At 67.8% G+C, this 114,345-nt stretch carries 102 protein-coding genes and 7 pseudogenes (2 of these 109 running past the window's edge); 39 read left to right on the top strand and 70 right to left on the bottom strand.

Annotated features, from left to right (window positions below; genetic code table 11):
• From F4553_RS00765 to F4553_RS40470, 3 genes are all read right to left on the bottom strand, one after another.
• Window positions 1-207 carry the start of a ricin-type beta-trefoil lectin domain protein gene (locus F4553_RS00765; RefSeq protein WP_184833084.1) on the bottom strand. It extends 1,086 nt beyond the left edge of the window, so the window shows 207 of its 1,293 coding nt (coding positions 1-207); it begins with the start codon at window positions 205-207; the stop codon falls past the left edge of the window.
• A gap of 532 nt (window positions 208-739) precedes the next feature.
• A complete protein-coding gene (locus tag F4553_RS00760; RefSeq protein WP_221469638.1) occupies window positions 740-2,257 on the bottom strand; it encodes a non-reducing end alpha-L-arabinofuranosidase family hydrolase in 1,518 nt (505 codons plus the stop codon).
• 429 nt (window positions 2,258-2,686) lie between these two features.
• Window positions 2,687-2,947 carry a hypothetical protein gene (locus tag F4553_RS40470; protein WP_246465788.1) on the bottom strand — a complete coding sequence of 87 codons (261 nt, stop codon included), beginning with the start codon at window positions 2,945-2,947 and terminating at the stop codon, window positions 2,687-2,689.
• Between the two features lie 10 nt (window positions 2,948-2,957).
• On the opposite strand from F4553_RS40470, the gene F4553_RS00755 reads away from it, so the two are divergent.
• Complete coding sequence (locus tag F4553_RS00755) at window positions 2,958-5,120, top strand: RICIN domain-containing protein (protein ID WP_246465787.1); 2,163 nt, start codon at window positions 2,958-2,960, stop codon at window positions 5,118-5,120.
• An 84-nt stretch (window positions 5,121-5,204) separates the two neighbouring features.
• Here F4553_RS00755 and F4553_RS00750 read toward each other — a convergent pair whose 3' ends face one another.
• From F4553_RS00750 to F4553_RS00735, 4 genes are all read right to left on the bottom strand, one after another.
• Window positions 5,205-6,191 carry an aldo/keto reductase gene (locus tag F4553_RS00750; protein ID WP_312875051.1) on the bottom strand — a complete coding sequence of 329 codons (987 nt, stop codon included), beginning with the start codon at window positions 6,189-6,191 and terminating at the stop codon, window positions 5,205-5,207.
• Window positions 6,192-6,255: 64 nt separating this feature from the next.
• Entirely contained in the window at window positions 6,256-6,558 is a 303-nt protein-coding gene (locus F4553_RS00745) for an L-rhamnose mutarotase (protein ID WP_221469637.1), read from the bottom strand.
• A gap of 52 nt (window positions 6,559-6,610) precedes the next feature.
• Complete coding sequence (locus F4553_RS00740) at window positions 6,611-7,366, bottom strand: SDR family oxidoreductase (protein ID WP_246465786.1); 756 nt, start codon at window positions 7,364-7,366, stop codon at window positions 6,611-6,613.
• A gap of 8 nt (window positions 7,367-7,374) precedes the next feature.
• Window positions 7,375-8,400, bottom strand: coding sequence for a zinc-dependent alcohol dehydrogenase (locus F4553_RS00735; protein WP_184830822.1), 1,026 nt, complete (start codon window positions 8,398-8,400; stop codon window positions 7,375-7,377).
• A 244-nt stretch (window positions 8,401-8,644) separates the two neighbouring features.
• Here F4553_RS00735 and F4553_RS00730 point away from each other — a divergent pair, with 244 nt between their 5' ends.
• Complete coding sequence (locus F4553_RS00730; RefSeq protein WP_184830820.1) at window positions 8,645-9,535, top strand: amidohydrolase family protein; 891 nt, start codon at window positions 8,645-8,647, stop codon at window positions 9,533-9,535.
• Window positions 9,536-9,883: 348 nt separating this feature from the next.
• Here the strand turns inward: F4553_RS00730 and F4553_RS00725 are convergent, their stop codons facing one another.
• The 5 genes from F4553_RS00725 to F4553_RS00705 all read right to left on the bottom strand — a co-directional run bounded on the left by F4553_RS00725 (window position 9,884) and on the right by F4553_RS00705 (window position 15,208).
• Window positions 9,884-10,642: a FadR/GntR family transcriptional regulator gene (locus tag F4553_RS00725; protein WP_184830818.1), complete on the bottom strand. Its 759-nt coding sequence runs from the start codon at window positions 10,640-10,642 to the stop codon at window positions 9,884-9,886.
• A gap of 357 nt (window positions 10,643-10,999) precedes the next feature.
• Complete coding sequence (locus tag F4553_RS00720) at window positions 11,000-12,148, bottom strand: mandelate racemase/muconate lactonizing enzyme family protein (RefSeq protein ID WP_184830816.1); 1,149 nt, start codon at window positions 12,146-12,148, stop codon at window positions 11,000-11,002.
• 1 nt (window position 12,149) lies between these two features.
• Window positions 12,150-12,977 carry a carbohydrate ABC transporter permease gene (locus tag F4553_RS00715; RefSeq protein ID WP_184830814.1) on the bottom strand — a complete coding sequence of 276 codons (828 nt, stop codon included), beginning with the start codon at window positions 12,975-12,977 and terminating at the stop codon, window positions 12,150-12,152.
• A complete protein-coding gene (locus F4553_RS00710; protein ID WP_312875050.1) occupies window positions 12,977-13,939 on the bottom strand; it encodes a carbohydrate ABC transporter permease in 963 nt (320 codons plus the stop codon). Before F4553_RS00710 ends, F4553_RS00715 begins: the two co-directional genes overlap by 1 nt.
• A gap of 3 nt (window positions 13,940-13,942) precedes the next feature.
• Window positions 13,943-15,208, bottom strand: coding sequence for an ABC transporter substrate-binding protein (locus F4553_RS00705; protein WP_184830812.1), 1,266 nt, complete (start codon window positions 15,206-15,208; stop codon window positions 13,943-13,945).
• Between the two features lie 1,338 nt (window positions 15,209-16,546).
• Here F4553_RS00705 and F4553_RS00700 point away from each other — a divergent pair.
• The 4 genes from F4553_RS00700 (at window position 16,547) to F4553_RS00685 (ending at window position 22,611) form a co-directional block, all read left to right on the top strand.
• Window positions 16,547-18,130, top strand: coding sequence for a sigma-70 family RNA polymerase sigma factor (locus tag F4553_RS00700; protein ID WP_184830810.1), 1,584 nt, complete (start codon window positions 16,547-16,549; stop codon window positions 18,128-18,130).
• A gap of 318 nt (window positions 18,131-18,448) precedes the next feature.
• A complete protein-coding gene (locus F4553_RS00695) occupies window positions 18,449-19,918 on the top strand; it encodes a glycoside hydrolase family 10 protein (protein WP_184830808.1) in 1,470 nt (489 codons plus the stop codon).
• Between the two features lie 91 nt (window positions 19,919-20,009).
• Window positions 20,010-21,116, top strand: a complete 1,107-nt coding sequence (locus tag F4553_RS00690; protein WP_184830806.1) for an RICIN domain-containing protein — start codon at window positions 20,010-20,012, stop codon at window positions 21,114-21,116.
• Window positions 21,117-21,183: 67 nt separating this feature from the next.
• A complete protein-coding gene (locus tag F4553_RS00685) occupies window positions 21,184-22,611 on the top strand; it encodes an arabinofuranosidase catalytic domain-containing protein (RefSeq protein ID WP_246465784.1) in 1,428 nt (475 codons plus the stop codon).
• A gap of 130 nt (window positions 22,612-22,741) precedes the next feature.
• Here F4553_RS00685 and F4553_RS00680 read toward each other — a convergent pair whose 3' ends face one another.
• Window positions 22,742-24,028, bottom strand: a complete 1,287-nt coding sequence (locus tag F4553_RS00680) for a CE1 family esterase (protein ID WP_184830802.1) — start codon at window positions 24,026-24,028, stop codon at window positions 22,742-22,744.
• Window positions 24,029-24,279: 251 nt separating this feature from the next.
• Here F4553_RS00680 and F4553_RS00675 point away from each other — a divergent pair, with 251 nt between their 5' ends.
• Both F4553_RS00675 and F4553_RS00670 read left to right on the top strand, forming a co-directional pair.
• Window positions 24,280-25,227, top strand: coding sequence for a PaaX family transcriptional regulator (locus F4553_RS00675; protein WP_184830800.1), 948 nt, complete (start codon window positions 24,280-24,282; stop codon window positions 25,225-25,227).
• A 349-nt stretch (window positions 25,228-25,576) separates the two neighbouring features.
• A complete protein-coding gene (locus tag F4553_RS00670) occupies window positions 25,577-27,064 on the top strand; it encodes an endo-1,4-beta-xylanase (RefSeq protein WP_184830798.1) in 1,488 nt (495 codons plus the stop codon).
• Window positions 27,065-27,377: 313 nt separating this feature from the next.
• Here the strand turns inward: F4553_RS00670 and F4553_RS00665 are convergent, their stop codons facing one another.
• The 3 genes from F4553_RS00665 to F4553_RS00655 are packed head-to-tail and all read right to left on the bottom strand — an operon-like array spanning window position 27,378 to window position 30,064.
• The gene (locus F4553_RS00665; RefSeq protein WP_184830796.1) at window positions 27,378-28,667 is read right to left on the bottom strand and encodes a HAMP domain-containing sensor histidine kinase; all 1,290 of its coding nucleotides are present in this window, start codon (window positions 28,665-28,667) and stop codon (window positions 27,378-27,380) included.
• Window positions 28,668-28,712: 45 nt separating this feature from the next.
• Window positions 28,713-29,384 (bottom strand): response regulator transcription factor, encoded by a 672-nt coding sequence (locus F4553_RS00660; RefSeq protein ID WP_184830794.1) that lies wholly within the window; start codon window positions 29,382-29,384, stop codon window positions 28,713-28,715.
• A gap of 50 nt (window positions 29,385-29,434) precedes the next feature.
• Window positions 29,435-30,064 (bottom strand): hypothetical protein, encoded by a 630-nt coding sequence (locus tag F4553_RS00655; RefSeq protein ID WP_184830792.1) that lies wholly within the window; start codon window positions 30,062-30,064, stop codon window positions 29,435-29,437.
• A gap of 255 nt (window positions 30,065-30,319) precedes the next feature.
• Here F4553_RS00655 and F4553_RS42170 point away from each other — a divergent pair, with 255 nt between their 5' ends.
• Window positions 30,320-31,060, top strand: coding sequence for a potassium channel family protein (locus F4553_RS42170; RefSeq protein WP_184830790.1), 741 nt, complete (start codon window positions 30,320-30,322; stop codon window positions 31,058-31,060).
• Window positions 31,061-31,100: 40 nt separating this feature from the next.
• Here the strand turns inward: F4553_RS42170 and F4553_RS00645 are convergent, their stop codons facing one another.
• Window positions 31,101-31,529 (bottom strand): glutaredoxin domain-containing protein, encoded by a 429-nt coding sequence (locus F4553_RS00645; RefSeq protein WP_312875049.1) that lies wholly within the window; start codon window positions 31,527-31,529, stop codon window positions 31,101-31,103.
• Window positions 31,530-31,640: 111 nt separating this feature from the next.
• Here F4553_RS00645 and F4553_RS00640 point away from each other — a divergent pair, with 111 nt between their 5' ends.
• Window positions 31,641-32,471, top strand: coding sequence for a methyltransferase domain-containing protein (locus F4553_RS00640; protein ID WP_221469636.1), 831 nt, complete (start codon window positions 31,641-31,643; stop codon window positions 32,469-32,471).
• A 66-nt stretch (window positions 32,472-32,537) separates the two neighbouring features.
• On the opposite strand, the gene F4553_RS00635 is transcribed toward F4553_RS00640, so the two are convergent.
• Entirely contained in the window at window positions 32,538-33,101 is a 564-nt protein-coding gene (locus F4553_RS00635; RefSeq protein WP_184830788.1) for an RICIN domain-containing protein, read from the bottom strand.
• A 186-nt stretch (window positions 33,102-33,287) separates the two neighbouring features.
• On the opposite strand from F4553_RS00635, the gene F4553_RS00630 reads away from it, so the two are divergent.
• On the top strand, window positions 33,288-35,168 hold the full coding sequence (locus F4553_RS00630; protein ID WP_184830786.1) for a serine/threonine-protein kinase: 1,881 nt from the start codon (window positions 33,288-33,290) through the stop codon (window positions 35,166-35,168).
• A 90-nt stretch (window positions 35,169-35,258) separates the two neighbouring features.
• On the opposite strand, the gene F4553_RS00625 is transcribed toward F4553_RS00630, so the two are convergent.
• The 3 genes from F4553_RS00625 to F4553_RS00615 form a co-directional block, all read right to left on the bottom strand.
• Window positions 35,259-36,227 carry an anti-sigma factor RsbA family regulatory protein gene (locus F4553_RS00625; protein ID WP_184830783.1) on the bottom strand — a complete coding sequence of 323 codons (969 nt, stop codon included), beginning with the start codon at window positions 36,225-36,227 and terminating at the stop codon, window positions 35,259-35,261.
• Window positions 36,224-37,045 carry an MEDS domain-containing protein gene (locus F4553_RS00620; RefSeq protein WP_184830781.1) on the bottom strand — a complete coding sequence of 274 codons (822 nt, stop codon included), beginning with the start codon at window positions 37,043-37,045 and terminating at the stop codon, window positions 36,224-36,226. The genes F4553_RS00625 and F4553_RS00620 overlap by 4 nt, the downstream gene beginning before the upstream one ends.
• A 71-nt stretch (window positions 37,046-37,116) precedes the next feature.
• The gene (locus F4553_RS00615; protein ID WP_184830779.1) at window positions 37,117-37,320 is read right to left on the bottom strand and encodes a hypothetical protein; all 204 of its coding nucleotides are present in this window, start codon (window positions 37,318-37,320) and stop codon (window positions 37,117-37,119) included.
• A 305-nt stretch (window positions 37,321-37,625) separates the two neighbouring features.
• Here F4553_RS00615 and F4553_RS00610 point away from each other — a divergent pair, with 305 nt between their 5' ends.
• Window positions 37,626-37,910, top strand: a complete 285-nt coding sequence (locus F4553_RS00610; RefSeq protein WP_184830777.1) for a hypothetical protein — start codon at window positions 37,626-37,628, stop codon at window positions 37,908-37,910.
• A 189-nt stretch (window positions 37,911-38,099) separates the two neighbouring features.
• The gene (locus F4553_RS00605) at window positions 38,100-38,648 is read left to right on the top strand and encodes a hypothetical protein (protein WP_184830775.1); all 549 of its coding nucleotides are present in this window, start codon (window positions 38,100-38,102) and stop codon (window positions 38,646-38,648) included.
• A gap of 120 nt (window positions 38,649-38,768) precedes the next feature.
• Here F4553_RS00605 and F4553_RS00600 read toward each other — a convergent pair whose 3' ends face one another.
• From F4553_RS00600 to F4553_RS00520, 16 genes are all read right to left on the bottom strand, one after another.
• Entirely contained in the window at window positions 38,769-39,608 is an 840-nt protein-coding gene (locus tag F4553_RS00600; RefSeq protein WP_184830773.1) for a glycosyltransferase family 8 protein, read from the bottom strand.
• A 529-nt stretch (window positions 39,609-40,137) separates the two neighbouring features.
• Window positions 40,138-41,430, bottom strand: a complete 1,293-nt coding sequence (locus F4553_RS00595) for a sensor domain-containing phosphodiesterase (RefSeq protein ID WP_184830771.1) — start codon at window positions 41,428-41,430, stop codon at window positions 40,138-40,140.
• A gap of 391 nt (window positions 41,431-41,821) precedes the next feature.
• The gene (locus F4553_RS00590; RefSeq protein ID WP_184830769.1) at window positions 41,822-42,265 is read right to left on the bottom strand and encodes an ATP-binding protein; all 444 of its coding nucleotides are present in this window, start codon (window positions 42,263-42,265) and stop codon (window positions 41,822-41,824) included.
• Window positions 42,262-42,894: an MEDS and STAS domain-containing protein gene (locus F4553_RS00585; RefSeq protein ID WP_312875048.1), complete on the bottom strand. Its 633-nt coding sequence runs from the start codon at window positions 42,892-42,894 to the stop codon at window positions 42,262-42,264. Before F4553_RS00585 ends, F4553_RS00590 begins: the two co-directional genes overlap by 4 nt.
• A 6-nt stretch (window positions 42,895-42,900) precedes the next feature.
• The gene (locus F4553_RS00580) at window positions 42,901-43,119 is read right to left on the bottom strand and encodes an MEDS domain-containing protein (protein WP_184830764.1); all 219 of its coding nucleotides are present in this window, start codon (window positions 43,117-43,119) and stop codon (window positions 42,901-42,903) included.
• Window positions 43,120-43,726: 607 nt separating this feature from the next.
• A complete protein-coding gene (locus F4553_RS00570) occupies window positions 43,727-44,251 on the bottom strand; it encodes a hypothetical protein (RefSeq protein ID WP_184830762.1) in 525 nt (174 codons plus the stop codon).
• A gap of 53 nt (window positions 44,252-44,304) precedes the next feature.
• Complete coding sequence (locus F4553_RS00565) at window positions 44,305-45,528, bottom strand: acyl-CoA reductase (RefSeq protein ID WP_184830760.1); 1,224 nt, start codon at window positions 45,526-45,528, stop codon at window positions 44,305-44,307.
• The gene (locus tag F4553_RS00560; protein WP_184830758.1) at window positions 45,525-46,913 is read right to left on the bottom strand and encodes an AMP-binding protein; all 1,389 of its coding nucleotides are present in this window, start codon (window positions 46,911-46,913) and stop codon (window positions 45,525-45,527) included. The genes F4553_RS00565 and F4553_RS00560 overlap by 4 nt, the downstream gene beginning before the upstream one ends.
• Window positions 46,910-47,659: an SDR family NAD(P)-dependent oxidoreductase gene (locus F4553_RS00555; RefSeq protein WP_184830756.1), complete on the bottom strand. Its 750-nt coding sequence runs from the start codon at window positions 47,657-47,659 to the stop codon at window positions 46,910-46,912. Before F4553_RS00555 ends, F4553_RS00560 begins: the two co-directional genes overlap by 4 nt.
• Window positions 47,660-47,697: 38 nt before the next feature.
• A complete protein-coding gene (gene fabI, locus F4553_RS00550) occupies window positions 47,698-48,465 on the bottom strand; it encodes an enoyl-ACP reductase FabI (protein ID WP_184830754.1) in 768 nt (255 codons plus the stop codon).
• Entirely contained in the window at window positions 48,462-49,511 is a 1,050-nt protein-coding gene (locus F4553_RS00545) for a LuxE/PaaK family acyltransferase (protein ID WP_184830752.1), read from the bottom strand. Before F4553_RS00545 ends, fabI begins: the two co-directional genes overlap by 4 nt.
• On the bottom strand, window positions 49,511-49,750 hold the full coding sequence (locus F4553_RS00540; protein ID WP_184830750.1) for an acyl carrier protein: 240 nt from the start codon (window positions 49,748-49,750) through the stop codon (window positions 49,511-49,513). The genes F4553_RS00545 and F4553_RS00540 overlap by 1 nt, the downstream gene beginning before the upstream one ends.
• 32 nt (window positions 49,751-49,782) lie before the next feature.
• Entirely contained in the window at window positions 49,783-50,046 is a 264-nt protein-coding gene (locus F4553_RS00535) for a MoaD/ThiS family protein (protein WP_184830748.1), read from the bottom strand.
• A 12-nt stretch (window positions 50,047-50,058) separates the two neighbouring features.
• Window positions 50,059-50,898 carry an acyl-CoA thioesterase family protein gene (locus F4553_RS00530; protein ID WP_184830746.1) on the bottom strand — a complete coding sequence of 280 codons (840 nt, stop codon included), beginning with the start codon at window positions 50,896-50,898 and terminating at the stop codon, window positions 50,059-50,061.
• Window positions 50,864-52,450 (bottom strand): malate synthase A, encoded by a 1,587-nt coding sequence (aceB, locus tag F4553_RS00525; protein ID WP_184830744.1) that lies wholly within the window; start codon window positions 52,448-52,450, stop codon window positions 50,864-50,866. Before aceB ends, F4553_RS00530 begins: the two co-directional genes overlap by 35 nt.
• A 179-nt stretch (window positions 52,451-52,629) precedes the next feature.
• Window positions 52,630-52,938: a hypothetical protein gene (locus tag F4553_RS00520; protein ID WP_184830742.1), complete on the bottom strand. Its 309-nt coding sequence runs from the start codon at window positions 52,936-52,938 to the stop codon at window positions 52,630-52,632.
• A 58-nt stretch (window positions 52,939-52,996) separates the two neighbouring features.
• On the opposite strand from F4553_RS00520, the gene F4553_RS00515 reads away from it, so the two are divergent.
• Window positions 52,997-53,212, top strand: a complete 216-nt coding sequence (locus F4553_RS00515; protein ID WP_184830740.1) for a hypothetical protein — start codon at window positions 52,997-52,999, stop codon at window positions 53,210-53,212.
• 172 nt (window positions 53,213-53,384) lie between these two features.
• On the top strand, window positions 53,385-53,639 hold the full coding sequence (locus F4553_RS00510) for a hypothetical protein (protein WP_184830738.1): 255 nt from the start codon (window positions 53,385-53,387) through the stop codon (window positions 53,637-53,639).
• Between the two features lie 33 nt (window positions 53,640-53,672).
• Here the strand turns inward: F4553_RS00510 and F4553_RS00505 are convergent, their stop codons facing one another.
• Window positions 53,673-54,662, bottom strand: a complete 990-nt coding sequence (locus F4553_RS00505) for a phosphotransferase family protein (protein ID WP_184830736.1) — start codon at window positions 54,660-54,662, stop codon at window positions 53,673-53,675.
• Between the two features lie 184 nt (window positions 54,663-54,846).
• Here F4553_RS00505 and F4553_RS00500 point away from each other — a divergent pair, with 184 nt between their 5' ends.
• The gene (locus F4553_RS00500; RefSeq protein ID WP_184830734.1) at window positions 54,847-55,257 is read left to right on the top strand and encodes a hypothetical protein; all 411 of its coding nucleotides are present in this window, start codon (window positions 54,847-54,849) and stop codon (window positions 55,255-55,257) included.
• Window positions 55,258-55,351: 94 nt separating this feature from the next.
• A complete protein-coding gene (locus F4553_RS00495; RefSeq protein ID WP_184833068.1) occupies window positions 55,352-56,356 on the top strand; it encodes a tyrosine-type recombinase/integrase in 1,005 nt (334 codons plus the stop codon).
• A gap of 228 nt (window positions 56,357-56,584) precedes the next feature.
• Here F4553_RS00495 and F4553_RS00490 read toward each other — a convergent pair whose 3' ends face one another.
• Window positions 56,585-57,490, bottom strand: a complete 906-nt coding sequence (locus F4553_RS00490) for an NmrA family NAD(P)-binding protein (protein ID WP_184830732.1) — start codon at window positions 57,488-57,490, stop codon at window positions 56,585-56,587.
• 113 nt (window positions 57,491-57,603) lie between these two features.
• Window positions 57,604-58,551, bottom strand: a complete 948-nt coding sequence (locus tag F4553_RS00485) for an NADP-dependent oxidoreductase (protein WP_221469634.1) — start codon at window positions 58,549-58,551, stop codon at window positions 57,604-57,606.
• Window positions 58,552-58,675: 124 nt separating this feature from the next.
• Between F4553_RS00485 and F4553_RS00480 the strand changes: the two genes are divergently transcribed.
• Window positions 58,676-59,305, top strand: a complete 630-nt coding sequence (locus tag F4553_RS00480; RefSeq protein ID WP_184830730.1) for a TetR/AcrR family transcriptional regulator — start codon at window positions 58,676-58,678, stop codon at window positions 59,303-59,305.
• A 503-nt stretch (window positions 59,306-59,808) separates the two neighbouring features.
• On the opposite strand, the gene F4553_RS00475 is transcribed toward F4553_RS00480, so the two are convergent.
• From F4553_RS00475 to F4553_RS00435, 9 genes are all read right to left on the bottom strand, one after another.
• On the bottom strand, window positions 59,809-60,741 hold the full coding sequence (locus F4553_RS00475; protein ID WP_184830728.1) for a hypothetical protein: 933 nt from the start codon (window positions 60,739-60,741) through the stop codon (window positions 59,809-59,811).
• Window positions 60,742-60,761: 20 nt separating this feature from the next.
• Window positions 60,762-61,304, bottom strand: a complete 543-nt coding sequence (locus F4553_RS00470) for a hypothetical protein (protein ID WP_184830726.1) — start codon at window positions 61,302-61,304, stop codon at window positions 60,762-60,764.
• A gap of 59 nt (window positions 61,305-61,363) precedes the next feature.
• On the bottom strand, window positions 61,364-61,720 hold the full coding sequence (locus tag F4553_RS00465) for a hypothetical protein (RefSeq protein WP_184830724.1): 357 nt from the start codon (window positions 61,718-61,720) through the stop codon (window positions 61,364-61,366).
• A 102-nt stretch (window positions 61,721-61,822) separates the two neighbouring features.
• On the bottom strand, window positions 61,823-62,692 hold the full coding sequence (locus F4553_RS00460) for a hypothetical protein (RefSeq protein ID WP_184830722.1): 870 nt from the start codon (window positions 62,690-62,692) through the stop codon (window positions 61,823-61,825).
• Entirely contained in the window at window positions 62,689-63,363 is a 675-nt protein-coding gene (locus F4553_RS00455; protein ID WP_184830720.1) for a hypothetical protein, read from the bottom strand. The genes F4553_RS00460 and F4553_RS00455 overlap by 4 nt, the downstream gene beginning before the upstream one ends.
• Window positions 63,360-63,935, bottom strand: a complete 576-nt coding sequence (locus F4553_RS00450; protein ID WP_184830718.1) for a GNAT family N-acetyltransferase — start codon at window positions 63,933-63,935, stop codon at window positions 63,360-63,362. The genes F4553_RS00455 and F4553_RS00450 overlap by 4 nt, the downstream gene beginning before the upstream one ends.
• Window positions 63,936-63,991: 56 nt before the next feature.
• Window positions 63,992-65,491 carry an APC family permease gene (locus F4553_RS00445; protein ID WP_184830716.1) on the bottom strand — a complete coding sequence of 500 codons (1,500 nt, stop codon included), beginning with the start codon at window positions 65,489-65,491 and terminating at the stop codon, window positions 63,992-63,994.
• A gap of 29 nt (window positions 65,492-65,520) precedes the next feature.
• Window positions 65,521-66,177, bottom strand: a complete 657-nt coding sequence (locus tag F4553_RS00440) for a GPP34 family phosphoprotein (protein WP_184830714.1) — start codon at window positions 66,175-66,177, stop codon at window positions 65,521-65,523.
• 20 nt (window positions 66,178-66,197) lie between these two features.
• A complete protein-coding gene (locus F4553_RS00435; protein ID WP_184830712.1) occupies window positions 66,198-66,530 on the bottom strand; it encodes a hypothetical protein in 333 nt (110 codons plus the stop codon).
• A gap of 592 nt (window positions 66,531-67,122) precedes the next feature.
• Here F4553_RS00435 and F4553_RS40460 point away from each other — a divergent pair.
• The 3 genes from F4553_RS40460 to F4553_RS00420 are packed head-to-tail and all read left to right on the top strand — an operon-like array spanning window position 67,123 to window position 69,408.
• The gene (locus F4553_RS40460; protein WP_312875047.1) at window positions 67,123-68,229 is read left to right on the top strand and encodes a radical SAM/SPASM domain-containing protein; all 1,107 of its coding nucleotides are present in this window, start codon (window positions 67,123-67,125) and stop codon (window positions 68,227-68,229) included.
• Window positions 68,226-68,840 carry a dTMP kinase gene (gene tmk / locus F4553_RS00425; protein ID WP_184830708.1) on the top strand — a complete coding sequence of 205 codons (615 nt, stop codon included), beginning with the start codon at window positions 68,226-68,228 and terminating at the stop codon, window positions 68,838-68,840. The genes F4553_RS40460 and tmk overlap by 4 nt, the downstream gene beginning before the upstream one ends.
• A gap of 4 nt (window positions 68,841-68,844) precedes the next feature.
• Complete coding sequence (locus F4553_RS00420; RefSeq protein ID WP_184830705.1) at window positions 68,845-69,408, top strand: endonuclease/exonuclease/phosphatase family protein; 564 nt, start codon at window positions 68,845-68,847, stop codon at window positions 69,406-69,408.
• 29 nt (window positions 69,409-69,437) lie between these two features.
• Here the strand turns inward: F4553_RS00420 and istB are convergent, their stop codons facing one another.
• From istB to F4553_RS00405, 3 genes are all read right to left on the bottom strand, one after another.
• Entirely contained in the window at window positions 69,438-70,253 is an 816-nt protein-coding gene (gene istB, locus F4553_RS00415; RefSeq protein ID WP_184830703.1) for an IS21-like element helper ATPase IstB, read from the bottom strand.
• Window positions 70,250-71,518 (bottom strand): IS21 family transposase, encoded by a 1,269-nt coding sequence (gene istA / locus F4553_RS00410; protein WP_184830701.1) that lies wholly within the window; start codon window positions 71,516-71,518, stop codon window positions 70,250-70,252. The genes istB and istA overlap by 4 nt, the downstream gene beginning before the upstream one ends.
• Window positions 71,519-71,854: 336 nt before the next feature.
• On the bottom strand, window positions 71,855-72,418 hold the full coding sequence (locus F4553_RS00405) for a class IV adenylate cyclase (protein ID WP_184830699.1): 564 nt from the start codon (window positions 72,416-72,418) through the stop codon (window positions 71,855-71,857).
• A gap of 198 nt (window positions 72,419-72,616) precedes the next feature.
• Here F4553_RS00405 and F4553_RS00400 point away from each other — a divergent pair, with 198 nt between their 5' ends.
• Both F4553_RS00400 and F4553_RS00395 read left to right on the top strand, forming a co-directional pair.
• Window positions 72,617-73,876: a helix-turn-helix domain-containing protein gene (locus F4553_RS00400; RefSeq protein WP_184830691.1), complete on the top strand. Its 1,260-nt coding sequence runs from the start codon at window positions 72,617-72,619 to the stop codon at window positions 73,874-73,876.
• Complete coding sequence (locus tag F4553_RS00395) at window positions 73,873-74,403, top strand: flavoprotein (protein ID WP_184830689.1); 531 nt, start codon at window positions 73,873-73,875, stop codon at window positions 74,401-74,403. The genes F4553_RS00400 and F4553_RS00395 overlap by 4 nt, the downstream gene beginning before the upstream one ends.
• A 162-nt stretch (window positions 74,404-74,565) precedes the next feature.
• On the opposite strand, the gene F4553_RS00390 is transcribed toward F4553_RS00395, so the two are convergent.
• The 5 genes from F4553_RS00390 to fxlM form a co-directional block, all read right to left on the bottom strand.
• Window positions 74,566-75,315 (bottom strand): thiopeptide-type bacteriocin biosynthesis protein, encoded by a 750-nt coding sequence (locus tag F4553_RS00390; protein WP_184830687.1) that lies wholly within the window; start codon window positions 75,313-75,315, stop codon window positions 74,566-74,568.
• Window positions 75,316-75,328: 13 nt separating this feature from the next.
• Window positions 75,329-76,402: a lanthionine synthetase C family protein gene (locus tag F4553_RS00385; RefSeq protein WP_184830685.1), complete on the bottom strand. Its 1,074-nt coding sequence runs from the start codon at window positions 76,400-76,402 to the stop codon at window positions 75,329-75,331.
• Window positions 76,399-79,137 carry a lantibiotic dehydratase gene (locus tag F4553_RS00380; protein WP_184830683.1) on the bottom strand — a complete coding sequence of 913 codons (2,739 nt, stop codon included), beginning with the start codon at window positions 79,135-79,137 and terminating at the stop codon, window positions 76,399-76,401. Before F4553_RS00380 ends, F4553_RS00385 begins: the two co-directional genes overlap by 4 nt.
• Window positions 79,138-79,206: 69 nt before the next feature.
• Window positions 79,207-79,356, bottom strand: a complete 150-nt coding sequence (fxlA, locus tag F4553_RS00375) for an FxLD family lanthipeptide (protein ID WP_184830681.1) — start codon at window positions 79,354-79,356, stop codon at window positions 79,207-79,209.
• Window positions 79,357-79,370: 14 nt separating this feature from the next.
• Window positions 79,371-80,606, bottom strand: a complete 1,236-nt coding sequence (gene fxlM / locus F4553_RS00370) for a methyltransferase, FxLD system (protein WP_184830679.1) — start codon at window positions 80,604-80,606, stop codon at window positions 79,371-79,373.
• A 789-nt stretch (window positions 80,607-81,395) separates the two neighbouring features.
• Between fxlM and F4553_RS00365 the strand changes: the two genes are divergently transcribed.
• From F4553_RS00365 to F4553_RS00335, 7 genes and pseudogenes are all read left to right on the top strand, one after another.
• On the top strand, window positions 81,396-82,769 hold the full coding sequence (locus tag F4553_RS00365) for an NsdA family TPR-like regulatory protein (protein WP_184830677.1): 1,374 nt from the start codon (window positions 81,396-81,398) through the stop codon (window positions 82,767-82,769).
• A complete protein-coding gene (locus F4553_RS00360; RefSeq protein WP_246465780.1) occupies window positions 82,766-83,683 on the top strand; it encodes a phosphotransferase in 918 nt (305 codons plus the stop codon). The genes F4553_RS00365 and F4553_RS00360 overlap by 4 nt, the downstream gene beginning before the upstream one ends.
• Window positions 83,684-83,931: 248 nt before the next feature.
• Window positions 83,932-84,546, top strand: coding sequence for a pentapeptide repeat-containing protein (locus tag F4553_RS00355; protein WP_184830675.1), 615 nt, complete (start codon window positions 83,932-83,934; stop codon window positions 84,544-84,546).
• A 34-nt stretch (window positions 84,547-84,580) separates the two neighbouring features.
• On the top strand, window positions 84,581-85,441 hold the full coding sequence (locus F4553_RS00350) for a protein kinase family protein (RefSeq protein WP_184830673.1): 861 nt from the start codon (window positions 84,581-84,583) through the stop codon (window positions 85,439-85,441).
• 68 nt (window positions 85,442-85,509) lie between these two features.
• On the top strand, window positions 85,510-86,061 hold the full coding sequence (locus F4553_RS00345) for an IS5 family transposase (RefSeq protein ID WP_184830671.1): 552 nt from the start codon (window positions 85,510-85,512) through the stop codon (window positions 86,059-86,061).
• A gap of 17 nt (window positions 86,062-86,078) precedes the next feature.
• Window positions 86,079-86,315, top strand: a pseudogene (locus F4553_RS40455) (transposase); the annotation flags it as partial.
• Between the two features lie 225 nt (window positions 86,316-86,540).
• Window positions 86,541-87,779 (top strand): annotated as a pseudogene (locus F4553_RS00335) (IS30 family transposase).
• Between the two features lie 98 nt (window positions 87,780-87,877).
• Here F4553_RS00335 and F4553_RS00330 read toward each other — a convergent pair.
• The 5 genes and pseudogenes from F4553_RS00330 to F4553_RS00310 form a co-directional block, all read right to left on the bottom strand.
• Window positions 87,878-89,032 (bottom strand): toll/interleukin-1 receptor domain-containing protein, encoded by a 1,155-nt coding sequence (locus F4553_RS00330; protein WP_184830669.1) that lies wholly within the window; start codon window positions 89,030-89,032, stop codon window positions 87,878-87,880.
• Window positions 89,033-89,412: 380 nt separating this feature from the next.
• A complete protein-coding gene (locus tag F4553_RS00325; RefSeq protein ID WP_184830667.1) occupies window positions 89,413-90,297 on the bottom strand; it encodes a hypothetical protein in 885 nt (294 codons plus the stop codon).
• A 516-nt stretch (window positions 90,298-90,813) separates the two neighbouring features.
• Window positions 90,814-91,690: pseudogene (locus tag F4553_RS00320) on the bottom strand (transposase); the annotation flags it as partial.
• Window positions 91,642-91,845 (bottom strand): annotated as a pseudogene (locus F4553_RS40450) (phosphotransferase); the annotation flags it as partial. The pseudogenes F4553_RS00320 and F4553_RS40450, both read right to left, overlap by 49 nt.
• A 114-nt stretch (window positions 91,846-91,959) precedes the next feature.
• A complete protein-coding gene (locus F4553_RS00310; protein WP_184830663.1) occupies window positions 91,960-95,361 on the bottom strand; it encodes a tetratricopeptide repeat protein in 3,402 nt (1,133 codons plus the stop codon).
• Between F4553_RS00310 and F4553_RS00305 the strand changes: the two genes are divergently transcribed.
• Both F4553_RS00305 and F4553_RS00300 read left to right on the top strand, forming a co-directional pair.
• Window positions 95,360-95,512 carry a hypothetical protein gene (locus tag F4553_RS00305; protein WP_184830661.1) on the top strand — a complete coding sequence of 51 codons (153 nt, stop codon included), beginning with the start codon at window positions 95,360-95,362 and terminating at the stop codon, window positions 95,510-95,512. The genes F4553_RS00310 and F4553_RS00305 overlap by 2 nt on opposite strands.
• Before the next feature lie 893 nt (window positions 95,513-96,405).
• Window positions 96,406-96,957, top strand: coding sequence for a hypothetical protein (locus F4553_RS00300; protein ID WP_184830659.1), 552 nt, complete (start codon window positions 96,406-96,408; stop codon window positions 96,955-96,957).
• Between the two features lie 48 nt (window positions 96,958-97,005).
• Here F4553_RS00300 and F4553_RS00295 read toward each other — a convergent pair.
• Window positions 97,006-97,290: pseudogene (locus F4553_RS00295) on the bottom strand (cytochrome P450); the annotation flags it as partial.
• A 131-nt stretch (window positions 97,291-97,421) separates the two neighbouring features.
• Here F4553_RS00295 and F4553_RS42165 point away from each other — a divergent pair.
• Entirely contained in the window at window positions 97,422-97,946 is a 525-nt protein-coding gene (locus tag F4553_RS42165) for a peptide deformylase (protein WP_184830649.1), read from the top strand.
• A 60-nt stretch (window positions 97,947-98,006) separates the two neighbouring features.
• On the opposite strand, the gene F4553_RS00285 is transcribed toward F4553_RS42165, so the two are convergent.
• The 7 genes and pseudogenes from F4553_RS00285 to F4553_RS42770 all read right to left on the bottom strand — a co-directional run bounded on the left by F4553_RS00285 (window position 98,007) and on the right by F4553_RS42770 (window position 104,074).
• Entirely contained in the window at window positions 98,007-99,092 is a 1,086-nt protein-coding gene (locus F4553_RS00285) for a tetratricopeptide repeat protein (RefSeq protein WP_184830647.1), read from the bottom strand.
• 469 nt (window positions 99,093-99,561) lie between these two features.
• Window positions 99,562-100,530 (bottom strand): integrase core domain-containing protein, encoded by a 969-nt coding sequence (locus tag F4553_RS00280; protein WP_221469632.1) that lies wholly within the window; start codon window positions 100,528-100,530, stop codon window positions 99,562-99,564.
• Complete coding sequence (locus F4553_RS00275) at window positions 100,527-100,847, bottom strand: transposase (protein ID WP_184830645.1); 321 nt, start codon at window positions 100,845-100,847, stop codon at window positions 100,527-100,529. The genes F4553_RS00280 and F4553_RS00275 overlap by 4 nt, the downstream gene beginning before the upstream one ends.
• A gap of 432 nt (window positions 100,848-101,279) precedes the next feature.
• Window positions 101,280-102,377: a pentapeptide repeat-containing protein gene (locus F4553_RS00270; RefSeq protein ID WP_184830643.1), complete on the bottom strand. Its 1,098-nt coding sequence runs from the start codon at window positions 102,375-102,377 to the stop codon at window positions 101,280-101,282.
• A gap of 877 nt (window positions 102,378-103,254) precedes the next feature.
• A complete protein-coding gene (locus F4553_RS42780; protein WP_221469631.1) occupies window positions 103,255-103,587 on the bottom strand; it encodes a transposase in 333 nt (110 codons plus the stop codon).
• A gap of 59 nt (window positions 103,588-103,646) precedes the next feature.
• A pseudogene (locus F4553_RS42775) lies at window positions 103,647-103,847 on the bottom strand (hypothetical protein); the annotation flags it as partial.
• A 29-nt stretch (window positions 103,848-103,876) separates the two neighbouring features.
• Window positions 103,877-104,074: a winged helix-turn-helix domain-containing protein gene (locus F4553_RS42770; protein ID WP_184830641.1), complete on the bottom strand. Its 198-nt coding sequence runs from the start codon at window positions 104,072-104,074 to the stop codon at window positions 103,877-103,879.
• On the opposite strand from F4553_RS42770, the gene F4553_RS00255 reads away from it, so the two are divergent.
• The 6 genes and pseudogenes from F4553_RS00255 to F4553_RS40440 all read left to right on the top strand — a co-directional run.
• Complete coding sequence (locus tag F4553_RS00255) at window positions 104,003-104,797, top strand: Rossmann-fold NAD(P)-binding domain-containing protein (protein ID WP_312875045.1); 795 nt, start codon at window positions 104,003-104,005, stop codon at window positions 104,795-104,797. The genes F4553_RS42770 and F4553_RS00255 overlap by 72 nt on opposite strands.
• 692 nt (window positions 104,798-105,489) lie before the next feature.
• Window positions 105,490-106,464, top strand: a complete 975-nt coding sequence (locus F4553_RS00250) for a hypothetical protein (protein WP_184830637.1) — start codon at window positions 105,490-105,492, stop codon at window positions 106,462-106,464.
• A 163-nt stretch (window positions 106,465-106,627) separates the two neighbouring features.
• The gene (locus tag F4553_RS00245) at window positions 106,628-108,871 is read left to right on the top strand and encodes a VMAP-C domain-containing protein (protein ID WP_184830635.1); all 2,244 of its coding nucleotides are present in this window, start codon (window positions 106,628-106,630) and stop codon (window positions 108,869-108,871) included.
• Window positions 108,864-109,823, top strand: a complete 960-nt coding sequence (locus F4553_RS00240; RefSeq protein WP_184830633.1) for an AAA family ATPase — start codon at window positions 108,864-108,866, stop codon at window positions 109,821-109,823. Before F4553_RS00245 ends, F4553_RS00240 begins: the two co-directional genes overlap by 8 nt.
• Window positions 109,820-111,178: pseudogene (locus F4553_RS42765) on the top strand (SAV_2336 N-terminal domain-related protein); the annotation flags it as partial. The gene F4553_RS00240 and the pseudogene F4553_RS42765, both read left to right, overlap by 4 nt.
• Before the next feature lie 330 nt (window positions 111,179-111,508).
• A protein-coding gene (locus F4553_RS40440) for a tetratricopeptide repeat protein (protein WP_312875044.1) crosses the window boundary here: on the top strand, window positions 111,509-114,345 show its 5' portion. It continues 670 nt past the right edge of the window; the window shows 2,837 of its 3,507 coding nt (coding positions 1-2,837); it begins with the start codon at window positions 111,509-111,511; its stop codon lies beyond the right edge, outside the window.

The raw sequence follows: 114,345 nt of genomic DNA, 5'->3' as shown, positions 1-114,345 counted from the left end.
CCAGTGGTAGGCGAAGATCAACCGGTAGGGACGGGTGTTGGTGTAGCCGTCGGGAATCCGCAGGATGAAACTGCGGTTCTGGCCGCCGCTCTGGATCGTGTACGAGCCGCTGCGCAGCGTCGGGGCCTTGCCGCAGCCTGCGGTCGTTCCGGCGAACGCCGACGGGGCGGTCAACGCGGTTGCCGCGATGGCCCCCGCCACGACCATGGTGACTGCACCGAGTGCGGCCAGCCAGCGGGGAACGAGGCGGCGAGCATGGATGGTTGTCACAGCACTTCTCCTTGCTTGGGAGCGAGAGGCTGCGCCGTGGAGTGCGACAGGTCGACCGACCAGGACACTCCCGCGGTGCAGCCCGACCGCCGCACCCCCGGGCAGGGGAGACGGATCGTCGGTGTGTCAGCAGGTGGAGCTGGTTCACGTGATCAGATCCGGGCGCCAGGGCAGGTTTGTGGTCGCCGAGGAGTTCGGATCGCAGCCCTGGTGCACGTAGCGCGTGGGGACTGCGCTGGGACAGTGCAACGTTAACGACATATTACGTCACATGTCAACGATTAGCGTCGATCTGGCGTCACGCAGAGGCGTCAGATCTATTTGTAGTGCTAGACGCCGAATACAGGCTTACCGGATCGGCATCAACGCCCAGATGATGACCGGGACTTGGCACGAAATATGCCGCTGTCATAGTACGTCATATGACACGGCGGGCTCGGCGTTGCGCCGAGCCCGCCGCTCCAGGATGTCAGCGCTGTCGGGTGAGCAGGCCGGGTCGGTAGGGCAGCAGGCCGTAGTCGCCGCCGGAGTTGGTGGCGCGGCCCTGGTAGAGGAGTTGGAGGTTGCAGGGGTCGATGGTCATGGTCTGGTCGGCGGTGGTGCGGATGAGTTCGCCGTGGCTGATGTCGTTGGTCCAGGTGGCGCCGCTGTTGGCTTTGCCCGCGAAGGGGTTGCTCTCGGTGGCGGCGTTGGGGGTCCAGGTGCCGCCGAGGCTGGTGGCGGTGAAGGATCGGAAGTAGCGGCCGTTGGCGCCGATCGCTTCGACGATCATCAGGTACTGGTTCTGGCCGGCGACCTTGTAGACCTGGGGTGCTTCGAACAGGTTGTTGGTGGTGTCGGTCATGATGGTGGTGTAGGTGGAGCCGAAGTTGCCGGGGAAGTTCCCGATGGGCATGCTGGCGCGGTAGATCTTGCCGTTGTCGCCGGCGAAGAACAGGTACATGGTGGTGCCGTCGCCGATGACGGTCTGGTCGATAGGGCCGGTACCGGAGCCGGTGATGCTCCCGGAGAACAGCGGCTGCGCAGCGGACCACCCGTTGGCGTTGGTCGGGTCGCTGGAGGTGCGGTACGAGAACGCCGTGGCTCCCCACTGGTAGGTCAGGACCCAGATGTTCTTCGGCGCGAAGTAGAACAGGGTGGGTGCCACGGTGCCGGACGACATACCGTTCTGGCTCGCCGACGCCATGTCGGACCAGTTCGTGAACAGACCGAAGTTCATCGACCCCCACGACGACCCGAAATCATGCGTGGTCGCGTAGACGAGCTGGCGGCCGTTGTACGGGACCGTCGTGAAGTCCTTCAACGACACCCACCCCGACTTCGGCGTCGCCAGCGAACCCGTCGACGTCCACCGGTACGACGACGGCAGGGTGCACGGGCCGGACGTCTGTGTCGGCGTCGGCGTGGGTGAAGGATTGGTCCCGCCGATGCGGACGAACTGCCATTGCTGGTTGGCGCCGCCCCAGTCGTCGTACTGGACGATGTTGGCGTTGTCCGCCGTGGAGGCGCCCTGGACTTCGAGGGCCTTGTTGCTGTGGCGGCTGATGAGCCGGACGTAGCCGTCGGCGGAGTCGGCGAGGCGCCACTGCTGGTTGTTGCTGTTGTTGTCGGTCCACTGGACGATGGCGCCACCGTTGGCGGTGGAGAAGTTGTAGACGTCGAGGACCTTGCCGGAGAGGCGGGATTTGACGCGGTAGTAGCCGCCGCCGGAGTCGACGAACTGCCACTGCTGCTGATTGCCGTCGTTGCGGGACCACTGGGTGATTCGCGCGCCGTCATTGGTGGCCAGGTTGTACACGTCCAAGGCCTTGCCGCTGTTCCGGTTCACCAGCACATACCAGGCGCTGGGGTCGACCGTGGCCGCCGACGCCGACGTCGCGGTCAGCGCGACCATCGCGCCGGCTGCTACCACTGCTGCGATCACGGCGGCCAGTCCGGCCCGCCAACCATGGCGCCACCTCGCGGTGCGCACAGGCCTAACAGGCATGGCAACTCTCCTTTCAGTCGTCAGGAACGTCGACAGGACGGCGCGCCGCATCGGCGGGGACGCTGGCGCGAACAACGGTCCTAGCACCCACGCCGCAAATGTTAACGTTCACATTTGCGGGTGATGACGATCCGTGCCGGGATATGGGGGTGTGTGGCGATACTGTGACCGACCGCCGCGATACCCGTCAACATGTATCGGGAATGTTTCGGGAAGGTCCTATGTGACATGTCGACTCGCCGGAAGGGTTCCAGCCAATCGAGCGATATCACCCTTCGGAGAACGAAGCGCTTGGGCCTACCAGATCATATAGACAGATTCCCAGGATTGCTATGACGTCATACATGTGATGTGATGCTGGCCGTCGGTTAAGGCCGCGTTTCCACCTGATGAATCGCTCAGTCAACGTCTGCCTGCCGGGGTGTCCGGCTACGGCTGGCAGCTCATCTCCAGGAAGGACGCCATCGTGACCCCTGCTCCACGAACCGCACCCCGGCGAACATCCCGCCCGATCACCACCGTCGCCAGGTATGCCGCCGCGATGCTCGTCGCGGTGTCCGCTGTCGCCGCAACGCCCGCCGCAGCTGCCGTCATGACGACGCTGTACGCCTCGTCGACCGGATCCGGAACCGCCTGCTCGTCGGCCCAGCCCTGTTCGCTGAGCCAGGCCCAGGCATCCGTCAGGGCCATCGCGCCCTCGATGACCGGCGACATCGTGGTGCAGGTCGCGGCGGGAACCTACTCGCTCGGCTCCCCGCTCACGTTCACCCAGGCCGACTCCGGCGCCAACGGCTACACCGTGTACTGGCAGGCGGCGACGGGAACTCGCCCCATCATCTCCGGTGGGCAGCGGGTGACCGGCTGGACGGTCGCGGACTCCGCCCAGAACATCTGGCGGGCGAGCGCGAGCGGTGCCTTCGACACCCGCCAGCTCTATGTCAACGGCCGCATCGCCACGCGTGCCCGCACGCAGGTCAACCGCGCCGACTTCACCGCCACGACCACCGGCCTCACCTTCACCAACGGCTCGCTGTCGTACTTGAACAACCTCGCCAACGAGAACCGCATCGAGCTCGAGTCGGTCAACTCGTTCACCGACCGCTATGTGCCGGTGCAGTCGATAAACAACAACGTCATCGCGATGGAGCAGCCCGCTTGGAGCAACAACACCTGGGGCTACGACACGCTCAACCGCCCCTTCCACAGCGGGCCGATGTATTTGGTGAACGCCCGCGAGTTCCTCGACGCGGCGGGTGAGTGGTACCTCGACACCGCTGCCGGCGTGCTGTACTACAAGCCGCTGAGCGGCGAGAACATGACGACGGCCGACATTGAGCTACCTCGGCTGGAGTCGCTGCTGAGGGTCGGCGGGACCTACTCGGCACCCGCCCACCACATCGCCTTCTCCGGTCTGCAGTTCTCCCACACGAGCTGGCTGCAGCCCAACACCGAGCAGGGCTACGCCGACCAGCAGACCGGTGCCTACATCTACGGCACGTGGTCCCGGCCGTCCGATTGGCTCTCGTCCTGCCAGTCCGGCTGCCCGGCCTTCGAGGCGGCCCGGCCGCACTGGCGCCAGATGCCCGCGGCGGTGCAGGTATCGGCGGCCAACGCCATCCGGTTCACCAACAACAGGTTCACCAACCTCGGCCAGGTCGGTCTCGGCATCGGCAACGACGCCAACGCGAACGCCACCGGCGTCGGGCTCGGCGCGAGCGACATCGACGTGATCGGGAACGTGTTCGAGCAGATCGCGGCCGGTGCCGTCATCGCGGGCGGCGTACAGGCCGACGCGCACCATCCCAGCGACACCCGGATGGTCAACAGGGACATCGTCTACAGCAACAACACCGTCTTCGACGTCGCCATCGACTACCGCAGCCACGTCGGTCTGCTCATGACCTACCTGGCCGACTCGGCGATGTCGAACAACGAGGTCTACAACCTGCCCTACACCGGCATCTCGATCGGCTACGGCTGGGGCGCGAACGACGCGGGTGGCAGCCAGGACTACACCGACCGCGGCCTCTACAGCTACCAGCCGAAATACACCACCGCGACCATCGCGAAGAACTACCGGGTCCAGGCCAACTACGTCCACGACGTGATGCGGCAGATGACCGACGGGGCGGCGTTCTACAGCCTGTCCGCACTGCCCGGCACGACGATCAATCAGAACTACTTCCGCAACACCAACGGGTGGCTCGGCCTGTACTTCGACGAGGGCGCCCGGTACCAGTCCGCCACCAACAACGTCTTCGACAACATCGGGCAGTGGGCCTACGGGCAGCACTGGGCCAACAACAACACCGGCAACCTCACCCTCACCAACAACTGGACCACCAGCACCAACACCAACATCACCTCCGGCTCCCGAAACAACACCAACACCGGCACAGTGGTCGTCACCGGCGGGAACTGGCCGACGGCCGCGCGGACCGTCATGACCGCCGCCGGTCCGCAGTCCTCCACCCAGCAACCCGTCACCATCGTCGGCGGCCCGTCGGGCCGGTGCATCGAGGTGCCGAACTCCAGCACCGCCAACGGCCTCCAGGTGCAGCTGTGGGACTGCAACGGCGCTTCCGGCCAGTCCTGGACCTACACCAGCGCCAAGCAGCTGATGGTCTACGGCAACAAGTGCCTCGACGCCACCGGTCAGGGCACGGCCAACGGCACCACCGCGGTCATCTGGGACTGCAACGGCCAGGCGAACCAGCAGTGGAACGTCAACTCCAACGGCACGATCACCGGGGTGCAGTCGGGTCTGTGTGTGGACGCGAGCGCCTACGGCACTGCGAACGGCACGAAGATCCACCTCTGGTCCTGTCATGGTGGCACGAACCAGCAGTGGAGCCTGCGGTAGGTGATCGGGCCGGCGGCACCGCCGCCTCGGCAGCAGTCGGCGAGGGCTACGCCGGCTGCTGCCGAGTTGCCGACCCGGCCGTCGCTACGGCGTCGACACCGGCCGCATCGCCCGCCAGAGGGCGGCCGGCACGTACGACCGGCTGCCGCTCACTGCGGCTTCGACGTGCTCGGCGGAGCCCATGCCCGTGACGACGCTGGCAACGGCCGGGTGCAGCAAGGGAAACTGCAGGGCCGCGGCGGGCAGCTGCACGCCGTGCGCCCGACAGGTTTCCGCCAACCGGCGAGCGCGCTGGAGCACCGGGTCCGATGCCGGGCCGTAGTCGTAGTGGGCGCTGCTGGGCGGCCACGGCCTTGCCAGAATGCCCGAATTGAACGGTGCCGCGGCGACGACCGCCACCCCGCGTCCGGCGCACTCGTCCAGCAGTTGCTCGCCTGCCCGGTCGAGCAGGGTGTACCGACCGGCCAGCATGACGACGTCGAGATCGGTTTCGCGGACCATTCGCAGCGGGGCCTGCCATTGGTTCATCCCGACGCCGACCGCACCGATCACGCCCTGATCACGCAGCGCGATCAAGGCGGGGATGGCGTGCCCGATGGCGTCGTCGACGGCGTGGTCGGGGTCATGGACATAGACGATGTCGATACGGTCGACGCCGAGCCGGGTCAGGCTGTCGTGCAGGCTGCGTTTCACTCCGTCGGCGCTGAAGTCCCATACCCGCGCCAGGTCGTCGGGGACGTCGAAGCCGCCGGCGGCGAGATCGGAGCCGGTCGGCGCGGGATTCGGGCGCAGCAATCGTCCGACCTTGGTGGACAGGACGTACTCGTCGCGGGGGTAGGGCCGCAGCGCGCTGCCCAGACGTCGCTCGGACAGCCCGAGCCCGTAATGGGGCGCGGTGTCGAACAGGCGTATCCCCGCATGCCAGGCAGCGCTGACGGCACGCGCCGCGTCGCCATCCGGCCTGGCGTAATTCAGGTTGCCGATGCCGGAGGCGCCGAAACCCAGGGTGGTGACGTCCAGCCCGGTGCGCCCCAGCGGCCGGGCGGGCATTCTGCGTACGGGTGGTGTCACGGGGAACTCCCATGATCGACGTGGCATGGAGGCGGTCTCTCGGGCGGATCGGCGTGAACGCCGGCTACGGCAGCCGCCACACCAGGGGCAGCGGTCCGCGCTGGGACGCCTCCATGTCAAGCAGCGGATGAATGACCTCGTGCCAGCGTCGAGTCAGCTCCAGCTTCGCCATCGCCGACTCCATCCCCGCCCAGTCGTCGCACACCACCGTGTGGAACAGATCCAGCCCGTCGCGCCAGATGTGCCAGGAGTGGACCCCGCTGTCGCGCAACGCCTGTTCGTGCTGCGGCGCCAGTACCGCGTGGATGCGCTCGTACTCCGCTTCGAGCCCGGGCTTGAGCCGGGTGTGCAGACCGATCACCTGCATGATGCTCCTCGATGGTCAGTGTGGTGAGTCATGGGGAACAGGGGGCGGTGGCCTATCGGCCCAGCCAGCCACCGTCGACGGGGATGAGCGTGCCGTGCACGTAGTTCGAGGCGGGTGATGCCAGGAACACGGCCACTCCCCCGAGATCGGCCGGTGTGCCCCAGCGTCCGGCCGGAATGCGGTCGACGATGGCGGCGTTGCGCTGGGGGTCCTCACGCAGCGCCCGATTGTTGTCGGTGGCGATGTAGCCGGGGACGATGGCGTTCACGTTGACCCCGTGCACGGCCCATTCGTTGGCGAGCGCCTTGGTCAGTCCGGCGATGCCGGATTTCGCGGCGGCGTAGCCCGGCACCGTGATCCCGCCCTGGAAGCTGAGCAGAGACGCGGTGAAGATGATCTTTCCAGCACGCCGGGCCAGCATCGCGCGGCCGACCTCGCGGGCAAGGATGAACTGCGCGGTGAGGTCGACCGCCAGGACGTGGTCCCAGTCCTCATCGCTGTGCTCGGCGGCCGGCGCTCGGGCGATGGTGCCGGCGTTGTTGACCAGGATGTCGATGGGGCGCTGCTGTGTGGTCAGCTCAGCGGCCAGGGCCGCCACCGCCTCACGCCGAGCGAAGTCCACGGCTCGCACGTCGCAGCGCCTGCCCTTGGCCCTCACCCTGCGGGCCACCTCGCTGCCTTCGGGCTCGAGCTGGGCGCTGACGGCGATGATGTCGGCGCCCGCGGCGGCGAGCGCGGTGGCGATGGCCAAACCGATACCGCGTCGCGCGCCGGTGACGACGGCGAGCCTGCCGCTGAGGTCGAACATCGCGGCGCTCATGGGCGGCCCGCGCAATCGAGCAGAACCTTCATCACACCCGCGCCGGATTCGAGAGCGGCAAACGCCTCGTCAACCCGGTGCAGCGGCTCCACCCGGCTGATCAGGTCTGCGGCCGGGATCTCACCAGCGGCCACCAGCTCGACGGCGGTCGCCATGTCGTACGGGCTGTAGAGGCGCGCGCCGAGCATCGTCAGCTCACGCCAGAAGAAGCGGTGCAGGTTGACTTCACGCGGAGCGGAGTGGATCGCCACCATCACCAGGCGCCCGCGGGGCGCCAGGGCGTCCACGGCCGTGGAGACTCCTGCGGCCGCGCCGGACACCTCGAAGGCGACGGCGGCCCCCTCGCCGCCGGTCCATTCCTGGATCATCTCGATCGCGTCGCGGGCGGTCGGGTCCGCGGTGGCGAAGCCGAGCCGGTCGGCGACCGCCAGCCGCTGTCGGCTGGGCTCCAGGATCAAGACCTGGGCTCCGGTACGCCGTGCGACCACCGCGATGAGGAGGCCGACCGGGCCGCCGCCGACCACGACGGCGTGCTCGCCATCGGTGAGACCGCTGCGTCGCACGTCGTGCACGGCCACCGCGGTCGGCTCGGCGAGCGCGGCGTGGGCGAGATCGAGGTCTGCCGGCAGGCGTACCAGCGCTCGTGCGGGCACATTCCAGCGCTGCTGCATGGAGCCGGCGCTGTCGATGCCGATGAAGGTGAGCCGGGGACAGACGTGTCCGTGTCCGGCCCGGCAGGTCGCGCAGGCGCCGCAGTTCAGCACGGGGAGCACGGTGACGGGATCGCCGAACGCCCAGCCGTCCACCCCGGCACCGAGGCGTGCCACAGTCCCCGACATCTCGTGTCCGATGACGGCCGGAACCGCGACTCGGCCGTCCATGTCACCGTGCAGGATGTGCAGGTCGGTGCCGCAGATTCCGGTGAACGCGACGTCGATCTGCACCTCCCCGGCGGCGGGCGGCGTCTCCGGTACGTCCCGGACCCGCAGTCTGCGATCGCCCTCGTATATGGCCTGGTGCATGACTGTCCTCTCGTGAGCACGGCATCCGCGTCGCCCGTCGTGACTACGCCTCCGAACCGGTTGGTCGCGTTCGTGCCGACAGGTTCGAGCCAAGATATGACATCATATGTTTCGCGTGATGACAACGGGTCGACGGCAACTCGCCCGAACGCCTCGGTCCGCAGCGGCAGACGCCCGGGCGCGGGCCGGACGGCGCCGCGGCTCGCCGTCCCGAACGAACCCTTTACCGATGGGAGCAGCGCTTATGACCCGACCTCCGACCAACACGATCGTTGACGCGCATCTTCACGTCTGGGACCCCGCACGTGGCGTCTATCCCTGGCTCGGACCGGCTCTGGCGCCGGTGAACCGGACGATGGCGCTCCCCGAGGTGCTGCCCGAGCTCGGCAGCCACGGGGTCGGCGCGGTCGTGCTGGTGCAGTCGGCCGACAGCGATTTCGACACCGACCTGATGTTCGAAACCGCGAGGTCCCACCGCCAGGTCGTCGGCGTCGTCGGCTGGGTCCCTCTGGACCAGCCTGTCGCCGCCGCAGAGAGGTTGGCGCGGTTGCGCGACGAGCCACTGTTCGCGGGCGTGCGCAACCTCATCCACGAGCAGCCCGATCCTCAATGGATCCTGCGCCGCGACGTGGACGCGGGCCTCGACCTGCTCGAGCAGGACGGGGTACCGTTCGATTTCGTGGCGGCTGGGCCCCTGGCCCTGGCCACCGCCGCCGAGGTGGCACGGCGCCACCCCGGACTGCGCCTGATCCTGGACCACCTGGGGGCGCCTCCCCTGGACACCGAACCCGGGCAGGCCCAACCGTGGCTGAGGTCGCTGGCGGTCCTCGCCGGGCACCCTCAGGTCTACGTCAAGATCTCGGGCCTCTACCTGCGGTCCGACTCGGACGGCAACGGGATGAGGCGGGCCCGTGCGTACATCGGCGAGGCGCTGGAACTCTTCGGCCCACGCCGGATGATGTACGGCGGTGACTGGCCGATCTGTCTTCTCCACGAACCGTACGGTCGGACGCTGGACATCATCCGGCACGGCCTGCCGGACCTCGCCGACGCCGATCGCGACCACATCCTCGCCGGCACCGCCACCCGGGCCTACCGCATCGACCCCCAGCGTCTGGCCTCGGCGACCGCCTGATGCCCGGGCCCGGCATCGCCCATCGCGATGCCGGGCCCGGGAAGGCTCACACCCTGCGCAGGCACCGCCGCCAGCTCGCCCAGACCCTGTTGCGCCGGATGCCCAGTCCGGCAAGCAGGACACCGACCCGCATGCGGCGGTACGGGCCGACGTCAATCAGAGGTGCCAGGCCACCGACGAATCGGCGCATGGCAGCGGTGCCCAAGCCGTTCATCGAGATCGATGGCGACCGGGGCGAATGCCTTGGTACACAACATCATACGTATGACGTCATGGCAAGACCCACGCGAATCGTTTGACAGTACGTGTTGCGACTGTCGCCACCCGTCGGCGCGGCCTGCGCCCTAGTCAGCCCTTCGGACGGCGGCGGGATGCCGACGTAGAAGCGTCCGCATCCAGAACCGGTCGACGCCGGCTCCACGACCCGGAGATGTGGGCGCGCATGGCGGCTGCGGCGGCCGCGGCGTCTCTGGCCATGATCGCATCATGGATGGCTTGGTGCTCGTCCAACGTTCGACGCATGACCGCTTCGTTGTACTCGCCGTGGTAGCGCATGCTCTCGCGTGCCTTGTCATGGATGCTGTTCACGATCGCACGCCCGAGGCGGTTGCGCGATGCGGCCATGACCATGTCATGAAAGTGTGCGTCCGCAGCGGCGAACGCCGGCACATTATTGATCTTCGAACGCATGAGCTCGAAAGCTGCACTGATGCGCAGCTTGTCTTCACCGGTGTGCGATGAGGCCGCAGCAGCGGCCATGTCGGCCTCGAGCGCGGTGCGGGTGGCGACGAGCTCGTCCAGGAATGAGAGGTTGGCATCGTGGGCGATGATGGCGGTGAGCACGATGTCGTCCAGCAGGTTCCACTGGCGGGAATCGGTCACCTGGGTGCCGCGACCGTGTTCGATGCGGACCAGACCCTTCTCCTGGACCACCTTGATGGACTCGCGGATCACCGTGCGGCTGACCCCGAATTGGTCGCACAGGTCCGCCTCGGGCGGCAGAGTCGCGCCTGGGACCAGCACGCCGCGCACGATGTCGTTGACGATCTGCTGCACGACGTTGACGCCCAGTTTGGCACCGCGGGCCCGGGGCGGCGCAGCGTCCACGGCTGATGCGTTAGGTATGCCGAACGGATCAGCCACAACCTGCCGCGTCAATGTGCCCCCCTGGCATTGGGCGTCGGGTCGCCGGAACCGACACAGGTGATTGCATGGCACACCGCCATGACATCACTTATAAGATGTCATATGTCACGGTCACGTGCCAAGCATCTGTGCGAATTCTCGCACAGAAATTGTTATGGACGGGCATCCGGTTTGGTCGCAGGGCTCGATGCGCGCGTACCTCTACGCGCGCACGCCGACGAGTCAGGCCGCTTGGCGCCGAGCCCGCTGCCGGAGCGCGCGGGTGCGGCGGCCTCGGCCTGCCGCACCCGCGCGCTCCGGGTCCCCCGGCGGTACAGATCAGCCGACGGCTGCCACCAATCGCTGACCGGCCCGCTCCGGTCGGACACCCGGGCCGTCGAAGGACACCGTGGTGGGCCGGAGTTCGCAGGCGGCGATCGCTACCTCATCGACGCGGATTCCCAGGCCGGCCGAGTCACCGAGGATGAAGGCCCCGTTCTCGATCCGCAGGTCGACGTCGATGCCGACCGGCGGGTGTAGGACCTGGAGCTCGCTGGCGGTGTGGTTGGGCACCGATGTCGCCGCGTGCAGAAGGCCGACCGGGTTGGTGCCGATCGGGCTGACCGGCAGGTCGTGAGCATGGGCCAGCGTGGCGACACGGAGGAAGTGGGTGACGCCCCACACCGATGCCGTCTGCACGATGTCCAGTGCACCGGCCGCCAGCAGCGGGCGGAACTGCTCCAGCCCGCTGAGGTTCTCGCCGCTGGCGACCGCGGCCCGAATGCCGCGGCCGACGGTGGCCAGCCCTTCGGCGTCCCACCGCCGCACAGGCTCCTCGACCCAGATCAGATCCAGGGTGCGCTCGAGTTCGGCGACGTAGCGAACAGCCTGCTTGCGGCTCCAGCACTCGTTCGCGTCGAGCATCAGCCCGGGCCTCGATCCACCGCCGGCCTCGGTGAGCACGTCGCGCACCAGGGTCAGGCGGTGCCGGTCGCGTTCGACGTCGAGACCGCCCTTGAGCTTCGCCGCTCCCATGCCCCGATCCGCGTACGCCGTGTAGGTGGCGACCAGTTCCTCATCGTCGAGATCGATGTCGAGACCGGAGGCGTACGCGGGCACCACTCGGTCGCGTCCGCCCAGCATGCGCCACAGGGGCTCCCCTGCCGCCTGGGCCTTGATGTCCCACAGCGCGGTGTCGAACGCACCGATGGTCCCGAAGATGGTTCCCGCGTGCCCGGCTTTGAACGTCTGCCGCAGCATCCGGTCGTAGAGCGCGCTCACGCCTCGTGGATCCTCACCGTCGATCGCGGCGAAGACCGTGTCCAGTTCCACGTGCGGGCCCATGCCGACACCGGTGATGCCCTCGTCGGTCGTCACCAGGACGATCGGCACGTCGGTGATCCCGTCGGCGAAGACGCCGTTGGCGTCCCCGACGGGACGGCCCCACTCCTGCACGGTGTTCAGCGCACGGTAGCCAGTGATCCGCATGTCAGCCTTTCGTCGAACCCGCGGTGACAGCGTCGGCGATCCGGCGCTGGAAGAACAGGTAGATCGTCAGGACGGGTACGGCAGCGATCAGGACCCCCGAGGCGAAGGTGGGGATGTCGGCCGAGTACTGACCGCGTAGCGACGTCACCCCGACCATCAGGGTGCGGTGCTCCGCGGACGGCATCATCAGCAGCGCGATGAGCACGTCGTTCCAGCAGAACAACGCGTTGAGCACACCGACCGACAGCAGCGCCGGCCGGCCCATCGGCAGCATGATCCTGCGGTAGACGCCATAGGTGCTGTTGCCGTCGATCCGCGCCGCGTCGACGATCTCCGACGGGATGGTGCTGTAGTAGCTGGCCATCAGGTAGATCGTGAAGGGCAGGAATTGTGCGACGTAGGCAAGGATCAGCCCCGGGTAGGTGTCGACCAGCCCCGTGTCGGCCATGGTCCGCACCAACGGAACCATGATCACCTGAAAGGGCACGAACAGCGCCGCCAGGCATCCCAGCAGCAGCGCCTTCGAACCGCGGAAGCGGAAGTGGCTCAGGGCGAAACCCGCCATCGAGCCCAGCAGCAGAAGCAGAGCCACCGCTCCGGCCACCACGATCACGGAGTTGACGAAGTAGCGTGCGGTGCCGGCGCTGGTCCAGGCGGTGACGATGTTGTCCCAGCGAAGTGAGTCGGCGAGCGAGAACCTGTCCAGGATGTAGTCACGACGGGTCTTCATCGCCGCGTTGGCGGTGAAGACCAGGGGGTAGATCGTCGCCAGCGCCAGCAGCGCCATGGGAACGGCAATCAGCCATCGGCTGATCCGAGCGCCGCGCATCAGTCCTCCTTACCCGTACGCCGCAGGAAACCGACCTGCGCGAGCCCGACGACGAGCATGACCAGGAACAGCACCGTGGAAGCAGCCGCCGCGAAAGCCGGGCGGTTCATCTGGCCCTGCTGGATCCAGACGTAGTACTCCGGCAGATAGGTCGACCCGCCTGGACCTCCGCTGGTCATCACATAGAGCAGCCCGAACATCGAGGTGAGCATGCCGATCATGGTCGTGACGAAGACGAACTGGATCGTGCGGGACAATCCCGGGACGATCACGTGCCGGATCACCTGCGGCAGCGACGCCCCGTCGGAGCGGGCAGCGTCCAGCAGCGCCGGGTCCAGCGTCGCGAACCCGGACAGGAAGACCACCAGCGCCATCCCGAACGTCGCCCAGATGTGGACGCCGACCACGGTGAACATCGCGACCCTGGAATCCCCCAGCCAGTCCACCGGGCCGAGGCCGACCAGGCCGAGCAAGCCGTTGAGCGGGCCGTCGAAAGCCAGCAGGAGGTTGAAGATCGAGCCGACGATCACCGGGGAGAGAACCGCGGGGAAGAAGTAGACGCTGCGGTAGAAGCGGTGTCCCGGCACGCGTAGATAGATGAACGTCGCCAGCATTCCCGGGATCGCCACCGCGATGGGCAGCAGCAGCACCAACCACACCACGTTGCGCAGCGCGCCCAGGAAGAGCGGATCGGCGAACAGCTCCGCGTAATTGTCCAGGCCCACCGCCGCCCCGTTGCGGTCGCCGTCTCCGGTGAAGGAGAAATTGACGCCGAGCAGCAACGGCCAGAGCCGGAACACCACGATGACGAGGACTGCGGGAGCGACAAGGACGAGGGGGGCGAGTCGTTCCCAGGACGACCGGCCCGACCGGGAGCGCCTGCGTGGCGCTGCGTCCATGTCGTCGGCCCGCTCCGCCCGGGCGGAGCGGGCCGACAGCGGTAGAGAATCACCGAGCGGCACCGGTCAGCTCCGGTCCGACTCGCCGAGCTGCTTCAGCGCACCGTCGACGCTCACCGACCCTTCGAGGATCTGCTGGGACAGTCGCCCCATCAGCTCGATCGTCTTGGACGACAGTGCCACGTGCAGTGCCGGCTTGCCGGTCTTGAGGTCGGCGACGATGGCGCTGACGGCAGGACCGCCGTCGGAGGTCTTCACGGTGGTGTCGGACACGACCGCGCCCGCGGCGGCGTAGAAGGCTGCCAGGGCATCCGTCGTGGTCAGGGAGCGCACCAGGTCGGCGGCGAGGGCCGGGTCCTTGGTCCACTTGGCGACCCCGTATCCGATTCCCCCGTCGAACGGCAGGCTGGGAGTCGCTCCGGCGGTGATGACCGGTGACTTCATCACGCCGACGTTGTCGGCGCCGAGGAACTCGTTGAAGTCCTTCCAGTGCCCGATGTCCGACATCAGCCCGACGATGTTGGTCGCCTTGCCGGACTGGAAGATCCCGAATGCGTCGGTGAACAGCGTGGTCGAGTTGCCGCCCTTGCTGTTCAGGCCGCGGTCGTTGACGTCCTTCCACAGCTGGAAGACCTGCTTGACGTCGGCCGAGTTCCAGTCCCGCTTGCCGGCGATCCAGTCGTCGTACTCCTGCGGGGTCAGGATGCCCGAGCCGAACGCCGACAGGAAGAACTGAATGCCGATGCCCTCCTTGTTGCCGAGGGCGAAGCAGCTGGCGCCCGTCGCCCTGGTGACGACGGCACAGTCGGCGGTGAAGCCGCTCCACGTGGTCGCCGGACGCTCCGGGTCGAGGCCGGCCTTCTTGTACAGGCCCTTGTTGAAGTAGATCGGGTGACCCTGCAGCGTCACCGGGGAGGCGTAGGCCTTGCCGTCCTTGACGAACGCGTCCCATCCGGCCAGGCGCGCCTTGTCCTGGGTGACGTACTGGTCCAAGGGGACCAGCGCATCGACCCGGTCACGGATCTGGCCGCCCCCGTTGAACATCATGACGTCCGGGCCCTTGCCCGCCTGGATCGCCGCCCCGAGCAGCGTGTAGTACTGGTCGAAGGGCTGGGCGACGAACTCGACGGTGACGCCCGGGTGCTTCTTGGCGAAGTCTGCTTTCGCCTTCTCCACATATGCGGTCGCGGTCTTGTCACTGGACTTCCAGTCCCACACCACGAGCTTGCCGCTGGCGGAGTTGGACGAGGGTTCGTTGCCCGTAGCGCTTCCACAGCCCGCCAAGGCCAGCATCCCCGCGATCGCGGCCGACCAAAATACTCGCTGCTTCATCGACTCTCATCTCGAGAATGGCCGGGAGGGCCGGCCGTCCGCTGGAATGCGCCAAAGCTAAGTCATATGATGTGTGATGTCAACGAGAACAGGTCCTGACCCAGATGACGTCAGAGACGGCGCGCCGCAGGGCGCCAGCGAAAACACAGCGGTCGCGACCCGCACGGTGGACGACCGCAGCCGGACTCTCCGCGACGCGGCGATGCCGTTCCCGGCCTACTGGATGATCACAGGGTCGTTCAACTCGGGCCGGCACCTACCCAAGAGCCCTTCGGGCCGCGGCCGGGAACCCGCCTGAGCACGCTGGCCGAAGCGTAATTGCCAGCCATATGGCGGCATCGCAGCCGCGCGAATTCGCCGCCCCAGCCGTCGAACTCGGCGTCGACGCCGACCAGCGGCACAGCGAACCGACAGGAGCGCGCCGCCTCCCTTCAGGGCCGGTATGAGCAAGGAGCGGGGCGACGCACCTCGGACATAGGGGCTTAGATTATATATGTTAACGTTCACATTGACGGGCGACTGTGGTCCCGATGAGACTGCCAGAATGTCCCGCCGCCATCAAGGGGTGGCACCGCATCATCAGATATTTTATCGAAACCGTCAATTTCACCTTTGCGGGATCACAAATCGTATGTCGTCGTCATCGGTTTCCGCTCCTCGGCAGTGGATTCGTCACCGAAACCCCGTTACGAACGACGTCGACAATGAGTCGCACGGACCCAGCCGGCCGCAACAGCGCATCGATGCTCATATTTGCGATGGTCAATCGCAGGCCCTGTGGCCTGCTAGTCTTCGAAACCTTTTCGCTCCGCCTTGACTCGCGGCGCATTATCGGTCACATTCGATGAGCGGAATCACAAGGCGCGACGCACGACAGCGCCCCATCACCGCCTGGAGCGGGCGACGTCTTCCATGACGGGCTCCACGGTCCGCATGTGATCGTCAGTTCGGGTCACCGTCACCGCTCGGCTTCATACCGCGGACGCCCTTTCCGGCCAATCACGCGGCGACCGACGGCGATGCTCCGTGGCCTTCGCCAATTCGACATAGCCATGCAGCCGACCAGGCCGTCATCGAGTCGAGCCGGGCCGTCCCCACCGCGCCAACCAGCATCGACCAAGGAGACATCACGATGAACGACTCCCGCCGCACGCGGACATCGCGATGGGAGCGGCGGGCCGAGGCGGTTGCCGGCTGCCATGGGGGACGGTACCTTGGCTGCCACCCCTGGTGGGAACGGTTCCACGGAGCAGGCTTCGCAGAGCCTCGGCCGCACCGGATACGCCGTCCACTGGTCGCGACACGCAGCGATGACGGATCCGTGGAGGCGGCACAGGAATGAGCATCACCGAGTTGAGCCCCGCAGAGCTTGTCGTCGCCGCTCAAAACGGCGACGAGCGAGCGCGCACGAAGCTGGTCAACGCGTATCTGCCGCTGGTGTACAACATCGTCCGGCGGGCGCTGGGGCGCAATCCGGACGTCGATGACGTGGTCCAGGAGGTTTTGCTGCGGGTCGTCCGTGACCTGCACGCCCTGCGGGATCCGAGCAGCTTCCGGCCGTGGTTGGCAACGATCGCGATTCGTCAGATCAGCTCCTACCGGCATCGCGCACGCGCTGACATGACCATCGGGCTGGACGAGATGGGCGAGGCCGCCGATACGCACCTTGATTCCGAGGACCGGGTGATCCTTCGCCTGCAGCTCGCCGCGCAGCGTCACCAGGTCGCGGAAGCGAGCGGCTGGCTGGATCCGGAGGACCGGGTTCCGCTGTCGTTGTGGTGGCAGGAGAACGTCGGCTGGTTGACCCGAAGTGAGGTCGCGGCGGCGCTGGGCTTGACGGTCGCCCACACGGGGGTCCGGCTGCAACGTATGCGCGAGCAGCTCGATCTGAGCCGGGCGATCGTCTGCGCGCTCGCCGCCGATCCTCGCTGTGCGCAGCTCGACGCGGTGATCAGCCACTGGGACGGTGCCCGGACGTCGGTATGGCGCAAGCGGATAGCCCGGCATGTGCGGGACTGCCCGGAGTGCGCGGCGACCATGACCGGGCAGGTTCCGTTGGAACAGCTGCTCATCGGTGCGGCACCGCTGGCCGTACCGGTCGGGTTGGGGTTGGCTTTGGCGGCCAAAGGCCTGCTTCCCGCGGCGGGTGCCCAGGCGGCCGGGCTGGCGGTGTCACATCCCGCCCCACTGGTGGCATCGGCCAAGGGCGTTCACGCCACGTTGATCGGAAAGCTGGCACACGCGGTGACCACCTATTCGATGGTCAGCGTCGCCACCGGCGCGGCCCTTGCCGTCGGCGCGACCGCCACCTATGTGGCGTGGCCCGACCCGCCGAAGCCCGCCGTCGTCGCCGGCCCGACCTCGCCGTCGCCGGCTCCCATCGCCTCCTCGACGCCGTCGCGCAGCCCGGTGCCGCCGTCACCGACAGCGTCACCGGCCAGCCGCCGCTCGGCCAGCCCCAGGCCGTCAGCCGTGGCCGCCGCCGTCGCGGTGGGCTCCCGATCGCTGGAGTCTGTCGCCGCACCCGGCCAGTACCTCACGTTCGACGGCGACTTCGCAGCGGTCGGCGCGGTCGGTGTCACCGCCGACCAGCAGACCCGGCAGCGGGCAACCTTCGCCGTGACGGCAGGTCTCGCCGACACCACCTGCGTGACCTTCCGAGCGACCGACGGCCGATACCTGCGCCACTCGGAACTGCGCCTGCGGCTCAGTCCCGCCGACGGCAGTCGACTGTTCCGTGAGGACGCCACCTTCTGCCCGATTCCCGGAGCAGTCGCCGGCTCGGTCACCCTGCGGGCGTACAACTATCCTGCTCTGCGCCTGCGCTGCCGCGACGGCGCGGTATACATCGATCCGTCTGACGGCAGCGGTCGGTTCGGGCGGGAAAGCTCCTTCATCGTCCGCACTCCCTGGGCCGGCTGAACGAGGTCCCACCGCGTGGCGCGACTACGGTGCGGCAGGCATATAACACTGTTCGGGTGCGATGAGCATCACCTGCGTTTCCAGCCGGTTATCGCTGGATTTCCGTTACGAGAACTCAGTTCGATGAGCCTCCATCTATAAAGGCATCACCATGTCGGGCGTCCGCTCCCCATGGGGGCTCGGCTCTGGCAGAACGGGCTGAGTCCAGGCAGGTATGTGAACGCTCACATTTAGGTACGTCGACTCCGCTGGCATACCCAGGCTCCCGGTTCCCGCCGGGTCCACCACCCTCCGCTCCCTATCGAAAGGCACCATCCCATGAGAACCCCTAGGCGGCTGCGTGCCGTCCTGCCCCTGGTCCTCGCGACCGTGGCCGCGCTGACGGCGTCGCTGCTGCTGGCGACCACCGCCGAGGCCGCCACCACCCTGGGCGCCTCAGCGGCCCAGACCAACCGCTACTTCGGTGCCGCCGTCGCCGCGGGCAGGCTGGGCGACGCGACCTATGCCGGGATCCTGGACCGCGAGTTCACCATGATCACCCCTGAGAACGAGATGAAGTGGGACGCGACGGAGCCGTCCCAGGGCAGCTTCCGTTACACCTCCGCCGACCAGATCGTCGCCCACGCCCAGGCCCACGGGCAGCGGATGCGCGGTCATGCCCTGGTCTGGCACGCCCAGCAGCCCGGCTGGGCGCAGAACATGTCCGGCAGCGCCCTGCGCAACGCGATGGTCAACCACATCACCCAGGTCGCGACCCACTACCGGGGCAAGATCTACGCCTGGGACGTCGTCAACGAGGCCTTCGCCGACGGCGGCAGCGGCGGCCGCCGCGACTCGAACCTGCAACGCACCGGAAACGACTGGATCGAGGTCGCGTTCCGCACCGCCCGCGCCGCCGACCCCGGCGCCAAGCTCTGCTACAACGACTACAACACCGACGGCGTCAACGCCAAATCCACCGGCATCTACAACATGGTCGCCGACTTCAAGAACCGCGGTGTGCCCATCGACTGCGTCGGGTTCCAGTCCCACCTCACCAACGGCCCGCCCGGCGACTACCAGGCCAACCTGCAGCGCTTCGCCAACCTCGGCGTCGACGTCCAGATCACCGAACTCGACATCGCCGGCTCCGCCCAGGCCACCGGCTACACCACCGTCACCCGTGCCTGCCTCGCCGTCACCCGCTGCACCGGGATCACGGTGTGGGGCATCCGCGACACCGACTCCTGGCGCACCGGCGAGAACCCGCTGCTCTTCGACGGCTCCGGCAACAAGAAGGCCGCCTACACCGCCGTCCTCAACGCCCTCAACGTCGGCGGCCCCAGTCCCACAGCCACCGCGACGACCGGGCCCGTCGACACCAGCGCGTGGTACACGCTGGTGAACCGCAACAGCGGCAAGGCGCTCGACATCTGCGGCGCGGCGACCACCGATGGCGCGTGCGTCCAGCAGTACACCCGGTCCGGCGGCACCAACCAGCAGTTCCAATTCGTCTCCTCCGGTGGCGGTTTCTACCGGATCAAGGCCCGCCACTCCGGCAAGGTCCTCGACGACTTCGACTGGTCCACCGCTGACAGCGCTCCCATCAAGCAGTGGAGCGACGCGAACGGCAACAACCAGCAATGGAGCCTCGCCAACTCGTCCGGCGGCTACGTGCGGTTCATCAACCGCCACAGCGGCAAGGTCCTCGACGTGCAGGGCGCCTCCACCGCCGACGGCGGTGCGGTCATCCAGTACGCCGACCGCGACGGCACCAATCAGCAATGGCAGCTCGTCCGCGTCGGCTGACACCACAGATCCAACGGGTATGCCGCTCCCGCCCTGTTCTCGGTAGGAGCGGCATACCCGTGACCATCGATCACCACGAGGAGATTTGACGATGTTCAAGAACGCACGCTGGCTCGTCGCGGCAGCGATCACGCTGGCGGTGACAGCGACCGGGGTCGCCACGCAGGGCGACGCCGCCAGAGCGGAGTCCAACGGCGGCGTACGAGTCATGCCGCTGGGAGACTCCATCACTGAAGGCACCCAGGTGCCGGGCGGCTACCGAACGGGACTGTGGCAGCGGCTGGCGTCCGGCGGCTACCGCGTCGACCTCGTCGGCTCGCAGTTCAACGGGCCATCCAGCCTCGGCGACCACGACCACGAGGGCCACCCCGGATGGCGGATCGACCAGATCGACGCCAACATCACCGGCTGGCTCCAGACGACGAGCCCGCGTACCGTGCTGCTGCACATCGGCACCAATGACGTGCTGCAGAACTACAACCTGTCCGGCGCGCCGGGCCGGTTGTCCTCCCTGCTCGACCGCATCACGGCGCTCGCACCCGCTGCGGACGTCTTCGTCGCGACGATCATCCCGCTGAGCAACAGCAGCCAGGAGAACGCAGCCCGCACCTTCAACGCCGCCATCCCCGGCATCGTGCAGGCCAAGGCGAACGCGGGCAAGCACGTCCACCTCGTCGACATGCACAGCGCCCTGACCACCGGCGACCTCATCGACGGCATCCATCCCACCGCCACGGGCTACGACAAGATGGCCGCCACCTGGTACACCGCCCTCCGCGCCGTGCCCGGCAGCATCGGCTCGGTCGGCACCGAGCCGTCGGCGTACGCACTGGTCAGCTCTGCCTCCGGGCGCTGCCTCGACATGCCCGGCAGCAACACGACCAACGGCGTTCAGCCGATCATCTGGGACTGCACCTTCCGGCCCAACCAGCGATGGGCGGTCAGCGGGCAGACCATCCAGTCGCTCGGCAAGTGCCTGGACTCGCCTACGGGTGCCGCCGCAGGCGCGAAAGCCCAGATCTGGGACTGCACCGGCGCCGCGAACCAGCGGTGGAACTTCAACACCAACGGCACCATCAGCAATGCCGCGTCGGGGCTGTGCCTGGACGTCTCCGGCAACGCCACGGCCAACGGCACCCCGGTGCTCCTGTGGACCTGCAATGCCGCCGCCAACCAGCGGTGGACTCGCGTCGCTTGAGCAGAGCCGACTGGAACTCAATTTACCGGAGGACTCGATGAACGTGAAAAGTGGATTTCGCCGCCTCATGGGCGTAGGGATCTCGTTGACCCTCGCCAGTGTCGGGATCGGAATCAACTCCACCGCGCCGGGTGCGCTGGCCGCCGCGGCGGGGCCGTGTGACATCTACGCGGCCGGCGGTACACCATGCGTAGCGGCGCACAGCACCACCCGGGCACTGTACGGCTCGTACAACGGCCCGCTCTACCAGGTCCGGCGGTCGTCGGACAACACCACCCGGGACATCGGCGTGCTGAGCGCGGGTGGAACCGCCGACACCGCCGCCCAGGACTCGTTCTGCGCCAACACAGGCTGCCTCATCACCATCGTCTACGACCAGTCCGGGCGGAACAACCGTCTCACCCAGGCGCCTCCCGGCGGCTTTCCCGGCCCCGCTACCGGTGGGTTCGACAACCTCGCCGACGCGAAGGCGGCCCCGATCACCATCGGCGGCCAGAAGGCGTACGGCGTCTATGTCAATCCCGGCACCGGCTACCGCAACAACAACACCAACGGCGTCGCCACCGGCGATCAGCCCGAGGGGATCTACGCCGTCGTCGACGGCACGCACTACAGCCAGTGGTGCTGCTTCGACTACGGCAACGCGCAGACGAACGGGCTGGCCGATTCTCCCGCCATCATGGAGACCGTCTACTTCGGGTCCGACCGGCAATGGGGCTACGGGGCCGGCAATGGACCATGGATCATGGCCGACCTGGAGTGGGGACTGTTCTCCGGGGTGAACCCGGGATACAACAACAACCCGACCATCAGCCACCGATTCGTGACGGCCATCGTCAAGGGCGAGCCGAACCACTGGGCCATCCGGGGCGGGAACGCGCAGTCCGGCGGCCTGTCGACCATGTTCGACGGACCACGGCCCGCGGGTTACCACCCGATGAAGAAGGAGGGGGCCATCCTCCTCGGCATCGGCGGCGACAACAGCATCTCCGGCGCCGGCACCTTCTACGAGGGCGTGATGACGTCCGGCTATCCGTCGGCCGCCACGGAGAACGCGGTCCAGGCCAACATCGCGGCGGCCGGGTACGCGGTAAGCGGAGGACAGCAGAACGCCATGATGGCCGGCGGGGCGTCCGGCCGGTGCATCGACGTGCCGAACGGCAGTACCGCCAACGGCACCCAGGTGCAGTTGTGGGACTGCTGGGGCGGCGCCATGCAGCGCTGGACATATACCTCGGGCAAGCAGCTCCAGGTATACGGCAACAAGTGTCTCGACGCCTACGGGCAGGGCGGCAGCAACGGGACCCAGGTGGTCATCTGGGACTGCCACGGCGGCACCAACCAGCAGTGGAACCTCAACTCGAACGGTACCGTCACCGGTGTGCAGTCCGGGCTGTGTCTGGACGCCAACGGCGCCGGGACCGCCAACGGCACCAAGGTCATCCTCTGGTCGTGCCACGGTGGCGCGAACCAGCAATGGAGCCAGCGCAGCTGATCCTCCGGCGACGCCCAGCCGGTCGTGCCGCCGCCGTCGCGATGTCGAGGGCGGCGGCACGACAAGGTTCGTACTCCCGTCACCATCGGGTCGCCACTCGCCTGATGGCGACCCGGTGACGAAGCATGGCTCAGGGACTGGTGCAGGTCGGCGACAGGGCCGACTGGCTGCCGTTGGCGAGGAAGCCGAACGTGGTGGTCGCGCCTGCGGCCAGCGAGCCGTTGTAGGGGGCGTTGCGGACCGTGACGGTGGAACCGGAGGTGGAGAGCGTTCCATTCCACACCTGAGTGACGGTCTGGCCGCTGCTCAGCGTCCAGCGCACGGTCCAGCTGCTGATCGGCGAGCCGCCGGCGGTGACGGTCACCTCGCCCTGGAAGCCGCCGGGCCAGGGATTGACCAGCCGGTACGCCGCGCTGCAGGCCGTCGGCGGAGCAGACGCGGACGGCGAAGGGCTGGCCGGCGGCGGGCTGCTGGGCGGCGTACCGGGTGATGTCGTGCTGCTCGGCGAAGGGCCGGTGGTGAACTGGGCCAGGAAGGTCTTCACCTCTGCCGAGGTCCAGGTCCGGCTGCCGCTGCTGCCGGAGCTACCGTCCACCGGACTGGGTGTGTGGTCTCCGTCGAAGGCGGCCCACTGGACGGGATATCCGATGCGGCATCCGGCATAGGCGGTGGTGATGTGGGTCAGGCTCCCCAGGGCGGGCTCGCGGGGGCTCTGCGCGGTGCAACCGTTGTTCCGCACGAAGGTGTCGCGCAGGGAGCGTCCGCTGGAGATGTTGAGCACGCTGTCGTGGGTGCCGTGGATGCCGAAGTAGGCGACCGGCTGCGCACCCCCGTTGCACCCACTGAGGTTGGCGCCGGAATACACCACGACCGCGCGGAAGACCGCAGGTCGGGCGCAGGCCAGCGCGTAGCTCATCGCTCCGCCGTAGCTCCATCCCATGGCGAAGACCTGGCTGGTGTCGACGCAGAGGTCGCCCTCGATCAGTCTGACGAGGTCGTCGACGAGGGTTACGTCCCGGCCGTTGGTGTTGGCCCAGCCGTTGTCGATGCCCTGCGGCGCCACGAAGATCGTGCTGTTGTCGGACAGCTGCTTCTGCCCGTAGAAGGCCCATGCCGAGCCGTCCGCGCCGCCCGTGGCGACGTCGTTGGCGGTCCCGTTCAGCCAGTGCAGGCCGAAGATGAGCCGGTACGGTCGGCCGTTGCTGTAGTTGCCCGGAATGCTCAGGTTGTAGCTGCGGTTCAGGCCGCTGCTCTGGATGGAGTGGGCGCCGTTGGTGAGGGTCGGGGTCTTGCCGCATCCGGCCGTCGGTCCGGCCGTCGCCAAGCGCGGCACCAGGAGCGTGGTGCAGGCCAGGGCCAGTGTCAGCAGGCTGCCCAGCACCCATCGGCGCCGGCCCGTACGGGTCGTTCGATTCATGACACTTCCTCGATAGATTCGGTCGTCAGGCGGCCGGTCCGGCCGGCCATGCCTTCGATCGGATCCCCCGGCAGAGTCCATCGGCATCGAATGTCGATTAGTGTGACTGTCGGACACCTAAGTGTCAATCGACATTGTCGGATGCTGCGTCCTGTCGGCGTGATCGGCGATCGCGAAGGCCCGGCGCGACCGCGCTTATCATGGGCGGGACCCCGGGCCGTGGGTCGGTCCATCACAGCGGCGGAGTCCCCATGGTCAGCCCGTTCGAGATCGAAGAGATCTTTCCCGATGTCGCCACCGGATCGCGCCTGCCGCGGCGCCAGGAGGGCAACTCGGCGCAGGGACTCGCGGCGACCCTCGTCGCGGACTACACGCTGCCGACGCGAGCCTGGCTGCCGTCGGCGGCCATCGTGACACTGCTGGTCGAATCCGGTCTCAGCAGCGGCGGCGCCCGTACCGCCATCAGCCGACTGGCCCGCCGGGGCGTACTGGAGAGCAGCCGGGACGGCCGATACAGCTCCTACCGGTTGACCGAGGACGCAGCGAACGAACTGTCGGCCGGCGGCGCCTGGATCGCCCGGTTCGGCGAGCGGGAGCGGGTCTGGGACGGACATTGGACGCTCGTCGCCTTCTCCCTGCCCGAGGAGCTGAGCGCGCAGCGGCGGTCGCTACGCGCCCAGCTTCGGTGGTTGGGGTTCGCGCCGCTGTACGACGGGCTGTGGGTTTCACCCGACGCCTGGAATCCGACGGTCGAGCAGCGCCTGTCTGCCGCCGCCTTCGGTGCGATGACCGTCATGCGTGCAGCTCAGGTCGATTTCGCGGGCGGGACGGCCCGCAGTCCGGTCGACGCCTGGGACATCCCCTCGATCGCCCGGCACTACGAGGAGTTCGATCGGCGCTGGCAGCCGGTGCTGTCCCAGGTGGGCAGCGAGGACGTCGACGGGCCCGCCGCGGTACGAATCCGGACGCAGATCATGGACGGCTACCGGCACATCCCGTTGCTGGACCCGCAGCTTCCCACCGAACTGCTGCCGCAGGGGTGGCCCCGGGCACGAATTCGGGACCTGTTCGTGGCGATCTATGACGGGCTGGCCGAGCAGGCCGAGCACCACGTCTCGGCCATCGCGCGCCGGGCGGCCCCCGGAGCAGACGCCGTCGGCATCAGGGCCCACACCGTGTCGGGCATGGCCTCAGCCTGAAACCGAGCAAGCCGGTTCCGATAGGCTTCCGAAACTTTCAGTGATGCCAAATATTTACTCGGCAATTCGCCGTCTGCGGCGAACGAGCGTAGAGCGCCCAGGGAATGAGTCCTTCGTGTTGCAGTCGCTTCTAGCAGCGCAATCCTTTCCATGTAGTGATCACATTCTCGCCCTTGCTGCACGAGAGTCGGAGCGTATCCCGCACCAACTTCCGGAAACTTTCGGAATCTGCCCCTTGCGGGCCCCCGCTTGAGCGTGGCAGCATCCGTCGACATCGACCCCCTCCCATGTCACGCCGCGCGGGCCGCTCCCACGATCCCGCGGTGCCGAACACCGAAAGGAGCCAATGATGTCCGCACGCCCTGCCGCACATCGTGGCGACCGCCGCAGCACACCGATACCGCTGCGCAAAACCCTGCTCATCGGCTTGACCGGCGCTCTGGCCGTCCTCACCGCCGTCGTCATCGTTCCGGATGCCAACGCGGCCGCCAGCACCCTCGGTGCCGCAGCCGCCCAGTCCGGTCGGTACTTCGGTACCGCCATCGCCGGCAGCAAGCTCGGCGACTCGAACTACACCACGATCGCCGCCCGCGAGTTCAACATGATCACGGCCGAGAACGAGATGAAGCCCGATGCCACCGAACCCCAGCGGGGGCAGTTCAGCTTCAGCGCCGGCGACCAGATCTACAACTGGGCCACCCAGCGCGGCCTGAAGGTCCGCGGCCACACCCTCGCCTGGCACTCCCAGCAGCCCGGCTGGATGCAGAACATGTCCGGCAGCGCCCTGCGCCAGGCGATGATCGACCACATCAACGGCGTCATGGCCCACTACCGGGGCAAGCTCGCCGCCTGGGACGTCGTCAACGAGGCCTTCAACGAGGACGGCAGCCGCCGCCAGTCCAACCTCCAGGGCACCGGCAACGACTGGATCGAGGTCGCCTTCCGCACCGCCCGTGCGGCCGACCCGTCGGTCAAGCTCTGCTACAACGACTACAACATCGAGAACTGGAGCTACGGCAAGACGCAGGGCGTGTACCGCATGATCCAGGACTTCAAGTCCCGGGGCGTCCCGATCGACTGCGTCGGACTGCAGACCCACTTCACCGGCGGCAGCTCACTGCCGGGCAACTTCCAGACGACGCTGTCCAGCTTCGCCGCCCTCGGTGTCGACGTCGCGCTCACCGAGGTCGACGTCACCAACGCCTCCACCAGCCAGTACGCAGGCCTCACGCAGGCCTGCATGAACGTGTCACGCTGCATCGGCATCACGGTGTGGGGCGTCCGGGACAACGACTCCTGGCGTTCCGGTGAAAGCCCGCTGCTGTTCAACAGCGGCGGCGGGGCCAAGGCCGCCTACAGCTCCGTCCTCAACGTTCTCAACGGCCCCGGCCCCGGCCCGTCCACATCGCCGACCGGTTCCCCCTCGCCCGCACCGTCCTCCTCACCGACGACCGGCACCACGAACAGGATCGTGGGTACGCAGTCGGGGCGCTGCATCGACGTGCCGAACTCCTCGCAGACCAACGGGACACGGGTTCAGCTCTACGACTGCCACACCCAGCCCAACCAGCGGTGGACCTACACCGCCAGCCGCCAACTTCAGGTCTACGGCACAATGTGCCTGGACGCGGCAGGCTCCGGCAACGGCTCTGCGGTCCAGATCTACAGCTGCAACGGCCAGTCCAACCAACAGTGGAACGTGAACTCCAACGGCACCATCACCGGCGCGCAGTCCGGTCGCTGCATCGACGTCTGGAGCACCGCCAACGGTGCGCAGGTCCAGATCTACGACTGCAACGGACAATCCAACCAGCAATTCCGGCTCGCCTCGCTCTGACTGCGATCTGACCGCCGGGTCGTCTCCCGGTAGAGCGCGCGCAGTGCACGACAGGCAGCGCACCTGTCGAGACGAGGGGTCGTCGTAAAGGTACGACGGCCCCTCGTCTTGTCGTAGCAGTGTCCATACCGATCTGCGCCCAGGTCGATCGAGGCATTCATTAGACCGAGCGGAGGCTGATAGCCTCCCAACACTAGCGAGTGTCGGCGGCGACGGTCCGTGCGGCACCTGAACTGATGGGACACCGCGGAGGGAGCCGCGCCGTGTCGATCCGGAACAACCAACCGGATGTACGCCCGCCGGCGTACCCGTGTCACCCGAGATCGGGCAGGGTCAGCCGCAGGACCGCGCCCTGCCTGCTGGGAATAGCCTCGGCGGTGCCGCCGTGTGCTTCAGCGACCTGCCGCACGATGGCCAGGCCCAGGCCGGAGCCCGGATGCGCGCGGGCCGCCGGGGAACGGTAGAACCGGTCGAACACGAACGCGAGGTCCTCGGCGGGGATGCCCGGTCCCGTGTCCGCGACGTCCAGGACTCCCCCGGCGACGGTGATCTCGACACGGCCGCCCGGCGGGCTCCACTTCACCGCGTTGTCGACGAGGTTGGCGACGGCTCGTTCGAGAGCGTCGGGGTCGCCGTGCACGAGGGTCGGCTCACCGGAGACGTGGACCTCGATGTGAGGAGCGCGGGTCGCAGCGCGGGCCGCGACCCTCTCGGCGACCAGGTCGAGGCGGACGTCTTCGGTGTGGAACGCGGCCTGCCCGTACCGGGCCAGGTCGACCAGGTCGTTGATCAGCGTCCGGAGTTCGCCCGCCTGAGCGAGTGCCGCTGCGGCGAGGTGCGGGGCCTGCGGATCGGCGAGGTTCTCCGCGAGCAGCTCCAGGTTCACGGTGAGGCTGGTCAGCGGGGTACGCAGTTCGTGGGAGGCGTCGGCGACCAGGCGGCGCTGGGTGCCGACGGACTCGTCCAGGGCGGTGGTCATCGCGGCGAAGGCGGTGCCGAGGCGGCCGATCTCGTCACGGCCGTCGGCGGGCACGGGAATGGAGAGGTCACCGGTGGTGCGGATCAGTTCGACGGTCTCGGTGAGCCTGCGGACGGGGCGCAGGACGCGGCGGGCGGCGAGGCGGGAGACGAGGAACGCCAGCAGGACCGCCGCGACTGTCGACCCCGCCAGCAGCCCGGCGAGTCGCCGAAGCGTCGGTACGGGTTCGTCGGCGGGGACGGCGGTCCGGACGAGCGCCCCGTGCGATCCGGGCAGTGCGTCGGTGTAGACACGGTAAGCGACGCCGCTGTAGGTCGCGTCGCGGAAGTAAGGGCCTGCGGTGCCATCGGCGACGGCGACATCGCGGCCGGTGATGTCGACGAACTCGGCCGATGGTCCGGCCTGCACCGGTTGCGGGACGATCTGCATCTGAATGCTGCCGATCCCGATGGGAACGGTGGGGAACTCCACCGGCGGAGTGTTGACCTCGTTGTACTTGTCCTTGACGGCCGCGGCCACGGCGGGTGCCTGCTGGGCGGCGACGACGAGCGAGTCGTCCATCTGGTCGCGCAGGTTGGCCTCGACCGCCGGGTAGAGGACCGCGGAGACGAGGGTCAACGCCACCGCGACGACACAGGGCCCCGGCGAACGCGAGCCGGGTCCGCAGGTTCACGGCTCCTCCCGCAGGACGTAGCCGAGACCGCGGACGGTCTGGATCAGGCGCGTACCGCCGTCTGCCTCGAGCTTGGCGCGCAGGTAGCTGACGTATACCCACAGCGCGTTGGACTGCGGGCCGAAGTCGTAGCCCCAGACGGACTCGAAGATCTGCGAGCGGCTCAGGACCCGGTGCGGGTTACGCAGGAACAGCTCCAGCAGCGACAGCTCGGTCTTGGTGAGGGCGAGGCTGCGGCCCGCGCGTTCGGCCCGGTACGCCGACAGGTCCACGGCGACATCGGCGAACCGGAGGATCTCGGCTCGGGCGCCGGTGCGCCGCAGCAGCGCCCGCAGCCGGGCACGGAGCTCTTCGAGGGCGAACGGTTTGGCGAGATAGTCGTCGGCACCGGCGTCGAGCCCGGCGACCCGGTCGGTGACCAGGTCTCGGGCGGTGAGCATCAGGATCGGCGTGTCGTGTCCGCCCGAACGCAGCGTCCGGCACACCTCGAGCCCGTTCGGTTCGGGCATGAGGATGTCGAGGACGACCGCGTCCGGGCGGAACACCCCGTGCTCGGTGAGGGCGGATACGCCGTCTGCGGCCGAGGACACGTCGTAGCCGTCCCTGCGCAGCGCGTGCTCCAGGGACCGGCGTACCGCCGGGTCGTCGTCGACCACCAGGATCCGCATGGCTGTTCGTCCTCACCGTCGAGCTGAGCAGTGCAGTAAACCCGCAGCCGTCAGCTGTTGTCCAGCGACTGCTTCAGGTCTCCCAGCGCGGTCCGCAGTTGGTCGACACTGACTCCCAGGTCGGCGGCGATGCCCGCGAACTCCGCGGACCCCGTGTCGATCCCGTCGGCGCTCGAGCCCAGCACCACGACGGCCGTCAGGGCCGCCTTGGCGTCCGCCTGCGTCACGCCGAGCGCCGCGGCCAGCCACGCCGCGGAGGCGTCGCTGTCGAACGGCGACGGGTCGACGCCCTTGTCCGTGCCGTTGCGCGCACCGGCCTTCTTCCTGTCGCCGTCGCGTACCGGCCCCGCGGTCTGCGACCCGAGGGCGTCACCGACCTGCGCCACCGGCAGCCCCAAGTGGGCCGCGACCGCCGCGGCGAACGCGTCGGGCGTGATGTCGGCCGACGACAGCGACGCCTTGGCGGCGAGCAGCGCGCCTTCCAGCACTCCTGGGGTGACCCCGAGCTGCGCGGCGACCACGGCGAGGCGGGGATCCGCCGGCTTCTCCCCCGTCTTGGCCGCGACCGAACCGGGCTTCGCCGGGGACGGGCCGGGGGCCGCTCCCGCCGCGGCGGTTCCGGTCGCGGCCAGGGCGGCGATGGTCGCCACCGCTGCTGCCAGTTGTGTTCGTTTCCTCATCGTCTTGCCTACCTCCCTCGAAGCGCCGGCCGATTGCGGCGCTGCCAGGGGCTACTCGACCAACCGGGCCTCTGGCACGCTTTCGGCCAGCCTTAGAAGCTCCTTAGAGCCGTCAGGTCCGCTGCCGCCGGGGCGCATCGAGGCCGCGCACCACAACCACCGGCGATGGGAGCCAACACCGTGCATGCGAGCCATCCGACCTGCGTTGGGCGGGTTGCGCCGTCCGCCTCCCCCCTACCGTCATCCTGGTTGATCGTGAGTACCCGATCCACCAGCCGCTACGAACAGCTCACCCGTATCCCACTCATGATCTTGGGATTGTTGTTCCTGGTGATATACGCATGGCCGATCCTCGATCCGGAGATCAGCCGCACGGCCCGTTCGCTGTGCACCGTCGCAAGCGGGCTGATCTGGGCGGTGTTCATCGCCGACTTCCTCATCCGGTTCGCACTGTCCGACCGCCGACGGCTGTTCTTGCGCCACAACTGGCTCGACCTGGTCCTCGTCGCGCTGCCGATGCTGCGTCCGCTGCGAGCGCTGCGCGGAGTGACGGGGCTGCGCGTCGTCGGCCGGGGCAGTGCGCCATTCGCCCGGCGCCGCGTCGTCGCCGCGACGGCCGTCGCGGTGGCGGCGGGCGGCGTGGTCGCGGGCCTGGCCATCCTCGACGCCGAGCGCTCGAGCCCGGCGGCGAACATCCGCAGCTACGGCGACGCATTGTGGTGGGCGATCTCGACGATCACCACGGTCGGCTACGGTGACCGCTACCCCACCACCGTCGAGGGGCGGCTCGTCGCCGGCGCTCTGATGATCGCCGGCATCGCCCTTCTCGGCGTTCTCACCGCATCCATCGCTTCCTGGTTCGTCGAGCGCATCCGTGAGGTGGACGCCACGGAGCAGCAGACGCAGGCCGCGCTTCAGGCTCTCACCGATGAGGTCAGAGAGTTGCGCAGCGCCCTTCAGCGCTCCGGCGGCCGCGGGGGTGATACGAGAGCTTAGCCACCGCGTTCGGCCGGATCGTCTCCGAATGCCGGATTGATCAGCCCAGCTGGCGGCGTAGCCAGCCCGGGTCGGGATTGACATGCGGTTGCCCGTCCACCACCACGGTCGGGACGGTCTCATCACCGCCGGTGATGAGGCGCACCGCCGCCGCCCCCTCCGGATCTCGCCAGATGTCCACCCAGTGCGCCCGCCGCGCCGCAGCCCCCAGACGTACCCGAAGGCGCAGGCAGTACTGGCACCCCGGCCGCCAGTAGACGATCGGCCTCCCGTCGACCGCGCTGCGCCGCAACGCCTCGGCGGCGGTCAGCGAACGCGGGAACGACAGCGGCGACAGCGCCACCGCCAGGGCGGCGAAGACGAGCCCCAGCACCACGCCTGCCAGCGGCGACCCGGACGCCGTCTGCCGCACCATCACTCCGACTCCGGCTCCGACGAGAAGGACCGGAAACAACCACCTGCGCACCACCCCGGCACCATAGCCCCACGGCGCGGCCGGAGCTCATGGCGGTGCAGTCTGTGCCTGGTTTCATCCCGTGTCGCGCTGGCACATCAGGCGGTAGGTCATGAGGATGTGGGCATGAGTTCATCGCAGTCCGCCGTCGGTCCCGGGCCGGAGCCCGGCAGGAACGGGGGCGGACTGGTGGCCCCCGGGTCTCCTACCGAAAACCGTTACCTGCTCGACAACGCGCGGGTGGAGGCGGGCGAGCGGTTCACCTGGCTGGCCGAGCTCTTCGACGATGTCACCCGTGGGCATTTCGACCGGCTCGGAGTGGGTGCGGGCTCGCGGTGCTGGGAGGTCGGTGCCGGAGGCCCCAGCGTTCCCGAGGCACTCGTAGCGGCGGTCGGGCCGACCGGTTACGTGCTGGCCTCGGATGTCAATCCAGCCTGGCTGGACCCGGACGCCGGGTACGAGGTGCTCCGGCACGACATCGTCGCCGACCCGCTCGTGCTCGTACACGTGCCTGATCGTGCCCGGGCGCTGGCGGCGATGGTGGCGGCGCTGCGGCCCGGCGGTTGGCTCCTGGTCGAGGACGCCGACACCGAGCTGCAGCCGCTGGCCTGTCTCGACGAGGTCGGCCCGGCGCAGCAGCGTGCCAACCGGCTGCGGCGCGCCGTCCGGGAGCTGATGACCCGCCGCGGTGCCGACATGCGCTACGGCCGCACGCTGCCGCGGGCGTTGCGTGCGGCGGGCCTGGTCGATGTCGCGGCGACCGGCAGCTTCCCGGTCGGCGGGGTGGCCTGCAACCGGTTGGAGACCGCCACGGTGCGGATGGTCCGCGCCGAACTGCTCGCCGCGGGCCTGGCCGACGACGCCGAGATCGACGGGCACCTGGCCGCCGTCGACGCCGGCGAGCTCGACCTCACTCTCGCGCCGCTGATCTCAGCATGGGGGCGCCGCCCGAACTGAGCAGCACACCGGCAGGCCGCAACTCGTCGCCTGACCAACCGGGCGGTTGGTCAGGCGGCGGTGTCGTCAGCCCAGGTTCCACTGCTGGGCGGCGGTGTTGTTGCAGGGCCACTGCCACAGGAGGTTGCCCGCGACGGGGTCGCCCCAGGGGACGTCGAGGCACTGCCCGGTCTGGAGGTTGCGCAGCGCGTAGCCGTTCGTGCCGGGTATCTGCGTGCGCGACCAGAGCTGCCGGGCGGCACCCAGGCAGTCCCACAGTTGCAGGGTCTGGCCCGCTGCCGGGTTGCCCCAGGGCAGGTCAAGGCACTTGGGGCCGTCCGGCGACCAGAGGGAGCTGACGAGCTGGTAGTAGACGACGCCGTCCCACCTTCCCTCGAAGACCATGGTCCATCTCTGGGCGGCGTTGAAGGAGCTGTCGCACGGCCACTGTTTGATGGCTGTGCCGTTGGCGGTGCTCGCGTAGTGCACGTCCACGCACAGGCTGCCGAAGGGTTTCTCGACGGTGGCGGAACTCTCGGATCTGAGCAGGTAGGCGGTGTCGGCGCTGGCCGGTGTGGCCACCACCAGGCCGGCGGCGACGAAACAGACGCACACCGCGAGCACCATGGACGTTCGGCGGAGGATGTTCATGACCGTTCCTTCCGATGATGGTTGCAGACACCGACGAGGGGGATCGGGTCGGCCGCCAGATACATCCGCGTCAACGGCGGGCGGAGGTCGGCACGGCAGCTCCGGTGAGTCGGATGTGGACAGTCGCGTTGACGTTGGCAAGAGATCACGGGTTGAATTGCCGAACCGAGTGGAGGGCAAGGGTCTGTGAGCGATGTGAAGATCGACGGCTACGACGGGTTTCGACTACTGGGCCGGGGTGGGTTCTCGGCGGTGTACGAGGCTCGGCAGATCGGGTTCGACCGGCAGGTCGCCGTCAAGGTCCTGGACGTAGGGATCATGGACGATGCGGTGCGTCGCCGGGTGGCCCGGGAGAGTGCCGCGACCGGCCGGCTGACCGGACATCCGAACATCGTCACGGTGCTGGAGGCGGGGTTCCTCGGCGACGGGCGGCCGTTCCTGACGATGGTGCTGTGCCGGGGCGGGTCGATGGCGGACCGGATCGGTCGCGATGGGCCGCTGCCGCTCGGCGAGGTGCTGCGGGTCGGGGTGAAGATCGCGGGGGCGTTGCAGTCAGCGCACCAGGCCGACATCGTGCACCGCGACATCAAGCCGGAGAACATTCTGATCACGGCGCTCGGTGAGCCGACGCTCGCCGACTTCGGTATCGCCACCATCTCCGATCACCATTCGCTGACCCGCAACACCCAGGCGTACACCCCGAACCATGCCGCGCCGGAAGTGCTGCTGGGCCGAGCGGCCTCCACCGCGTCGGACGTCTACAACCTCGGCTCCACCCTGTACCACCTGCTGGCCGGTCATCCACCGTTCGCGATGACGGGGCCGGCCGGGTTGGCGGTCTTCGTCGACCGGGTCCTCAACCAGCAGGCCCCGCCGCCGCGCGAGGGCCTGCCCGCCTCGCTGCTGGCGGTGCTGCATCGAGCGATGGCGAAGGATCCGGCCGACCGTTACGCCTCCGCCGAGCAGCTGGGACAGGCGCTTCGCGAGGTCCAGCGCGAGCTCGGTCTGCCCGTCGACGCCCTCGTAGTGACCACGGTGGCGGGAGCAGGCGCTCCGGCACAGGCCATCGTCGATCCTTCGGGGACCATCCTCGATCCCCCGCCGCCGCCTGCGGTACCGCCGGCGACCGCACCCGCGGCACCACCGAACGCCACCGTCCATCCGCAGCCGCCCGCCCAGGTCGTCTACGCTTCCGGCCAGGCACAGCCGGCCACCCTCGGCGGGCCCGGCTCCTACCATCCCACCCTGCAGCCACCGCCCTCCGGCGATGCCCCCGCGCCCCGCCGCAAGAGGCTCCTCGCCGCCGTCCTCGGCATCCTGCTCCTACTCGCCGCCTTTGGCGGAGCCGCCGCGTGGGCCTTGAATGCCCGCAGCGACCTCGACCAGACCAGTTCGGCGACTCCCACCGGCGGCGCCGCTTCGGGCCAACCGGTGTCGGCCTCCGTCTCGGCATCGCCTCCGGCGTCCGCCTCCCCCACCGTCGCCGGTGCGTCGATCGGCGAACTGTCGGTGTCGAATGCCGAATGCGGGAATCAGCGTTCCGACGGCACGTGGCGCGGCTCGCTCAAGGTGAGCTGGCGGGCCGACGGCGCGGACGCGGTGAAGCTCTCCACGCAGGCCTCGGGCAGCGGGCTGGGCAGCTTCGGCACGTCGGGAAGCGAGACCTTCCAGCTTTCCTGCGAACCGGGCACGTCCTTCGTCCTTCGCGCCACCCCCTACCTGCGGTCCACGCCAGGTAGCGCGAAGGAGCAGCGCGGCTCGTGGCCGCCGGCCATCCGGGTGGCGAGCCTGAAGGTGTCCGGCTACACGTGCAGCACGCCCGGCCACAATGGGGACCAGCAGGGCTCGTTCAAGGTCCAGTGGTCCGCGACGGGTGCCGACGAGGTGCGCTTCTTCTACGAGGGCGACCAGGACCGGCGGTACGAGAACTGGCCGACTTCGCCGAACGGCACCTTCGAGTTCTCCGGCCGCTGCGATCCCGGGGGTTCGCCGAAATTCGTTCGGGCCATCGCCTTCAAGGACGGCACGGCGCACGGCTTCCGCGACGTCACCATTCGGTGGCCGTAGGAGTGCTGCCGCGAGTACCCGACGGTTACGCCCCGGCTCGGGCCGGGGTATAGCCGTCGGGTTCCGTGCCGTCCCGGGTGCTGCCGGCGTCTATGCGCTGCTGGCCGGCAGGATGACATCGCCGCTGACGAGGCGGATGGTGAACCCCGCTGCGGTGACCCGCATGGAGACATACGCGCACATCTGGTGCGCCAGCCACAGCCCGAGCCCGCCGGGCATGGTCCCGGGCATCAGGCCCGCCAGCGGGTCTGCCGGGCCACGCCCGCCGTCGTTGACGGTCACGATGATCCGGCCCGTGGCTGCCCAGGCTTCGAAGACGACAGGGGCCCGGCCGTGGACGACTGCGTTGCTGACAGCTTCACTGGCGCTCACCAGCAACCCGTTGAGGTCGTCGCGGGCCAGCCCGGCGAGCGGCTGCAAGGTCTCGATCGCTTCGCGGGCCTGCGCGGGCGCCGGATCGAGCAGCCGGACCGCCGGCGGCCCGGTCTCGGCCGGGTCGAGCCACGGTACGGCCGCCGAAGCCAGGAATTCCCGGGGTTTCTGGTAAACCGGACTCGGCTCGCGGCCCCCGTCTGCGGTCACGACGTGGGTATGCGTCCGCAGCACATGGTCGAGGACCTGCGCCGGCGCGGTTCTGGTGTCGTAAGGGCACAGCCCGTACATCGGGAACTCGTCGTAGACGTCGTTGGCGGCCGCTTCGTAACGGGCCCACCATTCCCACGGCACACCCGTACCGGGGTGCGGCACGTCTCCGGCGATGCGGATCTGCGCCGCCCCCTGCTCGACATATCCGGCCAGCATCTGCCGGTGGCGTTTGATCGCGACCGCCGGCCGCAGGTAGTGGGGGCCGCCGTCGATCAGCGTCACGCCGCTGCCGGGCCCGAGGGCCGATCGGATCAGCTGCTGGTTGCGCTCCCCGAACAGCGACACGGTCGGCTCGCCCGCCTCGACCCCCTCCCGCAGGAAGGGCAGCACCACGGCGAGGAACTCCTCGTCGGAGGCGTAGAACGCGGTCTCGTGCAAGATGCCCGCATGCCCGGCGGCAGCGCCCGATCTCATGAGACCACCACCTGTATGTCCGGAAGGTCCAGCAGATCCAGGATGAGCTTCGGGATGCCGCTGCCGCTCACCCGGACGGTCAGCCGCCGTCCACTGAAATGCTCTTGAAGGCTGAGAACGGCCCGGTGGTCGATGTAGCGCAGGCCCCGCAGGTCGACGGTGACGTCCTGACCTGACACGTCGGCCCGGCTGAGCGCGGTGTCCAGCAGATCGTAACCCGCCAAGTCGACCTCCCCGCCGAGCACCAGGTCCACCCCCGGATCGGCGGACGCGTGCAGGCGCAGCGGCGTCGCACCGGCGGAGGCGAGCGGATGCATGCACGCCAGTTCGGCCACGGCCTGGGCTCCCAGCGCGGTACGGTCGACGGCGCACATCGCCGAAAACGGTGCGGTGACGGCGTAGGAGTCGATCAGGTGCTCGTACCGGGCGAATGCGCCGATATGCACCGGCGTGCGCACCAGCGGAGTAACGTTCGCGGCCACCCGCAGGCCGCTGTAGCCGTCAGCGACCGCCTGCTCGGTGGCGCGCGCATAGGCCCGCACCTGTGCTGCCGGATCGACCGGGCCGGTGCCGTAGAGGCCCAGATCTCGCACCTGTGCCGCGCCGGAGGCTACTGCCTGGGCGAACGGGCCCCGTGCGCCGAGATCGGCGATGTCGGCGCCCTCGGCGAGATACACGACGCGCTTGCCTGCTGCCAGACCGTCGGCGAGGAACCGCGCCGCCTCGGCACGGAAGCCCTCGACGGTGTCGAACGCCCACGAAACATGATCGTGGCTGCCTCTGTGATCAGCAGCGTCGACGAATTCACTGCGGCGCACAGAAGAAAACTACCACCCCGGCCGGTGGGACGGTCATGGCCCGAAGGAGGCTACGGGCGTCCCGGCGGAGGTCAGCAGGTGGTGTGGCTGTGCAGCACCCAACCCGTCCGGTTGGGGTGCTCGGCACCGTAGCCCCGCAGCCAGTTGCGGCCGTAGACGTCGTTGTAACCCGCACCGTCGGCACGGAAACCGCGACCAGGGCTGAGCGTGAAGAGATAGCCCGTTCCGCCGTAACCGTCGATCGAGGCGTAGAACGGGGCGTTCTCCCTCGTCATACAGAGAACGTCGGCATGCGCGGGCGCAGCGACCAAGGTTCCTGCCGCTGCAGTCGCCAACATGACGGCGGCGGTTGCCAGTGTGCGCTTCACGTCTGCCTCCCCTTGTTCGGTCGCCACGATAATAGACCGTTCCCGATCGCCCGCCACCGGCGACCGGGCCACCCGATGCGGGGGCGTCGTGACCGGCACGATGGAAGCCGCGGGCGCGTCGACATTGAACGGGTTCACTCGTCCGATTCCCGCAGCGGACGAGTTCGCCTGGCGTTCAGGCGCCGGTCGCGTTGCGATGCCACAGTTGCCCGATGGCGGAGCACGAGCGTACCGAGCCCGGTACGGCAGGCAGCTTCGGAACGTCGAGCGTGGCGTTCGAGGTCGCCCGGTCGCAGACCCGATGGTCGTCCTGGGCCAGCAGCGCCCTCCTGGCATCGGGGCTTAGCCTGCTCGTCCTCGGCGCACTCGACGGTTCGTCGGCCCTCACCTCGCTCGGTGCAGCAGTGTCCGTGGTCGCCGCCTACTGGCTCGCAGGTTCCGTACGCAGCCATCGCGACGCACGGCGCCTGGAACGCCGCGCGGCCGCCCGCGACTGACGGCAACAGCGGAGCTCGACGCCCGCGGTCGCACAGCGTAGAGACCCGTCTCGGGGCGGGGCGCACAGGGGATAGTAGATGGTCGATCATGACCAGGAAGTGGCATACGGTTCGCGTGGGAGCCGTCATAGAATAATCGACGTTCACCGATCTCTTACTCCCCGCTCTCCAGACTCGGAGGTACAACCAGTGCTCCGATCCGCCCGCGTCGTCGCCGTCGCCGCCCTCGCCCTGGCCGGGAGCCTCGTCTCCGCGGCACCCGCATCCGCCTCGCCCGCGCAGGTCTACTGCACCTCGCCCAGCAGCAACCTGCTCACCTTCACCCCGCCGCTGACCCTGGCCACCCAGCCGACCGTGGTCACGCGCAAGACCGTCTACAAGCCGTGCACCTCGCCGACCGTGCCCGAGATCGTCAGCGGTACGTCGAGCACGTCCTTCTCGATGCCCGACGACTGCACGATGGTCCTGCTCCCCAGCACCGTCTCGTTCACCATCACCTGGAACACCGGCCGGACCACCACCGTCAAGGCCTCCCGGACCGCCACGCTCGCCAACCCCACCGGCACGTCCCCGACGCTCACCGTCGACTTCGCCGGCTCCGTCACCGCCGGCCTGTTCACCGGGAGCCTCGTCCAGCAGCAGTATGTCGGCTCCGGCGCCGAACTCGCCGCCTGCCTCAACGGCACCGGCCGCCTTCCGGCGCTCAAGTCCGCGGTCAGCCTGCTGATCTACCACTGACGACGAAGACGGACACGTCCCACCGTCCAAGATGGATCGCCCTGCCGGTCCCCCAGGACCGGCAGGGCGCCGCCGCTACCGCGCCAGCCGGACACAACCCATCAGCGGGTACGCCGACCCTCAGCCCGCCACCGCCACCGCCTGCGCCGGTGGTGCGCAGGCCGCGACCCGGGCGGCGAGGGCACGCCACCGGGCCTGCCGGAAGCCGGGGTAGAACCCCTCGTTCCAGGGTTTGTTGCGCCCGGCGAAATGCATGATCCGCACGTCCTGCGGCACCGCGTCGGGCGCCTCGAGGAACCAGCTCTTCATGTTGTTCCACTTGCCGTCCAGGTGCACCCACCGGCGGGCCACGACGAGGTTGAGCGCATCCTGGTCGGGCAGGCGCAGCACGCTCTCCTGCTCGATCAGGTAGGTCAGACACTGCTCCGTGACCCGCTGCTGCCGCCAGGCGGGCACGTTCATCAGCAGCACCCCGGAGTTGAAGTAGGGCGCGTCGTCGTCGGCGGGGGTGGCCCCCGGCACGCCGCCCTGGTCGGCGAAGACGGTGATGTTGGCGTCGCGGACGGCCGCGAGCGGCGCGTCACCCAGGGGCAGCTCCCACAGCGGGCTCAGGTCCCCGGCGACCATCAGGTCGCAGTCGAGGTAGAGCAGCCGCTGGGTGTGCGATGCGACCAGGTCGGGCAGCAGCAGGCGCAGGTGCATGCCCGGGGTGATGTAGGAGATGTCCGGGCTGGCGGATCTGGGCAGTGCGCGGTACCCGTCGTCGGCGGCGAGCAGATGCAGCTTGGCCCGGCCGTCAAGCTGTCGGTGCAGGTGATCGGCGCGGTCCTGGACCACCTGCGCGGTGGTCAGTAGCCAGAAGGTCAGGTCGTCCCGGGGTGCCTGGGAGTCGAGCACCGATTCCATGGCGACCTGGGCGTGATCTGCGTAGTGCTCGTCGAAGGCGAAGGCGATGTCCATGAAGGATTTCTAGCAAAAATCCAATGGAAAGTATGCAATATTTGAATAATGTTTTGTCGATAGCGCGTGTGTCGTGTTGGGAGCGCGCATGTCGCTGCCGGTCACCGCCGCACCGAGCGACCACCCAGCGGTCGGCATCGACCTGGACGTCCCTACCCGGGCGTCCCGCTCGACCTGAACATCCGGGCTCGCCGGCTCGATCACCGCCACCGTGACAGCGGCCGAGGCGGATCCGAACCCGGCCAACGACACCGCCTCGGCGACCTGCACCGTCATCTCCATCGTCCTGGCCACCTGCCACTGATGCCGTGTCCGGCGGGGCGCACTCCCCCGCCGGACAACCATCCCGAAGCGCACACCGACTGTGGCACCCCACCCGCAGAATGTCCCCAACGATCTGCTCCGCACCAGGTCAACCAGTCCGGTCAAAGCGGATCGTTTAGGAAATCACAATGACGACCGTTCCGAGGCGACCTTGAGTCATCTGGTCTCGGTTGACGCCATGAGCGAAATGCTGACAGCGGGCGGTTCACGCCCCCGTACCGGCGCGGCTCAGGTGAACCGCTGCCTCCGGGTAGGGATCCAGTCGCTGCAGCAGGCAGCGGGCCGCTTCGGTGACAAGGGCCCGGTCATGGCTGACGACGGCGTCGAACTCGCGCTCGGATTCCGGGCCCGTCGTCGGGAGCTCCCGGGCGAACAGTCCACCGGCGAAGTAGCTGTCCACGACGATCACCGACCATTCACCGGCAAGTGGATCATCGTCGGCCAAAGCCACACCTCGAACGCCGGCAACCGGGTGCGCCGGCATGCCGCGGGCGAATGCCGCCGTGAAAGCCCCACCCGCCGCCGACGCCGCGTAGCGGGCCCGTGCCGCGCCGGTGAAGAACTTGTACTGCTGGAACGTCGCGAGCAGAACCATGGACTCCGGGGCGTGAGCGGCCATCGCCTCCAGTCGGCTGCTCAGCGGGAGCAGCGTCCGTTTGGTGAGCCGCCTGGTCTCATGGTGACGGCTGGCGACCTCGAACGGGGTGATCGCCGCAGCCGGGGTCCACCGGCTGCGGGGCAGATCCGTCCCTGGCGGCTGATGGACCGGCGGCAACGGCCCGGGACGGCCGAACAGCCAGCCCTGACCGAGAGTCGCGCCCATCGACATCGCCGTCCACAGGTGGCTGTCGGTCTCGATGCCCTCGGCGAGAACGACCGCGCCCGTGCGGGCGGACTCCGCCAGGACCGCCTTCACCACCCGGCCCGCCGCCGGTGAGGCCGGAGACTGGACCACGCTGGAGTCCAGCTTGATCACCTCAGGGTTGAGCAACGACATCAACGCCAGGCTGGCCGGCTTCGCCCCGACATCGTCCAGCGCGATCCGCGCCGACCGGCCCCGCACCCGGTCCGTCAGCATCAGCAGCGCCGCTGGGTCCTCACCCAGGAACCGTTCGGTGATCTCCGCGACGATCTGTAACCGCTGCGCGCCGGCATCGATCATCGGCTGCAGATCGGGCGGGCAGGCAGTGCGCAACGTCGCCGGCTCGACATTCACGAACAGCGGCATCTCGTACGGCAGACCGGCCGCCAACGCGTCGCGGAACGCCACCGCCCGGGTCGCCCAGTCCAGTTCTCCGAGCCGGCCCGCTCGCTGCGCGTACCCGAACAACGCCGCCGGACTCTCGAACGCCGACCCCGCGGGACCCCGCGCCAACGCTTCGTACCCGACGACAGTCCCGTCGCCCAGGGAGACGATCGGCTGGAAGACCGGAAAGAACGCATGGTGACGGACGATCATGTCGAAACGGGCGTCATGGCCGACGACCACCTCATTCACCCGCGTCACCGGCCCTCCAGCCCAAGCACGCCTCGGACCTGCACCTCCGGTCAGGGTAACCACCAACGGCCTGGCCTTTGGTCGGAATCGAAAGCAAGGACCATGCAGACCTGCTCGCTCCGGCCGCAGACTCCGGGGACAGCGGACCTGCCGAGCGGCGGGTGCCGAGTCCGGTGCGACCTTCGTACGGCTGGGAACATCGGTGACGCCAGGCCCGGACATCGAGTCGGCGATGGCGATCCAACGGTGTACCAGCCCTCCCCCTCCTGTAACAACCGGTAATTATCTAACGTTGCGCCGACCAGGGTGATTCGAGCGCGCCGCGACCCGTTTGGTGCTCGATCAGCCGAGCTGACTCCGCACCGCCCGTTCAGATCCGGGCATGCTCTGGTCAGGCCGGGTGGGCCAGATGCAGGACTGCGGTAACCGTCGTGCCCGGATGGCGGACGGTGATGTCCACACGGTCGCTGAACTGCCGGACGATCCACAGACCCCGGCCACCGGCGGAGTTGATGGGCACCGGCTGGGAGCCGGCGCTGGCGGGGTCGCTGATACCGGGGCCGTCGTCGGTGACCTCGCACTGCAGGGCGTCGCCGTCGCGCCACAGCCGCACACGGCCCTGCCCGCCGCCGTGGCGGATCGCGTTGGCGGCGAGTTCCGTAACCACGACGAGGAGCTTGCTCAACTGGTCGCCGCCCATGCCGTGCGCGGCCGCGTGCGCGCCCACCGCAGCCCGCAGTGAATACAGGTCGGAGACGTCGAAGCCGCAGGCAAGAACGGTGTCCGGCGCCGGGCGCGGCGCGTCCTGCGCTGCCCTCCGGTCTCCGGAGGTCATGTCAGCATCCGCATCTGCCCGACGTCGGACGCTCCTACCGCGTCGAAGACCATCGCCACGGCGGGCGGGCAAGCCACGATCAGCTCCCTGCCCGCCGGCAACGACACTGCGGCCTTGACGATCACGGTCGCTGCGGCTCCGTCGATGAACCTCAGCCGCGTCAGGTTCAGGTGGATGGTGTCGTCGAGGCGGAACGCCTCCCCCAGCGCCCGCTGCAACGGCTCCAGCTGGGTGAAGTCGAGCTCACCGGCGATCCGCACCCCGCCCGGGCGGTGCTGGCGGCAGATCCGCAGGACCGGCGTGTCGTGATACGCCACAGCCGCCACCGTCTTGGCGTGCGCGCCCGCTGCGAACGCCAACGTCACCGGATCGAAGCTGTCCCGGTCGTACTGGCAGCTGATCGTCAGCTCACCGCCCTCGAAAAGCTTCGCGGCCTGCCGCTCGAACACCGCCAACTCACCCGCGGCCACCACCGGCCGCGTCGCCCAGCACATGTCGGCGGTGATCCGCAGCCCCGAGAACCCACCCGACGCCGTATGGTCCATCTCCTCCGCTATCGCAGCGAGCATCCGCTCCGCCGTCACCGGCCCGCCCGCCAACCACGAATCCTCACCACCACGCAGGACCAACCGCCCCTATTCAAGGGCCGCAAGGGCGGCGACCTCCCGCACCACCAGCTCACCCGCGATGTCATCCGGCGCCACCAGGTCCGTGAAACAGACAATCCGCTGGCCCAGATCCAGACCCTCCGCGACGAACTCCGCGACGAGATCCCACCGCTCCTCCGCCTCGGCGAACGTCAAACACGCATGATCACCGGCCACCAGCTGATCGGCCGTCACCACATCACCCACGACCAATCCCTCCAGCCAGGAAGCCGACCCATGCCCAACCGGCCACTGCGGCAAACCAGCCACACCACGACACACCCGATGCCGTCCTGCGCCGAGCAGATCGCCGCCGCCCATCCCGGCCGGAAACCGACGGCCGGGGGACCTGCCAAGTTGAATGAGCGACAGAGCCGTTAACTCGACCGGCCCCTCGGTTGTCGTAGTCGCCGCGGGCCTTCCTGGCCGAACTGGATAGGGAGCAGCCCGTCCGCCCGTTCGTCATGGCCCCCACCCGGGACACGGAACTGCTCGACGCGTACAACGAATGCGTGAAGGCGATCGCCCGGTTCCGAGTGTGCGTAGCCCCATCGACACGCCGTCGCCGAGGAGGGCGTACCCGCCCGGGTGATCGCCGAAGCTATCGGGCGCGGCCTCGACCTGCCGGTGTTTCCATCCCCGCTGACCAGTCCGCCGACCACTTCGGGTGGATCGCGCGCATCTTCGCGACCGATGGTGCGGCGTCGAGTTCGGCGACACGGCAGTTGCTCGGATGGAATCCCGGGCAGCCCGGACTCGTCGCCGGCCTCGGCGCCGGACACTACTTCAAGCAGTAGCCGACAGTCTCGGCGAATCAGCTGAGAATGAGGGTGGCGGTGCCGCCGCAACTCGACACGCCCGGAGCGAAGAGGCAGGCCGTGGGATTGATCAGCGGCAGCGTGGTGGTATTGATCGCCGTGGCTCCTTGGAACAGTCCCGAGCTGATCGTGCCGGTGCGGGTAATGACCGTGGCACCGCCCACGATGACCACGGTCCGGTTGAAGGTGAAAACGCTGCTCTGGCCGGTGTTCCAGGGGATGGTGAATGATCCGTTGCTCGCCGCCGGGATCGGGTCGAGGCAGGACTTCATGGCGACGGCATTGCCGGTGATGACAGCCCCGGTCACAGCGGGGTTGCTGGCGGACACGCATCCCGTGTAGATCCGGTTGACCGTCACGGCCACTGTTTGCGGGAACAATCGCAGACCGGGGCTGTAGCTCTCGGTCTCCGTGCCGACGGCGCAGGTCAGATCCAGCGGCGCGGCGTGTGCGGGTGCGGCTGCCAGGGGTACGGCAAGAGCAACAAGGATCAGGGCCGCGGACCATCGGTGATGACGCATTGTGGAACTCCCTTTCTATTCGACAATCTCCACATAGGACTCAGTGCGGCGCGTCACGAGACGGTCGTGATGCGCGTGAATTCGCTGAGCAGGTCGTAGCCGTCCCAACGGCTGGTGAACTCCAGCGCCCGGCCGATCGGGACGATGCGATCGATGCCCCTCCCGCCGAGGTCCCGGGCGAGTCCGGCAAGTTCGTCCTGCTCGAAGCCGTAGTAGGTCAGGGTCTGATCCCGGCGTTCCACCAGCTCCACCAGCTCGGTCAGGGAGTCGAGGCGTACCTGGGGAAACACTCCCGCTCCCAGCCAGTCCCGGGGCACATTCCCCGTGCCGGCCAGGTAGACGACGGTGACGTCGTGGCCGATGTGCTGGATGGCGGTAGCGGCACCGGCGACCGCCAGCCCGTAGGTGCTCACCCGCTTGTGGATGGCCATCGCGGGATCGGCGGCAGGGCCCCGAGTCGCGACCACGTCGGCGAGAAGCCGGTAGAAGCCCTCCTGGGCAGCGGCCACCACGGCAGGGGAGCCGACCCAGAAGACCGTCCGGGGAGAGGCACAGGCAGCCTGGTCATACCAGTACGAGTCAGCGTGGAACGCCCCGGCGACCCGGCTCTGAGCCGATTCACATGCGGTGCCGAACCGCTCCGCGTTGATGACGGCGAACGACGACCGGTCGGGGAAGGTGAGGTCACGCGCCGACGGTGCGAGCGAGTGTCCGCGCAGCTCGGCGATACTGCGATCGCCACCCCACAGCACCCGCAGATCACATGCGGCGGCCAGGGTTTCGTTGATGGCGTCGTCGTGGTCGTAGGCAACGATCCGCTGCGTGGGGCCGATCGCGGAAGCGAGCGAACCGTCCGAGTCCAGGGCTGAATGCAGGACCCGGAGGATCTCGGTGGTCGCCTCGCCCGCCCGGCTGGAGACCCGGACGACGTTGTGGTTCCCGGCGAGCGCCGACAGCGCCCACGAGTAGACGTAGAGCGCGTCCACATTGGCCGGGGCGATGTGGAGGACCAGCCCGCGCGGGAAGCGCTTGAGGCCGGGTTCGTCGCCTACCCGGGCCAGCTCGGCACGCGTCCTGCCCCGGCGCAGGAACGCACCGAGCGCTGCGAGTTCCGGGCGGCTCCTGGCGATGGCCGGGTCCAGCAGGATCCTGCCGACCGTGTCGAAAAAGTCCACGATCCGGTCGTCTCCGACGGACAGGGCGGACGAGGATCGCATCGAGTGGACCAGGTCGGCGGCGGTGACCGGTGGTCCGCTGGGGAACAGTTGCCGGATCATGCCTGGCCGCCGAGGGTGCGGTAGTCCACCTTGCCGTTGGGCAGCAGAGGCAGGGTGGTGATGGCTCGCGCTTGGAAGCCGTGCCGATTGAGGCGGAGTTCGGCGGCGACTCGGCGGGTGATGTCGCGGAGCACATCGCCGGTCGGCTCGCCCTCGCACCACAGCACGACAGTGTCGTCGGCGGCGACCGCGGCGACCGCACCGGGCGGGTGGGAGTGGCCGGCGATCCTCTCCACGTCGTCGAGGCTGACCCGGACGCCGAGGACCTTGGCGATGCGTTTGAGCCGACCGTGCAGGTAGAGGTACCCGTCGGAGTCGAAGCTGCCGAGGTCGCCGGTGGCGAGCACGCCGTGCAGGTCGTCGCCTCGGGCGAGGTCTGTCACCGTGTCCGCGTATCCCATCATCACCGCGGGGCCGCGGAAGATGACCTCGCCGGTCACGGCATCGTCGCGGATAGAGAGCCGGCTGCCGGGGATCGCCAGGCCAACGGAGCCGATCTTGTCGAGGAGCCGGTCCGGGGGCAGGACCGCGAGCCGGGCGGTGGCCTCGGTCTGCCCGTACATGACGTAGAGCGAGCCGTTGCGGGGTTCGAGCTGACCCGCGAGGCTGCTGATCAGGTCGGGGCGCATGCGGCCACCGGACTGGGTGAGCGTCCGCAGCGTGGGGTGGCGGGCGGGTGTCCAGTGCAGGCGGTGCAGGAGTTCGTAGATGTGGGGCACGGCGGCGAGGGAGGTGCAGCCGTGGGAGTCGACGATGTCCCAGAAGGGCCCGGACATGACGCTCTCGTCGGTCACCACCACTCCGGCCCCGCCGCACAGGTGGCTGTTGAGGACGGACAGGCCGTAGCCGAAGAAGAAGGGCATGCTGGTGGGTGCCAGTTCGGTAGGGCCGATCCGCAGGGTGTCCGCGATGGCGGCGGCGTTGGCGAGCACTGCGGCGCGGGACAATCGCACGAGGCGGGCGGAGCCGGTGGAGCCCGAGGTGGTGAGCAGCACGGCCAGGTCGGGGTGGGTGGGCGCGGCGGGAGCAGCGCGGATCCAGCCCTGGGGCGACGGGCGGTAGCCGTCGGGGACCGGGCCGGGATAGGTCGTGAATTCCTCGGGTCCCCACACGATCGCCGGGGCGAACCTTGCCACCAGCTCCCGCACCTTCTCGGCGGGCAGGCCGGGGTCGAGGAGCGCGATCGGCCGGTGGGTGCCGATCGCGGCGAGGTAGCGCAGGACCACCCGCGTACGCCAGGGGGCGGGCAGCAGGATCAGGCCGCCCGGTAGTGCCACGATCTCCCCTGCCGTCGCCGCGATGGCATCGGTCAGGGCCGGTCCGTTCAGCACCTCACCGGTGGCTCCGTCAACGAGCCGCGCGCCGGGTGACAGCAGCTGAGTCACAGCGTCAGCCCGCCGTCGACGCCGAGGACCTGCCCGGTGATGAAGGCGGCCTCGTCGCTGCTCAGGAAGCAAATCGCCTGCGCCACCTCGGCCGGTAAGCCGATGCGCCGCAACGGGGTCTGCCCGCGCCGTGCCTCGATGACCTCGGGGCGGAGCGCCGCTGTCAGATCGGTGTCCACGATGCCGGGTGCCACCGCGTTGACCCGGATTCCCGCCGGTCCCAGCTCGATGGCGGCCGATCGGACGAGGGCGGTGACCGCGGCTTTGGTGGCGGCGTAGACGCTCTGCCCGGCCGCTCCCCTGTCGGCGACCAGCGATCCGACGACGACGATCGCTCCGGACCGGCGTGGGAGCATGGCCCGAGCCGCGGCCTGGACCACAGCCAGCGTACCCAGCAGATTGGTGTCGGTGAGGTGCCTGGCTGACTGCTCCGTGATCAGGCCGAGCGGCGCGCTGGTCATCGCTGCCGCGTTCGCGACGAGGATGTGGACTCCCCCGTGCTGGGCGGCCACCGACTTCACGAGGGTCGCGGCGGCCGGGAAGTCGGCGGCGGACAGGACCCGGCCCTCGACCGTCCCGCCGGTCTCCGTGCAGATGCGGTCGGCTTCGGCCTTGACGACGGTCTCGTCCCGGCCGGTGATGACGACGATGGCTCCGGCCGCGGCGAACGCCCTGGCGGTGGCGTTGCCGATGCCACGCGTACCCCCGGTGATGATCGTGACCTTGCCCTTGAACCGCGGGTCCATCGCTTCCTCCTTCGGTGAGCGGGCTTCGGTGGGCGGGGTCAGGCGCCGATCGAGTGGTAGCCGCCGTCGGCGTGCACCACCTCGCCGGTCGTGGCGGGGAACCAGTCGGACAGCAGCGCTGCGCAGGTCCGGGCCGCCGCGGTGGTATCGGCCGGATCCCAGCCGAGCGGCGCGCGGGCCACCCAGTCCGCGGCGATGTCATCGAAGCCGGGTACGCCCCGGGCGGCCACCGTCCGCAGCGGACCCGCCGCGACGAGGTTCACCCGGATGCCTCGGGGACCGAGGTCGCGGGCGAGGTAGCGGGCGCACGATTCGAGTCCGGCCTTGGCGACGCCCATCCAGTTGAAGCTGGGCCACGCCACAGTGGCGTCGAAGTCGATCCCGACGATCGCTGATCCCCTGGTCAGCATGGGCAGGGCGGCGGCGGTGAGTGCCTGCAGTGAGTAGGTCGAGACCTCCAGGGTCCGAGACGCGTCGGCCCAGGAGGTGGCGAGGAAGTCCCCGCCGAGGGCTGCCGCCGGGCCGTAGGCGATCGCGTGCAGCACGCCGTCGAGGTGCGGGAGGTGCGGCCGGAGCCGGTCGGGCAGGCTGCTGAGGTGTTCGGCGTTGGTGACATCCAGCTCGATCACGGGTGGTGGATCAGGAAGCTGCCGGGCGGTGTGCTCGACCACCTGAAGCCGCCCGTAGCCGGTGAGGACGACGACGGCGCCCTGCTCCTGGGCAATCCGGGCGACCTCGAACGCGATCGACGACCGGGTGAGTACGCCGGTGATGAGGAGCCGCTTCCCGGCGAGGATGCCGCTCATCGGGCGTCTCCGCTTGCGAGCAGGGTGTCGCTGCATCCCCGGGGTTCGGCCTGGGACAGCCGTCCCAGGACCTCGAAGCGCTTGCCCGGCCACTGCCCGTCGTCGATCCCGTGGACGACGCCGAGGTCCTCGGTGAGCAGGACGTGGCCGGGGTGCGATCGGGGCACCACGCTGAGGACCTCGATCACTCCGGCCGTCCCGGTCGGCGCTTCCGCCCAGGTACGCGGGTCGCGGATGATCACGTCGGCGATGTCCGGGCAGTGCAGCCCCTGCCCATCGGGGGACTCGACGTAGATCGTCCCGCCCTGCTCGACCATGCCGTAGAAGTTCTGGACGCGGGTCAGACCGGCGGCTTCGCGCCAGGCAGTCCGGAACCGGGCCGGTGAGACCGCGATGTCGGCGAGCTTCTTCCAGCCGCCGGTGTGCAGCAGCAGCGCTTCCCGCAGGTCGAGGCCGTGGCTGACCGCTACCGGGTAGAGCTGCGACCAGACGAGATAGGTGAAGCCGAAGATGAGGAACGGCTGCCTGCCGTGGCGGGCGAGGAACCCCGTGACGGCGGCGAGGTCGAGCTCGCCGTCGCGGTCGAGGGCGAAGGCGTGGTCGCGTCCCACGCCGAGGACCCCCAGGACGGTCGCCCCGCGGATGGAGGAGCGCTGCTCGGCGATGACCCGGGGGCTGTCGACGACCAGCAGCGGCAGCCGCCGCGGACCGACGACGAACCGCAGCGTGTCGATGAGGTGGGACCGCTGCCGGTGGGCCGCCGCCAGGTCCAGGGTCACCTGGCTGCGTTCGCTGCCGGTGGTCCCGGACGAGGTGAGGACCGCCGCCACATCGCCGGTCGGTACGCTGGTCAGCAGGTGCTCCTTGAACAGCCGCACCGGCAGCCACGCGAAGTCGGCGGGCCGCTCGTAGCTGGTTCCCGCCGGATGGCCCAGCGCCGCCAGGAGGTTCGCGTAGCCGGGACACGCCGCCCGGTGGTAGCCGGTCAGGTCGGTGAGCTGCGGGGTGAGTCGCGCTTCCCGGTCCGCCTGGCGCAGCGTGAACATCACCCCTCCACCCCGAGATCGCGCAGTACGCCCACCGCCGCCGCGAAGGTGTCCATCGTCAAGGAGCGCTCGATGTCGATCTCGACGCCGAACTCGTCCTCGATGGACGCGACGAGGAGCACGGAGCCGAGGGAGTCCCAGCCGGATGTCTTCTGATAGCGCAGTTCGCCGTCGGGGATGGTCTCGTCGAGTTCGAGAACCCGGTCGAAGACGTCTCGCAGTCGAGCTTCCGTGGACATTGGCCCCTCCTCTGGATCGCCGGTCGGCACGGTCACCCACCGGCCACCGCGGTCATGACCTCCACGACGTCGGTCGCGCCCAACTCCCGGGTGAGATCGCTCGGCACGACCTCATCGTTGAGAGCAAGCCGATGGGTACGCCGGATCGCCCCCTCGGGTGTCAGAAGCACGTCGCGCAGCGAGGGGTGTGCGGAGAGGAGCTCGTCGAGCGCATCGCCGACCGTAGGCGAGTCGTAGGAGAGTCTCTGCTGGTAGCCGACGTACCTCAGCAGGATCCCGGAGAAGCGGAACGTCATGGCGAGCTCCCATCAGGACGATGTGAAGACCTCGACGGCGTCACCGGCGCTGGTGCCGGCCGCCGTCAGCAGGTCATGGGTGAATATGACCTCGTCGCCGCGGCGGAAGGCCCTGGTCGACACCTGCCCGGAGTCGAAGAACGCGAAGGGCTGCCGCAGTCCGATCGTGATGCTCTCCATCCGGTTGGCGACGCCCGGCAGCAGCCCCGGCCGACGCGGGAGCTGGGTGAGGACCATCGCCTCCCGGCTCGCCCCGATATAGTCCGGAACGTGCTCGGAGTACCACTGGTCGGCCACCTCGCAGGCGTGGCGGTAGACGACGAAGTCGTGGCGGTGCTCGCCCAGGGGCTCCCAGCCGGCGGCGGGTTCGCGCCGGGGGCGGTTCAGCAGCCTGGGGACCGGTGCGCCCTCCCGGTCGGAGTCCAGGATCATCGGGGCCAGCTCGTCGGAGACCCGGCCCGGCAGCGCGGCGAGGGTCTGGTCCGATTCGATGCGTACGCACACCTCCTGCAGGTAGACCATGGCGACGTGCCGGCCGTCGTCGGCATACACGTCGGTGTTGATCTCTTGGAAGGTGTGGAAGCGGCGCGGATTCCAGGTCGCGACCCGGGTGCGGATGGTGAGTGCGGCAGAGTCGAAGAACGTCAGCGGCTCCACGTAGGTCACGACGAACCCGATCGGGACGAACCCCGTGCGGTAGTGCTGGATGAGCCGGGCATGCGACACCGCGTGCTCGGCCAGCCAGCCGGACCAGCCGATGAACGCCACGGACAGCATGAATCGCGGCTTGAGCTGGAGTTGGGTGAACATCCCGCTGCTACAGGTGAGCCGGAACGCTGATTGTCGTGTCATCGGAGCCCGCCACCTCCAGCAGCCGTTCGTAGCCGGGAATGGTGAGGAAGGCCGGAAAGTCCGCACCGAGGGTGATCTCCTCGAAGAGCGCGGCAGCCCTCGCATAGGGGCGACGCCCGCCGACCTCCTCAGCGAGGATGTCCCGGACCAGGTCCTCGGTCACCCGGCGTCCGTCGGCCAGCGTGACGCCGTGCCGGATCCACTGCCAGATCTGGGACCGCGCTATCTCGACCGTCGCCGTCCCCTCCATGAGCCCGGCAACGCCGACCGACCCCCTCCCCCGCAGCCAGCACTCCAGGTAGGTCAGCGACACGGCCACATTGGACCGCAGCCCGCGCTCGGTCACCCGCATCGCGAGCCGGTCGACCCCGAGGAGGGCGTCGGCCCGCGGTTCGACGCGGAGTCCCCGCCGCTCGATCTGATGCGGTCGGCCCCGCAGGCACAGGTCGAAGGTCTCGGCGCAGACGGGTACGTAATCCGGGTGGATCACCCAGGTCCCGTCGAAGCCCTCGCCGACCTCACGCTGCTTGTCGGCCCGGACCGCCGCCATCGCTCGGGCGTTGGCGGCCGGGTCGCCCCGCTGCGGGATCTGCGCGGCCACCCCGCCGATCGCGTGCGCTCCCCGCTCGTGGCAGGCCTGCACCAGCAGCGCGGTGTAGGCCTGCAGGAACGGGACGTCCATCGTGATCTCGGCCCGGTCGGGCAGCACGAACTCCGGCTGGTTGCGGAAGTTCCTGGCGATGCTGAACAGGTAGTCCCAGCGCCCGGCGGTGAGCCCTGCCGTGTGGTCGCGCAGCTCGTAGAGGATCTCCGGCATCTCGAACGCCGCGCAGATGTCCTCGATCAGACCGGCGGCCCGGACGCTGCCCCGGGGAATGCCGAGGGTGTCCTGCGCGTACTGGAAGACGTCGTTCCACAGCCGGGCATCAGCCTGGCCCTCCAGCTTGGGCAGATAGAAGTAGGGTCCGCTGCCCCGCTCCAGCAGGGCTCGGGCGCAGTGGAAGAAGTAGAGCCCGAAGTCGACCAGGCTGGCCGAGGCCGCGACGCCGTCGACCCGTACGTGCCTCTCGGGCAGGTGCCAGCCGCGGGGGCGTACCACGATCACCGCAGTGGAGCCGTCCGGCCGGTAGAGCCTGCCCTCCGGCGACGTGTACTCGATGGTGCCCGAGACCGCGTCCCGCAGATTCACCTGGCTGTTGATGATGTTCGCCCAGGTCGGAGAAGTCGCATCCTCCAGGTCGGCCACCCACACCTGCGCACCGGAGTTGAGCGCGTTGATCGCGAGCTTCCGGTTCTCCGCCGGGCCGGCGATCTCCACCCGCCGGTCCACCAGGTCGTGTGCCGGGGCGCGGACCCGCCAGTCGGGATCGGCTCGCAGCGACGCGGTACGGGTGGGGAAGTCCAGGGCGCCTCCGGAGGCGAGGCGGTCGGCCCGGTCCTGCCTGTCCCGCAGGAGCTGGCGCCGCTGGGCCCGGAACTCGCGTTCCAGTCCAGTGACGAACGCGATGGCGCCACTGGTGAGGATCTGCTCGACTGCGCTGTCGACCGCCACGGTCCCTCCCTGCTACCCGATCGGTCGCGTCACCATAGGGCCGGACTCGCAGCGGCGGGCCCACTCGTGTGGGGACGATTTCCGTAGCGGATGGGATCCAACAAATATTGACCGTGAGTCCGCGTTCTGTGCCGAGGTCAGAGGCGGCCGATCTCATCGATGATCGACTAGGTGCCGCTTCATCGCCAGCGCGCGATCAGCGCGAGCTGTGATCCGCTGCGATCCGCATTGAGATGATGCTCGACGGAGCCCAGGTGCTGCGCCTGGGCCGCGATCTGGTGGTCAACGTCGCCCACGCCAATCACGAGATGGCGCTGACCTGGCTGGTCCGCCATCTGGATGGCCGGTACCGCATCCACCGCGTGCATCGTATGGCCGACAACCACATCGACAGCATGCTGTTTGCCCTCACACCCGGCGTATTTCTCGCCCGACACGAAGGGCTCCGCGCGATGCTGCCCACGGGCGCTGCAAGGCTGGAAGTTCATCGTCCCTCCTGAGCCCGGCCCAGGCGCGTTCCCCGAGTACGACAACACCGACCTCGTCTTGAACAGCCTCTACATCGACCTGAACGTCCTGTCCGTCGACACCGAACAGGTGCTCGTCAACGAGCAGCGCACCGGCCTGCGGAGACTGCTGGACGCCGAAGGCTTCACCACGATCCCGGTCCGGCACCGCCACCGGCGGCTGTTCGGCGGCGGATTCCACTGCTTCATCCTCGACACCCACCGTGACGGAGCGTGCGACGACTACCTGTCATGACTGGTCGGCGAGTCCTGCAGCTGGAGGCATCCGGGCCGGAGTCCACCGCGATCACCGAGGCCGCCGCAGCCCGATGCGATCAGGTCTGGGCGGTGACCCAGCCAGATCGGTGGGAGGCCTCTACACCGCCAACGCCTCAGCAGCGCAGCGAAATGAGATCTTCCACGCGGCCATGGCCCTGATCGCCAGGAGGTACGACGAGCGTGCCGACGCCTCCTGTGAGTGGCTCAACACCGCCTACCTGCTCAATCAGGCGCCGCGCCGCAAGCGCGGAGCAGACGCCACCATCCGCACCTTCCTCGTCGCGGCCGGCCTGCACCTTCTCGACCAGCCGCCGACACTCCTAAACGATCTCGACTACCGCGCCTACGTCCATACGCAGGAACGATTTGTCGCCGAGGTCGCCGAAGCGATGCCGCTCACCTGAGCCAAGCCCCGTCAATCGCACCGGGTCCTCTGGTCAGGCGTGGAACTTCTCGATGATGTCGCGCATCTGGCCGTAGGTTTCCGGCACGTCCTCGGTCTTGCCGAGGCGGTGGCGTTCCAGCCGGATGGCGGCGACATGGCGGGCCTCGTAGAACAGCGAACGGATCGCCGCGCCCGGCGTCGTTGACGGTGCGCCGTAGGTCTCCCAGAAAGCGTCGCGCTCGGTGCCGGGCTTCTTGGCCGCCATACGGATCGTCCAGTCGGCGGCCGGGTCGCCCCACAGGGTGCGGTCGTTGTCGAAAACGCCGGTGATCGTGGGCTGCGGCGCGTCCTCGACGAGCATGACGTTGACCGTCCACAGGTCGCCGTGCAGCAGCCGTGGCTCAGTGATCTCGTCGAGCACGGCCTGCTGCTTCCCCGCGATCGAGGCGACCTGCCGGATATCGGCGGAGTCAAGCCCGACGCTGTCGACGTCGGCTGCGAGACCGTCGAGCAGGGCGACGAAGGCGTCGCTCCACCTGGCGAACTGCGGGTTGCGGATGCTCCCGAACGCCGGCCCCCGCACCGCGTGAATCTTGGCGGCGATCGTGCCGAGATCTCGGTACAGCGAGGGCCACAGCTGCCGGTCATAGCCGCCGAGAGCCTGCGGCACCGGCCTGCCGGGCAGCAGCGTCTGGAACAGGAAATCCCGGCCGATGACCTCATGGGTGAAGTCCGCGCCGAGGGTGCGCGGCACCAGAGGGGCGATCGGGGCGAAGAACGGCACGCTGGCGTACTCGCTGCGCATCAGCTCGCGCTCGCTGCCGAACTGTCGGCTCGGCTCGGGGGCGACCCGCAGAATCACCGGCCCCACATCGGCGACGTCGACCCGGTAAGTGTTGTTGTACATGCCGTTGCCGAGTTCGTCGGCCGAGACGACGCCAGCGCCGTCTCCGAAGATCCGGCGGCACATGCTGATGATCTGGTCTGCGGTCACCGACTGCTGAAACGAGCCGTTTTCGCGTTCAACGGGACTAAAGTCCATGCCTCACATCATGCCGTGGGCCGACTGATCGGCGACCGGTACGCCGTGCGGACACACGCAATGTCCGCATCCCCTGGTGGTCTTCAGCGAATCCGGTGGCAGGGCGCTTAGAAGCGAAGAACCTTGTCGATTTCCATGGGCAGCGCTGCTGAGTCCGCCAGCAGTTTGGTTGTGATCGGTGGCCATGGCTGAGCTCTACGGCCCGATGCCGTCGGCGGAACTGCTGGCAGGGATGGTGCCGGATGTGCCGCCATTGGTGACCGTGCACGGTGTGGCCGACGGTGCGCGCGGCGTCGCAGCGTCGCTGATCGTGTGGGGGAAGGACGACGGCTGGCACGCCGGTGTCGCGTGGATCTACACCGCGTTCCGCGGCTCGCCACTACGGGCGCTGCTGACAACGTGGGTACCAGCGGCCCAGGTACAGCAGCACGCGGGCGAGTACTACGGATCGGTCCCTCGCGTGATCCTGCACGGCGTGCCGGAACGGTGGCCGACGCTGCCCCCGGCGTTGGCAGATATCCCGAGAGTTCGTAGGAGTGGCTCATTCGCGCTGCTGGTGGGCCTGTTGCAGGACTTAGTGTTTCGGCGGGCTTGATAGCTCTTTCGTGTGGCTGAACTTTCGTCAGTATTTCTGACGAATCTACAGTTTAGGCATGTTTTCGCCGTTCTGACTGAACCGCGAGGTGTCGATGCCGCTGGCCGTAGTTCGTGACCTTGCCGCTCGGCGTATGCCGGCGACGCCGGAGCAGATCGAGCTGTTCGAGGTAGATGTGCTGGCCGGTTTCATCCTTGCGCGGGCATCCTCGGGATTGGTCGACAGTTCGATCCGGGGCGATGTGGGCCATCTCGATCACGTGCGGACGTGGTTCGGGCGGCCGTTGTGGGAGATGGAGCCTGAGGACGCCGACTTCTACTTCGCCAGGGTCATGCGAGAAGCAGCGCAGATGACGAAGATCATGCGGGCGCAGGCGATCACGACCTACTTCGCGTTCCTCGATCTGCGGTACGCCGTCGAGCTGCACGCGCTGACGGGTCTGACGGTGCAGTGCCCGATCGATGAGATGAACCGTCCTCGCGGCCAGCGCGTGGGGTCGCTGCGAATCCCGCCGACCGCGGCGGAGATGCAGCGTTTGTTCGCTGGCTGGCGCGAGAGCTTGCTGACCTGCCGGAAGTACCGTGTCGCGGCCCGCAGTTACGCCATGGCGCGGCTGATGGAGAAGGTCGGCCCTCGGGTGAACGAGACCTGCCAGCTCGATCTGACCGACGTGCACTGGGAGCTGGGCCGATTCGGCAAGCTGCACATCCGGGCCGGGAAAGGATCGCGCGGCAGCGGCGCGCGGCAGCGGATGACGCCGCTGATCAACGGAGCCGACGTGCTGCTGCGCTGGTACATCGAGGACATCTGGGGTCTGTTCGGTGACGACCCATACCGGCTCAGAGCGCCGCTGTTCCTGTCGGAGCGGCACAACCGCGACTGCAGCTGCATGCGGCTGACCGATGACGGCTTCCGCGATGCGCTGGCCCTAGCCGCGCTGGAGTTCCTGCCCTCGTGGGCGGGCCGGCTAACTCCGCACGTGCTGCGCCACTACTGCGCCTCGCAGCTTTACCTGTCCGGCATGGACCTGCTGGCGGTGCAGGAGCTACGCGGCCACGTGTGGATCACCGCCCGCTCATTCGGCGCGGCACCACCCTGAGCCTCGCCCAGGCTGGTGAGACGCTCACGGAAGCTGACCTGCCGTCAGCTTGCCGCAGGCCGATCGACCATGCCCTCGGATGAGCCGACCGGGCCTAGGGGTGGCACCCGTGAGGACGCCCCCCTTTTTGATCTTGTTCGGGAGGCGATGGATTGTTGAGCGGCCCGGAAGCAGTACCGCAGGAGCGGGCTGCTCGTCGGACTGCTGCGTTCAGGCAATCACGGTGCGCTAGTCCTGTCGCGCTGCCCACTGCGCGAAGGTCGTCATGGTCAGGCCGTAGGCGGCGGCGTGGTGGGGACGTGCAGGGTAGCCGATACGGTCGTTGAAGACGTCGCCGAACGCTGCGGATGCGCCAGAGCGCTGCTCCCGCTCCTCCAGAGAGATGAAGTCGGCCTTGAACTCGCGGCCGGTGACCCGGGAAAGGACTTCGGCCATCTGCGGGTACGTCAGCGCGTCGCTGGCGAGCTCGATTTCGGCTTCGTGGAACCTGTCGGGCTCGGCGACGGCGGCGGCGACAGCGGCGCCGAGGTCGTCGGCGCAGATGAGCGCCAGCGCCGTCTGCGGGCTCATAGCGGTGACCAGCTTGCCTTGAGGCAGCTCGGGCAACATGTACTCCCGCCGGGGCGAGAGGAAGTTCTCCATGTACCAGGCGGGCTTGAAGATGGTCCAGCGCTGCAGCCCTGAGCGCCGGATCACTTCCTCGGTCTCCTCTTTCTGGTTCCAGTACTCCTTCATCACGGGGTCGGTCACTTCCACCTGCGGGTGCTGGGTGCGCCACCCGGTCGCCGACACCGACGTGTGCAGGAGCTGAGTGATGCCGGCGCGCTGGGCCGCGGTGACGATGTTGCCGGCCTGGCGGGACTCGGCGGGATCGGCCGGGTCGATGCTGGCCAGCTGCACCGAGAAGACCGCGTCGTGTCCGACGCTGGCCGCCTGCAGGGAGGCGACGTCCTCTAGGTCCCCGGTGGCCAGGACGACACCCTGGGCGGCCAGGGCCTGGGCGGGGGCCGAGGAGGGGTTGCGCACCAGCGCGGTGACGGGGTGTCCGGCGCGCAGGAGCGCGTGGGCGACGGCGCCGCCCTGCATTCCGGTTGCCCCGGTGACCAGCACCTTGGCCTTGTTGTTCGATGTCATGGAAAGCCTGCTTTCGTTTGATCGCGTTTCTTTAAGATCCGAGCGTTGGACTCGATGTGGCGCTGCATCGCCACGCCGGCTAGGGCTGAGGTGGCCGAGGTGGTGGGTTTGACTCAGAACACCAGCACAGGTCGCCCCCGCACCCCGCCCTCCTCGATGAGCCGATGCGCTTCGGCGACCTGTTCCAGCGGGTAGGTTCCCGCGACGCGGAGTGTGAGGACACCGGACTCAGCCTGGTCGCGCAGCCGCGTCAGGGTCGCTGTGTCGCGGATGCGGTCGTAGACGAAGACCGGGAACCAGCTCACGCCCCGGTCGTTGGCGCCGGTGAACCCCTTGAAGGTCGCGATCGTTCCGTTGTCGCGCACCGCTGCTGCCACGGCCGCGCCCACCGATCCGCCGTCGATGACCCCGTCCGCGCCGTCGGGGCGCAGCCGACGGACCCCTTCGGGAAACCCGTCGCCGCGTAGGAGCACGTGATCGGCGCCCAGGCTCGTGACGAGGTCACGGTTCTTGTCCGCCGCGTCGGCGATGACCGTCATACCGGCTGCCTTGGCCAGCTGCACGGCGTAGCCCCCGATCCCACCTGCGGCGCCGGTCACCGCCACCGTCGCTCCCGGGGCCAGAGCCAGCGCGTCCAGGCCCATCTGCGCGGTCAGGGCGGCCATCAGCAGCGTCGAGGCCGCCGTCAGGTCGACTCCCTTCGGCGCGCGGACCACCTGTTCCGCCGGTGCGACCACGTACTGCGCCTGTCCTCCCAGGGCCAGCTTCGGCTCCGTCACTGCTATCACCTCAGCGCCGAGGGCCAGCTCCGAACGAGCTCCCTCACCGACCTCATCGATCGTCCCGGCCACCTCCCACCCCACGACGTACACCTCCGATGGCGGGTTCGCCTCCGGGCTGTACTGGGCGGAAAGCCCGGTGCGGATGTTGACGTCGGCCGGGTGGACGGCGGCGGCTGCCACCTTGATCCGCACCTGCCCTGGTCCCGCGTGCGGTTCGGGCAGCTCCAGCACCCGCATGACCTCGCGGCCACCGAACTCGGTGAAACCTACGGCCTTCACTGCGCCACCTCGCTATCGCCCATCGTGCGCCTCAACCCGATACAGAGTTGTTCCGGGTCTTCGGCGACGTTAACAGCTTAGCTATACTCGATACAAACCGGTCCCAGTTCGCGAGGAGAGCCTCATGTCACAACCCGGCGCGCAGCTGCGGCGGCCCCCCGGCGTCTCCGGACCGGCCCGCGACCCCGTCCGGGACGCCCAGATCCTGCGCGCGGCGACAGAGTTGCTCGCCGAAGGCGGCTACCCGGCCCTGACCATGGACAAGGCCGCAGCACGAGCCGGGGTGGGCAAAGCCACCGTGTACCGACGCTGGCCCTCCCGTGCCGAACTCGCTGCAGAAGCCCTCAGCCACGCGGGACTCGCCGACGACGTCGTCCCGGTCACCATCGGACAAGGGCACCTACGCGAGGAACTCCTCGCCACCCTGGCCAGCACCACGGGAGACCAGAACACCTCTCGGGTCGACCTGGTCTCGGCCCTGCTGGACACAGCCCGGCAGGAGCCTGAGCTGTGCAGCCTCATCCGCATGCGCTACGTCGACTCCCTGCACCAAGCTCTCGCAGGCGTGCTGGACCACGCGGCGCAGCGTGGCGACCTGCCCTCCCGACGCAACCAGTCGCAGGATGGACACACGATCGCGGTCTCCGCCGCCATCGCCCTTCTGGTCCATTGGGGAGTCGTCCACGATCGCCCGATCAACGACGACGACATCGCACAGATCGTCGACGGCGTCCTCTTGCCCCTACTCCAGTAACCCTCAGCGCCGCGTCTCGCCGAGGCGGCAGCGCTGCCAGGGAAGCGCTGAAGGGCTTGTTCAGGTCCGAGACCCTGACCGGCGTTCTGCTCAGCTACGGCCGGGTCAGCGCCCGTGGCCACTGCCTTGCCCGCCCGGAAGTCGCGCCTAAACCGTCGGCTGCGCCGAGTTCCCGGCACCCTACGACGCTCATAGGACCTGATCAGGCGTCAGTTCGCGCGAACTCCCGGCGGACACCCGAAGCTCGACGAGTCGTGGGCGTCCCGCCACCACCACGCCGCGCAGGCGGATCCGACAGGCGACTACCGCGATCTGCGCGATGAGATCCGCCGCGCCAGCTGACCGGTTCCGTGTCAGGGCGGCAGCAGAGATCAGTGGTGGCCGCTGAGCGCTTGCCGGGACCTGTTGCCTTGACACTGCGAAGCGAGCTGATGCGCCATCACCATTTCAGGAGGCAGGAGGGACGGACGCCGACCGGCGTCCGTTCCTCCCGACCAACGTCGTCAGCTGTGCAGGTTTGCTTTCAGCGAAGCGAGGGCTGTGACGGTCTTCGCGAATCCGTCAGTGTTGGCGGTCAGTTGCGCGGCGTGGGACGTGGCGAAAGCGGAGAGCTCCGGTCGGGCTGCAGTGATGGCCGCCGGTCGGATGCTGGTACGGCATAGGGCGTCGGCGGCTGCCGCGTCGAGTTCGTACTGCATTGCCGCTGTGTACGCGGGGTGGTGGGTGACGTCGGTCGGCTTACCGGTATTGGCCTCGATCGCGGGTCCGAACTTAGCGTCTGCCTGCTGGTACAGGTCTGTGTAGGACCTGGCTTTGAACCCAGCCTGGCCGAGGCAGTCGGTGTAGCCGGCGAGGAGGCCGGCGACGGCCGGGGTCTTCTGCGTTTCTTCCAGGACGGCGAGGAACTGTTCGTCGAGCTGGGCTTGTCCGGTGGGGAACGCGGCGTCGGTGAAGGCGGATCCGGCGTTCTGGCATTCGCCGAGCCGGCCCATGTAGGCGGTGCGTTCGGTGTCGGTCTTCAGCGCGAGGTAGGCGGTGCTGACGGGGTCGCCGGCTTGGGCGACTTTCGCGACCCGTTCGGCGATCCCCCAGCTGGTGAGCAGTGGGGCGAACCCGGACAGGTCGCCGGGCGCGATGATGCTGTTGGGCGGGGGGATGTTGGTGAACGCCGGGATGGGATAGGTGATCCCGCGGGCTTTCGCGCATTCGGCGATGGCCCGCTGGGTGCTCAGATGCGCGTACTCGGCTCCGGCGCTGCGCTGCTCGCTGGTGCCGTAGACCTGCGTGACGAGCCGGTCGAACACGGCGGTCGCGGTGGCGAGATCTGTAGGCGCCGGACCTGCCGTGTTCTGCCCGGCGCAGCCGGCCTGTACACCGGCGGCGGTGAGGAGCATCGTCGCCAGGACGGGTCGGGTCTTGGGGCGTGGTGTTGTCATCGCGAATCTCCTTCGGGAGATCAACTGGTGCAGGAGGTCTGTGAGCCGCCGTCGTAGTAGGCGTAGACGGCTGTGCTGGTTAACTCCCAGCCGCGGATGCAGGTGCTGGGCAGGGCGGAGTTCGCGGGGATGTCGTAGTCGTGTCGGGGGTCCTGTGCGCATTTGCTGATCGGGTTGGTGGTGTTGTCGTTGGGTCCGTAGCAGGTGCCACCTTTCTGCATTACTCCGACGTCGAGGTTTTCGGTGTTGTAGTTGCTGGTGCGGCGGGTGCCGGGATAGCAGCTGCGGGCGACTCGGGCGTCGAGGTGGTTGCCGTCCCGGCTCCAGTCGAACCACTCGTCGGTGCAGTACCCGCTGGCCAGCGTGGCGGGGTACGCGTCGACCTGGACCTGGTTGGTCGTGGTTGTCCAGACGGCGTATCCGTTGCCGGGGTGCGGGCTGGCGTGGCCGGTGAAGTTGCCTGTTCCTTCACCGGCATGTGCCGCGGTCGGAACCATCAGCAACATGAATACGACGGCGAGCACGCTCAGCCGTCTCGGTCGGCCGTGGGATGGGGGATCCATGGTTCTCCTTCGGGGTGCCGCGCGGCCGGGGCGGCCGTGCGAAGGGTTCGACCAGCCGCCTATCGGGGTGTTCCTGGTGGCGGGTGGAGGAACGTCTCGGGTGGGTGGGGTGTCGCGGGTGGCTGGCGCTGTTGCGGCGGGCTGAACCAGGCGAGGTGGATCTGCCGGGTGCCGACGGTGATCGCGTTGAGGGCGTGCCAGGCCCTGTCGAGGGGGATGCGTGGTGGCAGTGCACGGGTGACCTGGGCGTCGACCCAGTCGGCGTTGATGGGTGCCCGGCAGTCGGGGCTGCAGGTGTAGGCGCGGCCGGCGGTGGTGTCTTCGGTGAGCTGCCGTCGGCAGAACCGGCACCGCAGCAGGTCGCGGTAGCTGCTCGGCGTCGTCTGTCGGATAGTTCGGGAAGGCGTGGAGTACATGATGATCTCGATTTCCGGGATGTGTGTTCCGTTGGCGGCGGAGCCGGTCAGGCGTCCCTGCCGTGTCGGCGGCGGTTCGCGAGGCGGTGGCCTCGTGCGGGTCTACCGGCAGGCGGCGGTGGGTGTGGTGGTGGTCGGGGTGCGGGTGTTGGCCAGGTAGAGGACGTAGCCGTCGATGGCGGCGGCGGCCATGGTGTCGCTGGTGGTGAGGGGTGCCAGGGGTGTCTGTTCGGTGGCGAGGGCCCGGCCGGTGGCGGGGTCGAGGTAGATGGTGATCCGATAGCCGGTCTCGGCTCGGGTGGTGCGGGCGGTGACGGCGAGCGCCGGGCGTCCGGTGCGGTCGGCGGCGCCGCGCTGTGCGGTCAGGTGTGGGGTGTCGGCGAGGATCTCGATCAGCGCTGTGCGCACCGACGGGGCGATGTAGGTGGTCCGGTAGAGGTCGCTGATCATGCTGAGCAGTGCGGCCGGGTCGGTTCGGATCGCGGGGTCGATGCTCGCGAGCTGGTCCAGGAGGGTGCTGCGGTCGGTGGCGGGCTGCTGCCCGTGGGGCAGGGTGGCGTTGAGGTCCCGGTTCGACCGGGTGTCGCTGGTCCAGGTGGTGCATCCGCGGGTCTCGTCCCAGTCGACGACCCGGCCGGTCCCGGCATGGGTGCGCCATTGCTGGTAGCGGATGGCCGTGACTTCTGGTCCGCCGGAGCCGGAGGTGATGGCGCCGGACAGGTCGTGGCCCAACTGCCGGTACTCGGTGTAGTCGTAGGGACCGGTCACCTCGTCGTGCCGGTCTGCGAGGCGGGGTGTGGAGAGGATCTCGCGTATGGCCGTCCGGGCGGAGCTGTCGACGTCGGGTGAGGCCGCGGCCCTGGGGCCCGCCGGTGCTGGTGCGGCTGGTGGGGTGTCGTCGGCGGTGCATCCGGTGGTGACTGCGGCGGTGAGGGTGACGAGCAGCGCGGTGACGGATCGGCGGAGATTCATGAGGTGGTCCGTTCGGTGGGTGAGGAGCCGGGGGTGAGGGTGTGCAGCCAGCCGTGGATCTCGTCGTAGGTGATCGGCTGGCCGCACTGGGCGCAGGTGCTGGTGTTGGTGGGGTCGGTCCGCGGGGTGTCAGTGGGTGGTGTCTGGTGGGGGTGCCAGGTGCCGTCGAGCGGTTCGGGTCGGGGTTGGTGTCGGCGTTGCGGCAGTGTCTGGGGGTACCCGGTCGGTGCAGGTGGCTGATGTTGTTCGGCGGGCGACCGGCGGAGCAGGGTTTCGGCGTGGTGCAGGTAGGTGATCGCGTCGGCGTGGCCGGCGGCTGCGGCTCGGTCGCGGTGCAGGGCGGCCGCGTGCGGGTCCGGGTCGCGTAGGACGTGGTAGATCCGCCGGAGCCTGCCGGTGGTGCCGGGTGCCCGGCACCACCGGCAGGCGATGTCCTGGACGAAGGTCCGCGCCCGTTCGATGAGTCCGCACTCCCCGGGTAGCCGTCGCATGTGGCCGACCCGGATCTGTTCGGGTGTCGGTCCCCGCTCGATCAGGTCCGGTGGCGCGACGGCCAGGCTGTGCGGGTGCGCCGCTGCGACGGTGCCATCCCGGCCGGCCGCTACGCCGCCGTCCCGCGTCGGCGGGATTCGGCCTGCGGTGGGCACGGTCGTGTCCAGGCCGGTGGTCATGGTGCGACCGGGATGGGGTGGCGCCACAGCGGGTACATCAGCGGCCCGTCCGGCCCGACGGGGTAGGGGGCTCCGCAGGCGAGGTAGCCGTGGCGGAGGTAGAGGGCGCGGCTGCGTTCGGTGGACGCCTCCAGGTAGGCGGGCAGCCGGTGCTCGTCCAGGTCATGGTGGTGCAGGCGCAGCAGCGCCGATCCGATGCCGGTGCCCTGGTGTGCGGGGAGGACGCCGAGCAGGGCCAGGTGCCAGTGTCCGACGGTCCCGGTGTTGTGGGTGTGCTGGTCGCGCATGGTGTCTTCGAACCGGGCGAACCGGTCGGTGTGCCGCCCGCAGATCCTGGCCCGCATGGTTTCGTAGCCGGGGATGTCCGGCTCGGCGGTGCCGGTGCGGTCGAGCCACACGGCGGCGGCGACCGTTTGCGGGTCGGTGTGCAGGCGCCCGTGCTCGGCAGCGGCCGCGACGACCAGCCCGAGGTGGGCGGTCATGATGCGTTCGCGTTCGCCGGGGTCGGTGCCGGGCATCAGGTAGTGGCTGACCGGCAGGTCCTGGAACGCCCGGCCGATGATCTGCGACATGCGCCCGGTCTCGGACCGGTCCGCCAAGCGGCCGGCGGCAAGGTTCACAGCAGGCATCAGGCGGCCCCCGCCCGCTCGCCGGTGGCGGTGGGGTCGGGGTGCCCGCCGAGCCCGATCCCCCGATAAGCCGCGGGGTCACGTCGGCGCAGGAGCAGCGCCCACACCACGCCGGCCAGGGCGAGGACCGCGTAGGAGCCGGGCCAGACCACCGCCCAGACATTGCCGGGAGAGACGCCCAGGAGGTCCGGGAAATGGGTCAGACAGCGGACGGCGACGGCGGTGAGCAGGACCGCGGCGATCAATGGGGCGACGGTGGTCCGCCACCGGCTGTCCAGGCCCGTGCCGTGGCGGAAGTACAACGGGACGCTGACGGAGGTCGCCGCGACGAGGATCAGGACCCCGACCCCGCCGACCGTGCCCAGCCAGAAGAACAGCCGCGCCAGCGGATCCCACCCCGCCCCGGCGAACACGGCGATGACGGCCAGCCCGATCGCGCTCTGCACCACCGACGCCGCGGCCGGCGCACCGGTCGACAGCCGGGTCCGGCCCAGCACCCGCGGCAGGACCCCCTCACGGCCCAGGACGTACGCGTACCGGGCGACCGCCGAATGGTAGGAGATCAGCCCGGCGATGACGCTGGTCAGGAACAGGACCTGCGCACCCCTGGTGAACCGTGCCCCGAGGACCGGGTCCGCGATCGAGAACAGCAGCCCCACCCCCTGCTCCTCCGCAGCGGCGACGACACGGTCCGGGCCGACGGCGACGGTCACCGCGAGGCTGCTGACCGCGTACACGACCGTCATCAACCCCAGGCCCAGGTACGTGGCGCGGGGCACCGTCCGGCGCGGGGTCACCGACTCCTCCGAATACACCGCCGCCAGCTCGAACCCCACGAACCCGGTCGCGACGACCGCGAACACCGCAGCCGCGGCACCGGACAGCAACCCGGCCGGGTGCAGGGCGTCGAGCTGGACCCGCCCTGAGGCCGGGTGCAGGAACCCGACGACGTCGATCACCGCCACCACACCGAGCTCCGCCGTCAGCAGGACCGCGAGGACCCGGCCGTTGAGGTCGACCCGCCGCACCCCGAGGACCGCCGTGAGCAGCCACGCCAGCGCCGCGAACCACCACCACGGGCGAACCGTCCCGCTCACCTGCTCCACCAGCGAAGACGCCAGCACCCCGGCGATCCCGTACAACCCGACCTGCAGCAGGTTGTACGAGAACAACGCGACCAGCGCGGCGGCGACACCAGCCGGGCGGCCCAGACCCCGGGCGACGTAGGTGTACAGCGCGCCCGCGTTGGGGACCTGCCGGGCCATCGCCGTGTACCCGACGCTGAACACCGCCAGCACCACACCGAAGACCAGGAAAGCCAGAGGAAACGCGATGACACCGGTCGTCGCCAGACCGGACGTCACCAGGCCCGCGACGACGAGCATCGGGGTGGCGGCGGTCAGCACGAACTGGATCACCGCGCCGGACCCGAGACGGTCCGCGGCGAGCGCGTCCGCCACCAGGTTGGGTGACGCGTAGGTGGTGCCAGATGAGGACATGAAGGTCTCCGAAGTGTTGAGGGGAAGGGTCATCTGCGTGGTGTCACGGCTAGGGCGGCGACGAGGCCGCCCAGGACCTCCGCCAGCACGCGCAGCTCAGGGAGCGCCGTCGCGCTGAGGAGATCGAGTTCGGTGCGTACCCACGGCGGGCTGTCGCGCAGGACGCGGTCGGTCAGCCTGAGCGTGCGGGCGATCAGCAGCAGTGCCTCGTCGCGATGCGACGCATCGTGCAGGTGGCTCTTGAGCAGCTGTACCAGGCGCACCGACCGGCCCGCGACAGCATTGGCGTCCACCGGTTCGTAGCGGACCCGCACGCCGCCGAACACGCCGCGGCGCTTCCGGATCATGATCTGGTGCTGGTCGAGCCGACCGGCGACCAGCTTCGTCGCCTGCCTCGCGAGGTAGACCACCCAGGTACGCAGGTCGTAACCGGGCTGGGTACGGATCAGATCCACCAGGCGGTGCCGCGTCAGGTCGCCGGGGACGAGCCTGTGCCTGGCGTCGACCACTACCGCACGGTCGACCAGCAGGTCGGCGACTAACGCGGCGGCCAGACCCAGCGCGAGCACCCCGTCGTCGAGGACGTGTCGGCCGGTGCGGTCGTCGAGGGCGACGAGGAACAAGTCGTCGGCGACGGAGAGTTCGTGCTCCCCTGCCGTGCGGGTGGTGGCTGCCTGCGTTGCCACCGGGGCCGATGTCGAATCGATCATCGCGCACCGGAATCGGTGCCGACTGCCGTCGGCGCCGGATGCGCAAGCCAGAGTGTCCGGAACGTCATGGATGCCGCTACGAACACCACCGCACGGGCGACACCCCGCATCACGTCGCCGCGCTGCTCCTGCGGAACGTCTTCCGGGACGAGTACGGGTCGCAGTCTTCGCACCTGCTCCCAGACGGTGCTCTCCGCGAACTCCGCGTCGACCTCGACCGCGCAGGTCGGGCACTGGTACCTCCGGTACACCCGGACCACCGGCAGCATCGGGTCGTCACCAGGGCATCGCAGCAGCCCGGCAAGGGAGTAGGCCCCTGCGCCGGTCATCGCGACATCGCATCGACGGACTTCTGGCGGCCCTGATCGGACCGGCCAGGCACGGGCGGCCGAGCCCGGCCCGGAAGGTGAATCTTGTTTTCGTTCGGCATCTCGCCCCCTGTGGTAGTCGCGGTGTATGGCGGCGCATCCGCCGTCGGTCGGTCGCACGCCGTCCTCGTCGGAGTGGCGGGCCAACGCGGCGCGGAAGCCGCCGCAACAGAACGCCGGATCTATTGGGCCTTTTCAAAGCGATGTCGGCCATAGCGGCCGTCCACATTTGACATTCCTGCGACACGCAATTCCTTCTGAGGAATGCGGTCACGATGCATTTATGCAGCAAGAGGCGGATGCCATTCGGAGCACGGAAAGCGGTGGCACAATAGCCGCGCATGGCGGGAAGGACCAGCCGGGTGACAAATGCGTTTGATGGTCCAGCCATGTCAGCGGATTGTCGGAATCCGCAGTCGAGCCTGTCCGACATCACTTTTCAGCGGATGTACTCGACGTGTCACGACGGCATGAGCGCTGCCGTCCGAGCCCGGCTCGGGCGTCTGGCCTGGTCGTCGCGTCCACTGAGATGGCTCTCTACCCGGGAGAACGCGTGAAACCGCTGATCGTCGACACCCACGCCGCGTCGTGCTACTTCCGTACCAGTGTCGGCGGCGACGGCCGTAAAGCGCTGGTGCAGGTCACCGAGAGGTGCAACCTGCATTGCGCGCACTGCTTCGTCTCGTCGGTGCAGGCGGGCAACGACATGCCCGTCGGCCGGTTCACGGGCACGGTCCTGCCCCGCCTGCTCGATGCCAGGGTGGAGCGGATCACGCTGACCGGCGGTGAGCCGTTCGAGCACCCCGACCTCATGGCCATGTGCCGGGCTGTCGTGGATGCGGGTGTCAGCCTGGGGATCTGCACCAACGCGACCCTCGTCACCGACGACCACATCGCCGCTCTGGTCGCGATGGGGAACGTGCACGTCAACGTCAGCCTGGACGGATTCCGGGACGAGAGCCACGGCAGGTTCCGCGGCGACCGGTCATCCTTCGCAGTCACGGTCGCCACGGTGCGGCGGTTCGCCGCCGCCGGGCTCCTCAAGGGGCTGCTGTCGACGCCGAACATGCTCACCCGGGCCGACGAGTTCGCCGACCTGTGCGAGTTCGCCGTCGAGGTCGGCGCGGAGTACATGCTGACCAACCCTCTCAGCTCGTTCGGGCGCGGGGTCAAGAGCCAGACCCGGATGGCGGCCGACGCCGAGCAGATGCGGGCGATCACGGCGGTGACCGAGCGGTTCGCCGACCGCCTGGACCTGGTGCGTATCCGGTTCCCCAACGACGACGCCAAGCCCCTGGGCGGCTGCGACGCCGGCAAGCTCCTCTACGTCTACACCGACGGCGACGTGGCGTCGTGCCCGTACCTGGACTTCGCGGCCCGGACCCCCGCGTCGCCGTACCCGGCCGACGAGTTCATCATCGGCAACATCAACGACGGACCTGTCACCACCGCGCTGGACGGGTACTCGTTCCACGACCGGTACACCGTCGGCACCAACACCACCTGCGGCGGATGCGCCCTCAACACGGCCTGCGGAAAGGGTTGCCCGGCGGCGGTCATCTCCCGCGGCGGGCACGTCGGCGACCTCGACGACGAGCAGTGCCCGGTCGCGCCGGCGCCCGGCTGGGAACCGCTGCCCGTGGCAGCGGTGGCAAAGTGACTGCGCAGTTCGTCGTGGTCGAGGGCCCGAACGGGGTGGGCAAAACCACGGTCGCCCGTCTGGTGGCCGCCCGCCTCGACGGGGTCGACGGGCATCCCAGCCTGCTGACCACCGAGCCCACCCGCAGCCCTCTGGGCGACCTCCTGCGCCAGGAGGAATGGTCGCTGCACGGGCGGGCCTTCGCCCTTGCTCTGGCGGCGGACCGAGCCGACCACGTCGAGACCGTGATCATCCCCGCGCTCGACGCTGGCATGCACGTGGTGTCCGACCGGTACGTCCAGTCATCCATGGTCCTGCAGCGAATCGACGGTCTCGACCTGGAGGAGATCTGGGGCTACAACCAATACGTCCTGCAAGCAACCTGCTTCTATCTGGAAGACCGGCCGGAGGTGATCGCAGGAAGGCTCGCCGGACGCCGAGCACTGACCCGCCTCGAACTCGCCGGCAACCCACAAATCGAACTCGACTACTACCGCGACGCCAGGGCGTTTCTCGCACAGCCCGACCACAGTTGGGTGCAGTATTCGATCGACTGCAGCGACCGCACTCCCGACGACATCGCCAGCGAGATCCTCAGCCTGCTCGCCGCAAACACCCGCATGGAGGGCTGATCCGGTGCAGATCACCACGCTCAACATCCAAGCCGCGGGCCTGGCCCGCGCCCAGCAGCTACTGGGCTGGCTGGACCAGCGTGACGACGACGTGGTGATCCTGACCGAGACCAGCCACGGCCCCGGCACCGCACATCTGCTCACTCAGTGCCGAGCAGCTGGATGGTCGGTCGTCGCCTCCCCCCACGCAGGGGACCGGGGGTGCGCGATCGTGTCCCGGCACCCGCTCGTCCCGGCCGAAGACATCACAACCGGGATCAGTCCGCGCTGTCGGGCAGCGGCATGCCGCCTGGACACCGAACCAGCGATCGCCGTACTGGGGGTTTACGTACCGTCCAACGACCGCAGCCCAGCCAAAGCGGAGAAGAAGCGAAGCTTCCTCGACAGCGTTTTAAGGGCGGTTTACCGCCTGCCGACGACCGACCGGCAAGCCCTGATCATCGGCGGGGACTACAACCTGATCACCCGCGACCACCAGCCGCCATACCCCGGCGTGTTCACCAACGACGACTACGCGTTCCTCGACGCCATCGCCTGTCAACGCTTCGGGAAAGTTGAGCAGTCCTGAGTCCGGGAAAATTGACCCCCTGCGGGTGGTCAGTTGTTGGTGGCGCGGTTTTCTTTGGCGAGGAGTTCGCGGCGTTGGCGGGTGCGGTAGGAGTCGCCGGTCAGGGTGAGGACTTCGGCGTGGTGGACGAGTCGGTCGATCATGGCTGCGGCGACGACGTCGTCGGAGAATGTTTCTCCCCAGCGGCCGAAGGGGAGGTTCGAGGTGACCATGACGGAGCCGGTTTCGTAGCGTGAGGCGATGAGCTGGAAGAACAGGTTCGCGGCGTCCTGGTCGAAGGGGATGTATCCGACTTCGTCGATGATGATGAGTCGGTAGCGGCGGATCTTCTTGAGTTCGGCTTCGAGGCGGTTCTGCTGGTGGGCGGCGGCGAGGCGGGCGATCCAGTTGCTGGCGGTGTCGAACAGGACGGAGTAGCCGGACTGGCAGGCCTTCATTCCGAGGCCGATGGCGAGGTGTGTTTTGCCGAGGCCGGGCGGGCCGAGCAGGATCACGTTCTCGGCTTTGGCGACGAAGGTGCTGGTGGCGAGGTGGGCCAGGACGTCGCGGCGCAGGGACGGGAGGTGGTCGAGGTTGAAGTCTTCGAGGGTTTTGAGTTGGGGGAAGTGGGCGGTGCGCACGCGCATGACGGTGCCTTTGGACTCCCGGTCGGCGACTTGGCGCTGCAGGAGTGCGGCGAGGTATTCCTCGTGGGACCAGTTCTGATCGCGTGCCTGCTCGGCCAGCTCCTCCCAGAACGCGTTGATGGTGGGGGTCTTCAGGACCCGGGTCAGGTAGGCGATCATGGACGGCATGCCGTCCTTGGTTCCGCCTGCTGGTGGTTTCGGTTTGACGGCTGTGCTCATTCGTTGCTCACTTTCATCGATGGGCTGGTGAAGTCGACGCCGAACAGGGCGTCGTAGTCCGGCAGCGCCCGCATGGCGACGGGGTGCCCGTCGTGGTGGTGGCGGGTGGCTGCCTGACGGCGTTGGCGGTCCTCGGCCAGGGCCTGGCGCATGCGTTCGGCGGTGGCCTTGTGGGCCGGGTCGGTGACCAGGCCTTGCTTGGCCCAGGACCGGTCGTGGCGGGCGGCGACCTGCCCGTCGCAGAACACCGTCACCGTGTTCAGGGACGCGGTGACGTCGACGAACCGGCCGATCATGCGCGGGTCGACGGAGTAGTCGACGGTGTCGACCCGCACGTAGTAATCGCGGCTCAGCCGGATCCGGGTGTTGAGCCCGATCGGCGGGTCGACCGGCGGCAGCGGGACCATCGCCTGGTAGTCGGTCTCCAGCAGGTCCACCGGCCGGCCCTGGACCGACCGGACCGTCCGCGTGTTGGCGCGCGCGAGCCAGTCGGCCAGCTGGGCGTTGAAGTCGGCCGGAGACGTGAACAGCCGGCCGGGCAGGAACGACGTCTCCAGGAACCCGTTGGCGCGTTCGACCATCCCCTTGAACTCCGGATCCCGGCGCGGTGCAAGGCGGATCTGGGTGGCCAGGGTTCCGGCGAACGCCGCCGCCGGCGCCGATACCCGCCCCGTGCCGCCGATCGCGGACTCCCGGTCCCAGACCAGGGTCCGGGGCACCCGCCCGATCCCGCTGACCAGCTGCCACATCCCGGACAGGATGTCGCCGGCCTGCCGCGACGGGATCATCACCGCGGACATGAACCGGGAGAACCCCAACGTCATGACGAGGACCGGCAGCTTCGACCGCGACTGGCCCGACCCGACCGGGACCTTCACCCCGTCCTCGGGGAACCACAGGTCGCACTGGGCGATCTGCCCGGGCTCGTAGACCGTCCGGTCCACCGGATCGATCCCCACGTACTCCGGCCGGATGACCGCCAGCCGCTTACGCAACGGCGCGATCGAGTACGGCCACCTGATCCGCTCCGCGACCACCGGACCCGGCATCCGCGGCCACTCCGCCAGCAAAGCCCGGATCTGCGGCTCGAACGGATCCACCACCGACCCACGCGGCGCACGCTCGTACTTCGGCGGCCGGTCCGACGACAACGCCGCCCGCACCGTGTTCCGAGCGATCCCCAACCGCCGGGCGATCTCCTTGATCGGCACACCCTCCGCCCGACGCAGACGGCGGATCTCAGCCCAGTCCTCCACTTTCAGCACCCTCCAAGATCAGCAGAGGGTCAATTTTCAGCGACTCTCAGGGGGTTAGCTTTCCCGAAGCGGCGACATCGCCGACCTGGGTCTCACCGACGCGCACCGCCAACTGCACCCGGACGACCAACCACACAGCTGGGTCGGCCGGGGCGGCAACGGCTACCGATACGACTACCTGCACGTCGCCACCCAACTCGCGCCACTGCTCCACGCGAGCGCGTACCTTACCGAGACCCGCACCAGTGGACTCAGCGACCACTCCGCCCACAGCATCGACCTCGCCGTCGCCGCGCCCACGCCGACAGGCCGGCCAGAGCGGCTGGCCGAGGCGGGCGCTCTGTTCTAAACGACCGCACGCAGCAGCGAGTCGTAGGTCTGCGTCACCCGCCGCACCGGCACACCCAGATCCTGCACCCAGACGTCCAGCTCCGCCTGCACCGCAAGACTCGACGCATCGGCACTGACGAGACGCTCGACCTCGACGAACACACCCAGACCTTCAACGACGTCCAGGCACACCTGACCGCCGGACCAGCTACCGGTCCGGCGGTATTTCACGATCCGCACCGTCGGCACGTACCCCATCAACAACAGCGCCTCATGCATCGCGGCCCGGTCCGCGACGACAGTCTCCTGTTCCGCGCAGTCCAGCTCATTGACCAGCGGTGTCTTCACCGTGAACAGAACCCGACCTGCCTCGGTGCGCAGCCGCGCGAACGCCACGCCGATCTTCGACTGACCATACGACCAGGCCGCAGGCGCGTACGCCTGGTCGTCCTGGGCGACAGCCGACCCCAGCGACACCCCTTGCTTCGCCAGCGCCCGCTCGGCCGCCGCCGCCGGGTCACCACCATCGACTTGGTACTTGACTTCGACCTCACGGGACCGCAATGCATCTGCCAGCATGAACCGAGAGCTTAGGCACCCGCTCACCGCACGTCGTTCGACATGCGCAACTCGATTGTCAGCGGATTGTTGGAACATTGTCGGAACCGCGCTATCGGGATTGCGCCGCAGGCCACCGATCGGATTGGCTGGAGGCAAAATGTCTACTGCGAGCTATTCCAGCAGGCGTGACTGACGATCGGGGCAGGGCGGGACGCAGTGGAAGATCCTAATGAGGTTCAGCAGGCCAGGAAGCGGCTCGGCGCCCGCCTGGCCCTCCTGCGGGCTGCGGCAGGGTTCACCCAGCACACTCTGGCCGCGCAGATCTCCTACGGCCGGTCGACCATCGCGAACGTCGAGGTCGGCAAGCAGAAGGTTCGGCGAGATTTCTGGCAGCGCTGCGACGCCGTCCTCGGCGAAGAGAGCTCCTCGCTGACCGCTGAGCACAACCAGATTGTCGACATGCTGTCCCGCCATCAACAACAGGCCGCGCTCGCCGCCTTTACCGACGATGACCAGCCCGCCGACTGGGACGAGTGGCTGCGGCATTCGATGCTGACGCGAGCGCGACCACCAGGCGAGCTACCGAGCCTGGAGTCGATGGAGTCGGCGCTGAACGGCGGCAACGCCGCCTACCAGCGAGCGCAATACGCACAGCTTCGCGACCTGCCCGCGATGGTGCGGTGTGCAGAGGCACTCGTCGCACACACGCCGGAGTCAGCACGTGCCGCCACGATCGCGACCAGTGTGTACCTGCTGGTCGCGAAGCTGGCGACAAAGCGTGGTGCGGTTGATGTGGCCTGGGTCGCAGCTGATCGCGCGGCGACGTTCAGCCTGATGACACGCCGGCCGGAGCTACGTGCAGTCGCGGCATATCAGACCGCGTGTGCTCTGGCCAAGCAACCCGCACGGGTCGGGGAGGCCGAAGACGTCGCCCTGTCCGCGGCGGGCGCCCTCGCCGCGCACCGCGGGGCGACGACGCCCGGCGCGTTGTCAGCGCGTGGAGCTCTGCTGCTGCACGCGGCGATCGCTGCAGCCCGCCAAGGCCGTCGCGCGGATGCCGAGAAGCACCTCGACGGCGCTGAGACGCTCGCCCGGCAGCTCGGGCGCAACGCCAACGAGCTGTGGACCGCGTTCGGACCAGCTAATGTCGCCCTGCATCGCATCTCCGTCGCCGTGGCCCTCAACGCCACCGCCCACGCCATAGGCCTGGCCGACCGCGTCGACACAGCCGCCCTGCCACCCATGTTGGTGAGCCGACGCGCCCAGTTGCACCTGGACCTGGCCGCCGCCCACCTTCAGACGAAGGCCGATCCCCAGTCGCTGCTGCACCTGCTGGAATTCGAGCGCATCGCACCCGAGGCGATCACCGTCAACCGCGCAGCCCAAGGCCACATACAGACGCTGCTGGGCCGCTGGCGCGCCAGCCAGACCCCGGGCCTACCCGCCCTGGCCGCACGAGCCGGCGTCCAGGCATGAGCACCACTGCACCGCGCCTGGCGTTGGTGGTCTGCGCCGCACCACCGGCCGCCGCCATCGGCGACCTCGCCCGCCTGCTGATGGACGACGGCTGGGTTGTCGACGTGGTCGCCACCGACGCAGCGCGCGAATGGATCGACATGGACACCCTGGTCTCCCTGACAGGCAGCCCGGTCCGAGTACAGGCCAGGCAACCCCACGAACCGAAGGCTCCACCGCCGGACGCCGTGGCACTGGTCCCCGCCACCTTCAACACGATCAACCTCTGGGCATCAGGCGTGAACAACACCGCCGCCCTGGGAATCCTCAACGAAGCCCTATGCGCAGGAACCCCCATCGTCGCCGCCCCCTATGTCAAAGAGGTCCTCACCCGGCACCCGGCCTTCGACCGCAACCTCACCATCCTGACGCAGGCCGGAGCGCGGCTGACAGAAACCGACGCCCTACGCCCAGACGTCGAAGGCGGGCCATACCGATGGCGAGCCGTTGTCGAGCTACTACGTGAAGTCAAACCGCCCCGCCCCTGACGCCCTCGTAACTGAATATTGATGATCTAACACGGCTATCACGCATCCGCGTATCGCGGCATCTGCAGAAATCCCGATCACAGGCTTGATCGAGACTCTCGCTGGTGCGCAAGCGGCCGTTGAAGGATCGACCGATAGTCGACGCTTCTGAACGGCTGGAGCTCAGCGGAAGATGGCTTCTTTGGCCGCCTGAGCGAGGGTGGCCTGGGTGGTGGCGGGCAGGCCGATCCGGTTCCAGTGGAAGAACACGTGCTCTGTGACAACTGCGCGTAGGCCGCGTGTGAGTTTGCCGGTTTCCCGTAGCCCTCGAAGGCTGGTGCCGGTGTTTTCGAAGGCGGTGCGCCAGTCGCTGGTGGTGGCTGTGCCGAGCAGCAGGTGCTGGACGTCGTCGGTGAAGGCTGCCCATATTCGTGGCTCGGGGGCGGGCAGTCGTTCGAGCAGATTGGCGCGTCTGGCCGAGACTCGCGCCCACACGTCGCCCTGCTCGTTGAGATCCAATCCCGCGGTACGCATGAGTGCGGTACAGAGGATGAGGGAGCGTTCCCGACGATCAGCGGGTCGGCCCTGGAGGTAGTTGAGGAGGTGGCGGCTGTCCTGGTGGAAGAGCCTGTGCGCGATGTCCATGGAGTCGGCGCCACCGAAGGCGTGGATCTCGGGTTCATAGATGTCTGCGGTCCAGCGGATCGCGTCGGTGAGCAGTCGGCGTACCGGGTCGGTCTTGGCGCATGCCTCGGTGGCCAGATAGCGGATGCGCCAGAGACCCTTTCGCATGAACCACCATGAGGTGATGAGGCCTGCGGTCTCGGCGTCCGTGAGGGCGTGGGTGAGGTGGGAGATGGCTTGCTGTTCGCGTTCCTGGCGGCTCGGTCCGGGGTAGGCAATGTTGACCTGTTGCCAGGTCGCTGTTTCCACGATGTGCCCTTCGTCAGGCCAGTAGGAGGCAGGCGTCCCAACAGGTCGAGGTGGTGGCTGCGGCGGCGAGACCCGCGCCTGCCCTGCCATCGAGGAATCCGGCAGGTTCGTCGGCGGCGGGTTTGGCCTGGCGGTGCATGCGTGTCAATGAGGTGAGGGGTATCGGGGTGGCTGCGTCGGCGGCGATGCGACGGCCGGTGGCGAGGAGCCCGGCGGTGCCGTGACACAGGCTGCGGTCGGTGAGGCGGCGGATCTGGGCGGGATCGTTCACGCACTGCACGAACGCGGCTTCGGCGAGGTGCTGTCGGCTGGCGTCGTGCAAGGCGACGGCGGCCAGTTGCTGGGCGCGGGCGATGCCGGGGGTGCCGTAGCACCACGACGGTCGCAGCGGATGTCGTTGAGCGGGCGTGCCGCGGTGCAGGTCGTCGAGGGTGAGGGTCTGCGGCCACCAAGTGGTGCTGCCGGTGTGCTGCTGCCAGGTGTCCAGCCACAGGCAGATGCGGGTGATCGCGTCGGTGTGTCCGGTGACGGTGGTGCCGTCGGCGAGGGTGAGCGCGAGCAGGGCCAGTGGGCCGGTGATGCCGTGAGCGATGCCGTGGTTGGCGTGTCCGCCAGCCGGTGGAGGCTGGTGGCGGTAGGGTCCGTTGGAGCACCACCAGCCGGGTAGGCCGTTGAGGGGTTCGGTGAGCCGGACTAGGTAGTTCAGTACCTGGTGGAGCAGGTCTTGGTCGCCGAGGCGGCGCAGGGTGACGCCGAGACCGGTCATCCCTCGGATGAGGTCGTACTCGGCGTAGTGCGGCTGCTGGCGGGAGTCGATACGGCGGTGGGCCGCTTGCAGGCTTCGGCGTGTCACCGTGGCGGTCCCTGCGGCGGCGACCGATTTTGCTGGAGCCAGGCCGGGGTGGTCGGAGGCGGTGAGGACGAATGCGATCGCTGGCGCGCCGTAGAACAGGCTGGCTCCTGCGGCCACGCTGACGCCGCCGGTGGTGGCGTTCCGCAACGCCTCGCGAGCCGCCAACCAGTCGCCGGTCTCCAGGCCCAGGAGCGCGATGCCTGCCGCACCTTGGGCGAGGGACTGCCCTGTCATGCCGGTTCCCGGTTCGTACGGGCGATGGTCCGGACCAGGCGCAGGCAGTGCCGTTCGGAGGCGGTGTCGACGCCGATCATGCGCGCGTGGTGCAGGTGCAGGAGGTCGGCCAACACCTGGTCGGTGTCGAAGCCGTCGTGTTCGGCCAGAGACCGGTAGGCGGCCAAGGCTGCTGCCAGTTCCTCGTCGCGGTAGGAGATCCGGGCGAGATGGAGCTGTGCGGGGTCCAGGCGGGGACCGCTGCGTCGGGGGACGTGATCGGCGAGCCAGCGCAGGCCGTCGCCGGTGAACCCATCGGCGATGGTGATCATTCCGGCGGCCGTGGCGGCCTGCCGGTCGTCGCCGGTCAGCCGGTTTAGGGCGGCGAGGGAGTCTGCGGCGAACACGGTTTCGGCGGCGGCGAGGGTGGCCCCGGTGCCGTGGCGGGTCTCGGGCCGATAGGTGTGCAGGGTGTAGTCCTGCAGGACGCCGTCGGACTCCATATGTTGCGCCCGTTGAGCGAGGCTCCTGGTGATTTCGGCGAAGTTGTCGTTGTCTCGTAGCGGAATGCGCAGGCGCAGGTGGGGTTCGGGGTCGGGGTACCGCAGGAACCACCAGCCCGCGGGCAGCCAGCCAGCGACGCCGGTGAGGATGTCGTCGAGCCGGCCGTACAGGTGAGCCTCCAACCATGGCGAGTGTCCAGGTCGGTGGTGGATGGTGGCTGCGGTTCGCGCCGGCCGGACAGGCGGGGTTGCTGGTGGCTGGGTGTGGGTCATGGTGAGTAGGAGTTCGGCGGGTCGGCCGTCGATCCAGCCGGCCGGGCCGTGGGCCTCGGTGACGACGGTGCGGGGTTGCCGGTCGAGGTGGCTGCGCAGCACCGCCAGGTGGGTGCTGTCGTCGAGGTCCAGGCGCAGCCGCACGTCGTCGTCGCCGACCAGGACTTCCTGCGGAAGCCGGTGGTGGTCGCGGTGTCTCTGCCACGCATCACGCCATAGCGGCCAGGACACAGCCCGGGCGGGGAGATCCGTCCGGTCGATGATCCAGCGGGCGGGGTGCACGATGGTGCGCCCGCGCCGGACGCGCGGCAGGAACGGCAGACTGGTCATCTGTCCGAAGTCGAACGGGGTGCACGGGGCTGTCCACGCCGTCCAGATCTCGGCCAGGAACCGCATCAGCGGCTGCTGGAGGCCGGTCAGCAGCACGGAGTTGAACAGCAGCGGCTCGACCGGCCGTCCACTAGTCAGCGACACCAGCCATAGCCGACGGCCGTCGCCGCACACCGCCAGGTCCGTGAGCGTCGACTGCGGGTCGGGGTGGAAGTCGCCGACGGGCAGGACGGGAAGCAGCTCGGGCACCCTGGCGACGGAGATCATGCGGCCTTCCAACGGCGGGCCGGACAGCTGCACAAGCTCAGCACCCGGCAGCGCGGTTGGCAGGGCCTGGTAGGCGCTGCGGAACGCGGCGAGTTCGGCGGTGGTGAGCAGGTGCAGGAACCGGGCCGCGGCGACCCCGGCGTGGCGGGCCCCGCTGACCACCGTCAACGTGAACGCTCCTCGGTCCAGATCCTGCAGGGTCGCGGCGGCGAGGGTGAACCGCAGCTCGGTATGCGGAACGGGCGGCCGGTCGTCGTCTCCGCGCAGCCGGTTGATCAGCTCGTCGTCGAGGACAACCTCCGCGCAGCCGTCCAGAGCGGACCGCTGCGCGAGCTCAGCCAGTACGCGGTCGCGGGCGGTGAACACCGCTGGGGCGCGGCGTGAGGAGCCCCGGTATCCGGCAGGGAAACCCAGGACGTTCAGGACCTCGCGCAGCGGCACGGCCGCGCCCGGACCCCACCGTGCGATGAACGCATGGTGGTACTCGCTCCACCCGGGCAGGTGCGGAGCCACTGCCACGAGGGCTGAGGCGGCACGGCCCGCCTCGCGGAGCACCGCCGGAGGCAGGGTCACCGAGGCGTCCACACATAGATCGACAGCGACCCGGTCGACGGGATCAGGCAGGGCGTAGTGGCGGGCCACGTGGGCGTTCGGATCCATGGCGGTCATCGCCGGGCGCAGCTCCGACAGCAGCACTCCAGTGTGCACCAGTCCGGCCAGCAGCCGCTCGGCCGCGTCCACACGTGCCGGAACCATTCCGGCGATCCTCGTGGTGAGGTCGGCGAACATGACCGGGGACGCCGCCGCCTGTATCGCCGCCTCGACCGGGCCGGTCAGGCGGAGCTCCACGTCCCACCGGCGATCGGCGTCGGCGCGGGCGCAGGGCAGTACCCACATCCCGCCGCGCCGGTACCCCAGGGAGTTCGCCACCACAGCGACCCTGCGCAGGACGGCCAGGTCCTGCTCGGCTTCCGCAATGTGCTCGGCGACGAACCGTCCGTCGGGGCGGGCCACCTCGTGATGCGCCTCGCCCCAGCGGACCGCCGCGCGGGCACCGAACTCGACCGAGGCCACCCCGGCAAAGCAGCCGAACGGAGTCGCACGAGTCGTCCACCTCAGCAGGTACCGGAGCGTCGACTCCACCAGACGCCGCAGCCGTTGCCGCGGCATCGGCTCGCCGCCCACCGCTCGGGCGATCTGTTCGGCCAGCCGCGGAGCGGCCGACATGACGGCTGGCGCGAACCTGGGCAGCGCCCACGCCACGCACAGCCACTCACGCCACGCTTCGGGTTGGCCGGAGACCAGGTCGGGAGAGATGGGGAAGGTCAAACCGCTCGGGTACGCAGCGGCTCTGATCAGCGCAGCACCAGCTATGGGAATCATGAAACACTCACCAAGATTGCGGGCCCGGCGTGGTCGACGCCGAGCCCGGAAAGGTTTGAAGGACGGTGGCTACTTACTGCCGCCGCCACCCGCGCAGGCATCCGAGCCGGTGTTGCCCGAACCGCAGTTGTCGCTGGTGTCGGTGGCGTACCCGGACGCGACAGGCCCGGCGTCCACCAGGGTGATGTCCAGCGCGAAATCCGCCAGCTGGTCGTCCATCTCGCAGGTCCCTTCTATACGGGGGTGAAGGTGAGGACCAGGCGGCTGTGCCGCTTGTCCACCACCATCCCGGCCGGCAGGTCGCCGTCGGGAGTCGATACGGGTAGAACGTGCAGCACCGGAGGCGGGGTGCCCGCGTCCACCCACGCACGCATGTGCGCCGCCATCCGCCCCGCCGCCGCTGCGGCATCGGACCCGTGAGCGCACGCGCCCAGATCAAACGCACCGTCAGACCACCGCAGCGCGGACCGGTAGGAGAACGTGCCACCGTGCAGCGCGGCAGGCGTACCGAACTGCCACGCCGGGGCGACCACATCGGCATCGATAGCCGCCTGCCCAGCGGTGAGCACCACGAACCGCGCACCGTCACCAGTCAGACGGGACGCCAGCCACAGATCCAGATCCGCGTTCACGGTCTGCGGCGGCAGACTCACCCCGACCCATGTCTGCACCCGTGGCTGCGACAGCAGAGCACCGACCGCCACCGGGTCGACCTGCTGGCCCTCATCCAACCGCAGATGGACGCCATCAGCGATGTCGACGTACCGCATCTCGTGGGCGCCCTCACCCTGCATCGACACGAATCCGCACAGCCGCTGGCTGTGGCTCACCAACCGATCACCGCTGGGGCGCAGCGCCCACGACCGGGTCATCCCGAACACCCGCAGCGGCACGACCAGCACCCCGTCGGCGCTGAGCTGCGCGGTCCACGCCGGCGGGATGTCCCACGCCCCGGCCGTCACGATGATCAGGTCGAACCTGCGGACCGGCTCGACGGGCCGCTCGGCGTCCGCACACACCACAGCGACGTCGTTGTAGCCCGCCGCCGCCAAGCACGCCACAGCACGATCGGTCACGTCCGGGTCGATGTCCATGGTCGTGACCGACCCCGACGGGCCCACCAGCTCGCGCAGCAACGCAGCGTTGTAACCGCCAGAGCCGACCTCGAGAACGTGCCGACCCCGCAGGCCGCCGAGCGCGTCGGCCGCCTGGCCGAGCATCTCCGCGATCAGCCATGCCGCCGACACCGAACTGAGGGTCTGATCACCGCGCCGCTTGGTGATCACAGCCGTGTCGTACTGGTACGCCTCCTCCAGCGACACACCCGGCGTGAACAGATCACGGGGAACCGCCCGCAGCGCCGCCTCCACCTCAGGCCGTAACGCCAACCCCTTCCCCGCCTGATCGGCAATCAGCCGGTCCACCATCGCATCGCGAAGGTCGTCGCTGCTCAGCGTGTCGATACTCATATCGGTCGCGCCCTTCCTTAACCGTCGTGGTCACCCGTCCTGGACGACCAGCACCTTCCGTGATCCATCTGATGACGGACACGGAAGATCTACCTGCTCAGATACCTCGCTCGCCTAAGTCGCCCCTGGTCAGGTGCTTCAGGCACGTGATCAACACCCACGTGACGTTTTCCAACCCTACGAACGCCTGACCTCACCCCAGCCCAGGCACGCAACCCGAAGTTGCGCTACGCTCCAATCACCCGATGCGCCCCACAGGATCCGGACTGAGCTTCCATTGAGCCGCACAGAAGCAGATGTCGGTAAGCCAGACACGGGTACACCGACAATCCTCCGACAAGGCTCGCGCTCCTGTTCCCCCGACGCAGGATTGCCACTACAAGTCAAGATCTTTTTCTGGCTCTTTGATTGAGTCGACTTGTTCGTACACAGCGGCTAACGACCTCCGCACCCCGCTGAATCGACTCCGACGACCAGCCGACACCCAACGGACGGCCGGTCCCGACGAAGCGCTGACCGATATCTCCATACCGGACCGCGCCAGCAGAGTGAACGAGTCGCCGAACTGGTATTAACCTTCACTTCACGGATGTCCGCCTGCACAGCTGCCACCATGACCATGCAGCCTAGATAGCCGTTTTCGCGGCGGCACTTCGACAGGCGCTGCGCGGTGTCGGTGAATTGTTGGAGGATTGTCGGAACCGTCGTCCGAGGGTTGCCGACATCAGCCCTAGTCGTATTGGCCGTCGTCAAACTATTCTCCGCACGGAACGGGTGGGGTGCGCAGCAGTGGCAGATGATCCGAAGGCCGTCACCGAAGCTCGCATGCAGCTGGGCGCCAGGCTCGCCGCGCTGCGGGCGGCGGCCGGCTTCACCCAGGGCACCTTCGCGCCGAAGACGTACTACGGCCGCTCCTCGATCGCCAACATCGAAACCGGCCGCCAGACAGCTCCCCGAACCTTCTGGGCACTGTGCGACACGGTGCTGGACACCGGCGGCACACTGACCAGCGAGCATGATCGAATCGCTCGGCTCCGCATCACGCACCACATCAACCAGCCCGCACCAGCTCCCGGACCAGTCGTGGTACCCGGATCGGAGATACCTTTCCACCCCGACGCGCAAGATCTGATGATGCAGATCGCGGCAGTGGCCGCAGCGTCAGGCATGCTGGCGGGATCGGCTACAGCCGGTCGTCGCCGTATCGCGATCACCGATGTCGTGCGCCTGGCCGCGGTCGCTGATCTGTACCGGTCCGTCGACCGAGAGTGGGGCGGCGGCATCCTCACCGCCCAGCTTGCCCAGCTCGCAGAGGCCGCCACGGCATGGCTCGATCCCGGCCGGGCCGCCGTAGACGCGGCTGCCCGGCCCCGCCTCGCCAGCACGGTTGCCGACGTCCGGATGCTGGTGGGCTGGACCGCCTTCGACGCGGGTCAGTACGAGGACAGCCAGCGGCATTTCGTCCTGGCGGAGCGCGCGGCGGTCAGCGCGGCCGACCCGCTGCTCACCGCCCGGATCCGCTACTGCCAAGCCCGGCAGTTCCAGCACCGGCACCACAACATCGACGCACTGCACACCCTGCAGTTCGCCCGCGAAGCCCTCGGCACTGCGGCCACACCGGCCGTGCTGACCATGCTGCTCGGCGCCGAAGCCGCCTCGCTGGCCGCCCTGGGCCAGACCGAAGCCGCCCTCCGCTGCCTCGACCAGGCCAGCGACACCTTCGCCCGTGTCATAGGCGAACGCGAGCCGACCTGGATGAGCTTCTACGACATCGGCGAACTCCGAGCCCAGTACGGGCGGGTCTACCGGGACCTGGCCCGCCAGCAGCGTGCCGAACAGCGACCTAACGTACCCGTCCGAGACCCCGGCCACGGTGCCGACGCAGTGCGCTGGGTCCGCGAAGCCCTCGCCGGGTTCGATTCCGGCAATATCCGGTCCATCGTGCTCAACCAGGTCGGCCTCTGCAGCGCGCTACTACTGGCCGACGACCCCGACCAAGCACTGTCCACCGGAGCGGACCTGCTCACCAAAGCCGCAAGAGTGTCCTCACGTCGCGTCTGGGAACGGATACACAACCTCCGACGAGACTTCGGCCCCCATCACCGCCGCGCCGACGTCGCTGCATTCGGACACATGCTCACCACCGGCCAGGTATCCACATGACCAAGGGCCGATTCACCGAACCGATCATGACAGCAGCCATGCGGAAACTCGCCGCCGCCCACGCCCTCGACGACACTGGTGCACGCCTGCTGCGCCTGACCAACAACGCGGTCTTCGCCCTACCGCAGGCCGCCGTCGTCATACGGATCACCCGCTCCCAGCGAGCCGAAGCACGTGTCGCCAAGGGCGTGGAGCTCGCACACTGGTTCGACCGGATCGACGCGCCAACCATCCGGCTCGCAGGCCCCGAACAGCAGCCGATCTGGGTCAACGGCCTGTACGCCACCGTATGGCGCTACCTGCCGCCATCCGAGCCGACGCTGACACCCAGCGACCTCGGACCGGTACTGCGCCAGTTCCACCAGCTCGGCCTGCCACCGTTCGAGCTTCCGGCCTGGAATCCCGTAGGCGACGCCCGACGGCGTCTCGACGACGCCGAAGCACTCGACGACGAAGACCACCGCATCCTCACCGAATGGTGCGACGCCCTGGAACAACGCCTCACCCAGTTCCGAGGAAGACAGGCGGACACGCTGGTTCACGGGGACGCCCATGTCGGCAACCTGCTACGCGACAACACCCGTCCGGTGCTGTGCGACTTCGACCCGATCTGCATCGGCCCATGGCAGGCCGACCTCGTCGCCGTGGCCGTCGGCGAAGACCGCTTCGGCCGCCCCGGCGCCCACCGAGCGCTGGCAGACAGCTACGGATACGACGTCCGGCATGACGACGACTGGCCGCTCCTGCGAGAAGCCCGAGAACTGAAGATGATTGCAGCGGTAGTCCCGCTGCTGGCCAGCGCACCCGGCGTCGCACAGGAGTTCCGGGTCAGGCTCGACAGCATCACTGCCGGAGATGCCGCAGCCAGATGGACACCATTCGCTGAACTCATTCCGGCTGCTAGATACGACTGACCCGGATGTAATGACGCGCCTGGATGTCATCGGCGACATGCGGTCGCGGAACCGCCGAAGGCCTGGAGATTAGACAGCCGGCCGACGTGGGACAACGTGACCGGTGGCGGCGGACACGACAGTCGACGGACCTGGGACAACTGTGATAACTGGAACTTCGACAACACGTGGAACGATGAGAAGAGATAGAAGGTCGGCGGTGGTCCCACCCTGCCTAGGACCGCCCATTCACCGCATAAGGTGTCGTTATGGATGTGCGGAAGATCCGCGAGACGACGATCGCCCTGCTCGACGAGCCCGACCTGCTCGATCCCGTGGCTGGGGTGCCGCGCCACCACCAGGCTGTCAGCGAGGCCGTGATCTCTGGAGACGTGTGGGCGCGCGCCGAACTGGTCGGGGTGTCGGTGTCCCGGTCGTGGTTCCTCGACGCGGACCTGTCATCGGCGAAGTTCGAGGGCGGGGCCTTCGACCGGTGCGTCTTCCGCCGGTGCTCGATGATCGGGATGCGCTGGGACGGTCTGGCCGCTAAAGACGTGATCATGGAGAACTGCCGCCTGGACTACGCATTCCTCGCCGAGATCAAAACAACCGGGCCGATCGCCTTCCTCGGCTGCTCGCTGACCGACACGACGATCAAGGACGGCAAGCTCGGCCGGGCCCTGTTCGACTGCTGCAAGCTAGCCGGCGTCACCTTCGACGGACCCGACCTGCGCGGAGCCGACCTGCGCGGGAACGACATCAGCGGCCTGACCGGCGCGACCGCGCTTCGCGGCGTCACCCTGAGCGCCGCCCAGATCCCAACGCTGACGGAACTACTGCTTCAAGAACTCAACATCAAGATCAAATCCGAGCCCCTGCCGTGACACTCCCAGCACGCCTTAGGAACCGAGATACGCCGTGATTCCGGCCGAGATCCAGCTACCCGGCGATGTCGTTCACGTCGAGCGCATCATCGAGGACACCGGCATCCACGTGTGGAAAGTGCGGCTCAACACGGGCCATCCGGTCCTGGCGGTCAAGTACGCCACCGACGACGCCGACCCGGCCGGCATCCACCGCCGCTACGTCGCCCGCGAGGCATCCGTCCTCACCCACCTCGACCACGGCTACATGATCGCCGCCGGCGATACCCCGCACGGGTCGTGGCTGGCCACAGCATGGCGGGATGGGCCGACCCTGGCCGAACAGTGGCGGTACGCCCTCGACGGCGGACCAGACGCCCGCATCACCGCCGCGGACTCCGCCCGCAGGTCGGCCGCACTCATAGCGTCCCTACATGAACGAGAATGGCGGCACGGCGACCTCCAAGGCGGACACCTCTTCCTCCCTGACTGCGGACCCGCACAACTGATCGACTACGCCCTCGCTCAGGGGCCAGCAGCGACCTCACCCGACGTACCGTTCCGCGGCGGCTTCGCCCACCTCAACGCCCCCGAGATCGCCGCCGAGCTACTCGCAACGCCCAACACCCACCATGTCGAGCTAACCCGCGAAGCCGAGGTCTACACCTTCGGTGCGGTCCTCTACACCTCGTGGGCCCGGCGATGGCCTCGCAACTACCGTGGAGTCGCAGCTGCCAGCCTCCGCGCACCCGACATCTACCAAGCCATCGCCGACCCCACGACTCTGCAACCCGCCCCGAAAGGCTGGCCGACAATGGCCACGCTCATCGGATCCATGCTCGACCAGCACCCCGAAAACCGACCCACCATGCCCGACGTGCTCCGAACCATCACCGAGAATGTGAGCCCACGCTAGGAGCTGTTCGTGGTTCAGATCTAGGTGGGCCTCGGTGGTGGGCTGGTGACTGCTGGTAGAACTCGGTGGTGGCGCGTTTCGATGTGACGGATGCCGAGTGGGCGTTGATCGAGCCGTTTTTGCCGGTCGCGGCTACCGGTCCGCTGCCGCGGCGGGTGAGGGACCAGTTCAACGGTGTCCTGTGGCGGTTCCGGACGGGGTCGGGGTGGCGTGATGTCCCGGAGCGGTACGGGCCCTGGTCCACGCTCTACTCCCGGTTCAATGGCTGGGCCAAGGCGGGGGTGTTCCAGGATCTGATGAACGGGTTGATCGCGGAGGCCGCGTCGCGGGGGGTCGTCGGTCTGGAACTGGTGAGTGTGGACTCCACCATCGTGCGTGCCCATCAGGAGTCGGCGGGTCTGGCGGTCTCCGGGGAGACCCTTGACGCCCTCGAACAGGCGTTGACCGAGGAAAAAGGGGCTCCGCTCCCGGACCAGCCGCCGGTATGGCGCCTGGTCCGCCGCAGACCGACCCGGACCCGGATGGTGAGGACACGGCAGGTCAGGAGCGTGCCGCCGTCCGACGGCGCCGCAGAGCCCGCGCCGGAGCCGCCGGGCTCGGCCGGTCCCGGGGCGGGCTGAGCAGCAAAATCCACGCCGTGGTCGACGCGGGCGGGTTGCCACTGGTCTTCCTGCTCACTCCCGGTCAGGCGGCGGACTGCCCGCAGTTCCAGACCCTCCTCGACAAGGTCCGTGTCCCAGGGCCGGTCGGCCGGCCCCGGACCCGCCCCGACGCGGTCGCCGCCGATAAGGCGTACTCGTCCCAGGCCAACCGCGCCTACCTGCGCAGGCGGCGGATCAAGGCGGTCATCCCGGAGAAGGCCGACCAGCAGGCCAACCGGAGACGGAAAGGGACGGGGGGCGGACGGCCCGTCGCCTTCAACCCGCAGGACTACAAGCAGGAGAAGGACCGGTTCTTCGCGCTGCTGGCCGAACGTGGCAATGTGTCGGCGGTGGCGCGTGAGCTCGGTTTCACCCGGGTCACGTGTTACAAGTGGGCCCATCAGGCGGGCATATTCACGAGCGAGGCCACGAGGGTGAAACCTCGACGGGAGAGGTTCCTGCAACTGCGCGCCGAGGGCCTGACACGCGCCCAGGCCGCCGAGCGGGTCGGTGCCGACAAGCGTTCCGCAGCGGACTGGGACAAGGGCATCACCATCATCCACCGGGGCCGGGTCTACCCCGACGGCAGAGTCGTCCGCTACCCCGACCCGATACTGACGGACGCGAAACCGCAACGTAAGGCCGCCGCCATCGGCGGCAAGGTCGATCTGAACCGTGTGGAGAAGGTGATCCATCCGCGCTACCTCAGCCTTCTCGAACGCGAGCGTTGTGTGACATGCGCCGAGCCGGGGCGTCGATCCGGGCGATCGCCACGGCGATGGGTCGTTCACCGTCGACGGTCAGCCGCGAGCTGCGCCGCAACACGACGTCCTCACGCGGGTATCTGCCGCACACCGCGCACCGGGCGTCTGTCGAACGACGACTGCGACCCCGGAAGGCCAGGCTCCAGGCGGATACGCGATTGCTGGCCTACCTCCAGGCGAAGCTGGCCACGAAATGGTCGCCGCAGCAGATCAGCCACCGACTGATCAAGGACTTCCCCGGCTCCACGCAGATGCGCGCGAGTACCGAGACGATCTACCAGGCCGTCTACGTCCACGCCCGCAACGACCTCCAACGAGAACTCACCCGCGGGCTCCGCCGCGGCCGGACCGCCCGCAAACCCCACAGGGCCCCCGACGCGCGTCGGCCCAGATTCGTCGACCCGATGACGCCGATGACGATGCGCCCACCGGACGTCGAATCCCGCACAGTACCGGGTCATTGGGAAGGCGACCTGATCATCGGCGCCACCGGGAATTCCGCGATCGCGACACTGGTCGAACGGTCCAGCCGCTTCGTCGTGCTCGGGCACCTCGGGCGTGACCGCAGCGCCGACACTCTGCGCGACAGCCTCATCGCCGCCTTCGCCGGCCTGCCTGCGGCGTTGCGCGGCAGCCTCACCTGGGACCAGGGCACCGAAATGGCCGAGCACCGGGCATTCGCCACCGCCACCGGCATGGACGTCTACTTCTGCGACCCCGGATCACCCTGGCAGCGAGGCAGCGAGGCAGCGAGGCAGCAACGATAATACGAACGGCCTGCTGCGCCAGTACTTCCCGCGCAGCACCGACCTCCGCACCCATGACGCGGAATCGCTGCAGGCTGCCGCAGACGAACTCAACGCAAGACCCCGAAAGTCGCTCGACTGGGATACCCCAGCCGAACGACTGGCTGCTTTACTGAACACCGCATAACCCAACCGTTGCGACGATGGCTGGAATCCCAGATCTATCTCCGGTCCGCACCGTGATCGTCAGCAACCCGCCGGGATCGGACTACACGTGGGCGGTGATCATCCCGTCGTGCTGTAGTGGAAGTTGGAGAAGGTGGCTTTCGCGCCGGCGTTGCGCCAGGCCATGACCAGGCTGACATAGGCGGTCGTGGCGTTCACTGCGGGCGACGATGTGATCTCGTCCGAGGCGCCGATCGGGTTGGCGACTCGCATGATCGCGCGGTCCCCGGTCACGGTCGCGACGACGGTGAACCTGCCGCTCTCCCCCTCCGGCAGGCCGCTGGGAATGGCCTGCGTCTGGCGGCCGACGTCGGTGAGGTTGACCCAGCGGACGATGGCATGCAGGCCCGAGCCGCAGATGTCCAGCTGCTCGAATGTCGTTCCGTCCGACGTGGTGTGGACGAACACGGACGCGCATCCGCCGTTGTTGCCTGCGACCGGGTCGGACAGATCGGCGACGGTGAAGGTCACCGTGTAGCTGCTGGGGAACCGGTGACCCTTCACCGCGAACCGCAGCTCGGCGAACCCGAGACCCGGAGGTTCGGTCCAGGAGCGCAGCTTCGTCAGCGTCGTCCCCGCCGCACCGCACGTCTTGGTCGCTCCGACCACGGTCCATGTCACTTCGGGGTCGCCCTCGTCGCATCCCGGGCTCACACGGTCCAGCGGCGTCAGGACCAGCGGGACCTCCGGCGTGCTGTCCGCCGCGCGGTTCAGCAGGAGTACCCCGGCGGTGACACCCATCGCCACGACTAGCAGGCCCGCGACGAGCAACAGCGCTGTTCGGCGCGGACGACGCACGGCGTGGATCACCGGGACCGCGCGTACCGGATCGGGTGCGGTCCCCGTGGTACGCAGCTCGTCGGTGAACCGCCGCGAGGGCATCTCACCCCGGGTGACGTCCTCGTGATGGATCCCGTCGAGCTCGATGGGCACATCGCAGGGCCGCAGCAGGAGCGGACGCATCGGTTTGCGCAGCCGGGCCGCCCGACTGACCTCGCGGCGTACCCAGTCGCTGCGAGCCGACTCCGGGGTCAAGACGACGACGAACACCGCGCACTCGTCGATGGCCTGCTGAATTCGCGGCCCGAACGTCTCGCCGGTCGCGATGGCGTTGTCGAGCCAGACCGGCAGTCCCGCCCTGGCGACATGGTCCGCGAGGCGGTTGGCGTAGACGTGATCCGTACGGCTGTAGCTGATGAACACGTGCCCGGCCATCAAGCCTCCGTCACCACGCACCCGGGTCACCAATGCTCCCAGCCCAGCTGATTGATGACAAGGACACCATCCGAGATCATCGACGACCATCACCGTTCCCAAAGCTGCCACGCGGACCGCACAACTCCGCTGGCGGCTCAAACTGAAAGTTGAGCTGTCGCACCCGCTCGCGGCGTGTGCAGGTACCACCGCAGCTTCGCCATCCCGACCACCTGGCTCATCCGGCTCGAACGAGCCGAGGAACTCCACAGCATCGCCGAACGGATCGCCGCTCTGCGGCCATCCTCATAAGACGACTCGGCTTCGGTAATCTCTGCGCTCCTCGCCGCGTTGTCGCACCGGATCTGCCCGGCGAGCTTGTTCGGATCTCGGCCTGCGGGTCAAGGTTCTCGGCGGCAGCGGGTGGGGGCGAGGTCGACCAGCAGTTGCAGACCCCAGGGGATGAGGGCGGTGGCCGCGCCGATCTCGACGCCGACGAGAAACAACCGGTCCTGTCGGGTGGCTTCCATCTCACCCTCGGTCAGGGTGGCCGTGGCGCTGAACCTGGCATCGGATCTCCACTCAAGGCGCTGGTTGTTGGTCATGCTGGCCGGGGGCGAGCTGGATGCCAGGGTCGCAGTGAGCGGCAGCCGTCCCGCTTCCACGATCAGCGTTCCGGCCACGGTCGTCGGTTCGTTGTGCAGCGGCTGAGGATTGGTGTATGTCCTCCACCACGAACCGATGTCGACTCGCGGGTCGCCGTTGGCGGCCGCGAGTCTGGGCTCCAGCAGTGGCGAGTCGACGGTCGGGGCCTGGATGAAGCACTGAGTTCGGCCGCACCAGCCGTACTGCGCGCGGGTCTCGACACGAAAACGTGCCACGGCCCGGCCGGTCTGTGGATCCGCGTCGGCTGCGGCAGCGACGTAGACGTCGTACTCGGAATTTTCTCTGTACTTAGCTGTTGCAGGTCCGCTGATGAACTCGTTTACCGCCACGACGTCACCGCGCAGGATGATCGCGGCCACGGTCGGTGGATCCGTAGGTGGCGCGGGCAGGATCACCTCGACGGAGAGTAGATGACGGCCGCGGGGGTCCGCATCGGCATGAGGGTCCCACCCTTTGACCGCGTCAAAGGACACCACCGTGACGACGCCGGGGGCGGCGGACGCGACCACGGCTTGGACCGTTCCAAATGTCGGGCGCACGATGTCGGTGGTGACGTTCGGGTTGATGTCGCGCTGGTACGTGAGAAAGGCGTGGACGGCTGAGGCGATGCCGAGAATCAAGACGGCCGCGCCGAGCGCTCCTCGGGATTTCATAGGGCTCCTACCGTCATCACAAGCGTGGCTTCGAAGATAGTGGATTGACGCCACGCCGTGGCGTCCGTGAGGCGCGGGCCGGTGCAGGCGGAGGAAGCGCTTCGCTGCGATCAGGTCAGTCCCAGGATCTGTTCGGCGACGGCAATGGCCTCTTCTCGGCCGCGGTCACACCTGCTTACACAGGCTCCTGCCCGCGCGGCCCCGGACCGGTCAGCTTCTACCGGCCGAGCCCCTGCCATCTCCCATCACAGCGCCCGGCGTGGCCTGATGGGCTGGGAGACCGAGAGGACGGAGACCGACATGAGGGAAAGAACCGTTGCCACGCACACCGTGGCGGCGGACGGGACCACCGCCGTCGTTACCGTCCGACATCAAGGCCTCCACCAGCACGACCTTGCTGGCCAATTACGGGCCTGTCAAACACGAACGGCTCTGTCGCTGATTCGGCTCTGTCGCTCATTCGGTGGTGACGCTAGGTGATGTCTAGCCGAGCAGGATCCGGTGTCGTAGGAGCTCGAAGCCTGCTCGTCCGTACATCTGTCGCTTGATCAGTTTGGTCTTGGTGTTGACGCCTTCCGTGCCGCCGTTGTGGTGCGGGCTGGTCAGGGCGGCGTTGACGGCGTCGCGGTCGAAGTCGAGTCCGCGGGTGAAGGCGTGCAGGTGTGGTAGGTCGACGGACCGGGCTTCGGTGATCCACGCGGTCAGGAGGTCAGTGTTGCCTTCGGCCGGGGTGAGCAGCGCGGCGAAGGAGCGCACGAGGCCAGCCAGTGCGGTCATCTCGTGGCAGGCGCCCGGTCATTGCCTCCACGAGTTCCTGTTGGTGGGGTTTGAGCTGTTCGGGGCGGGTGAGGAGGTAGCGGGTCAGGCATCGGGGTGAGAGGTTGGGGTGGTCGGCTTCGACGCGGCCCTGGGTGATGTAGCGGTAGAGCCGGTTCTGGCTGCCGGTGTAGCCGAGTTCCCTGATCTCGGCGAGGAGCTGAAGGATCGACGTTGCCGGGTCGGTTGCGCGGCGTTGGCGCAGGTGGTCGCGGTAGGGGTCGACGAGGGTCGGGCGGTACTGGGGTGCCCGGACGAGGCGTTCGGGTTCGGCGATGCGGGCGTACCGTTCGAAGGTGTTCAGCATGAGGTTGAGCCGCCGGGCGCACTCCATCAGGGCGACGCCTCTGCCGAGAAGGTCGTGGATCTGCTGCCAGCGTTGCCGGGTGGTCTGTGCTCGGGTGCCGTCCTGCGGTGGCGGCCCGGCCTTGGCCCAGCAGGAGCTGTGCGCTGCCACCTCTTTCCGCACCGCCTCGGCGAGGTTGTGCCAGACATGCCAGCGGTCGCCGACCTGTGCAGCGCGGTCAGGAAGGCGGCGAGTGACTCGGCCGCGTCCGCCGATCGCGTGACCGGGGCGCGGTCGGCGGGGGTGCCGGGCACCCAGGTGGTGATGATCCAGGTCCGGGGAAACCGCCCGGACGGTACGCCGATCCGCTGCGGGACGGAGACGGCCAGCGGCAGCCGCGGCGCCAGCACCGGCGTTCCAGGCCCGGTGAGCGCAGCGTAAATCCGTGGATGTTCGCCGGCTCTTCGTCGCGAGACCCGGAGGTCCGGAGCCTCCGTCGGAGACCCTCCGTTCGGGGATGACCGACTTTAGCTTTGACCGGACATCCGTTTGGTGTCCACCAGTTCGATATGGGCTTCATCGTGCACCTGGTCCATAAGTTCGAAGACTGGTGGGCCTTTTGCCAGCTGGATTGCCAGTTCGAACATGTCCGTTGCCTGTTGCCATTGGCGTCGCGCTCGGGCGGTTTTGCCGAGGGTGAGCAGCGCATGTCCGATGACGACCGGCGGCAGGTGCCGTTCGGTCCATGCCGCCCAGCTTCGCAGTTCGTAGTGCCATAAATTGAAGCCGAGGTGCAGTGCCAGCGGTACGGCAAGGCCGTCGGCTTCTTGTGGTGAGGTAACGTGACCAGCGATGAGTGAATGTAGCCATGACGCGACCTCCGGTAAATCTTGTTCGCATTGAGCCAGCAGGCCAAACACTTGGGGGTCCAGTGGATCGTCGTCGCTGGTGTGGGTGATGGCGTAGCGGTAGTAAGGGATCGCGTCCCAGCCACGACCCAGCTTGTCGTCATAGGCGAAAGCGACAAGCAGAAGGGCGTCAGCTGCGGCGGACATGTCTCCGCGGGCTTCGCAGATTTCGGCGGCCTGCGCACGGTGTGCGATGGAAAATTCGTATTCGCCTAATTGGTGATATGCCTTGCCGAGCTGCCGTGCAGCCTTGACCATGCGATCGGCATCGTTCAGGATCCAGGCGCAGTATTGAGTCTGGTCAAAGAATTCAACTGCCTCGGGCATGCGGCGCAGTTCTTTCAGCGAGTCGCCCATCAAGGTGCACGCCTGCTGGTACACGGTGAAATTTTGCCGACGCCTGGCCACATCGAGCTCTTTACGCAGACAAGCGACGGCGGCGTCGTGTCGACCGAGTTCCCTGTAGACAACGGCCATGTTGTGGAAGTAGTGGTGTAGCCGCCGGTCGTCGCTCACGGACTCAGCGCGGCCGACTGCGTGAGTGAAATGGTCGAGTGCCGCAGGCATTCGACCGAGGTCAAACAGGCAGAGACCGGCCTGGTTGTGAAACATCGCAGCAAGCTGCCGGTCGCCTAGCCGGATCGCAGCCGACAACGACTGCAGGGCGATCGCAAGCGAGGTGCTGGGGTCGCCGTCGCGGCGGATCCCCTCGGCGAGCATCGAGCTGCGTACGAGGCTTCGCGAGCGTGACCCAGCTAACCCGTAGCGTGACTCCATCGCCTGGGCCAGATAGTTCACTGTCACGCCAGAATCCATCTCCTCGAACTCAAGACCCAAGAACTCGATCACCAGATTCCGCAGCGGTGTCCCGTTCAGCCAGTCGTCAAGAAACTCCACATAGGTGCCTGACCATCCGCCTAGGCCTAGAAGGGATCGGATCCGTGCGGCTTCGTCCTCGGCAGTAGGTGAGTGGCTGCGTGTTTCTCGCCGGACGCTGATGGCCGTGTCCAGGTAGCCGAGCACCGCGGCGGGCTCGGCACCTTGAGCCTGTTTAAGCAGCGCATACCGTTCCACCAGCCGCCCGGCGTAACCGTCAAAGGCGAGTAGGTGCAGGTCGGGCAAGACGCTGTCGATGGCGGCAAGTTCGGCATCCGAATCACCGAGATCTTGATGGATCCATGCCGTGTGCCACATGGCCCTGACATAGATGTTCCGCTCCCCCGCTTTCAGCGCCCACGCCGCCATCCGGGCGAGATCGGCAGCGGTTTCCTGCGGCCGTGTCTCGAGGATTTCTATGGCGTCCAGATATACCTCCGCCTCGGTTCGCCCGCTTCCGCCCGAGCTGGCCCATCGCAGTGCATCGGTGAGGTCCTCCGCGGCGACTGAGGTGGTCTGCTCAAGCCTGGCCTCGAGCAGGATGCGCTGATACCGCAGAAGCCGCGTGTCACGCTCAAGCCCCAAAGAAACGGTGATCTTCTCAGCCTCCTGGGCGCAGCGAAGCGCCTCCGCCAACTCGTTCCAGGCACGGTGGACCTGCGACCGCAACGCCAGTACCCGGCTGCGAATTTCGAGGAAGCCGCCCTCCTGCGCCTGGCTGTCTAGATCGTCGAGCGCGGCGAGGGATTCCTCGACCAAGCCCTGACGGAAGAACTCTCGGGCTGTATCGAGGCTGAGCTCCAACTGGGCGCGTACACCGGCCGGCGACGCCCAGCGGGCAACACGATGAGCGAACGCGCGTGGCTGCAACGAGGCCAGGAAACCGTCGCGCTCAGCCAGGAGCCGGGCATGCACCATCGCCAGGGTGATCAGCGAATCAACCGACCCGACCGCGACTGCTGCCTCACGGGTCTTGGCCCGGACCCATTCCGCCTCATCGGTCAAACCCAGTGCACATAGCAGCAATGCCTGGCGGGTGCCCGCGTGTGCCTCCAGCACCCGCACCGCCTCACCCGTTTCGTTCACCAGGAGTGAGCCAAGCCGCTCGTAGCAGGCCAACGCGGCGCCGGGTTCATCAATGCGTTCGAGAAGCTCGCCGAAGATTTCCAATGCCTGTTCCGGCCGTAGCGATGCACTGGCCCAGGCGCGGATCGCGGCGCCAAGCTCGGCGTTACGTCTGGCCTTAATCCCAGCCGAGTCTTCCCCAGTGCGGACGCCCAGGTCTTGCCCGCTCACGCCGAGCATCCCGGCCAGGATCGACGCGATGTCGCAGTAGACGATATGTCCTTTACCCGCGAGAGAGTCGAGGAGTTGACGCAGCTCCGGAAGCGGTTCCTCACGCCAGTCCGGGGTTGAGTACAGGTTCCAGATCACTGCGCGGAGGTGCTCCGCGCACTCCGCCAGACGCAGATAATCGTGTGCGGCCTTGAGATCGGCGCCGCTATATCCCCAGAAAAGACCAATCTGCCCTGGCCAGATCTGGCGCAGCACGCCGGCTTTGGCAGGACTTACACCAACGGCCTCCTGCTCGACGGTGGCCACTATCGAATCCGGATCAGACAGGCAACCGTGCAGCTTGAACACCTCGACGGCAGCCCTAGGCCCTGCTGCCGTCCATTGCGCAAAGTCCTCATCGGTACGGTAAACATGGAACGCGACGCCAAGAGAGGTCAACGCCTTCTCGATAAGCTGGTCAAAATTGGTCGTGATGATCTGCCTGACCAGCCCTGCCTTCACGCTATGGGCAATGAGCGCGTGGTTGCGGTTCCAGTCATCGTGATCGAGCGCTGACAGGCAATCAAAATAGTCCGGACACACCGCCAGCGTCTGCGAGGCGATCACCTCAGGGGCAAGCCCGCGCCGCCCGGCTGCCATCGGCTCCCTATCGATCAGGACCGGCACCAGATCAGACAGCGCACCGTCAACCGAAGCCACAGCCCGGATCGTCTCATCACGAAACGAATTCCAGTCCGGCAAAGTAGCGGGGGCGTCCATACTGATACCGGCACCGCAAAACAGCACGATCTCATGGCACCGAAGACCCCGGCGTACGGCGTCTTCAGGGACCCAGTCCTGTCCAGACATGGAAACATTCCAGCAGCCGCAGGCAACCTCTGTCGAGATCAATCGATGTGAACCCGTACATCCCGAGGCGGTGGCCCAGTCAGACCCGTGGGCCGTCGCCTTCGCCCAACTCGATTTCCTTGCCGAGCTGAGCCTTGGCCTGCTGCGGTGAGCAGCTCGGGCAGCGCCTTTGCAGAGAATGGTCGGCGCTACCCTGAGCGGCGTTAGACCGAGCGCACTGACCGGTCGGGTTCGGCAGCAACGCCAGGACAGGCACCTTCTGGTTCGTCGTCACCAGTGTCGCCCAAGGTGTTGGTGTTGTTGTTGGCCACGATGATCGTCACCATGAACTCCACCAGCGAAAATAGGTGAAGGTATACCTCTTGCCGCGTGAGGTAGTGTGCGGCTTCCTTACGGAGGGAAAATGAATGCGACCTGCTGCGCTTGAGCTGCCCGGCGATGGCGATGAGGGTCTTCTGATTTATGACCGGACGAGGCTGTCCAGCGACACCACGGTCAACGCGTCGCCGGGGCGCCGGTAGTTGCTCCTATGAGGAAGATAGGAAATCCCGGTCATGAACGGAGTCATTGGCCCGCCTGAAGAGGTGGTCCGCTGCGGCGCGTCACGATTCCCGGCAGTCGTCGGGTCCATTCGGCCACACTGGGGAACCAGCCGCCGACAATATTGCCATTGTAGTTCTTGCAGTACTTCGTACCGCTCTGACCGCAGACCGACACCTGATGGTCGTACGCGGTCAGTGATCGTTTGGTGAGTTGGTCGGCGGTCCAGTTGTGCCAGACGGCTGCGGCGGGGGCGAGGAGGCGTTGGGCGACGCGGGTGAAGACGCCGGTGACGATCGTCCGCCGTGTTGTTCGAGGCTGAAATGGTTCTCAACGTGCCGAAGATCGATTCGATGCATTGGCGGACGGGTGCGAGGCTGCCGTGGCGGCGGGGCTTGTTGCGGCGGCCCGGACGCACGAACGTGATGCCTAGGTCTGCGGTGTGGTCGTGGAACGCGGCTCACACGGTCTGTGTCGTGGAGTGCCGACGAAAGGACCCCACTGATGCGCAAACTAGCCAGCATGCTGGTCCGCCTGTGCACGGTCACCGCCCTGGCGGCGACCGGCCTCGTGACGATGACGCAGCCGGCCCAGGCCACTCTGCTCGACGTCACCTGCACCCCGCCGAGCTCCGAGACGACCGCCTACTCCCCGCCGCTGACAGCGACGGTCGTGCCGATCGCCATCCAGGCGACCACCATCTACAGCCCGTGCGTCTCCGCGACCGTGCCCGGTCTGACGTCCGGCGTCCGTACAACCAACATCACCCGTCCCAGCAGCTGCACGTCGCTGCTCGCCGCCGGCACCACGACCTTCACCATCACGTGGAACACCGGCCAGACCTCGACCATCACGGCCAACACCACGGCGACCGTCGCCGGCGCAGCGCTGATCGTCACCTTCACCGGCACCGTGGTCAGCGGGCTGTTCGCCGGCGACTCCGTGCTGCAGACAGTGACTACTCCTGCCGTGTCCTACCTGCTGTGCACGCTGGGCCTGGGAACGGTTCCGTCCGCCTACGGCGAAGTGGTGCTGAGCATCACCTCCGTGTCATAGGCGGTCCGAAACTACGGCATCGCACATCCGAGCCAGCCGTCGGGCCAGCTAGACGGGCAGTCGTAGGGGGCCGCGGATGACGCGGGACTGCCGGGGCGTCACCGTCCCTGCCAGCCGCAGCCGTGCGTAGCGGCGCAGCAGGCCGGCCAGCGCGGCGGCGGCCTCGGCTCGGGCCAGGCCGGCGCCGAGGCAATAGTGCGCTCCGGCGGAGAACGCCAGATGCCGGTGCGCGTTGGGCCGGCTCAGGTCGAAGGTGGCCGGGTCGGCGAAGACGCTCGGGTCGCGGTTGGCGCTGGCGAGCAGGACCACGATCGGGGTTCCGGCGCGGATGGCGAGCGGGCGAAGGTGGTGTCGGTCCGGGCGACCCGCAAGGGGTACTGGACCCGCGGGTCGTACCGCAGGGTCTCCTCGACGGCGGGGCCGGTCAGCGACGGGTCGTCGCGGACCATAGTGAGCTGGTCGGGGTGGCGCAGCAGGGCCAGCACGGCGTTGCCGATCAAGTTGACCGCGGTTTCGAAGCCGCCGAGCAGCAGCATCTCGCTGGTGGCGATGACGTCGTACGGCGTCAGCCGCGGGGCGTCGGTGCTCGCCAGGCTGCCGATGAGGCCGGGCGGATCCGGTCGCTTGCGGTAGGCGGCGATCAGTGTGGCGAAATAGCTGCCCAGCTCGTGGCGCAGGCCGGCATGGTCGACCGCCTGCGATCGCTCAACGGCGCCGGGCTGGCAGCACCGCAGCTCGGCGCATCAGTCCGGGCGATCGTCATCGAGGTTCGCAAGACCGATGTGTTTTCTGACCGGCCAGAACACCCTCTACTACAGATGCTCGATCCACAGATAGTGGACCACTCCGAAGGAACGATCGTCGACTGGGAAGGGTGCTTCAGCGTACCTGGACTCATGGGCCTCGTACCCCGATACGAAGCTCTCCGGAGGCGGTGCCGTTCGCCTGCGGAGGATGGGCGGTCAACGGGAAAGCGAAGGCGTATCTGAGCAGCTAAGCGCTGTGTTTGGTGGTGGTCTTGAAGTCCGTCGCAACGGGCAGGTAGCTGCTTATCCGCCGAAGTGTTTAAGCCAATCACGACTGGCCGCAGTGTAAAAGTGGTCAGCGCCCAGGACGCGGGTGCGGTCGGCGATCACCTCCCGGAGCAGGCGCACCGCCTCCTTCCGGTCGCCGTCCTCACCGACGTAGAGCGCCATGAAGTGCCGGGAGCTCAGGGTGTGAGGGTGGTCGGCGCCCAGGACGCGGGTGCGGTCGGCGATCACCTCCCGGTACAGGCGCACCGCCTCCTTCCGGTCGCCGTCCTCACCGACGTGGTACGCCATGAGGTGCCGGGCGTCCAGGGTGTGAGGGTGGTCGGCGCCCAGGACGCGGGTGCCGTCGGCGATCACCTCCCGGTACAGGCGCACCGCCTCCTTCCGATCCCCGTCCTCACCGACGTAGTACGCCAAGTTGTGCCGGGCGGTCAGGGTGTGAGGGTGGTCGGCGCCCAAGGTCCGGAGGTCGTCTGCGAGCAACTCTCGAAGCAGGCGCACCGCCTTGTGCGGATCGCCCGCGTCACCGATGTTGTCTGCCAAGGCTTGCCGGGCGGACAGCGTGTCGGGGTGGTCGGCGCCCAGGACTGAGGTACGGCCGGTGACGACATGCTCCAGCAGCCTTGCCGCCCCCGAGTAATCGCGACGGTCGGACAGGGCCTTCGCGTCGTTGAACTGCCGGGTGAGCGTCGCCTCGGCGGCTGTGCCTACCGACGCAGTCGATGCCGACAGACGCTGCCGGAGTCTGTGAACGTAGCCTTCCGGCGGCATGAGGCCGCCGATCACGTCTTCGTACTGGAGATCGCTGAGCCGGAAGAATACCCGGCCCGCCAACAGCAACGGCAGTATCGGCTTGCCCATCGATTCGGCACGGTTGATCTCGCGCTTCACCCACGGCGACGCCTCCGAAGCAGGCGACATCACCACTACGAACACCGCACATGAATCGATCCGGTCCCGGATCAGGTCATCCCACCGGTCACCACTGACAATCTCCCGGTCGAGCCACACCGTCACGCCCGCAGCCGACAGATGTGCTGCTAACTGATCCACATACCCGGCATCAGGCGCATGGCTGTAGCTGATGAACACATGACCGGTCACCCAGCGAGGCTACCGATACCCGTCGATCATCAGACATCCCGCCTCCGGAGAGCGATCGAGTCTCGCTTTTGCGATGCTGTTTTGAGCTGGGCAAATGTAGCTTTCACATCGAGTATGGGTCAACTATTCTCCGCACGGAACGAGTGGGGTGCGCAGCAGTGGCAGATGATCCGAAGGCCGTCACCGAAGCTCGCATGCAGCTGGGCGCCAGGCTCGCCGCGCTGCGGGCGGCGGCTGATCGCAGCTGATCGCGCGGCCACGTTCAGCCTGATGACACACCGGCCCGAGCTACGTGCCGTCGCGGCATATCAGACCGCGTGTGCTCTGGCCAAGCAACCCGCACGGGTCGGGGAGGCCGAAAACGTCGCTCTGTCCGCCGTCCGATCGACATGGAGGAGGATGGAATGAACTCATAGATACCGACATAACCTATGCGTGGGCAGCAAAATCTCCATGTCGTTGTCCCGCGTCAAGAACCTGGCTCAAGATTCGTCGGTTGAAGGTTGGGTTTCGGGATCTTGGGTGTGGGCTGGGGTTTCAGTCCTGGATCGTGGTGGACCTCGATCGGCCGGTAGAACCCGAGGGCTTCGTGCGGGCGGATGTGGTTGAAGACCTGCCGGTACGCTTCGGCCTCGCGGTGCAGGTCGGGCAGGGTCTCGATCTCCATCCGGTAGAGGTGCTCGTATTTGAGGCTGCCGAATGCGCGTTCCCGGACCCCGTTCTGGCCTGGGCTCTTGCGGCGGGTGCGGATGTGGAGGAGCTCGGGGCGGGAGGCGATGAACGCGGCGAAGGCGTGGCCCTTGAACGCGCCGCCGTTGTCGGTGACCAGCTTGATCCGGGTGATCTTCCCCGTGGCTGGGTCGGTGAGCTGCTCCGCGAGAGGCACTCCGTCGGCGAGGCGTTCGGCCTCGGCGATCGCCAGGCGCACCGAGGCGATGGCGTCCGCGCCGGTGCAGGTGGGTGCGATGTGCCATCCGTACTCGTATTTCGAGTAGTAGTCGCAGACCCCGGCCAGGCGCCAGACCCCGCCGGTGGTGGTCTCGTACTCGGAGAAGTCCAGCTGCCACACCTGCAACGGCCCGGTCGGCGGGTCGGCGAACGCCGCCTTGCGCGCTTTCGCCAGTTCCCGGCGCAGGCCCTGGTAGTCGACGGGTTGGAGCAGGCCGCGGCGGCGCATCGCCCGCTCCACACTGGAGATCGACACCGCGATGCCGTCGGCGCGCATCAGGCCGAAGATCTTGCGGTGTCCCCAGCCCGGCCAGTCGTCGGCGTACTTCGCCACGAGGGGCTCGATCAGGTCGACGACCGGTGCCGGCCACGGCCCCTTCGCCCGACCGCCGGCCCGGGCGTTGGCCTGCCACCGGTGGTAGGTGCGACGCGGGATGCCGGTCAGCGCTGTGAACCTCGAGACCGGCATCGCCGCAGCTACGCGGATCACCTCGAGGTCCTCGAAGGGGCCAGCCGGTACTCCGCGGACTTCTTCCACACCCGCAACTCGACATGCGCCTCGCCGAGAGCGCTGGTCAGCTCGTCGATCTGCTCTTGGAGGGCCCGTTCACGCGGGTTGTCGACGACCCGGCCGCCCTCGGCCAGACCCGCCTTCCCGCCTTCGAGGAACTGCTGCTTCCACCGGCCGATCGACTGCTCACTGGTCTGGTTGCGCCTCGCGGCCTCGACGATCGTCATCTCCCCGGACAGGACGCTGAGCACGATGCGCAGCTTGTCCTCGACCGGGAACTGGGGCGGACGACCCATGGTCAACTCCTTAGCTCAGGACCAACAAACCCCTGTGCCAAAGATTCTGACGCGCGACATCGTGACACAAATTCATTTAACTTTTCTAACAGCAAACCGATCGCGAGCACCTCAGCTTCTGAGGAAATTCCAGAAAGCCCCTCTGTTCCGTCAAGTAGGCGGGCTTCATATCGACCAGCGATGATCAGTGACCAATGCAACGAGCTTTTATACCCCGCACCGTACAACTGCCCCTGAACCCATTCGTTAAAACCGTCCAGTAGTCTCCATTCGGTCCCCGCGTTACACCCCTCGATGAAGGCGACCACTGTGGCGTAACGACCATCTGGGAGAAGCATGCTGGGCGTCTCGGATAGCCTCTTAAAGAGATGCTCAATGTTCATTTATCAGAATCCAAAGTTGATGTATGGTGCATTTTCGCGGCTCTATAGCTCAGAAGGTTTGAGGTCGCCTCGGGGGTACCGGATAGCCCGAAGGCCATCTCGTGCTGTCGTCAAAAATTACACGGCTCAGGTCGGCGCCGTTAAGGTCGGCGCCGTTCAGGTCCGCACCGCGCAGGTCAGCGCCGGTCAGGTTCGTACGGCTGAGTACCGCACGGCTCAGGTTAGCGCCATGCAGGTTCGCGCTCCGCAGGTTCGCGCTGCTCAACTCCACGCCGATCAAGTGCGTGCCGCGCAGGTCCGCGCCGGTCAGGTTCGCGTGACTCAGCTCCGAGCCGAGCAGGTTCGCGCGGCGCAGGTCCGCGCCGGTCAGGTCCGCGCGGCCAAGGTTTGCGCCGAGCAGGTTCGCGCGGCGCAAGTTCGCGCCCCGCAGGTTCGCGTCGCCCAGGTTCGCGCCGCCTAGGTCCGCGCCCATCAGATCCGCGCCCATCAGGTGCGCTCGGTATAGGTGTGCGCGGTACAGGTCCGCGCCGCCCAGGTGAAGGCGTTGGAAGTCGGTACGGACGCTGGTCTGCGTGGATGCGCGGGTGACCAGGGTGAGTGCGGCCTGCACGTCGGCGTCAGGCTCGACTGGAAGGGCCTCCGGTTCTGATTTGTGAGGTGTGGGTGGGTGCATCCACCGGCCGGGTTGTGGGGACGTGTGTGTTCGGGTGCGGGGGGTGCGTTCGCGAATGAAGGCGATCAGGACTTGCTGGGTGTTGGTGTGGTGGTCGGGGTCGTCGGCCTGGAGGTGTTCGAGGGCGTGGACTCCGCCGATGCGTACGTAGAGTTCCGGGGAGCCGAGGCGTTCGAGGGCCCGGGAGAACCGTTCGTTGGCCTGGCCTCGTCGGAGGAGGGTTTGGCCTCGTTGGTTGAGGGCGTAGGTGCGGGCGGTGAAGGCGAGGCCGACGACGACCACGACCGCGCCGGCGAGGGACACCATGAGGACCCGGGCGTTGTACTCGACCGTGGCCCGCTGCCCGGCATCGGTGATCGCCCGCAGCCTCGACGACCCGACCACGATGCGGGGAGCGTTCCACACCAGCACCCCATACACGCCGAGGACAAACACCGAGCCGATGGCAAGGACAGCTGTGCGAGTAACACGCATCGATCCATCGTCGCAGGGCGACGCCAGGCGCAGAGCAGTCGAACAGACGTACTCCGCCTACAAATCGGCGGCGGGCCCATCTCAAGGCCTCGACCCCTGGCGGTAGCAGTCGCCCGGCCATCGCCGAGGCACCCGCATGGTTAGCACAGCCACAAACCTTGACGGGTCTGGGAAGGCGTATCTACTCCCCTTGCTTCCACCGAGACTGATCGAGGCCGATCGCCATCGCCGCCTACCTCGCTCACCCCGAAGCCGACATCGCCCTGATCGACGACACCACCGTCCGCCCCATCCGACTGATCACCCCGCCCGGCAGCCACGGACCTGGTTATTCGGCTACCGGAACCGATGATCGATACAGGCTGGGCCGCAGGGGTAGCAACGAATACCGGCACTGCCGTCAACGGTGAGATCGATCATGGTGAAGATCTGTCTCGTGCGAATCGCCGTTCGATGAGCGCTGGTCTCAGCTGGACGCTGCCGTTACCCCGTCCCGGCGGACACCGACACGGGCTGCCGAGGGCTGGCGACCTGCCCGACATCATGGAGGGCCGCGCGCCATACGCGCGGCCCTCGGTTGCTGACGTCATCGGCTGCGCCGAGGTCTCGCCGATGACGTCAGAGGATCATGCCGGGACACCCGGTTTCCGAGCAGCGGCCGGTCTGGACCTGCGGGTTCGTGGCGGTGCCGGGAGTGTTGAGGTTGGTGTCGTTGATCCACCCGTAGCTGTTGCGGGTGGCGTCGTAGGCCAGATACCAAGCTTGTTGCCGTACTGACCGGCCGGGCCGCCGAAGACGTAGCAGGACAACTGGATGCTGTCGCGATCGGTGAACCCGAACGGGGCCGCCCACATTGTCGAAAGGGAGTTGCCCCAGTTCACCCTTCCCGGTACGTTGACCACCGAGAAGCTGGGGCCGCCGGAGTAGTTGTTGCCGAAGCCTGCGGACCAGCATGACCCGGTCTGCGGCTGAGGGTTCGCGGCGGTACCGAGAGTGTTGAGGTCTTGGTTCTGGCGGCTTGGGCCAGGGCGGTGACGTTCGCGGCGGCGTAGTTGACCAGGCTGCGGCGGAGGTTGGACCACACGTTCTCGGCGGGGTTGAGTTCGGGTGCGTGGCCGGGGAGCTGAAAGACGCGCAGCCAGGGCCGGGCGGCGATCATGCGGCGCGTCATCTTCGAGCGGTGGCCGGGCAGGCCGTCCCAGATCAGCACGATGGGTGCCTTCAGTTACTGGTGGGCGGAGTCGAGAAGGCCGGCGAAGTCGTCCTCCCTCAGGCCTTTGGTTTCGCCTTGCGGCCGTGGTGCACGACCAGGCGGTAGAGCAGCCGGCCGCGGTGCCCGGGTCGATAGCAGACCATGCCCGCGATCGACAGCCGCAGGCCGCGTCGGCCGGGAACCCGGATGACGGGGGTGTTGCCGCGCGGGGCCCAGGTGCGGGCCTTGGCTGGTCTCAGCGTGAGTCCGGACTCGTCGGCGAAACAGACGACTGCGCGCTACCCTTTTACCGCAGGCCACCGGTAACGCCGCCAATGCGCGATCGCGGCCTCGTCACGCTCCCGGGCCCGATGCGCGGGGACCAGCCCATCCGCTGCAGCACCACCGACACCGTCTGCAGCCTCACCCGACGGTGGAACAACCTGCCGATCTGCGTGGCGACCCGGGCCAGGGTCCAGCGTTCGTCAGGGTAGCCGGCAGCCATGCGCCCTTGTACTGGCCCGCCCGGCCGTTGACCGAGGCTTCGCCCCGTTTGGACTGCCCGCCGGATGCCGGTTCGGGGTACGGGCCGGATGATGTGGAGGACGGGCCAACCCGGTACGGCCGGTTGAAGGCCGGTTGCGAGGTCGCAGTCGAGGAGGCATTCGGTCCGGGGCGGTCCACCATTCTGCGGCTGGGGGTGGTGCTTGGTCCTGGTGAGTATGTAGGCCGGCTGCCGTGGTGGCTGTCGCGGATCAGCACCGGTGGTGCCGTCGTCGCTCCGGGCGACCCGAGCCATTTCATCCAGCCGGTCGACGTCCGTGACGTGGCTGACTTCGCCCTGCACGCGATCCGCGCCGAGATACGTGACGCGTTCAATGTCGCGGCGCCGGCCGGGGCTGTCACCTTCGCCCAGCTGCTGGAGGCGTGCCGCGAGGTCACCGGCTCCGACGCCAGGTTGGTCTGGGCCGACGACGCGGAGTTGCTCGCGGTGGGTGTGCGGCAGTGGTCAGAGCTTCCGGTGTGGCGGACCCACGACGGAGTGTGGCGGGTTGATGCCACACGCGCGCTCCGCAGCGGCCTGATGTGCCGACCTGTTCAGAGCACTGTGCAAGACACCTGGCGGTGGATGCGCGACGAACCGCCCATGGCTGGGCACGAACGCGCCACCGAGCTGGGCTTGACACCCGACCATGAACGACAGCTCCTGGCCCGCTACCTCGGTTAGGCGGCCTGCATTTCGTCGTTCCACTGTCGCAGTGTGTCTCCCAGTTGCCGGGCCTGACTGGAGTCACGCCATGGGCGGGAACGGATGCGCTGCTGCAGCGCGCCTGAGCGGGCTCGCACGACGGCGATGTGGTGCTGGATCCCCGGCCGCCTGACCTGGGCCAGGGTGTAGAGGGCCTCTGTATTCGTCGGTAGTGGAAGGGCTGTCATCGTCTGATTCCCTCCGGTCGCCGAACGGCAAGGCTGTGATGATCGGGTGCTGGTCAGAACCGTGGTTGACGCAATGGGCGCAGGGCGCGGCCGATGGTGAACGGTTGAGCCAGGGTCAGCGGAGAGCGCACCATGCCGAGAGATTCATACAGTGCCAACGCCAGTACTGGATCGGACGCTGCGGCGCTCGCCAATCGCCGCAGCGTTACCGGAAGTAGTTTCTTGGACTGCATGCGATGGTATCGCCCTGGTGCATGACTGATTGGTCGGCGATTCTGTGGCCTCATGTATGTCAGTCGGACGCTGGACATTTGTTGACACTATGAACGGTGGGTGGGGTTCGGGTTTTAGCCTCGTAGAAGGACCAGATGGTGGATAACGGCTATGGCCCGACTCTGCCAGTGTTCCAAGTGTCGTCATCGATGTGCATGAGTGTAGGAGTTTTCGCTGTCCAGAACACTTCTGTTCGTTCACGGTACCGGGGTGCGTGCCAAAGGTTACGCCACCACGCTCCGGATTATCGCGAACAAGGTCGCAGAGCATCAGGTTGGTGGAGAAGTGCGTGGCTGCTTCTGGGGTGAGGCGGTCGGGGCGCAACTGCGGGGTGGGGGTGGTTCCATTCCAGGATACGCCGACAGTGGAGGAGACGATCCAAGCGAGGCGGACCAGTTGATCGCCCTCTGGTCGGTGTTGTATGTCGATCCGTGGTATGAGTTCCGGTTGCTTCGTCACCGTCCGCCACCGGGCACAGTTTTCCTTGGCCAGGATCCCCCTTCGGTTGTCCTGCGCGAGACCGTCCGGCATTACAGGCCATCCCCTGACCTGCAGGATGCTTTGTCTGCGGTCGGTCTGTTAGAGCACTTCGCTGTGGCGTTGGAAGCGCTGCGGGAGTCGCGGGAATTTGATCAAGCTGCTGCGACGGCTGCCGCGGATCCACTCGACCATCGGAGGGCGGTGGCTCGAGCATTGATCGCGTATGCGGCCGTCCTTGCGGCTGGCTTGGGCGATCCGGTGATCGATGGTTCGGTTCGAGATGCGCTCACTGGGCGCCTCACCGATGAGCTACATGGCCACGGTATGAGCGTGGGGGATTTCCTGCTGGCTCCGATGAAGGGTGTCGCCAAGCATCTGGTGACTCGCCGGCTTACCCGGCAACGGGGTGCGATCACGGATAGCGCGGCGCCGTTCGCCGGCGATGTGCTGCGGTTTCTCGCCAACGGTGACGAGGCCCGGGCATTTCTGCGCCGGTCCATCAATGACATTGAGGGTGACGTCCACCTAATTGGTCACTCGCTTGGTGGAGTCATGTGCGTTGACCTGCTTCGACGGGAGCCAGTGCCAGAGGTCAAGAGCCTGATTACCGTAGGATCCCAGGCGCCTCTCCTGTACGAGATCGGCGCTCTTCCGGGGCTTGAGCCGCCGGCGGGTTGCCGCTGCATTTTCCGGCGGCTTGGCTGAACGTCTACGACCGGCGCGACTTGCTCTCCTATGTCGGCGCTCCGATCTTTGGAGAGGCCGCCGTCCTGGATGTGGCGGTGGACAACGGTCAGCCGTTTCCGGAGTCGCACAGCGCCTATTGGTCAAATCCGGCTGTGTGGGCAGCAGTGGCGGCGTTCCTCGGATGACCGTGCACGTCGCTCCGGACCGGGTTTTCGTGCTCGCCGTGGGGATCGAGAAATATGCACATCCTGCCTTGTCGTCGTTGCCCGGTGCTGCTGCTGAGGCTCTTCGTGTTGCTGAATGGGCCAGGCGCTGCTCGGTTCCGGCGGCGCAGATCACCATTGCGTGCTCGTGGGCTGACGCCGAGGGTGCAGATGTCGAGCAGGTACATGGCCAGAGGATCGACCTTACGGACGAGGCATGTGACACCGACAACGCCTGTTACCAACAGATAGAGCCGACGCAGGAAGCCATAGCGCGCTACGTGGTCGAGGTCGCGGAGCGAAGCGGAGACCTGTTGCTCGTCTTCTGGTGCGGCCATGGAGTGGTATTCGACGGGCGGCGGGTGCTGTTCACAGCTGATGCAGATGCGAACCACTTGCGGGGGATGGATGTCGAGCAGGTCCTTGATTACCTACGGTCGGTTCGGGTCGCCGGGTTCGGCCGCCAGGTTGTCTTGATCGACTCCTGTGCCAACCATCTTGAGGACGTTAAACCTGACGGCTCATGGCGTGCTCTGGTCCGTCCGGCAAACCTGCCGTCGGGCCGCAACCGGGAGAATGTTGATCAGTGTGCTCTTCTTTCGGCAGCGCCTGGACAGACTGCCAAGTTTCGGTGGACCGCGCGGCACGCTGCGTTTTCGGATGTTGTGATGACCTGGCTGGAACGACCTGATAGTAATTTTCTCTCGCTCGACATGATGGCGCTTGTACTACATGTCCAGGAGACCTTTCATAGGCTGCATGCCGAGAGCGAGACGCGTCAGACACCGGTCTTGCTCTGGCAACGCTTCAACGATAGCCGTGTGAGCGACCACTTTCCTGCGACAGTGGTGCCGCCGGTGGACGTGGCCGATGCCGGGCTACGGCTGGTGGCGGAAGTCGTGGCGGACACGCCGATGGTCTCGGACGGCGACGGACGCCGCCTCCTATTGCGGCTTCTCGGACTTCCCGCGGGCGATGACCGGTCAGCGTTCGTCGCCGCGATTGCGCGGGAGTTTGCGGCTGGGCGTGCCGCAACGATTCAGGAGTATCTCAGCTCGATGGCGCGCAATGAGGCCGATCGGCTGGCAGTGGCCGACGCAAGCCATGCGTGGCACCGACGGCAGTGGACGGCTCCGGTGCTGCGCGCATTGCCGATCGTCAGTGCCGAACAGCTACGGGCAGCATTCTTCCGTGCGATGCCCGATGCCAACAAGCCTCCGTCCTTTCTCGCAGAAGCGCTTGACTGGGCCGCCGCCGGTCAGCGGATGGCAGGCCGTCCTGCCCCTTTGCATCATCTTGTCGCCGAACTGGAGCACATCACGGGATCGTCCGTTCCGGACGGCTGGTTTGACCTGCCAGACGTCACGCTCAAAACACTGCGCGCCGACGTGGCAAAGGCGAGCGAAGCCATGGCGCGGCTTGTCGTGGATCTCCGTAACCCGGCACTGCCGGTCGACGGATACGCATGGCCATCTGCGATCGCAGGTCACCTGCTCTTGCCAGGATCGGATTGGCGTCGCAAGACGCTCGTATGCCAGCCCACCGCTGTGGGTGTTCGGCTGGCGATAGCGGAGCTGTTGCTGTGGGCGCGCCAGCGAGCGAGCGCATTTGTGCTGGGTATCATCGCGCCGCGGATTGTGCTGGACGAGATGCCCGAGGCTTGGGAGTTCGGAGATGAACTTCTGGAGTCTCGGCCATTCTGGCGGGAACTACCGACTGTCCTCCACAGCGCCGAACGCCTCGGCAACGAGACCGCGAACCTGTTGTGGAAAGCACGGACCGAGGAGATTCGGGCACATGTCTCCGAGCACCTGCCTGACGTCATGTGGATCGTGGAAAGCGATCAGGACAAGCCTGCCAACATCCGCGACCAGGTGCTCGACGGCGGCGCTGCTTGCCTCGGCTTAGAGTTCGTGACCCCGCGATACGCCCGAGAGCAGGGGCTCAGCCGCGACCCGATCATAGCTGCCATCGCGGCTGGTGCCCCCTACATAGTGTGCCTCAGTACGGAGAACCCCCCACCCGATTGGCCAGCTATCCGGCAGCTGGTTCGCGAGGTCGCCGAACACGGCCAGTTCGATGAGTTGCCGCTGCGTCTGCACCGGATGCGCAAGGTTGTCGGCGGGCCCGGCCGCGAGTTGCGGCTGATTTGGGATGAGCCGAGAGCGTTACCACCGATTGGCCAGCTCTGCGAGGTCCCGTCCGGAGGAAAAGATGACTGACTTGAACCTATACACCGGAACCTCAGAGCCGCACAGCGTGACTCTGCCGCCTGCACCGCCGTGGCGCCGGTTCGCCGGTGCCGCGATGGCTCATCCGGCCGAGATTACCGAGGATCCGGTAGCAGGCGCAGAATTCAACGCCGACCAGCCGACAGTGGAGGCGGTCAATGCGGCGCTCGTGCTGCGTCGTCCCCTCCTCCTGACAGGTCGGCCGGGCTCGGGAAAGTCATCGCTCATCTATTCGGTCGCCCGAGAACTGCGCCTCGGTCCGGTATTGCGATGGCATGTCACCTCCCGAAGCACTTTGCAGGATGCCCTGTATCGGTATGACGCGATCGGCCGACTGCACGCACACAATCTTGAAGGCCGTACTCCAAAGTTGACCGAATACCTTCGCTTGGGTCCGCTAGGAACGGCCCTGCTGCCAAGCCGTCGCCCGCGGGCACTGCTCGTTGACGAGATCGACAAAGGTGACATCGACTTGCCGAACGACCTGCTCGATGTCTTCGAACGCGGCGAATTTCACATCCCGGAACTCACCCGGCTGGCCGCCGATCGGGAAGAGGTCCGCGTCGACGATAGCGACGACGTCGTGGAGATCGAGCGTGGCCGGGTGCTGTGTGCGGAATTCCCGCTGGTCGTGCTTACCAGCAACGGCGAGCGAGACTTCCCACCGGCATTCTTGCGCCGCTGCATCCGTCATCGGATGCCAGACCCCGAAGACCAGGACCTCGCCGCCATCGTGGCCCGGCACCTGGGGAAGTCCCACGCGGACGCGGCTGCGACCTTGATCGCCGATTTCGCCGAGCGAGCCGCCAAGAGCAAGGCACTGGCAACCGACCAGCTGCTCAACGCGGTGCACCTTGTGACGGGCCAGTTCCCCGTCGACAGCCCTGAGCGGCGTCGGCTCGTCGACCTGCTGTTCAAACAACTCACTTCGGACCACCCGTGATCGAGCGGCTGGCGGCAGCCTTGCGCCAGGCCGGTCTTGACCCGAGCTGGCGAGATCTAGCCGACATCCTGTGGCTGGCGGACGGGCAATTCATCTCAACGACTGGGGCGCTCCCTCCGGAAAGCTCCCGGGAAACGGCCCTACCGGCACACCCACCTTCTGTCCAGTCCCTCGCCCGACCCCTGCGTGACGTTCCCAAAACCGCACAATCCATCGCATCGAACAGCGAGTCGCTCACATTGCGCCGCGCCAGCGCGGCGTCAGGTGCCTCCCTAGCCGTCGGGTCAGTCGCTCCCGCCACACCCCGGCCGTGGGGAATCGGCATCGGCCGGGCACTGCGACCCTTCGAAAGACTGCGCTCGGCATCCAACACGCAACGGCTAGACGTAGCTGCCACAGTAGAGCAGTACGCCGACACCAGAGTGCTGATACCCATCATGACCGCAGCCAGGGAGGGCTGGTTCCACGAAGTAGCATTGATCGCTGACGACTCGCCCACAATGGTCGTCTGGGAGCCAACAGTTGCCGCTGTCGGCAACCTGCTAGAGCGCCACCACGCATTTCGCCGCGTCTCTCACTGGACGATCAGCGGCGACGCAGACCGGATACGCCTGCACTCGAAGTCAGGCTACGAGGTCAGGCCTGAAGAACTCGCTGCCCCTGCCCGGCGCATGATCCTGATCATCACCGACGGCGTCCATCGCATGTGGGCCGGCAACAATGCCCTCTCCGCCCTCCGCACCTGGGGACGCAACGCACCCGTCGCATTGTTGCAGGTACTACCGCCACGACTCTGGCCCGCAACGGCGCTAGGCGAGGCCAGCCTGGCCGTCACAGCAACCGGGCGTGGCGCACCGAACGTGTTTCTGCGGGCCACACCGCCATGGTGGTGGACAGACGACCAACCCCCGCTCCACGCCACACCCTTGATCAGCCTCGACAGACGCCCACTGGAGAGCTGGGCAAGAACGATCATGCAAGCTGACGGTACAAAGCTCGGCGCAGTGTTCACTGACCGCCAACGCAGAGCAACGGCCGACCACCGGACAGAAACGGCCCGCGAACGCATCGCATCCTTCCGCAGCACAGTTTCCGATGAAGCCGCCGAGCTCGCGGTTCTACTCTCCGCTATCGAAGTTACGCTGCCCGCAGCACAGGTGGTGTTAACCGAGCTCATACCAGAGGGAAACGTCGTCCATCTCGCAGAAGTACTCACCGGCGGGCTGCTCCAGCCGACGCCCCACACAGACCCGAACGCCCCACCGAACTACGACTTTCTACCAGGCGTCCGCGACATCCTGCAGGAATCACTCACTGCGACGACTACATTCAGCGTGTGGCGCGCCGTGGCGCCACACCTCGAACGTATAACCGGCCATCAGGCACCCTTCTCACAGCTACTAACGACCTCAGGCCGGTCGCCAAGGACAGAATCCGACTCGATGCTGGTCGGCATCGCTTCCGAACTCGCGGACCGACTCGGGCTACGGATTCGCCCGAATTCGACGCCAGCCCGCATTGGATCCGTCGACATAGAGCAGAGCGTGGTCCCCGCCTCCAGGCTCACTAGTTCTGCGCGGTCATCGCTGCCAGCCTCCAGTGACTCCATAATTCAGTCGTCAGACCCTGCTGTGACGTCGGCCGTGTCGAGTTGGCCAAGCGCAGGCCCGACGGAGATGAGGGTCGTGGACCTGGAGATCTTCGAACAGACCTCCAGCTACTGTGAGTTGAGGTTGTCGTCGGGGGGCGAGTTGTTGAAGACCCGTGGCCTGGACACGGCGGCGGTGGACCGCCTGATCGAGATCGTGGAACACGACTACAGCCACGACACGATCGCCTCACAGGTCTTCAAATCACCACGGCTGAGTGCGTTGGGTGCGGATCTGGCTGCATTCCTTGATGGTGATCAGCGATGGCTTACCTCGGTCTTAGATAGCGCCTCTGGTATGACGCTGCGTATCACGGCGGCGACGCGACTGCGGTATCTGCCCTGGGAACTGCTGTGCGTAAACGGCTCGTTTCTGAGCGTTTCGCGCTCTTCGCCGCTTCTGCCGGTCCGCGCAGCAGGCACGAGTGCGGCGTTGCCCGCCCCTGCTATCGGAAATCGACCGCTACGAGTGTTATTCATGGCAACGTCCCCCGAGGGTGTCGAACCGGTGCTGAACTTCGAGGCGGAAGAAGCCGCAATTTTGGCGGCAACCTCGCAGTCCGGCATCGACCTCGTGGTCGAGGAAAGCGGCACTTTAGCAGGGCTGCGTTTCCGGATCATGGACTACGGCGCGGAGTATTTCGATGTGCTACATCTGAGTGGTCACGCGAGTCTCCATGACGGCCAGCCGGTGTTCCTGGTGGAAGACGAGTTCGGTGGCATGGCGTATGCGACGGCGGATAAGGTAGCGCAGGCGTTGGCTGGACGCTGGCCCCGGTTAATCTTCGTCTCCGCCTCCTTCTCGGGCGGCGCGACTAGCGAGGGCCTGCCATCCATGAGTGAAAGCCTCGTCCGTGCAGGTGCGCCCGCGGTGCTGGGGTGGGCCCTACCCGTCGGAGATGTTTCGGCGACGGAGTTCGCGGCGGGGCTCTACCGAGCTCTCGCCGCCGGAGAGCCTCTTGATCAGGCCGTCATTGCTGCACGCAGGAGCTTGTACCACCGCATGCGCGCCAGCTGGCACCTGCTGCGTATGTATGCCGACCGGTCGCCTCTGGCTGCGATGGTGACCCCGCTCAACTCCAAGGGCCGGGCGGGGATCGGGGTCCGGGCCGCTGATCAGAAATTCCTGGACCCGCAAACCCAGTTGTCCCGGGTCGCGGCGCGGTCGGTGTTCGTCGGGCGGCGGCGGGTCATCCAACGCTGCCTGCGCACGCTCAAACAGCCGGCCGGGGCCGCCGGCGGCGCTGAAGGCCTGGTCCTGCACGGGATGGGGGGCTTGGGTAAGAGCAGCCTGGCGTCGCGGCTGCTGGAACGGATGCCGACCCACCAGCGGGCGGTCTGGTACGGCCGGGTCGATCTGACCAAGTTCCGGGAACTCACCGACAAGATCCAGTTCCCTGCCATAGAACAGCAGATCGAAGCCGCGCAGCTCCTCGACAACGAGCAGGTCCCGCTACCGGTCCGGCTGCGCTACCTGCTGCGCGCCGACGGGCCGCTCGGCGCGACCCCGTGCCTGTTCGTGTTCGACGACTTCGAAGTCGGCAACCTCGACCCCCACGCCGGCAGCCACATCCTCAGCCCGGCGATGGCCGAGATCCTCCCCGCCCTGCTGAAAGCCATCCGCGACACCGGCAGCCGCAGCCGCGTCATCGTCACCAGCCGCTACCGGTTCCCCACCCCGGCAGGCTGCCGCATCACCATCGAATCGCTGGAAACGCTCACCGCGATCGAGCAGGCCAAGAAGCTCGCCAACCTCACCAACCTGCGCCCCGGCTCGACCCTCGACGCCGGGATCAGGACGAGGGCGATCGAGGCCGCGGCAGGCAATCCGCGGCTACTGGACTGGCTGGACCTGATCGCCGCAGACAACACCCTAGACGTCGACCTCCTGCTCACCGCGATTACGGACGAAGCAGAACGGTTCCGTAGAGAGACGATCCTTGCCACCAACCTGCTGCATTCCCAGCCCGTGGAGTTGCAGCGGATGCTGGCCAAAGTCAACGTTGTGGAACTACCCATCCCGTTCGCGACCGTGAGCGCGTTGGTTGACCACCCGGACGCTGCGGGCTACATCGAGCGCGCCACTCAGCTCGGACTACTCGAAATGGGCACCGACCCAATATCCGGCCAAGCGCGATTCTACGTATCCAGTCTCCTAAGCCCGCTGATCCGCCCCCTGCTGACCGATGGCGAGTACGTCCACGCCTGCGTATCAGCCGCCCGATCCCTATACGAGGAATGGGGTGCCCCGTTCGATGTCCAAGCATCCCTATCCAAGGCACACGAACCGGACGTCCAGACGCCGCAACGGACCCAACGGCGTTGGTCAGGCGCCCATACATCGGGCGCATTGGCCCAGATGGTCGTCGGACTTCTGGAGGTGCACCGGCTGGCGGTGGCTGGGCGTGATGCTGCGATCGCGCGGCAGGTCGGAGGCAGCGTGGGTCGAGCGTGGCTGCGCACGTCACGGTTCGCAGATGTGGACACTCTCGCGACCGCGACCCTGACGTTAGGTCCGGACGCTGGTGCGTTCTATGACCGAGGTGGGGCTCGAGCATCGACCGGACAACCCCGGCTGGCGTTGGGCGACTTTCAGGAGGCTCTGACCCTGTACCGTGCGGCTGACGACCGCGGTAATGAGGCGGCCACCCTCACCAACATCGGCCTCGCGTACTACGGGCTCGGGGACCGCCAGCAGGCGTTGACCTACTACGCGCAGGCGCTGCCGATCCAGCGGGAGGTCGGCGACCGGGCCGGCGAAGCCGTCACCCTCACCAACATCGGCCTCGCGTACTACGGGCTCGGGGACCGCCAGCAGGCGTTGACCTACTACGCGCAGGCGCTGCCGATCCAGCGGGAGGTCGGCGACCGGGC

The organism is Allocatelliglobosispora scoriae (genome assembly GCF_014204945.1).
GTDB lineage: Bacteria > Actinomycetota > Actinomycetes > Mycobacteriales > Micromonosporaceae > Allocatelliglobosispora > Allocatelliglobosispora scoriae.
Note: the sequence above shows the minus strand (reverse complement) of the source record. Positions and strands in the feature narration are given on the sequence as shown.

What these genes read in the sequence shown, in the direction of transcription:
- F4553_RS00760 (WP_221469638.1), bottom strand. Translation starts at nt 2,257, where the DNA reads ATGCCTGTTAGGCCTGTGCGCACCGCGAGGTGGCGCCATGGTTGGCGG.
- F4553_RS40470 (WP_246465788.1), bottom strand. Translation starts at nt 2,947, where the DNA reads ATGGCCCTGACGGATGCCTGGGCCTGGCTCAGCGAACAGGGCTGGGCC.
- F4553_RS00755 (WP_246465787.1), top strand. Translation starts at nt 2,958, where the DNA reads ATGACCGGCGACATCGTGGTGCAGGTCGCGGCGGGAACCTACTCGCTC.
- F4553_RS00745 (WP_221469637.1), bottom strand. Translation starts at nt 6,558, where the DNA reads ATGCAGGTGATCGGTCTGCACACCCGGCTCAAGCCCGGGCTCGAAGCG.
- F4553_RS00740 (WP_246465786.1), bottom strand. Translation starts at nt 7,366, where the DNA reads ATGTTCGACCTCAGCGGCAGGCTCGCCGTCGTCACCGGCGCGCGACGC.
- F4553_RS00735 (WP_184830822.1), bottom strand. Translation starts at nt 8,400, where the DNA reads ATGCACCAGGCCATATACGAGGGCGATCGCAGACTGCGGGTCCGGGAC.
- F4553_RS00730 (WP_184830820.1), top strand. Translation starts at nt 8,645, where the DNA reads ATGACCCGACCTCCGACCAACACGATCGTTGACGCGCATCTTCACGTC.
- F4553_RS00720 (WP_184830816.1), bottom strand. Translation starts at nt 12,148, where the DNA reads ATGCGGATCACTGGCTACCGTGCGCTGAACACCGTGCAGGAGTGGGGC.
- F4553_RS00715 (WP_184830814.1), bottom strand. Translation starts at nt 12,977, where the DNA reads ATGCGCGGCGCTCGGATCAGCCGATGGCTGATTGCCGTTCCCATGGCG.
- F4553_RS00705 (WP_184830812.1), bottom strand. Translation starts at nt 15,208, where the DNA reads ATGAAGCAGCGAGTATTTTGGTCGGCCGCGATCGCGGGGATGCTGGCC.
- F4553_RS00700 (WP_184830810.1), top strand. Translation starts at nt 16,547, where the DNA reads ATGAGCATCACCGAGTTGAGCCCCGCAGAGCTTGTCGTCGCCGCTCAA.
- F4553_RS00695 (WP_184830808.1), top strand. Translation starts at nt 18,449, where the DNA reads ATGAGAACCCCTAGGCGGCTGCGTGCCGTCCTGCCCCTGGTCCTCGCG.
- F4553_RS00690 (WP_184830806.1), top strand. Translation starts at nt 20,010, where the DNA reads ATGTTCAAGAACGCACGCTGGCTCGTCGCGGCAGCGATCACGCTGGCG.
- F4553_RS00685 (WP_246465784.1), top strand. Translation starts at nt 21,184, where the DNA reads ATGGGCGTAGGGATCTCGTTGACCCTCGCCAGTGTCGGGATCGGAATC.
- F4553_RS00680 (WP_184830802.1), bottom strand. Translation starts at nt 24,028, where the DNA reads ATGAATCGAACGACCCGTACGGGCCGGCGCCGATGGGTGCTGGGCAGC.
- F4553_RS00675 (WP_184830800.1), top strand. Translation starts at nt 24,280, where the DNA reads ATGGTCAGCCCGTTCGAGATCGAAGAGATCTTTCCCGATGTCGCCACC.
- F4553_RS00670 (WP_184830798.1), top strand. Translation starts at nt 25,577, where the DNA reads ATGTCCGCACGCCCTGCCGCACATCGTGGCGACCGCCGCAGCACACCG.
- F4553_RS00660 (WP_184830794.1), bottom strand. Translation starts at nt 29,384, where the DNA reads ATGCGGATCCTGGTGGTCGACGACGACCCGGCGGTACGCCGGTCCCTG.
- F4553_RS00655 (WP_184830792.1), bottom strand. Translation starts at nt 30,064, where the DNA reads ATGAGGAAACGAACACAACTGGCAGCAGCGGTGGCGACCATCGCCGCC.
- F4553_RS00640 (WP_221469636.1), top strand. Translation starts at nt 31,641, where the DNA reads ATGAGTTCATCGCAGTCCGCCGTCGGTCCCGGGCCGGAGCCCGGCAGG.
- F4553_RS00635 (WP_184830788.1), bottom strand. Translation starts at nt 33,101, where the DNA reads ATGAACATCCTCCGCCGAACGTCCATGGTGCTCGCGGTGTGCGTCTGT.
- F4553_RS00625 (WP_184830783.1), bottom strand. Translation starts at nt 36,227, where the DNA reads ATGAGATCGGGCGCTGCCGCCGGGCATGCGGGCATCTTGCACGAGACC.
- F4553_RS00615 (WP_184830779.1), bottom strand. Translation starts at nt 37,320, where the DNA reads ATGACGAGGGAGAACGCCCCGTTCTACGCCTCGATCGACGGTTACGGC.
- F4553_RS00610 (WP_184830777.1), top strand. Translation starts at nt 37,626, where the DNA reads ATGGCGGAGCACGAGCGTACCGAGCCCGGTACGGCAGGCAGCTTCGGA.
- F4553_RS00600 (WP_184830773.1), bottom strand. Translation starts at nt 39,608, where the DNA reads ATGGACATCGCCTTCGCCTTCGACGAGCACTACGCAGATCACGCCCAG.
- F4553_RS00590 (WP_184830769.1), bottom strand. Translation starts at nt 42,265, where the DNA reads ATGACCTCCGGAGACCGGAGGGCAGCGCAGGACGCGCCGCGCCCGGCG.
- F4553_RS00570 (WP_184830762.1), bottom strand. Translation starts at nt 44,251, where the DNA reads ATGCGTCATCACCGATGGTCCGCGGCCCTGATCCTTGTTGCTCTTGCC.
- F4553_RS00565 (WP_184830760.1), bottom strand. Translation starts at nt 45,528, where the DNA reads ATGATCCGGCAACTGTTCCCCAGCGGACCACCGGTCACCGCCGCCGAC.
- F4553_RS00555 (WP_184830756.1), bottom strand. Translation starts at nt 47,659, where the DNA reads ATGGACCCGCGGTTCAAGGGCAAGGTCACGATCATCACCGGGGGTACG.
- fabI (WP_184830754.1), bottom strand. Translation starts at nt 48,465, where the DNA reads ATGAGCGGCATCCTCGCCGGGAAGCGGCTCCTCATCACCGGCGTACTC.
- F4553_RS00545 (WP_184830752.1), bottom strand. Translation starts at nt 49,511, where the DNA reads ATGTTCACGCTGCGCCAGGCGGACCGGGAAGCGCGACTCACCCCGCAG.
- F4553_RS00540 (WP_184830750.1), bottom strand. Translation starts at nt 49,750, where the DNA reads ATGTCCACGGAAGCTCGACTGCGAGACGTCTTCGACCGGGTTCTCGAA.
- F4553_RS00535 (WP_184830748.1), bottom strand. Translation starts at nt 50,046, where the DNA reads ATGACGTTCCGCTTCTCCGGGATCCTGCTGAGGTACGTCGGCTACCAG.
- F4553_RS00530 (WP_184830746.1), bottom strand. Translation starts at nt 50,898, where the DNA reads ATGACACGACAATCAGCGTTCCGGCTCACCTGTAGCAGCGGGATGTTC.
- F4553_RS00520 (WP_184830742.1), bottom strand. Translation starts at nt 52,938, where the DNA reads ATGAACTTCCAGCCTTGCAGCGCCCGTGGGCAGCATCGCGCGGAGCCC.
- F4553_RS00510 (WP_184830738.1), top strand. Translation starts at nt 53,385, where the DNA reads ATGGCCCTGATCGCCAGGAGGTACGACGAGCGTGCCGACGCCTCCTGT.
- F4553_RS00505 (WP_184830736.1), bottom strand. Translation starts at nt 54,662, where the DNA reads ATGGACTTTAGTCCCGTTGAACGCGAAAACGGCTCGTTTCAGCAGTCG.
- F4553_RS00500 (WP_184830734.1), top strand. Translation starts at nt 54,847, where the DNA reads ATGGCTGAGCTCTACGGCCCGATGCCGTCGGCGGAACTGCTGGCAGGG.
- F4553_RS00495 (WP_184833068.1), top strand. Translation starts at nt 55,352, where the DNA reads ATGCCGCTGGCCGTAGTTCGTGACCTTGCCGCTCGGCGTATGCCGGCG.
- F4553_RS00490 (WP_184830732.1), bottom strand. Translation starts at nt 57,490, where the DNA reads ATGACATCGAACAACAAGGCCAAGGTGCTGGTCACCGGGGCAACCGGA.
- F4553_RS00480 (WP_184830730.1), top strand. Translation starts at nt 58,676, where the DNA reads ATGTCACAACCCGGCGCGCAGCTGCGGCGGCCCCCCGGCGTCTCCGGA.
- F4553_RS00475 (WP_184830728.1), bottom strand. Translation starts at nt 60,741, where the DNA reads ATGACAACACCACGCCCCAAGACCCGACCCGTCCTGGCGACGATGCTC.
- F4553_RS00470 (WP_184830726.1), bottom strand. Translation starts at nt 61,304, where the DNA reads ATGGATCCCCCATCCCACGGCCGACCGAGACGGCTGAGCGTGCTCGCC.
- F4553_RS00465 (WP_184830724.1), bottom strand. Translation starts at nt 61,720, where the DNA reads ATGTACTCCACGCCTTCCCGAACTATCCGACAGACGACGCCGAGCAGC.
- F4553_RS00460 (WP_184830722.1), bottom strand. Translation starts at nt 62,692, where the DNA reads ATGAATCTCCGCCGATCCGTCACCGCGCTGCTCGTCACCCTCACCGCC.
- F4553_RS00455 (WP_184830720.1), bottom strand. Translation starts at nt 63,363, where the DNA reads ATGACCACCGGCCTGGACACGACCGTGCCCACCGCAGGCCGAATCCCG.
- F4553_RS00450 (WP_184830718.1), bottom strand. Translation starts at nt 63,935, where the DNA reads ATGTCGCAGATCATCGGCCGGGCGTTCCAGGACCTGCCGGTCAGCCAC.
- F4553_RS00445 (WP_184830716.1), bottom strand. Translation starts at nt 65,491, where the DNA reads ATGTCCTCATCTGGCACCACCTACGCGTCACCCAACCTGGTGGCGGAC.
- F4553_RS00435 (WP_184830712.1), bottom strand. Translation starts at nt 66,530, where the DNA reads ATGACCGGCGCAGGGGCCTACTCCCTTGCCGGGCTGCTGCGATGCCCT.
- istB (WP_184830703.1), bottom strand. Translation starts at nt 70,253, where the DNA reads ATGAGCACAGCCGTCAAACCGAAACCACCAGCAGGCGGAACCAAGGAC.
- F4553_RS00405 (WP_184830699.1), bottom strand. Translation starts at nt 72,418, where the DNA reads ATGCTGGCAGATGCATTGCGGTCCCGTGAGGTCGAAGTCAAGTACCAA.
- F4553_RS00395 (WP_184830689.1), top strand. Translation starts at nt 73,873, where the DNA reads ATGAGCACCACTGCACCGCGCCTGGCGTTGGTGGTCTGCGCCGCACCA.
- F4553_RS00385 (WP_184830685.1), bottom strand. Translation starts at nt 76,402, where the DNA reads ATGACAGGGCAGTCCCTCGCCCAAGGTGCGGCAGGCATCGCGCTCCTG.
- F4553_RS00380 (WP_184830683.1), bottom strand. Translation starts at nt 79,137, where the DNA reads ATGATTCCCATAGCTGGTGCTGCGCTGATCAGAGCCGCTGCGTACCCG.
- fxlA (WP_184830681.1), bottom strand. Translation starts at nt 79,356, where the DNA reads ATGGACGACCAGCTGGCGGATTTCGCGCTGGACATCACCCTGGTGGAC.
- fxlM (WP_184830679.1), bottom strand. Translation starts at nt 80,606, where the DNA reads ATGAGTATCGACACGCTGAGCAGCGACGACCTTCGCGATGCGATGGTG.
- F4553_RS00360 (WP_246465780.1), top strand. Translation starts at nt 82,766, where the DNA reads ATGACCAAGGGCCGATTCACCGAACCGATCATGACAGCAGCCATGCGG.
- F4553_RS00355 (WP_184830675.1), top strand. Translation starts at nt 83,932, where the DNA reads ATGGATGTGCGGAAGATCCGCGAGACGACGATCGCCCTGCTCGACGAG.
- F4553_RS00330 (WP_184830669.1), bottom strand. Translation starts at nt 89,032, where the DNA reads ATGGCCGGGCACGTGTTCATCAGCTACAGCCGTACGGATCACGTCTAC.
- F4553_RS00305 (WP_184830661.1), top strand. Translation starts at nt 95,360, where the DNA reads ATGGAAACATTCCAGCAGCCGCAGGCAACCTCTGTCGAGATCAATCGA.
- F4553_RS00310 (WP_184830663.1), bottom strand. Translation starts at nt 95,361, where the DNA reads ATGTCTGGACAGGACTGGGTCCCTGAAGACGCCGTACGCCGGGGTCTT.
- F4553_RS00300 (WP_184830659.1), top strand. Translation starts at nt 96,406, where the DNA reads ATGCGCAAACTAGCCAGCATGCTGGTCCGCCTGTGCACGGTCACCGCC.
- F4553_RS00275 (WP_184830645.1), bottom strand. Translation starts at nt 100,847, where the DNA reads ATGGGTCGTCCGCCCCAGTTCCCGGTCGAGGACAAGCTGCGCATCGTG.
- F4553_RS00270 (WP_184830643.1), bottom strand. Translation starts at nt 102,377, where the DNA reads ATGCGTGTTACTCGCACAGCTGTCCTTGCCATCGGCTCGGTGTTTGTC.
- F4553_RS42770 (WP_184830641.1), bottom strand. Translation starts at nt 104,074, where the DNA reads ATGGCTGCCGGCTACCCTGACGAACGCTGGACCCTGGCCCGGGTCGCC.
- F4553_RS00245 (WP_184830635.1), top strand. Translation starts at nt 106,628, where the DNA reads ATGACCGTGCACGTCGCTCCGGACCGGGTTTTCGTGCTCGCCGTGGGG.
- F4553_RS00240 (WP_184830633.1), top strand. Translation starts at nt 108,864, where the DNA reads ATGACTGACTTGAACCTATACACCGGAACCTCAGAGCCGCACAGCGTG.